This is a genomic window from Actinoplanes sp. NPDC051405 (assembly GCF_055586185.1).
Genome location: NZ_JBVJIR010000020.1, coordinates 1 through 111,164 on the forward strand (window position 1 = coordinate 1; position 111,164 = coordinate 111,164).

General features: G+C 71.7%; 117 protein-coding genes and 1 riboswitch (1 of these 118 running past the window's edge). Of the genes, 54 read left to right on the forward strand and 63 right to left on the reverse strand.

The window, feature by feature from the left end; translation table 11 throughout:
• Positions 1-1,737: 1,737 nt before the first annotated feature.
• The 4 genes from ACZ6S4_RS35070 to ACZ6S4_RS35085 all read left to right on the forward strand — a co-directional run bounded on the left by ACZ6S4_RS35070 (position 1,738) and on the right by ACZ6S4_RS35085 (position 5,694).
• The gene (locus tag ACZ6S4_RS35070) at positions 1,738-2,337 is read left to right on the forward strand and encodes an RNA polymerase sigma factor (protein WP_465479033.1); all 600 of its coding nucleotides are present in this window, start codon (positions 1,738-1,740) and stop codon (positions 2,335-2,337) included.
• A 112-nt stretch (positions 2,338-2,449) separates the two neighbouring features.
• The gene (locus ACZ6S4_RS35075) at positions 2,450-3,124 is read left to right on the forward strand and encodes a hypothetical protein (RefSeq protein ID WP_465479034.1); all 675 of its coding nucleotides are present in this window, start codon (positions 2,450-2,452) and stop codon (positions 3,122-3,124) included.
• 5 nt (positions 3,125-3,129) lie between these two features.
• Positions 3,130-3,507, forward strand: a complete 378-nt coding sequence (locus tag ACZ6S4_RS35080) for a hypothetical protein (RefSeq protein WP_465479035.1) — start codon at positions 3,130-3,132, stop codon at positions 3,505-3,507.
• A gap of 6 nt (positions 3,508-3,513) precedes the next feature.
• Entirely contained in the window at positions 3,514-5,694 is a 2,181-nt protein-coding gene (locus ACZ6S4_RS35085; RefSeq protein WP_465479036.1) for a bifunctional polysaccharide deacetylase/glycosyltransferase family 2 protein, read from the forward strand.
• A gap of 79 nt (positions 5,695-5,773) precedes the next feature.
• On the opposite strand, the gene tyrS is transcribed toward ACZ6S4_RS35085, so the two are convergent.
• The gene (gene tyrS, locus ACZ6S4_RS35090) at positions 5,774-7,051 is read right to left on the reverse strand and encodes a tyrosine--tRNA ligase (protein WP_465479037.1); all 1,278 of its coding nucleotides are present in this window, start codon (positions 7,049-7,051) and stop codon (positions 5,774-5,776) included.
• A 65-nt stretch (positions 7,052-7,116) separates the two neighbouring features.
• On the opposite strand from tyrS, the gene ACZ6S4_RS35095 reads away from it, so the two are divergent.
• Positions 7,117-7,878 (forward strand): polyphosphate kinase 2 family protein, encoded by a 762-nt coding sequence (locus ACZ6S4_RS35095; protein WP_465479038.1) that lies wholly within the window; start codon positions 7,117-7,119, stop codon positions 7,876-7,878.
• A 44-nt stretch (positions 7,879-7,922) separates the two neighbouring features.
• Complete coding sequence (locus ACZ6S4_RS35100) at positions 7,923-8,762, forward strand: LPXTG cell wall anchor domain-containing protein (protein ID WP_465479039.1); 840 nt, start codon at positions 7,923-7,925, stop codon at positions 8,760-8,762.
• A 4-nt stretch (positions 8,763-8,766) separates the two neighbouring features.
• Here ACZ6S4_RS35100 and ACZ6S4_RS35105 read toward each other — a convergent pair whose 3' ends face one another.
• From ACZ6S4_RS35105 to ACZ6S4_RS35115, 3 genes are read right to left on the reverse strand one after another with little or no spacing between them, the layout of a single operon-like run.
• Entirely contained in the window at positions 8,767-9,420 is a 654-nt protein-coding gene (locus ACZ6S4_RS35105) for an adenylate kinase family protein (RefSeq protein ID WP_465479040.1), read from the reverse strand.
• Positions 9,421-9,434: 14 nt separating this feature from the next.
• Entirely contained in the window at positions 9,435-10,019 is a 585-nt protein-coding gene (locus ACZ6S4_RS35110; protein ID WP_465479041.1) for a hypothetical protein, read from the reverse strand.
• A 38-nt stretch (positions 10,020-10,057) separates the two neighbouring features.
• Positions 10,058-10,543 (reverse strand): type II toxin-antitoxin system PemK/MazF family toxin, encoded by a 486-nt coding sequence (locus ACZ6S4_RS35115; RefSeq protein ID WP_465479042.1) that lies wholly within the window; start codon positions 10,541-10,543, stop codon positions 10,058-10,060.
• 35 nt (positions 10,544-10,578) lie between these two features.
• Here ACZ6S4_RS35115 and ACZ6S4_RS35120 point away from each other — a divergent pair, with 35 nt between their 5' ends.
• Complete coding sequence (locus ACZ6S4_RS35120; RefSeq protein WP_465479043.1) at positions 10,579-11,184, forward strand: nucleotidyltransferase domain-containing protein; 606 nt, start codon at positions 10,579-10,581, stop codon at positions 11,182-11,184.
• Here the strand turns inward: ACZ6S4_RS35120 and ACZ6S4_RS35125 are convergent.
• A complete protein-coding gene (locus tag ACZ6S4_RS35125) occupies positions 11,166-12,380 on the reverse strand; it encodes a hypothetical protein (RefSeq protein WP_465479044.1) in 1,215 nt (404 codons plus the stop codon). The genes ACZ6S4_RS35120 and ACZ6S4_RS35125 overlap by 19 nt on opposite strands.
• A 156-nt stretch (positions 12,381-12,536) precedes the next feature.
• Between ACZ6S4_RS35125 and ACZ6S4_RS35130 the strand changes: the two genes are divergently transcribed.
• Complete coding sequence (locus ACZ6S4_RS35130; RefSeq protein WP_360832272.1) at positions 12,537-12,776, forward strand: hypothetical protein; 240 nt, start codon at positions 12,537-12,539, stop codon at positions 12,774-12,776.
• An 81-nt stretch (positions 12,777-12,857) separates the two neighbouring features.
• Entirely contained in the window at positions 12,858-13,559 is a 702-nt protein-coding gene (locus ACZ6S4_RS35135) for a hypothetical protein (protein WP_465479045.1), read from the forward strand.
• On the opposite strand, the gene ACZ6S4_RS35140 is transcribed toward ACZ6S4_RS35135, so the two are convergent.
• The gene (locus ACZ6S4_RS35140) at positions 13,525-14,424 is read right to left on the reverse strand and encodes a radical SAM protein (protein WP_465479046.1); all 900 of its coding nucleotides are present in this window, start codon (positions 14,422-14,424) and stop codon (positions 13,525-13,527) included. The genes ACZ6S4_RS35135 and ACZ6S4_RS35140 overlap by 35 nt on opposite strands.
• Before the next feature lie 117 nt (positions 14,425-14,541).
• Positions 14,542-14,664 (reverse strand): hypothetical protein, encoded by a 123-nt coding sequence (locus ACZ6S4_RS35145; protein WP_465479047.1) that lies wholly within the window; start codon positions 14,662-14,664, stop codon positions 14,542-14,544.
• Between ACZ6S4_RS35145 and ACZ6S4_RS35150 the strand changes: the two genes are divergently transcribed.
• The 3 genes from ACZ6S4_RS35150 to ACZ6S4_RS35160 all read left to right on the forward strand — a co-directional run bounded on the left by ACZ6S4_RS35150 (position 14,663) and on the right by ACZ6S4_RS35160 (position 18,170).
• A complete protein-coding gene (locus ACZ6S4_RS35150) occupies positions 14,663-15,403 on the forward strand; it encodes a tyrosine-protein phosphatase (protein ID WP_465479048.1) in 741 nt (246 codons plus the stop codon). The two genes, ACZ6S4_RS35145 and ACZ6S4_RS35150, sit on opposite strands and share 2 nt — an antisense overlap.
• Before the next feature lie 141 nt (positions 15,404-15,544).
• Positions 15,545-16,324 (forward strand): CAP domain-containing protein, encoded by a 780-nt coding sequence (locus tag ACZ6S4_RS35155; protein WP_465479209.1) that lies wholly within the window; start codon positions 15,545-15,547, stop codon positions 16,322-16,324.
• Positions 16,325-16,664: 340 nt separating this feature from the next.
• Positions 16,665-18,170, forward strand: coding sequence for a N,N-dimethylformamidase beta subunit family domain-containing protein (locus tag ACZ6S4_RS35160; protein ID WP_465479049.1), 1,506 nt, complete (start codon positions 16,665-16,667; stop codon positions 18,168-18,170).
• Here ACZ6S4_RS35160 and ACZ6S4_RS35165 read toward each other — a convergent pair.
• Positions 18,167-19,363 (reverse strand): citrate synthase, encoded by a 1,197-nt coding sequence (locus ACZ6S4_RS35165; protein WP_465479050.1) that lies wholly within the window; start codon positions 19,361-19,363, stop codon positions 18,167-18,169. The genes ACZ6S4_RS35160 and ACZ6S4_RS35165 overlap by 4 nt on opposite strands.
• A gap of 67 nt (positions 19,364-19,430) precedes the next feature.
• Between ACZ6S4_RS35165 and ACZ6S4_RS35170 the strand changes: the two genes are divergently transcribed.
• Both ACZ6S4_RS35170 and ACZ6S4_RS35175 read left to right on the forward strand, forming a co-directional pair.
• Positions 19,431-20,537, forward strand: a complete 1,107-nt coding sequence (locus tag ACZ6S4_RS35170; protein ID WP_465479051.1) for a citrate synthase 2 — start codon at positions 19,431-19,433, stop codon at positions 20,535-20,537.
• 10 nt (positions 20,538-20,547) lie between these two features.
• Positions 20,548-21,165: a DNA-3-methyladenine glycosylase gene (locus tag ACZ6S4_RS35175; protein ID WP_465479052.1), complete on the forward strand. Its 618-nt coding sequence runs from the start codon at positions 20,548-20,550 to the stop codon at positions 21,163-21,165.
• Here the strand turns inward: ACZ6S4_RS35175 and ACZ6S4_RS35180 are convergent.
• Positions 21,126-21,782: a hypothetical protein gene (locus ACZ6S4_RS35180; RefSeq protein WP_465479053.1), complete on the reverse strand. Its 657-nt coding sequence runs from the start codon at positions 21,780-21,782 to the stop codon at positions 21,126-21,128. The two genes, ACZ6S4_RS35175 and ACZ6S4_RS35180, sit on opposite strands and share 40 nt — an antisense overlap.
• Before the next feature lie 69 nt (positions 21,783-21,851).
• Here ACZ6S4_RS35180 and ACZ6S4_RS35185 point away from each other — a divergent pair, with 69 nt between their 5' ends.
• Both ACZ6S4_RS35185 and ACZ6S4_RS35190 read left to right on the forward strand, forming a co-directional pair.
• Positions 21,852-22,358 carry a hypothetical protein gene (locus tag ACZ6S4_RS35185; protein ID WP_465479054.1) on the forward strand — a complete coding sequence of 169 codons (507 nt, stop codon included), beginning with the start codon at positions 21,852-21,854 and terminating at the stop codon, positions 22,356-22,358.
• A gap of 106 nt (positions 22,359-22,464) precedes the next feature.
• Positions 22,465-25,566 (forward strand): GH92 family glycosyl hydrolase, encoded by a 3,102-nt coding sequence (locus ACZ6S4_RS35190; protein WP_465479055.1) that lies wholly within the window; start codon positions 22,465-22,467, stop codon positions 25,564-25,566.
• A 52-nt stretch (positions 25,567-25,618) separates the two neighbouring features.
• Here ACZ6S4_RS35190 and ACZ6S4_RS35195 read toward each other — a convergent pair whose 3' ends face one another.
• Genes ACZ6S4_RS35195 through ACZ6S4_RS35205 form a run of 3 tightly spaced genes read right to left on the reverse strand, consistent with a single transcriptional unit; the run spans position 25,619 to position 27,633 of the window.
• The gene (locus tag ACZ6S4_RS35195) at positions 25,619-26,032 is read right to left on the reverse strand and encodes a CBS domain-containing protein (RefSeq protein WP_465479056.1); all 414 of its coding nucleotides are present in this window, start codon (positions 26,030-26,032) and stop codon (positions 25,619-25,621) included.
• Between the two features lie 43 nt (positions 26,033-26,075).
• Positions 26,076-26,921 (reverse strand): NAD(P)H-hydrate dehydratase, encoded by an 846-nt coding sequence (locus ACZ6S4_RS35200; protein WP_465479057.1) that lies wholly within the window; start codon positions 26,919-26,921, stop codon positions 26,076-26,078.
• Positions 26,905-27,633 (reverse strand): histidine phosphatase family protein, encoded by a 729-nt coding sequence (locus ACZ6S4_RS35205; RefSeq protein WP_465479058.1) that lies wholly within the window; start codon positions 27,631-27,633, stop codon positions 26,905-26,907. The genes ACZ6S4_RS35200 and ACZ6S4_RS35205 overlap by 17 nt, the downstream gene beginning before the upstream one ends.
• Positions 27,634-27,772: 139 nt before the next feature.
• Between ACZ6S4_RS35205 and ACZ6S4_RS35210 the strand changes: the two genes are divergently transcribed.
• The 5 genes from ACZ6S4_RS35210 to arfA all read left to right on the forward strand — a co-directional run bounded on the left by ACZ6S4_RS35210 (position 27,773) and on the right by arfA (position 33,221).
• Complete coding sequence (locus tag ACZ6S4_RS35210) at positions 27,773-28,516, forward strand: hypothetical protein (RefSeq protein WP_465479059.1); 744 nt, start codon at positions 27,773-27,775, stop codon at positions 28,514-28,516.
• Between the two features lie 120 nt (positions 28,517-28,636).
• Positions 28,637-29,941, forward strand: a complete 1,305-nt coding sequence (locus ACZ6S4_RS35215) for an extracellular solute-binding protein (protein ID WP_465479060.1) — start codon at positions 28,637-28,639, stop codon at positions 29,939-29,941.
• Positions 29,942-29,952: 11 nt separating this feature from the next.
• Positions 29,953-30,888 carry a carbohydrate ABC transporter permease gene (locus ACZ6S4_RS35220; protein ID WP_465479061.1) on the forward strand — a complete coding sequence of 312 codons (936 nt, stop codon included), beginning with the start codon at positions 29,953-29,955 and terminating at the stop codon, positions 30,886-30,888.
• A gap of 3 nt (positions 30,889-30,891) precedes the next feature.
• Complete coding sequence (locus tag ACZ6S4_RS35225; protein WP_465479062.1) at positions 30,892-31,734, forward strand: carbohydrate ABC transporter permease; 843 nt, start codon at positions 30,892-30,894, stop codon at positions 31,732-31,734.
• A gap of 2 nt (positions 31,735-31,736) precedes the next feature.
• Complete coding sequence (gene arfA, locus ACZ6S4_RS35230) at positions 31,737-33,221, forward strand: arabinosylfuranosidase ArfA (RefSeq protein WP_465479063.1); 1,485 nt, start codon at positions 31,737-31,739, stop codon at positions 33,219-33,221.
• Here the strand turns inward: arfA and ACZ6S4_RS35235 are convergent.
• Complete coding sequence (locus tag ACZ6S4_RS35235; protein WP_465479064.1) at positions 33,205-33,642, reverse strand: hypothetical protein; 438 nt, start codon at positions 33,640-33,642, stop codon at positions 33,205-33,207. The genes arfA and ACZ6S4_RS35235 overlap by 17 nt on opposite strands.
• Complete coding sequence (locus ACZ6S4_RS35240; RefSeq protein ID WP_465479065.1) at positions 33,639-34,397, reverse strand: metallophosphoesterase; 759 nt, start codon at positions 34,395-34,397, stop codon at positions 33,639-33,641. Before ACZ6S4_RS35240 ends, ACZ6S4_RS35235 begins: the two co-directional genes overlap by 4 nt.
• 108 nt (positions 34,398-34,505) lie before the next feature.
• On the opposite strand from ACZ6S4_RS35240, the gene ACZ6S4_RS35245 reads away from it, so the two are divergent.
• Genes ACZ6S4_RS35245 through ACZ6S4_RS35255 form a run of 3 tightly spaced genes read left to right on the forward strand, consistent with a single transcriptional unit; the run spans position 34,506 to position 37,022 of the window.
• Positions 34,506-34,814 (forward strand): DUF6403 family protein, encoded by a 309-nt coding sequence (locus ACZ6S4_RS35245; protein ID WP_465479066.1) that lies wholly within the window; start codon positions 34,506-34,508, stop codon positions 34,812-34,814.
• Positions 34,807-36,153, forward strand: coding sequence for a hypothetical protein (locus ACZ6S4_RS35250; RefSeq protein ID WP_465479067.1), 1,347 nt, complete (start codon positions 34,807-34,809; stop codon positions 36,151-36,153). The genes ACZ6S4_RS35245 and ACZ6S4_RS35250 overlap by 8 nt, the downstream gene beginning before the upstream one ends.
• Complete coding sequence (locus tag ACZ6S4_RS35255; protein WP_465479068.1) at positions 36,150-37,022, forward strand: hypothetical protein; 873 nt, start codon at positions 36,150-36,152, stop codon at positions 37,020-37,022. Before ACZ6S4_RS35250 ends, ACZ6S4_RS35255 begins: the two co-directional genes overlap by 4 nt.
• 58 nt (positions 37,023-37,080) lie before the next feature.
• On the opposite strand, the gene ACZ6S4_RS35260 is transcribed toward ACZ6S4_RS35255, so the two are convergent.
• Positions 37,081-38,058, reverse strand: a complete 978-nt coding sequence (locus ACZ6S4_RS35260; RefSeq protein ID WP_465479069.1) for a LysR family transcriptional regulator — start codon at positions 38,056-38,058, stop codon at positions 37,081-37,083.
• 211 nt (positions 38,059-38,269) lie between these two features.
• On the opposite strand from ACZ6S4_RS35260, the gene ACZ6S4_RS35265 reads away from it, so the two are divergent.
• Entirely contained in the window at positions 38,270-39,190 is a 921-nt protein-coding gene (locus ACZ6S4_RS35265; RefSeq protein WP_465479070.1) for a sulfite exporter TauE/SafE family protein, read from the forward strand.
• Between the two features lie 15 nt (positions 39,191-39,205).
• Here ACZ6S4_RS35265 and ACZ6S4_RS35270 read toward each other — a convergent pair whose 3' ends face one another.
• The 5 genes from ACZ6S4_RS35270 to argH all read right to left on the reverse strand — a co-directional run bounded on the left by ACZ6S4_RS35270 (position 39,206) and on the right by argH (position 44,092).
• On the reverse strand, positions 39,206-39,484 hold the full coding sequence (locus tag ACZ6S4_RS35270; RefSeq protein WP_465479071.1) for a hypothetical protein: 279 nt from the start codon (positions 39,482-39,484) through the stop codon (positions 39,206-39,208).
• Between the two features lie 143 nt (positions 39,485-39,627).
• Complete coding sequence (locus tag ACZ6S4_RS35275; RefSeq protein WP_465479072.1) at positions 39,628-41,031, reverse strand: restriction system modified-DNA reader domain-containing protein; 1,404 nt, start codon at positions 41,029-41,031, stop codon at positions 39,628-39,630.
• Positions 41,025-41,510, reverse strand: coding sequence for a hypothetical protein (locus ACZ6S4_RS35280; protein WP_465479073.1), 486 nt, complete (start codon positions 41,508-41,510; stop codon positions 41,025-41,027). The genes ACZ6S4_RS35275 and ACZ6S4_RS35280 overlap by 7 nt, the downstream gene beginning before the upstream one ends.
• Positions 41,507-42,490, reverse strand: coding sequence for a ParA family protein (locus tag ACZ6S4_RS35285; RefSeq protein WP_465479074.1), 984 nt, complete (start codon positions 42,488-42,490; stop codon positions 41,507-41,509). The genes ACZ6S4_RS35280 and ACZ6S4_RS35285 overlap by 4 nt, the downstream gene beginning before the upstream one ends.
• 171 nt (positions 42,491-42,661) lie before the next feature.
• Positions 42,662-44,092, reverse strand: coding sequence for an argininosuccinate lyase (gene argH / locus ACZ6S4_RS35290; RefSeq protein ID WP_465479075.1), 1,431 nt, complete (start codon positions 44,090-44,092; stop codon positions 42,662-42,664).
• Positions 44,093-44,142: 50 nt separating this feature from the next.
• Here argH and dapE point away from each other — a divergent pair, with 50 nt between their 5' ends.
• Positions 44,143-45,210, forward strand: coding sequence for a succinyl-diaminopimelate desuccinylase (gene dapE, locus ACZ6S4_RS35295; protein ID WP_465479076.1), 1,068 nt, complete (start codon positions 44,143-44,145; stop codon positions 45,208-45,210).
• A gap of 98 nt (positions 45,211-45,308) precedes the next feature.
• Here the strand turns inward: dapE and ACZ6S4_RS35300 are convergent, their stop codons facing one another.
• From ACZ6S4_RS35300 to ACZ6S4_RS35340, 9 genes are all read right to left on the reverse strand, one after another.
• Positions 45,309-46,571: an argininosuccinate synthase gene (locus ACZ6S4_RS35300; protein WP_465479077.1), complete on the reverse strand. Its 1,263-nt coding sequence runs from the start codon at positions 46,569-46,571 to the stop codon at positions 45,309-45,311.
• 13 nt (positions 46,572-46,584) lie between these two features.
• Entirely contained in the window at positions 46,585-47,463 is an 879-nt protein-coding gene (locus ACZ6S4_RS35305; protein ID WP_465479078.1) for a hypothetical protein, read from the reverse strand.
• Complete coding sequence (locus ACZ6S4_RS35310; RefSeq protein ID WP_212992594.1) at positions 47,460-47,957, reverse strand: arginine repressor; 498 nt, start codon at positions 47,955-47,957, stop codon at positions 47,460-47,462. The genes ACZ6S4_RS35305 and ACZ6S4_RS35310 overlap by 4 nt, the downstream gene beginning before the upstream one ends.
• Positions 47,954-48,877: an ornithine carbamoyltransferase gene (gene argF / locus ACZ6S4_RS35315; protein ID WP_465479079.1), complete on the reverse strand. Its 924-nt coding sequence runs from the start codon at positions 48,875-48,877 to the stop codon at positions 47,954-47,956. Before argF ends, ACZ6S4_RS35310 begins: the two co-directional genes overlap by 4 nt.
• Positions 48,874-50,031, reverse strand: coding sequence for an acetylornithine transaminase (locus tag ACZ6S4_RS35320; RefSeq protein WP_465479080.1), 1,158 nt, complete (start codon positions 50,029-50,031; stop codon positions 48,874-48,876). Before ACZ6S4_RS35320 ends, argF begins: the two co-directional genes overlap by 4 nt.
• On the reverse strand, positions 50,028-50,894 hold the full coding sequence (gene argB, locus ACZ6S4_RS35325) for an acetylglutamate kinase (RefSeq protein ID WP_433719824.1): 867 nt from the start codon (positions 50,892-50,894) through the stop codon (positions 50,028-50,030). Before argB ends, ACZ6S4_RS35320 begins: the two co-directional genes overlap by 4 nt.
• Entirely contained in the window at positions 50,891-52,063 is a 1,173-nt protein-coding gene (gene argJ, locus ACZ6S4_RS35330) for a bifunctional glutamate N-acetyltransferase/amino-acid acetyltransferase ArgJ (protein ID WP_360556283.1), read from the reverse strand. Before argJ ends, argB begins: the two co-directional genes overlap by 4 nt.
• Complete coding sequence (gene argC, locus ACZ6S4_RS35335) at positions 52,060-53,061, reverse strand: N-acetyl-gamma-glutamyl-phosphate reductase (RefSeq protein ID WP_465479081.1); 1,002 nt, start codon at positions 53,059-53,061, stop codon at positions 52,060-52,062. Before argC ends, argJ begins: the two co-directional genes overlap by 4 nt.
• A 75-nt stretch (positions 53,062-53,136) precedes the next feature.
• On the reverse strand, positions 53,137-53,841 hold the full coding sequence (locus ACZ6S4_RS35340; RefSeq protein WP_465479082.1) for a GAP family protein: 705 nt from the start codon (positions 53,839-53,841) through the stop codon (positions 53,137-53,139).
• 334 nt (positions 53,842-54,175) lie between these two features.
• Here ACZ6S4_RS35340 and ACZ6S4_RS35345 point away from each other — a divergent pair, with 334 nt between their 5' ends.
• From ACZ6S4_RS35345 to ACZ6S4_RS35370, 6 genes are all read left to right on the forward strand, one after another.
• On the forward strand, positions 54,176-54,451 hold the full coding sequence (locus tag ACZ6S4_RS35345) for a hypothetical protein (protein WP_465479083.1): 276 nt from the start codon (positions 54,176-54,178) through the stop codon (positions 54,449-54,451).
• A gap of 44 nt (positions 54,452-54,495) precedes the next feature.
• The gene (locus ACZ6S4_RS35350) at positions 54,496-54,729 is read left to right on the forward strand and encodes a hypothetical protein (RefSeq protein WP_465479084.1); all 234 of its coding nucleotides are present in this window, start codon (positions 54,496-54,498) and stop codon (positions 54,727-54,729) included.
• Positions 54,730-54,851: 122 nt separating this feature from the next.
• Positions 54,852-57,134: an exo-beta-d-1,3/1,6-glucosidase gene (locus tag ACZ6S4_RS35355; RefSeq protein WP_465479085.1), complete on the forward strand. Its 2,283-nt coding sequence runs from the start codon at positions 54,852-54,854 to the stop codon at positions 57,132-57,134.
• A 113-nt stretch (positions 57,135-57,247) separates the two neighbouring features.
• Complete coding sequence (locus ACZ6S4_RS35360; RefSeq protein ID WP_465479086.1) at positions 57,248-58,621, forward strand: reverse transcriptase family protein; 1,374 nt, start codon at positions 57,248-57,250, stop codon at positions 58,619-58,621.
• 20 nt (positions 58,622-58,641) lie between these two features.
• A complete protein-coding gene (locus ACZ6S4_RS35365) occupies positions 58,642-59,655 on the forward strand; it encodes a LacI family DNA-binding transcriptional regulator (protein WP_465479087.1) in 1,014 nt (337 codons plus the stop codon).
• A 67-nt stretch (positions 59,656-59,722) separates the two neighbouring features.
• Complete coding sequence (locus ACZ6S4_RS35370) at positions 59,723-60,568, forward strand: NAD-dependent epimerase/dehydratase family protein (RefSeq protein ID WP_465479088.1); 846 nt, start codon at positions 59,723-59,725, stop codon at positions 60,566-60,568.
• Between the two features lie 10 nt (positions 60,569-60,578).
• Here ACZ6S4_RS35370 and ACZ6S4_RS35375 read toward each other — a convergent pair whose 3' ends face one another.
• The gene (locus ACZ6S4_RS35375) at positions 60,579-61,304 is read right to left on the reverse strand and encodes a GNAT family N-acetyltransferase (protein WP_465479089.1); all 726 of its coding nucleotides are present in this window, start codon (positions 61,302-61,304) and stop codon (positions 60,579-60,581) included.
• Positions 61,305-61,360: 56 nt separating this feature from the next.
• On the opposite strand from ACZ6S4_RS35375, the gene ACZ6S4_RS35380 reads away from it, so the two are divergent.
• The 7 genes from ACZ6S4_RS35380 to ACZ6S4_RS35410 all read left to right on the forward strand — a co-directional run bounded on the left by ACZ6S4_RS35380 (position 61,361) and on the right by ACZ6S4_RS35410 (position 68,124).
• Positions 61,361-62,029, forward strand: coding sequence for a SanA/YdcF family protein (locus ACZ6S4_RS35380; RefSeq protein ID WP_465479090.1), 669 nt, complete (start codon positions 61,361-61,363; stop codon positions 62,027-62,029).
• A gap of 27 nt (positions 62,030-62,056) precedes the next feature.
• Positions 62,057-62,638, forward strand: a complete 582-nt coding sequence (locus ACZ6S4_RS35385; protein WP_465479091.1) for a hypothetical protein — start codon at positions 62,057-62,059, stop codon at positions 62,636-62,638.
• An 86-nt stretch (positions 62,639-62,724) separates the two neighbouring features.
• The gene (locus tag ACZ6S4_RS35390; RefSeq protein WP_465479092.1) at positions 62,725-63,447 is read left to right on the forward strand and encodes an ABC transporter ATP-binding protein; all 723 of its coding nucleotides are present in this window, start codon (positions 62,725-62,727) and stop codon (positions 63,445-63,447) included.
• Complete coding sequence (locus tag ACZ6S4_RS35395) at positions 63,444-64,763, forward strand: FtsX-like permease family protein (protein ID WP_465479093.1); 1,320 nt, start codon at positions 63,444-63,446, stop codon at positions 64,761-64,763. The genes ACZ6S4_RS35390 and ACZ6S4_RS35395 overlap by 4 nt, the downstream gene beginning before the upstream one ends.
• Positions 64,764-64,806: 43 nt before the next feature.
• On the forward strand, positions 64,807-66,417 hold the full coding sequence (locus ACZ6S4_RS35400; protein WP_465479094.1) for a sensor histidine kinase: 1,611 nt from the start codon (positions 64,807-64,809) through the stop codon (positions 66,415-66,417).
• 2 nt (positions 66,418-66,419) lie between these two features.
• Positions 66,420-67,064: a response regulator gene (locus tag ACZ6S4_RS35405; RefSeq protein WP_465479095.1), complete on the forward strand. Its 645-nt coding sequence runs from the start codon at positions 66,420-66,422 to the stop codon at positions 67,062-67,064.
• A 124-nt stretch (positions 67,065-67,188) separates the two neighbouring features.
• Positions 67,189-68,124 carry a serine hydrolase gene (locus ACZ6S4_RS35410; RefSeq protein WP_465479096.1) on the forward strand — a complete coding sequence of 312 codons (936 nt, stop codon included), beginning with the start codon at positions 67,189-67,191 and terminating at the stop codon, positions 68,122-68,124.
• Between the two features lie 162 nt (positions 68,125-68,286).
• On the opposite strand, the gene ACZ6S4_RS35415 is transcribed toward ACZ6S4_RS35410, so the two are convergent.
• On the reverse strand, positions 68,287-68,745 hold the full coding sequence (locus tag ACZ6S4_RS35415; RefSeq protein WP_465479097.1) for a MarR family winged helix-turn-helix transcriptional regulator: 459 nt from the start codon (positions 68,743-68,745) through the stop codon (positions 68,287-68,289).
• A gap of 100 nt (positions 68,746-68,845) precedes the next feature.
• Between ACZ6S4_RS35415 and ACZ6S4_RS35420 the strand changes: the two genes are divergently transcribed.
• The 7 genes from ACZ6S4_RS35420 to ACZ6S4_RS35450 all read left to right on the forward strand — a co-directional run bounded on the left by ACZ6S4_RS35420 (position 68,846) and on the right by ACZ6S4_RS35450 (position 73,785).
• Positions 68,846-70,252: a M28 family metallopeptidase gene (locus tag ACZ6S4_RS35420; protein ID WP_465479098.1), complete on the forward strand. Its 1,407-nt coding sequence runs from the start codon at positions 68,846-68,848 to the stop codon at positions 70,250-70,252.
• Between the two features lie 68 nt (positions 70,253-70,320).
• Entirely contained in the window at positions 70,321-70,617 is a 297-nt protein-coding gene (locus ACZ6S4_RS35425; protein WP_465479099.1) for a putative quinol monooxygenase, read from the forward strand.
• Positions 70,614-71,081 (forward strand): mycothiol transferase, encoded by a 468-nt coding sequence (locus ACZ6S4_RS35430; RefSeq protein ID WP_465479100.1) that lies wholly within the window; start codon positions 70,614-70,616, stop codon positions 71,079-71,081. The genes ACZ6S4_RS35425 and ACZ6S4_RS35430 overlap by 4 nt, the downstream gene beginning before the upstream one ends.
• Before the next feature lies 1 nt (position 71,082).
• A complete protein-coding gene (locus ACZ6S4_RS35435; RefSeq protein WP_465479101.1) occupies positions 71,083-71,829 on the forward strand; it encodes an SDR family oxidoreductase in 747 nt (248 codons plus the stop codon).
• Positions 71,830-71,867: 38 nt separating this feature from the next.
• Positions 71,868-72,602: a dienelactone hydrolase family protein gene (locus tag ACZ6S4_RS35440; RefSeq protein ID WP_465479102.1), complete on the forward strand. Its 735-nt coding sequence runs from the start codon at positions 71,868-71,870 to the stop codon at positions 72,600-72,602.
• Positions 72,603-72,649: 47 nt separating this feature from the next.
• Positions 72,650-73,426, forward strand: a complete 777-nt coding sequence (locus tag ACZ6S4_RS35445; protein WP_465479103.1) for an SAM hydrolase/SAM-dependent halogenase family protein — start codon at positions 72,650-72,652, stop codon at positions 73,424-73,426.
• A complete protein-coding gene (locus ACZ6S4_RS35450; protein WP_465479104.1) occupies positions 73,423-73,785 on the forward strand; it encodes a hypothetical protein in 363 nt (120 codons plus the stop codon). The genes ACZ6S4_RS35445 and ACZ6S4_RS35450 overlap by 4 nt, the downstream gene beginning before the upstream one ends.
• Positions 73,786-73,798: 13 nt before the next feature.
• Here the strand turns inward: ACZ6S4_RS35450 and ACZ6S4_RS35455 are convergent, their stop codons facing one another.
• The 5 genes from ACZ6S4_RS35455 to ACZ6S4_RS35475 form a co-directional block, all read right to left on the reverse strand.
• Complete coding sequence (locus tag ACZ6S4_RS35455) at positions 73,799-74,017, reverse strand: nuclear transport factor 2 family protein (RefSeq protein WP_465479105.1); 219 nt, start codon at positions 74,015-74,017, stop codon at positions 73,799-73,801.
• Between the two features lie 494 nt (positions 74,018-74,511).
• Positions 74,512-76,989: a phenylalanine--tRNA ligase subunit beta gene (pheT, locus tag ACZ6S4_RS35460; protein WP_465479106.1), complete on the reverse strand. Its 2,478-nt coding sequence runs from the start codon at positions 76,987-76,989 to the stop codon at positions 74,512-74,514.
• 2 nt (positions 76,990-76,991) lie between these two features.
• The gene (pheS, locus tag ACZ6S4_RS35465; RefSeq protein WP_465479107.1) at positions 76,992-78,053 is read right to left on the reverse strand and encodes a phenylalanine--tRNA ligase subunit alpha; all 1,062 of its coding nucleotides are present in this window, start codon (positions 78,051-78,053) and stop codon (positions 76,992-76,994) included.
• 401 nt (positions 78,054-78,454) lie between these two features.
• Positions 78,455-79,057, reverse strand: a complete 603-nt coding sequence (locus ACZ6S4_RS35470; RefSeq protein WP_465479108.1) for a response regulator transcription factor — start codon at positions 79,055-79,057, stop codon at positions 78,455-78,457.
• The gene (locus tag ACZ6S4_RS35475) at positions 79,054-80,169 is read right to left on the reverse strand and encodes a sensor histidine kinase (protein ID WP_465479109.1); all 1,116 of its coding nucleotides are present in this window, start codon (positions 80,167-80,169) and stop codon (positions 79,054-79,056) included. Before ACZ6S4_RS35475 ends, ACZ6S4_RS35470 begins: the two co-directional genes overlap by 4 nt.
• Positions 80,170-80,278: 109 nt before the next feature.
• Here ACZ6S4_RS35475 and ACZ6S4_RS35480 point away from each other — a divergent pair, with 109 nt between their 5' ends.
• The gene (locus tag ACZ6S4_RS35480) at positions 80,279-81,064 is read left to right on the forward strand and encodes a hypothetical protein (RefSeq protein WP_465479110.1); all 786 of its coding nucleotides are present in this window, start codon (positions 80,279-80,281) and stop codon (positions 81,062-81,064) included.
• Between the two features lie 348 nt (positions 81,065-81,412).
• Here ACZ6S4_RS35480 and ACZ6S4_RS35485 read toward each other — a convergent pair whose 3' ends face one another.
• The 7 genes from ACZ6S4_RS35485 to ACZ6S4_RS35515 form a co-directional block, all read right to left on the reverse strand.
• Complete coding sequence (locus tag ACZ6S4_RS35485; RefSeq protein ID WP_465479111.1) at positions 81,413-82,219, reverse strand: TrmH family RNA methyltransferase; 807 nt, start codon at positions 82,217-82,219, stop codon at positions 81,413-81,415.
• Positions 82,220-82,292: 73 nt separating this feature from the next.
• Complete coding sequence (gene rplT / locus ACZ6S4_RS35490) at positions 82,293-82,685, reverse strand: 50S ribosomal protein L20 (protein WP_184991627.1); 393 nt, start codon at positions 82,683-82,685, stop codon at positions 82,293-82,295.
• Positions 82,686-82,724: 39 nt separating this feature from the next.
• On the reverse strand, positions 82,725-82,919 hold the full coding sequence (gene rpmI, locus ACZ6S4_RS35495; RefSeq protein WP_360556238.1) for a 50S ribosomal protein L35: 195 nt from the start codon (positions 82,917-82,919) through the stop codon (positions 82,725-82,727).
• Positions 82,920-82,938: 19 nt separating this feature from the next.
• Entirely contained in the window at positions 82,939-83,559 is a 621-nt protein-coding gene (gene infC / locus ACZ6S4_RS35500; protein ID WP_360556237.1) for a translation initiation factor IF-3, read from the reverse strand.
• Positions 83,560-83,894: 335 nt separating this feature from the next.
• A complete protein-coding gene (locus ACZ6S4_RS35505; RefSeq protein WP_465479112.1) occupies positions 83,895-84,344 on the reverse strand; it encodes a PH domain-containing protein in 450 nt (149 codons plus the stop codon).
• A gap of 62 nt (positions 84,345-84,406) precedes the next feature.
• Positions 84,407-85,252 (reverse strand): ATP phosphoribosyltransferase, encoded by an 846-nt coding sequence (gene hisG, locus ACZ6S4_RS35510; protein WP_465479113.1) that lies wholly within the window; start codon positions 85,250-85,252, stop codon positions 84,407-84,409.
• A 75-nt stretch (positions 85,253-85,327) separates the two neighbouring features.
• A complete protein-coding gene (locus ACZ6S4_RS35515) occupies positions 85,328-85,591 on the reverse strand; it encodes a phosphoribosyl-ATP diphosphatase (protein WP_360819612.1) in 264 nt (87 codons plus the stop codon).
• A 78-nt stretch (positions 85,592-85,669) separates the two neighbouring features.
• Here ACZ6S4_RS35515 and ACZ6S4_RS35520 point away from each other — a divergent pair, with 78 nt between their 5' ends.
• From ACZ6S4_RS35520 to ACZ6S4_RS35530, 3 genes are read left to right on the forward strand one after another with little or no spacing between them, the layout of a single operon-like run.
• Positions 85,670-86,545, forward strand: a complete 876-nt coding sequence (locus tag ACZ6S4_RS35520) for an ABC transporter substrate-binding protein (RefSeq protein WP_465479114.1) — start codon at positions 85,670-85,672, stop codon at positions 86,543-86,545.
• On the forward strand, positions 86,542-87,390 hold the full coding sequence (locus ACZ6S4_RS35525; protein ID WP_465479115.1) for an amino acid ABC transporter permease: 849 nt from the start codon (positions 86,542-86,544) through the stop codon (positions 87,388-87,390). The genes ACZ6S4_RS35520 and ACZ6S4_RS35525 overlap by 4 nt, the downstream gene beginning before the upstream one ends.
• A 2-nt stretch (positions 87,391-87,392) precedes the next feature.
• Positions 87,393-88,133 carry an amino acid ABC transporter ATP-binding protein gene (locus ACZ6S4_RS35530; RefSeq protein WP_465479116.1) on the forward strand — a complete coding sequence of 247 codons (741 nt, stop codon included), beginning with the start codon at positions 87,393-87,395 and terminating at the stop codon, positions 88,131-88,133.
• 140 nt (positions 88,134-88,273) lie between these two features.
• Here ACZ6S4_RS35530 and ACZ6S4_RS35535 read toward each other — a convergent pair whose 3' ends face one another.
• The 7 genes from ACZ6S4_RS35535 to rpe all read right to left on the reverse strand — a co-directional run bounded on the left by ACZ6S4_RS35535 (position 88,274) and on the right by rpe (position 95,169).
• The gene (locus tag ACZ6S4_RS35535; RefSeq protein ID WP_465479117.1) at positions 88,274-89,449 is read right to left on the reverse strand and encodes an MFS transporter; all 1,176 of its coding nucleotides are present in this window, start codon (positions 89,447-89,449) and stop codon (positions 88,274-88,276) included.
• Positions 89,450-89,468: 19 nt separating this feature from the next.
• Complete coding sequence (ribH, locus tag ACZ6S4_RS35540) at positions 89,469-89,945, reverse strand: 6,7-dimethyl-8-ribityllumazine synthase (RefSeq protein ID WP_465479118.1); 477 nt, start codon at positions 89,943-89,945, stop codon at positions 89,469-89,471.
• 164 nt (positions 89,946-90,109) lie between these two features.
• Positions 90,110-91,315: a bifunctional 3,4-dihydroxy-2-butanone-4-phosphate synthase/GTP cyclohydrolase II gene (locus tag ACZ6S4_RS35545; protein ID WP_465479119.1), complete on the reverse strand. Its 1,206-nt coding sequence runs from the start codon at positions 91,313-91,315 to the stop codon at positions 90,110-90,112.
• The gene (locus ACZ6S4_RS35550) at positions 91,312-91,950 is read right to left on the reverse strand and encodes a riboflavin synthase (protein WP_465479120.1); all 639 of its coding nucleotides are present in this window, start codon (positions 91,948-91,950) and stop codon (positions 91,312-91,314) included. Before ACZ6S4_RS35550 ends, ACZ6S4_RS35545 begins: the two co-directional genes overlap by 4 nt.
• Positions 91,950-93,005, reverse strand: a complete 1,056-nt coding sequence (gene ribD, locus ACZ6S4_RS35555; protein ID WP_465479121.1) for a bifunctional diaminohydroxyphosphoribosylaminopyrimidine deaminase/5-amino-6-(5-phosphoribosylamino)uracil reductase RibD — start codon at positions 93,003-93,005, stop codon at positions 91,950-91,952. The genes ACZ6S4_RS35550 and ribD overlap by 1 nt, the downstream gene beginning before the upstream one ends.
• A gap of 134 nt (positions 93,006-93,139) precedes the next feature.
• Positions 93,140-93,322, reverse strand: a riboswitch (FMN riboswitch).
• A gap of 61 nt (positions 93,323-93,383) precedes the next feature.
• Positions 93,384-94,418 carry a GGDEF domain-containing response regulator gene (locus ACZ6S4_RS35560; protein WP_360556219.1) on the reverse strand — a complete coding sequence of 345 codons (1,035 nt, stop codon included), beginning with the start codon at positions 94,416-94,418 and terminating at the stop codon, positions 93,384-93,386.
• A 73-nt stretch (positions 94,419-94,491) separates the two neighbouring features.
• Entirely contained in the window at positions 94,492-95,169 is a 678-nt protein-coding gene (rpe, locus tag ACZ6S4_RS35565; RefSeq protein ID WP_465479122.1) for a ribulose-phosphate 3-epimerase, read from the reverse strand.
• A gap of 78 nt (positions 95,170-95,247) precedes the next feature.
• On the opposite strand from rpe, the gene ACZ6S4_RS35570 reads away from it, so the two are divergent.
• Positions 95,248-96,114 (forward strand): septum formation family protein, encoded by an 867-nt coding sequence (locus ACZ6S4_RS35570; RefSeq protein ID WP_465479123.1) that lies wholly within the window; start codon positions 95,248-95,250, stop codon positions 96,112-96,114.
• 1 nt (position 96,115) lies between these two features.
• Here the strand turns inward: ACZ6S4_RS35570 and ACZ6S4_RS35575 are convergent, their stop codons facing one another.
• The 4 genes from ACZ6S4_RS35575 to def are packed head-to-tail and all read right to left on the reverse strand — an operon-like array spanning position 96,116 to position 99,787.
• A complete protein-coding gene (locus ACZ6S4_RS35575) occupies positions 96,116-96,742 on the reverse strand; it encodes a sulfotransferase family protein (RefSeq protein ID WP_465479124.1) in 627 nt (208 codons plus the stop codon).
• A gap of 48 nt (positions 96,743-96,790) precedes the next feature.
• On the reverse strand, positions 96,791-98,308 hold the full coding sequence (locus ACZ6S4_RS35580) for an RsmB/NOP family class I SAM-dependent RNA methyltransferase (RefSeq protein ID WP_465479125.1): 1,518 nt from the start codon (positions 98,306-98,308) through the stop codon (positions 96,791-96,793).
• Positions 98,305-99,231, reverse strand: a complete 927-nt coding sequence (gene fmt, locus ACZ6S4_RS35585; RefSeq protein WP_465479126.1) for a methionyl-tRNA formyltransferase — start codon at positions 99,229-99,231, stop codon at positions 98,305-98,307. The genes ACZ6S4_RS35580 and fmt overlap by 4 nt, the downstream gene beginning before the upstream one ends.
• Before the next feature lie 4 nt (positions 99,232-99,235).
• Positions 99,236-99,787, reverse strand: a complete 552-nt coding sequence (gene def / locus ACZ6S4_RS35590; protein WP_465479127.1) for a peptide deformylase — start codon at positions 99,785-99,787, stop codon at positions 99,236-99,238.
• Between the two features lie 134 nt (positions 99,788-99,921).
• Between def and ACZ6S4_RS35595 the strand changes: the two genes are divergently transcribed.
• Genes ACZ6S4_RS35595 through ACZ6S4_RS35605 form a run of 3 tightly spaced genes read left to right on the forward strand, consistent with a single transcriptional unit; the run spans position 99,922 to position 102,258 of the window.
• Positions 99,922-101,106 (forward strand): esterase-like activity of phytase family protein, encoded by a 1,185-nt coding sequence (locus tag ACZ6S4_RS35595; protein WP_465479128.1) that lies wholly within the window; start codon positions 99,922-99,924, stop codon positions 101,104-101,106.
• A gap of 36 nt (positions 101,107-101,142) precedes the next feature.
• Positions 101,143-101,625: a GNAT family N-acetyltransferase gene (locus tag ACZ6S4_RS35600; RefSeq protein WP_465479129.1), complete on the forward strand. Its 483-nt coding sequence runs from the start codon at positions 101,143-101,145 to the stop codon at positions 101,623-101,625.
• 24 nt (positions 101,626-101,649) lie between these two features.
• Positions 101,650-102,258 carry a LysE family translocator gene (locus ACZ6S4_RS35605; protein WP_465479130.1) on the forward strand — a complete coding sequence of 203 codons (609 nt, stop codon included), beginning with the start codon at positions 101,650-101,652 and terminating at the stop codon, positions 102,256-102,258.
• Positions 102,259-102,385: 127 nt separating this feature from the next.
• On the opposite strand, the gene ACZ6S4_RS35610 is transcribed toward ACZ6S4_RS35605, so the two are convergent.
• The 9 genes from ACZ6S4_RS35610 to ACZ6S4_RS35650 all read right to left on the reverse strand — a co-directional run.
• Positions 102,386-104,659 carry a primosomal protein N' gene (locus ACZ6S4_RS35610; protein WP_465479210.1) on the reverse strand — a complete coding sequence of 758 codons (2,274 nt, stop codon included), beginning with the start codon at positions 104,657-104,659 and terminating at the stop codon, positions 102,386-102,388.
• A 155-nt stretch (positions 104,660-104,814) separates the two neighbouring features.
• Positions 104,815-106,005 (reverse strand): methionine adenosyltransferase, encoded by a 1,191-nt coding sequence (metK, locus tag ACZ6S4_RS35615; protein ID WP_465479131.1) that lies wholly within the window; start codon positions 106,003-106,005, stop codon positions 104,815-104,817.
• Positions 106,006-106,080: 75 nt separating this feature from the next.
• Positions 106,081-107,304, reverse strand: a complete 1,224-nt coding sequence (coaBC, locus tag ACZ6S4_RS35620; protein ID WP_465479132.1) for a bifunctional phosphopantothenoylcysteine decarboxylase/phosphopantothenate--cysteine ligase CoaBC — start codon at positions 107,302-107,304, stop codon at positions 106,081-106,083.
• Between the two features lie 71 nt (positions 107,305-107,375).
• Positions 107,376-107,639 carry a DNA-directed RNA polymerase subunit omega gene (rpoZ, locus tag ACZ6S4_RS35625; protein ID WP_015623990.1) on the reverse strand — a complete coding sequence of 88 codons (264 nt, stop codon included), beginning with the start codon at positions 107,637-107,639 and terminating at the stop codon, positions 107,376-107,378.
• Positions 107,640-107,660: 21 nt separating this feature from the next.
• Positions 107,661-108,263, reverse strand: a complete 603-nt coding sequence (gene gmk, locus ACZ6S4_RS35630; RefSeq protein ID WP_465479133.1) for a guanylate kinase — start codon at positions 108,261-108,263, stop codon at positions 107,661-107,663.
• Between the two features lie 32 nt (positions 108,264-108,295).
• Positions 108,296-108,613: an integration host factor, actinobacterial type gene (gene mihF / locus ACZ6S4_RS35635; protein ID WP_125806289.1), complete on the reverse strand. Its 318-nt coding sequence runs from the start codon at positions 108,611-108,613 to the stop codon at positions 108,296-108,298.
• A 183-nt stretch (positions 108,614-108,796) separates the two neighbouring features.
• Positions 108,797-109,627, reverse strand: coding sequence for an orotidine-5'-phosphate decarboxylase (pyrF, locus tag ACZ6S4_RS35640; protein WP_465479134.1), 831 nt, complete (start codon positions 109,625-109,627; stop codon positions 108,797-108,799).
• A gap of 21 nt (positions 109,628-109,648) precedes the next feature.
• Positions 109,649-110,917 carry an adenosylmethionine--8-amino-7-oxononanoate transaminase gene (locus ACZ6S4_RS35645; protein WP_465479211.1) on the reverse strand — a complete coding sequence of 423 codons (1,269 nt, stop codon included), beginning with the start codon at positions 110,915-110,917 and terminating at the stop codon, positions 109,649-109,651.
• A gap of 49 nt (positions 110,918-110,966) precedes the next feature.
• A protein-coding gene (locus tag ACZ6S4_RS35650) for a quinone-dependent dihydroorotate dehydrogenase (RefSeq protein ID WP_465479135.1) crosses the window boundary here: on the reverse strand, positions 110,967-111,164 show its 3' end. The gene runs 831 nt beyond the window's last position; the window shows 198 of its 1,029 coding nt (coding positions 832-1,029); its start codon lies beyond the right edge, outside the window; the stop codon is at positions 110,967-110,969.

Sequence of the window (111,164 nt, forward strand, 5' to 3'; positions counted from 1 at the left end):
AAGAACCCCCAACCCCACAAAAGAGGCCGAGGCATTACTCATGGCACTGGCTTATCTAGCACCCTGTTGAGTTCTCAAAGAACAACCACACACCGTCAAACTTGCCGCCCAACTAGGCGACCCGCTCCCGGGGCACTCGTTCAACTTTACTCGCGCTATTTCTCAGCGTCAAATCCGGGTTTTACCGGTTCTGCGTGAGAGTTTCGCGCAAGCTCCCCCCGGTCCGTAGCTTCGGCCGAGAGTCGCGCACGACTCTACCCGATGCTATTTCCTGAGGGTTCGCAGGACGGCCGGTAGCTGATCTCTCTGACCGGTTTTGCTCGGTCAGTTCGTTCTGCTTGCCTCGCCCGTTTCCCTGCGGCTCCCAAAACATTACCCGCTCCTCCCGGGAGCGCCAAATCGGCCCCCCGTGGCCCCCGCCACATCGCCTCCGGAGAGCCTCGAACGGCCGGCTGCGACTCGCTGAGCAGGGAAAAGAGCGCTAGGTAGCGGCGTCATCCGATCGGGTAGCGACGACTCGGGGCGGCGGCCAGAAGAAGTGGCGCCGGCGAAGTCGCGGTCTCGGGTGGCGTGCTGAGCTCGGGTATCGCGGGGCCTGAGCCGGCGCGGTGAAGTCCCGGGTGAGGCATGCCTGTCCGGGAAGGTGGAAGGGCAAACGCTCTGGTTCATCGTCGGTCCGCAGGGCCAATGGCCCCGCCGGCTGATGGCAGCGGCATTGGCCCAGCCTTCGCCCAATCCGGGATGAGGTCGGAGTGGGCGGGACCGGTCAAGGTTCTTTGGGCAGGCCGGGCAGGCAGCCCGGGCAGGCGGGCAACCCACGCCAGGCCAGGCGGGCAGACCGGGCCGGGCAGGCAGACCGGGCCGGGCAGGCCGGGCCGGGCCGGGCAGGCCGGGCCGGCAGGCAGGCAAGCCGGGCCGGCAGGCAGGCAAGCAAGCCGGGCCGGCAGGCAGACCGGGCCAGGCAGGCAGGCCGGGCAGGCCGGCAAGCAAGCCGGGCCGGCAGGCCGGGCCGGGCAGGCCGGGCCGGCAGGCCGGGCCGGGCAGGCCGGGCCGGGCAGGCAGGCCGGGCCGGGCAGGCAGGCCGGGCCGGGCAGGCAGGCCGGGCCGGGCAGGCAGGCCGGGCCAGGCAGGCAGACCGGGCCAGGCAGGCAGACCGGGCCAGGCAGGCAGGCCGGGCCGGGCAGGCAGGCCGGGCCGGGCAGGCAGACCGGGCCGGGCAGGCAGGCAGGGGAGCAAGAGCAGGCAGGGAAGGGCAGAGGCAAACCCGACGGCCGAGCTCGCGGTGGAGGCCCGTGCTGGAGCTCGGTCCCGGACTCGCGCCCCAGCTGGTGCAAAGGACGCATCAGAATCAGGACTCCGGAGAAACCGAGGCAATGGCCGGACCAGGGAGGAGGGCGGAACAGACCAGGTCCAGATCTCGGCCCGGGCGGCGGGCGACCGGCCCGGAGCCGGCCAACAACAGACCCAGGACCGACACTGGGCCAGGACCGGGACTGGGCCAGAGACGGGCCAGCACTGAGACCAGAGCCGGCGCTAGGTGCCCCGGCCATGTCGGATCCACTGACCGCGGCTCGGAGCGCTACGCCCAGCCCAAACCGCCACGAAGGCGAGACCACAAGAAGCGGACCAACAACACCGTCGCACTCGGGGTGGCTTCCTGGTCTCGCCGCCCGGCGTATGGTGCTGCCCTTGGTTGGACGTGCACGTTTCATGCGATAGGGAGCCGACGGGATCACCGTGTCCGATGACGATGACCTCCTCCCCGCGCTGCGGGCTGCTCAGGGTGGTGATGAGCGGGGTTTTGCCACTGTTTGGCGGGCCCTGCAGCCTGCCGTTCTCCGGTATCTGCGGGTTGTCGTCGGTGATGCCGCCGAGGATGTCGCTTCGGAGACCTGGTTGCAGGCCGCCCGGGATCTGCATCGGTTCTCCGGTGATGTCGGCGCCTTCCGGGGGTGGCTGTTCCGGATCGCCCGGCATCGCGGCATTGATGAGCGGCGGCGGCTGGGGCGTCGCCCCGAGGAGCCGGCTGAGTCCGTGAGCGCCGAGCTTCAGGCCCGGGATGCCGCCGCCGAGGCGCTGGAAGGTTCCGATACCCGGTGGGCGCTCGGGCTGATCGCCTCGCTGCCTGCCGATCAGGCCGAGGCCGTCATGTTGCGGGTGGTCGCGGGGCTGGATGTCGCCACCACGGCCAAGGTGCTCGGTAAGCGCTCCGGTGCCGTGCGGATCGCCACGATGCGGGGGCTGCGGCGGCTCGCCGCGCATCCGCAGGTGCAGGCACGCAACGCGCCGGTGGCGGGACATTCGCCGGTCGATCCGGCTCTGCCGGAGGGGGTGTAACGCGGTGGGGGCATGGAGCGCTCTTCGGTCTGCGATGTCGATGAGGCGAGCCCGCCGGATCGGTCTCTCCGAGGCTGATCGGCTTGTAGCCGGTGCACGGCCGGACCCTGGCATGGAGGGTCTGGTCGAGCTGCTCGACGCCGCCAGGGCTTCCACCCCCGGGGAGGATCTGGCCGGCGAGCGGGCGGCTGTGGCCGGCTTCCTCGCCGCACGGCAGCGTGCTGTACCGACCGCGCCGCCGAGGAGGGACCGTGCAGTCAGGACGTTCGCGATGAAGGTGGCTCTCGGATTCGCTGTGCTGGCTTTCGGTGGCACCGCCTTGGCGGCGCGGGCGGGCAGTCTGCCCGATTCGGTGCAGGAACGCGCGCATGACATCTTCTCGGAGGTGGGGGTGCCGGCTCCGGAGCCGTCGACGCAGCCCACTGCTGGTGGCGGGACCACGTCAGCCGTACCGTCTCCGCTGCCGAAGCCGTCCCGCAGCGTGACTTCGTCGCCTGCCGTGACCGCTGTCCTGGATCTTTGCCGGGTCTGGGATGCCGCCCGGCAGGATCCGCCCGGCAAGGCCGTGCCGGCGCCGGCCCGGCGGGCGCTGGCCGCCGCGGCCGGCGGGGTGCCGAAGATCGACGACTTCTGCGCCGAGCTGCTCGGCGAGCCGGCCGCGACGAGCAAACCCTCTGACACCGGTACGCCCACCAACAAGCCGAAGCCGACACCCCCGGGTAAGCCTTCGGTCACGCCCAGCCATCCCGGTAAGGGCCACGGTAAGCCCTCCGGACCGGCCAAGTGAACGCCGTGGATCCGGTGTTCCTCGATCGCACCGGGCGCCGCCGCCGGCTGTTCGTGGCCGTGGGTTCGGCCGGTGGCCTGCTGTTGCTGGTCGCCGTGGTGGCGCTGCTGGCCGGGTTCACCGGGGCCGGTCCCGGCTCGGTGCCGGGCTGGCCGGGCAACGATGACCTGCGCATCAGCCGGCCGGACCCCGCGGTGTCGGTTCGTCCCCGGGCGACGAAGACCCGGCCGCCGGTCAAGGTCACGACAGCCCCCGCTCGGCGCACCACCGTCCCGGCGGCTCCGGTGTCCACGACCGCGACTCCGACCGCGCCGAGCGCCACCACGAATCCGCACCGGCGGGTTCCCACGCACACGCCGCATCCGCGTAAGAGCAAGGGCTGACCGGGGATGGGCAAACGGGTACGGCAGCCCACCCCGCGAGCACACTGGGCGCTGCTGGCCCTGCTCATGCTGGTGCTGCTGGCGGAGCTGTCGCTGAACGGCTACGTGACGCACGTCGGTGCGGAAGGCAACGGTGAGGCCCCGGCCGCCGACTCCGGTGGTGGTCAGGTCCCGGCCGCGGTGCTCGATGGCGCCGCGGTGCAGCGGATCACCGCCGACGGTTCCGTGAGCAGCCGGGCGATGCCGGCCAAGACCATCGCATTGACCTTCGACGACGGACCCGACCCGGTCTGGACGCCGCGCATCCTGGCGGTGCTCGCCCGCTACCGCGCCCACGCCACGTTCTTCCAGGTGGGGTCGCGGGTCAACGAGCATCCGGAGATCTCCCGGCAGGTCGTCGCGCAGGGCAGTGAGATCGGGTCGCACACGTTCAGCCACCTGGCCACCGCGGGCGCCCCGGCGTGGCAGCTCAGCGCCGAGCTGACGCTGACCCGCAACGCCGTCGCGGCCGCCACGGGACAGCGGCCGGTCTTCATGCGGCCGCCGTACTCGTCGGCGCCGGACGCGGTCACCGGGGCCGACTTCGCGGCGCTCCGGCGGATCAGTGCCGCCGGTTACCTGGTGGCGCTGGCCGACCTGGACACCGAGGACTGGCGGCGGCCCGGCGTGGAGACCATCGTGCGCAAGGCCCGGCCGGCCCGGGGCGCCGGCGCGGTGGTGATGCTGCACGACTCCGGGGGTGACCGGACGCAGACCGTGCGGGCGCTGGAGCAGCTGATCCCGTCGTTGCAAGCCCAGGGCTACCGGTTCGTCACGATGTCGGAGGGCCTGCGGCTGCCCGCCGCGCCACGAGCTTCCGTGGGCGAGCGTTGGCGTGGGCACGCGTTCGCCGTCGCGCAGTCGACGGGTGGCCGGCTGGCCCGGGCGATGACCGTGCTGATGCTGATCGCGGTGGTGCTCGCCGGTCTGCGGCTGATCGTGCAGCTGTGGTGTGCCCGTACGCATCTGCGCCGGATCCGCCGGCTCGACGCCCAGCCGCTGGTCAGCCTGGGTCTGGTGTCGGTGATCGTGCCCGCGTACAACGAGGCGGCCAACATCGCCGGCACGGTGGGCTCGCTGCTGGCCAACGACTATCCGCTGCTCGAGGTGATCGTCGTCGACGACGGTTCCACCGACGACACCGCCGGGATCGTGGAGCGGCTGGCGCTGCCCCGGGTGCGGGTCGTCCGGCAGCGCAACGCCGGCAAGCCCGCCGCCCTGAACACCGGCATGCGGCACGCCCGGGGTGACATCTTCATCCTGGTGGACGGCGACACCGTCTTCGAACGTGACGCCGTCGGTCGGCTGATCCAGCCGTTGCGGGACCCGGGCGTCGGCGCGGTGTCCGGCAACACCAAGGTCGCCAACCGGGGCGGGCTGCTCGGCCGCTGGCAGCACCTGGAGTACGTGATCGGCTTCAACCTGGACCGGCGGATGTTCGACGTCGGCCGGTGCATGCCCACTGTGCCCGGCGCGATCGGGGCGTTCCGCCGGGCGGCCGTGCGCGACGTCGGCGGCGTCTCGCAGGACACCCTGGCCGAGGACACCGACTTCACCATGGCGGTGATCCGGGCCGGCTGGCGCGTGGCCTACCAACCCAGCGCCGTCGCGTGGACCGAGGCGCCGGCTTCGCTGCGGCAGTTGTGGCGGCAGCGCTACCGCTGGTGCTACGGCACGATGCAGGCGATGTGGAAGCACCGGCGGGCGCTGAGCCAGCGCGGCCCGGCCGGCCGGCTCGGCCGCCGCGGCCTGGGCTATCTGCTGATCTTCCAGGTGCTGCTGCCGCTGAGCGCGCCGATGGTCGACGTGTACGGGCTGTACGGCCTGTTCTTCCTGCCACTGGGCAAGGTCGTCGCGGTCTGGGCCGGCTTCACCGCGGTGCAGGTCGCCACGGCGGCGTACGCCCTCAAGCTCGACGGCGAGCGCTACGGGCCGCTGTGGAGCCTGCCGCTGCAGCAGGTCGTCTACCGGCAGCTCATGTACCTGGTCGTGGTGCAGTCGACGGTGATGGCGCTGCTCGGCGGCCGCCTCGGCTGGCACCGGATGGTCCGGACCGGCGCCGCCACGGCCCACATCACCGCGACGACACCGGAGCCGCCGGTGCCGGTGCCGTATCCCCGGCAGTCCGTGCGCTGGCCGATCAATTAGACCGGGACGCCGCGGGGCAGGCCCGGTGTGGGGCCGGCGTGCCTGCCCCGGCGGCGTTCCTTACTTGATCACTTCGCCCTTACCTGATCACTTCGACGCCGGCGAACGTGCGCTTGCCGCGGCGCAGGACCAGGAAACGGCCCTGCAGCAGCGCCGACTCACCGACGGTGGCCTCGGGGTCGGTGAGGCGCTCGTTGTTCAGGTACGCGCCGCCCTCGGCGATCGTGCGGCGCGCCTCTCCCCCGCTCTTGACCAGGCCGGACGTCTGGAGCAGGGCCGTCACGGTCGGGAGCTCACCGCGTACCTCCGTCAGGCCGGCCTCGGACAGCGCGGCCCGCAGCGTGTCCGCCGAGAGCTCCTCCAGCGAACCCCGGCCGAACAGCGCCTGGCTGGCGGTGACCGCCTGCCGGGCCTCCTCCTCGCCGTGCACCAGCGCGGTGATCTCGAAGGCCAGCTCGCGCTGGGCCAGCCGGGCCTGCGGCCGCTCGGCGGTCGCCTTCTCCAGCTCCTCGATCTCCTCGCGGCTCTTGAAGCTGAAGTAGCGCAGGTACTGCGGGATGTCCCGGTCGTCGGCGTTGACCCAGAACTGGTAGAACGCGTACGGCGAGGTCATCGCCGGGTCGAGCCAGGTGGCGCCGCCCTCGCTCTTGCCGAACTTGGTGCCGTCGGCCTTGAGGACCAGCGGGGTGGTGAAGGCGTGCACCGGGCCGGCGCCGCGGCGGCGGACGAAGTCGACCCCGGCGGTGATGTTGCCCCACTGGTCGGAGCCGCCGAACTGCAGCGAGCAGCCGTGCCGGCGGTGCAGCTCGTGGAAGTCGTTGGCCTGCAGCAGCTGGTAGCTGAACTCGGTGAAGCTGATGCCGGTCTCCAGGCGGTTCTTCACCACGTCGCGGGCCAGCATCTTGTTGACCGGGAAGTGCTTGCCGACGTCGCGCAGGAAGTCGATCACCGACAGGTCGCCGGTCCAGTCCAGGTTGTTGACCATGGTGGCGGCGTTCTCGCCCTCGTACGTGACGAACGGGGCGAGCTGGTCGCGGATGCGCAGCACCCAGCCGGCGGTCACCTCGCGCGGGTTGAGCACGCGCTCGGCGGACTTGCCGCCCGGGTCGCCGATCTGGCCGGTCGCGCCGCCGACCAGCAGCAACGGGCGGTGCCCGGCCAGCTGGAGGCGGCGGGCGGTGACGACCTGCATGAGGTTGCCGACGTGCAGGGAGGCGGCGGTCGGGTCGAAGCCGACGTAGAACGTGATCGAGCCGCCGTCGAGGTGCTTGCGCAGCTCCTCGGGGTCGGTGGAGTCCTGGATCAGTCCGCGCCACTGCATGTCGTCAACGAGAGTCACCGGGAAATTGTCCCGCATCGGGCCGGGCCGCTCACACCGGGTTTCGGGATGCCGCGGGTGCGGCCGGGTGCGAGGCTGGGGCGATGAGTCGCCTGGGTTCCGCCGCACCGCCCGTCGAGCTGTCCAAGAAGCAGGCCAAGGAGCGGCTGGAGACCGCCCAGCAACGGCTGCTGCGCCTGCGGCTGCTGCTCGGTGGCCAGATCGGCAACAAGAAGATCGGACCGCCGCTCTGTGTCCTCTTCGAGGGCTGGGACGCCTCCGGCAAGGGCGGGGCGATCAAACGGCTGGTCGCGCCGCTGGACCCGCGGCATGTCCGGGTGTCGCAGTTCGCCGCGCCGACCTACGACGAGAAGCGGCACCACTTCCTCTGGCGCTTCTGGCCCAAGCTGCCCGGCTGGGGTGGCATGACGGTGCTGGACCGCTCCTGGTACGGCCGCGTCCTGGTCGAACGCGTCGAAGGCTTCGCCACCACGAAACAGTGGACCCGCGCGTACGACGAGATCGCCGAGTTCGAACGGACGCTGACCGCCGAGGGCGCGATCCTGATCAAGTTCTGGATGCACGTCTCGGAGGACGAGCAGCTGCGCCGGTTCGAGGATCGGGCCGGCGACCCGTTGCGCCGGTGGAAGCTCACGGACGAGGACTGGCGCAACCGGGACCGCCGCGCCGACTACGAGGTCGCGGTGGCGGAGATGCTGGACAAGACGGACAGGCCGAAGGCGCGCTGGCACGTCATCGCCGGTGACAACAAGCACTACGCCCGCCTGGCCGTCGTCGAACGGGTCTGCAAAACGGTCGAGAAGGCGCTCACCCGGCACGGATACGACATTCACGACGCTGACTGAACCGGGCACGCGCTGTTTGCCGAAGCCTTGTAGGGTGCCCGCTCGTGAAGACCATCTTGCGCGCACTCGGCGCGGCACTCGTCACCGCCGGCGTCCTGGCAGTCCCCTCGGTGGCCCTGGCGGCCGAGGATGTCCCGCTGTTCGGAGCGCTGACCGAACGCGACGCCAACGGCCGTTCCGTCACCTACCCGATCCGACCCGGCGAGACCATCCCGGTGGTGCTGGGCGTCACCAACCGCGGTACCGCGCCGTCGGCCGGCGTCGTGGTCAACATCCGGACGTTCAACGACCTGAACCTGCCCAGGACCTTCACCAACTGCCTGTACTACACCGACAGCAACCTCGACGGCGCGTGGTGTGAGTTCGATCCGGAGCTGCCGGTCGGCGGCACCTACGCGCTCTCGCCGTTCCAGGTCTCCGCCGAGGCCGAGGCGAAGAACATCAGTGGCAGCATCGTCTTCCAGTGGTTCCCCAAGGACTACGCCGACAAGAACGGCGGCATCAAGAAGTTCGCCGAGCGCGACAGTGGTCAGGGCTCGGTGCCCGTGGCCGGCACCGGGGAAAAGCTGGCCCTCGAGGCCAAGGAGCTGCCCGTGCCGGCGAAGACCGAGCGGGTCGGCTTCGCGTACGTCAAGCTCGTGACCCCGGCGACGACGCCGCCGACCACCGCACCGACCACCGCGCCCACCTCGGCGCCGACCGCCACCCCGACCGGCACGGACGCCGCCCCGGCGACCACCCCGCCGGCCGACGGCGGCAGCGGCGGCGGACTGCCGGTGACCGGCATCAACGCTGTCGCGATCGCGGGCATCGGCGGTCTGCTGCTCGTGGCCGGTGTGGTCGCGTTCCTGTTCACCCGCCGCCGCAACAAGTTCACCGCCTGAGCGGTCAGGCGGCCGGGGCGTAGGCGGGTAGCCCCAGCGCCTCGCGGATGGACGCCTGCACCTCGTCGGCCGAGGGGCGGGCGTCCACGTCGTGCACGACCTCCTTGCGGCCGAACAGCTCCAGCACCGGCCGGGTCTTCTCGTGGTAGTCGCGCAGCCGGGCCGCGAGTGCCTCCGGGGTGTCGTCCGCGCGGGTGATCAGCTCCGTGCCGCAGATGTCGCAGCGGCCCTCCACCTCGGGCCGGTCGGCGATCAGGTTGTAGTCCATCCCGCAGCCGGGGCAGAGCCGGCGGCTGAGCACCCGGCGGCGGACCTCGTCGTCGGGCAGCTCCAGATGGATGACGCCGTCGATGTCGTAGCTCTCCATGAAGAACTCGGCCTGCCGGCCGTTGCGCGGGAACCCGTCGATGACGAAGCCGAAGTTCCAGTCGTGCTGGTCCAGGCGGTCGCGGACCACGGACTCCACCATGTCGTCGCCGACCAGCTCGCCGGCGTTCATGGTGCGCCGCACCTGGGCGCCGAGCTTGGTGTGGCGCTGCACGTGCCAGCGGAAGATGTCGCCGACGCTGATGTGCACCAGGTCCAGGTCCTTGCAGAGCAGCTCGGCCTGGGTGCCCTTGCCGCTGCCCTGCACGCCCATGATCACGTACTTGCGCATGGTGTCGTCCTCTCTCAGTCCGCGGCGCCCACGCGCAGCGGGCCCGGCGCCTTGCGTCCGCCGAGACCGGACGGGTCGATGCTCCACCCGTCGGCGACCCGCAGCACGTCTTGTTCGGAGACCAGCACGGTGCTCTCCTCGTCGACGAAGCTCGCCGGCAGCCCGGCGGCGCGCTCGGCCGGGTCGGGGTCGCCGTGCCAGGAGGTGACGTCGCCCGTCTGTCCGACGTAGCCGAACGTGCGGACCAGCTCACCGTCGACGGCCCGCTGCCAGCGGTGCGACTCGGTCACCCGGTGGGTGGCGAAGAACTGCACCTCGGTGTGCAGGCGCGCGGAGAGCTCCACGACGTCCACCACGGTGTCGGGGCGCAACAGGTAGCGGCCGGCTGCGAGCACCCAGGACGTGTCCCGGGCGCCCGGCAGCGCGGGCGTCACCGCGACGCGGTCGTCGCTCAGGTGCGCCAGGTCGATGCCGGCGCGCCAGGCCACCTCGCCGAGGTCGCGCAGGCCGAGGGCGGCGAGCACCTGCTCCGGGTCGCCATCGCGGACCGCCAGCCACGCCTGCTTACCGCCGAAACCGACCATAAGGTCCGTATCCATGTTCACCACGGTAGTGGTCAACTCACCGGGGTGACCGGTTATGCCCAGCCGTGATCGCGGCGCAGCGCGCCGGCGACGCGGTCGAAGCGGGCGCGGTCCAGGACCGCGCCCTCGCGGCGGATGCCGTCCTCGTCGACCTCGAGGACCCGGTCGAGACGGATCCAGCTGGGCCGCGAGTCGCGGTCCCAGTCACCGGGGCCGAGGGCGAGCCAGTTGCGCTGGCCGTCGCGCTCGGTCTGGCTGGAGAGCATCAGGCCGAGCAGGGTACGGCCGTTGCGCCCGACCACGAGCACCGGCCGGTCCTTGCCCTGCGACGGGTCGTCCTCGTACTTCACCCAGGTCCACACGATCTCGCCCGGATCGGCGTCACCGTCGAGGTTCGGCGAATACTCGAGGTGCCGCCCGCGCTGGGCGGTGGGGACCTGCCGCGGCGGGGCGGGGTGCGCGGTGCCCTGCGGGGCCGGGGTACGGCGTCCCGCGACCCGGCGCAGCGTGCTGGTGATGCCGTTGAGGAGTCTGCTCACCCGCGCACTGTATCGACAGCTCCTACGCTGACGGCATGACTCCCGGCGTGGACGCGTGGCGGCCGTACTCGCCGCGGGAGCTGGCCGACCGGCTGGCCGGGCTGCCGGTCACCTGGGCCGTGGCCGGCGGGTGGGCCGTTGACCTGTTCCTCGGCCGGGTCACCCGCGACCACCATGACATCGAGCTGGTCCTGCCCGCGTCGGACTTCGGGCAGCTCACCCCGCTGTTCCCAGGCTGGGAGTTCCACGTGCCGCGGTCCGGGACCCTGACGCCCGCCGACCCGGTGAGCCTGGCCGCCGAGTTCCAGACGTGGGCTTTGGACCCGGCGATCGGGAGGTGGCGCTTCGACGTGTTCCGGGAGCCGCACGACGGGGCCACCTGGATCTGCCGGCGCGACCAACGGATCCGCCGCCCGTACGCGGAGGTCGTGCACCGCACGCCGGACGGGATTCCCTTCGTCGTCCCGGAGGTGGTCCTGCTGTTCAAGGCCAAGGCCGCCCGGGACAAGGACGAGCAGGACCTGGCCGCGGTCCTGCCGGAGCTGTCGGCCGGCCGCCGGGCCTGGCTGGACGCGGCGCTGGCGCTGGCCCACCCGGACCATCCGTGGCGGACCCGGCTGGCTCACTCCGCCGAGCGGTAGGCGACCTCGGGGTCGAGCAGCGCTGCCCAGGACGGGTGCCACGCCGGCTCCCGCGCCTGCACCTCGGCCCGCAGGTTGCTGCGCCACGGACCCGAGATGCCGTTGTCCTCCCACCAGTCCGGCCACGAGTCGTAGCGGCGTTCCACCCTCACCCCGTGCGCGGTCGTCTCGACGTACAGGAACAACCAGCGCCCCGAGGCGTCAGCGGCCTCGGCCGACCGCAGCCGGCGGACCAGATCACTCAGCTCCCCGAACGCGCCAAACCTGCCCTCGCCGGGCCGGTCGGCCGGGGCACGCTCGCCCGGCTGGGCGGCGAGGCTGCTGCCGTCGGCGTACACCCGCAGCGTGCAGCGCCCGTCAGCGCCCGGCGCGCGGCTGCGCATCCACGTGACCAGGGCGCCCAGCTCGCCGGTCGGCACCGGCTCGGGGCGTGCGCGTTCGGGCTCGGTGTGCATGGCGGCCCAGATCAGCCGATCATGCTCGTGGTCGCTGAGCTTGCGGACCCGCCGCCGGGCCGGCCGCCGGCCCGCGGGCGTCTGCGGCGCCGAGGTGCCCGGCGCCACGCCACCGCGCACGGCGACGGCCCAGCCCGCGGCGGCGTCCAGGGCCGGATCCGCGAGCCGGGCGAGCAGGCCGGCCAGGGCGGTCCCGTCCAGCTCACGGCGGGTGCCGGCAGTCAGCAGCCGTACGGCGGCAGCCCGCACGTCAGCCCGCTCGTCGGCGGTGTCGACGTCGTGCTGCCCCCACTCGAAGACCACGTCGACCAGCTCGGCCACCGTGGCGTCCGCGTTGAGCACGGCGCCGGCCGTCTCGGCGAGCCCGTCCTGCACGCCGCCCGGATACTCGACCCGGTGCCAGCTGCCCCCGTCGTGCCAGAGCACGTAACCGAGCTGGTCCTCGGCGGCGTACGGCACCAGGTCGTCCCACGGCAGCCAGTCGGGCGCACCGGCGAGCAGGTCCAGCGGCGGTTCGGTGTGGGTGGTGGCGCTGTACTCGTGGTCGCAGCCGTACAGGACCGCGCGGCCGCCCTCGATCAGCGCCAGGTGCGCCCAGTTGCCCCCGCCGTCGTCGTGGTGCGCGCCGGTGTCGCCCACCGACCAGACGTCGTCGTACCCGATGGCGCCCAGCGCGGCCGCCAGCGTGACCCAGCGGGTCCACACCGGGCCCGGCTCGGGCAGGTCAACGGCGATGATCACGACCTCAGGCTATTGCCCCCTCGGACTTTCCTCCTGTCGGAAAGTTGCCAGCTGCCCCGCCAGCCATTGATGACTGATCCCAGGTCAGGCACGCTCCTCTGTGTAGTGCCCATATCGCTCAACGTGAGCAGGATCGCCCGGAAGGTGCGTGCGTCGATGCTGCTGCCGCGGACCGAGCACCTCCCGGCCCGCCCGACCTGGGACTGCCAGGTCTGCGCCGACCCGTGGCCCTGCCCGCCGGCGAAGACCGACCTCGCCGAGCAGTACGCCCGCTTCCCGGCCGGCCTGGCCATCTACATGGCCTCGGTGATGTACGACGCGATCGGCGACCTCACCACCGTCGGTGAACCAACCCCGGCCGACCTCTACGAACGCTTCCTCGCCTGGGTCGGTTGACCGGCTTCCCGTCCGTTCGCCAACGTGGGCGTGCTCGGCGATGATGGGAATCGATGCCGCCGTTCGTCGGGATGGAGACGCATGGAATGGATCATCGGAATCGGATCCAGCATCATTGCGTCCACTCTGATCTTCCTGAGCGTCCGGGCCAACGGCTTCATGACCAGAACGGCGCGACAGCGCGCACAACGGCGGCAACTGGCCTCGAGAATGCTCGATGCCGGCCTGACCAACCTGTTCATCACGCGCGCCGACTACGCCACCTATCGCGGCATCCACACCCTCATGGGCTTTCTGGCGACGGCGGAGCGGTCCATCATGGTGATCGGCTACTGGATGGCGCAGGGCAGCGAGATCGAGGACATCTCCAAGATCGGCCGGATGATTCTGCAGAAGCCGGCACTGCAGGTCCGGATCGCGATCATCCACCCGGACGGTTCGCACCTCGAGAGCCTGGCCGAACACCTGGGTGAGGAAGAGCAGAAGATCAGTGAACGGTGCCGGTCGACCCTGAACAAGCTGCAGCGGGTCCGCAGTGACCTGCCGGCCGACGCACGACAGCGGCTGCAGGTGAAGACCTACACCTCCACCCCCGTCGTGTCGATCATCGTCCTCGACGACGACACGCCGCAGGCACGGGCGCAGGTCGACATGAAGCTGTACCGGACGGCGCGGGACGACAGTTTCGGCTTCGAGGTGTCCGGAACGGCCAACCCGCTGTACCAGCGATTTCGGGGATGGGCGGTGCTCAGATTCGAGAAGGCTCAGGAATGGCCGACGTAGCCGTGAACTGCTCCGCCCAGCGTGCCCTCGCCCGCACCCGCGCCGCGTTCCGGCCGGCGTCGGCGTGCTGATGCCAGCGCCGCAGGACTCCGTCCTCGTCGTCGATGACGTTGCCCAGTTCCGCGTACCGGGTGGCGTCCGAGCCGTCGACCGTGTATGCCCGCCCTGACGGCGTCACGAAGAAGTACGCCGACCGGCGCGACGAAATGGTGCCCGTCTCCACGTTGGCATGCGGAGTCCGACGCGCGGCTGCGGCGACGGCGGCGAGGAACTCGTTGTGGTCGACGGCGAACACCTTCCTGTTCCCGATCGCCGTACGGCCGACCGCCCAGAACTCGTACAAGGACCATGCCCGCACGCCCGACTCCGCCACGAAATCGGCCAGCCCGCCCAGGCAGCCGAGATTGGGCAGCGCGACAGTCGTGTTCAGCTTGACGCACAGACCGGCATCGACAAGCGCGGGGATCAGGGCACGCATCTCGGCGGGATGGCCATGATTGCCCCGCATCCGCACCGCGATGTCGGGGTCGAAAGTGTCCACCGGAACGCCCAGCATGTCGACACAATCGGCCAGCGCCGCGAGATTGTGCCGCCGCGAGCGGACAAGATTGCTGTCCAGCTGGATGAACGGCGGTTTTCCCGCCGCGCTGTGCCGGATCTGCCGCAGCAGCCGAATGGTGAACGGGTACATCAGCGGATCGCCACCGCCCACCGTGATGCTCGCCGGCGACCAGCTCATGACGACGTCGACGACCCGGGCGGCCCGATCCGCGTCCACCCGGACACCGTCGAAAGGGATGTAGCAGAAACGGCACGCCATGTTGCATCGATCGGTGAAATTGAAACTGATCCGGCCCGGCGGCAAAGGGCTGTCACCGCCGGCCTCCCGCGCCCTCACATCAGCCGCCGCCACGGGCAGGACTCTACGTGACGGGCATGGCCGGAGACGGTATCTGGCCATTCCGAAATGGTGGGAGTCGTCCTATTTCTTCCTCAGGGCCATGCCGAGGGAGGTGGGGACAGTCGCGACGAAGCCGTGGCGGGCGTAGAGGCGGCAGCCCGGCGCGTCGGCGAGCACATTGACGTAGGCGATGATCTCGGGCATGACCTCCGGCCGGCATGTGCCCTTCGACAGCCTCTGCAACTTCCGCGACCTGGGCGGCTACGCGACCAGCGACGGGCGGACCACCCGCTGGCGCACGCTCTACCGCGCTGATTCCCTCGGCCGGCTGGCCGGGGAGGACGACCTGCGGCGCTTCCGGGAGCTGGGCATCGGCACGGTCATCGACCTGCGCTATCCATGGGAGATCGCCGCGTCCGGCCGGCTTCCTCCCACCGACGGGCTGACCTGGCTCAACCTGAGCATCGAGCATCGACCCTACGACCAGTCGCAGATCGATCCGGACGTCGACCCGTGGCGTTATCTGGCCGACCGGTACGCCGAGGTGGCCGCCGACGGCACCGCCGAGCTGCGGCAGGCGATCGAGACCATCGCCGCCGCGGAGGCGCCGCTGGTGTTCCACTGCGCCTCGGGCAAGGACCGCACCGGGCTGCTCGCCGCGCTGGTGCTGGCGCTGCTGGAGGTGCCGGTCGAGACGATCGCGGCCGATTTCGCCCTCACCGAGCTGGCCACGCCCCGGCTGCGGGAGCGGTGGCTGGCCGAGCATCCGGGCCAGGAGCTGCGCTGGCCCGGCTACGGCCGGGCGCCGGCCGAGCTCATCCGGGTGGTCCTGGCCGAGCTCACCGCCGGGCACGGTTCGGTGCACCGGTACGCGGCCGAGCGGCTGGAGCTCGACGACAGCGTGGTCGCCGCCCTGCGTACCCGGCTTCTTATGTCTTCGTGAGTCGATCCTTAAGCGCTCCTGAGGTGGCCCCCGCGCGGGGCCGGCGGGCCGCATAGTCGCCTGTGTTGCCGTCCCCACCCGGCTTCCTGCCGCGCCCGCGCGGCCGCGACCCGCTACTCCCGAGGTGACCGTCCCGTGCCGATGCCCGCTGCCCAGAGATTCCGGTACACCCTGGTGGCGGGAGCCACCGCCGTGGTGATCGGGGTGGGTTTCACGGTCGTCGGCTTCAACCGGCAGGCCGCGCCTCCGGCGACCCGTACGGCCGCGGACGTCCCCCTGGTCGTGGCCGAGCCGACGGGTGAGCCGGACACCGGCACCGATCTGCTGGACGAGACGATCCTGCCCAGCTCGGCGGCCCCCTCCCCGTCCCCGTCGGTGACGAGCGCCACGCCGGTGACCAAGGCGCCGACCAGGGCCGCGACGAAGCCGGCGACACCCTCGAAGCGCCGGACGACCGCGCCGGCGGACAAGCCGAAGCCGAAGAACGCCCCGGCGACCAGCGGCTCGATTCTCGACCAGGTGCTGGACCACATCAACGCGGCCCGCCGCGACGAGGGGCTGGCGGCGCTGTCGCTGGACAGCTCGCTGTCGAAGGCGGCCGCCCGGCACAACCAGCGGATGATCGACGGCTGCGGGCTCAGTCACCAGTGCCCGGGCGAGGGCGGCATCGGCGATCGGTTCAGCGCCGAGGGTGTGCAGTGGCGTTCGGCCGGCGAGAACATCGGCTTCGGCTTCGCGGGCTCCGCGGACTCGGAGATCGTCAAGGCGGCCAACGGGCTGTGCGACAGCATGCTGGCCGAGGTGCCGCCGGCCGACGGGCACCGTAAGAACCTGCTCAGCAAGGACTTCAAGCGGATCGGGCTCAGCGTCGTCCGCGAGTCGGGCGGCAAGGTCTGGCTGACCCAGGACTTCGTCGGATGACCGGCCGGTGGCCCAGCGGCCCGGCCCGGCGCCGCCGCCTGCGGGACATGTTCGGCCCGACGCGCCCGTTCGGTCCCAACCGGCCGGGCGGGCAGTGCGGCCCGGTCAAGCGCACCCGGCCGGCCGGCCCCCGGCGCCCGGCCCGCTGACCCTCCCACCACGGACCCCGTACGGGGTTGCGGACGCCCGGCATACTCGGCGCGGCAGTGACAGACACGCCTGCCGCCGCCGACGGATCCCGCGCACAACCCTGCGGTTCCACTGTCCACAGTGGAGCCATTTTTGCGTCTGATCGGCGGCGCGGGCGGCATTTCACCACGGGGGAAACACCATGCCGGCCATGTCTCGTCGTACGGCGCTGAGCCTGCTCGCGCTCACCGCCGTCAGCACATCGGGTTCCTGCGGTACGGCCGGTGCACAGCCGGCCCACCAGGACAGCAGAGGAAAAGGACGGGCCGCCAACCCGGTGGTCCTGGAGAACATGCTCGACGGGGACAGCGGGTGGCAGCTGGCCGGCGTACGGAGCTCGGACGACGTCACGCGCCAGATCCAGGGCTACGCGTCGCGTACGTCGGTCAACGTCGGCGAGTCGCTCGACTTCCACATCTCGGTGGCCGGCGACCGGGCGTTCACGGTCTCGATCTACCGGCTCGGCCACTACGGCGGCGCGGGTGGCCGGCGGCTGCTGACCAGCGGCAGCCTGCGCGGCACGGAGCGGCCCACGCCCACCGCCGACCCCGGTACGGGACTGATCGAGTGTGACTGGCCGGTCTCCTGTACGCTGGCCGTCCCCGCCGACTGGACCTCCGGATATTTCCTGGCGGTGTTCGACACCGACGACGGCTTCCGCAGCTGCACGCCGTTCGTGGTGCGCGACGACGGGCGCAAGGCCGACTTCGTCGTCGTGGTGCCGTTCAGCACGTACCAGGCCTACAACTTCTGGCCGGCCGACGGGCGGACCGCGAAGAACCTCTACAAGGGATACGTCCGGCCCGGCAAGGTCGGCGGCATCCCCGAGCGCGCGTTCCAGGTGTCCTTCGACCGCCCCTACTCCAGCGGCGGGATGCCCAGCTGGTCCGAGCTGGACATCGCCGCGGCCCGCTGGCTGGAGGCCACCGGCTTCGACGTGGCGTACGCCTCCAGCCTGGACCTGCACGAGCAGCGCATCCCGGCTGGAAAGCACGCCGCATTGATCTTCCCGGGCCACGACGAGTACTGGTCGAAGGCCATGCGCGACAGCACGGAGAGCGCCGTCGACGGTGGTACGCACCTGGCGTTCCTGGCGGCGAACAACATCTACTGGCATGTGCGGTTCGACCGCGCGCGGGACGGGCGCCGCAACCGGGTGGTGACCTGCTACAAGGACACCCCGGACCCGGAGGCGGACGGCAACGGGCCGACCTGCAACTGGCGCAAGATCGGCAAGAAGCACAGCCACGCCGAGCAACGGCTGCTGGGCGTGCAGTACAACGGGATGCTGGCCGACCCGCTGCCGCTGGTGATCAGCAAGAGCAGACACTGGTTCTGGGCGGGCACCGGGGTCCGCGACGGCGACACCGTCCCCGGGCTCGTGGCGGTCGAGGCCGACGGCTGGAACCCGAAGATCAAGCTGTCCCGCCGGGCGAACCAGACACTGCTGTCCGTGACCCCGTACGAGGACCGGCTCGGACGTGGGGCGCGGGTGCAGAACACCAGCCTCTACGAGACCGCCCGCGGCACCCTGGTCTTCGCCGCGGGGACGTTCCACTGGAACCTCGCCCTGGTCGACTCGGCGTACACCGACGTACGGATCCAGCGGGCGACGCGGAACCTGCTCACCCGCATGCTGGTCCATTCACGGCCCTAACCCGCCTCGCGCGGGGAGCGGCCGGCGTAGCGGCCGCTGGGCCGGAAGCGGCTCGGCTCGTCGGCGTACTCCTCCAGGGCGTGGGCGAGCCAGCCGGCGGTCCGGGCGACGGCGAAGATCGCTTCCCCGGCGTCGGCGGCCATACCGGTGGCCAGGGTGAAAGCGGCCAGGGCGAAGTCGACGTTCGGCGCGGCGCCGGAGTGCCGGGCCATCGCCGCCCGGACCGCGTGCGCGCCTGCGGTGGCCGGCGACTCCCCCAGCAGGCCGAGCAGGACCACCGCCCGGGGGTCGCCGGCCGGGTAGAGCTGCTGACCGAAGCCAGGGACCCAGCCGTCCGCGCGCAGCCGGTCGGCGATCGTGCCGACCGGATCACCCGAGCGTGTCGCCTCGGTCAGCAGCCGGACCACGAGGTCGCTGGCCCCGCCGTGCAGCGGGCCGTCGAGCGCGGCCAGGCCGGCCTGGACAACGGCGTACGGGTGCGCCCGGGTCGAGGCGGCCACCCGGGCCGCGAAGGTGGAGGCGGCCAGGTCGTGGTCGGCCAGCAGGACCAGGGCAGCGTTCAGAGCGACGAGGTCGGCCGAAGTCGGCGGGCGTTGACTCAGCCGCGCCCACAGAACGCCGGCGAGGTCCGCACCTTGCGAGGGCTGGGATCGCACGGGCAGCGCCGCGACCATGGTGGCGATGATCGTACGGCCGCGGGCGATCACCGCGGCCGGTGTGGTGTCGAAGCGCAACCGGTCCGCGGCGGCGATCGCGGCGACCGTCACCCGGAGCCGGTCGGCCGTCCGGGCGTTCGCCGGCAGTGGCGCCGTCACCGCCTCGGCCAGCGCCATCAGCTCGGGGTCGGGCTCCATCGGGACGTGCTCCAGCCGCCCGGTCCACAGCAGGGTGGCCACCGACTCGAAGGACGTCGTGGCGGCGAGCTCGCCGGCGCGGTGGCCACGGTAGAAGAGGTCGTCGCCGGTGATCAGGGTGATGCCGGTGTGGATCGCCGGGGCGTCCGGCGCGGCCGCGGGGCGTCTGCGCCGGGCGGCGAAGGCGGCGACCTCCGGCTCGGCGAACAGGCTCTCCTTGCCGTCGGCGTTGCGGTGGCTGCCGAGCAGGCCCCGGCTCACGTACGCGTAGACCGTCGCCTTCTTGACGCCCAGCCGGCGCGCCACTTCCTCGGTCGTCAGCAGCCGGTCTCCGCTCATGTGGTCATCTTCTCATGTTGACTGGATCAATGTTGACATGCGGATCGATGGGACCGACATTGAGGTGATGCTGACCGTGAAACCTGGACTGGCCGACGTCGTCGCGTTCGACACCCGCATCGCCGAACCCGACCGCACCGGCGGCTCCCTGCGCTACCGCGGGGTCGACATCGAGACGCTGGCCGGGCGGGCGAGCTTCGCCGACGTGTGGGGCCTGCTGGTCGACGGCGACTTCTCCCGGCCGCTGCCGGCGGCGGAGCCCTTCGCGCTCCCGGTCCGTTCCGGCAGCCTGCGGGTCGACCTCCAGGCGGCGACCGCCATGGTGGCCGCCCGGCACGGTCTACAGCCCTTGATCGACATCGACGACGACCGGGCGCGGGAGGACCTCGCCCTCACGTCGGCCACGATGCTGTCGTTCGTGGCCCAGGCCGCCCGCGGTCCGGAACTGCCCGCGGTGCCCCAGGAGCAGGTCGACGCGGGCCGTACCGCCGCCGAACAGTTCATGATCCGGTGGCAGGGCGAGGCGGACCCGCGCCGGGTCGAGGCCGTCGACCGGTACTGGGTCTGCGCGGCCGAGCACGGGATGAACGCCTCGACGTTCACGGCGCGGGTCGTCGCCAGCACCGGGGCCGACGTGGCCGCCTGCCTGTCCGCGGCGGTCGCCTCCCTGTCGGGACCGCTGCACGGCGGCGCCCCGTCGCGGGCGCTGGGCATGGTCGAGGCCGTGGAGCAGAGCGGCGACCCCCGCGGCTACGTCAAAGAGGTGCTGGACAGCGGGAAACGCCTGATGGGCTTCGGGCACGCGGTCTACCGGGCCGAGGACCCCCGGGCCCGCATCCTGCGCGCGGCCGCCCAGGAGCTGCAGGCGCCACGGTACGACGTCGCACTCGCCCTGGAAGAGGCCGCGCTGGCCGAACTGCGCGAGCGCAAACCGGACCGGGTGCTGGAGACGAACGTCGAGTACTGGGCCGCGATCGTGCTCGACTTCGCCGGCGTACCGGCCGAGCTGTTCACGCCGCTGTTCGCGTGCGCCCGCACGGCCGGCTGGAGCGCGCACATCATCGAGCAGAAGCACCTCGGCAAGATCATCCGGCCGTCCGCGGACTACGTCGGCGAGACCGACCAGGAGCCGTCCACCCTCGCCGGCTGGGAGCGCCTCGGCGCCACCCGCTAGCGTCTGGCGGGTGAACGACTACTCCTGGCTGCGGATACCCGCGGCCGACGTGGACCGGGCGGCGCGGGAAATGCTCGGGTGGCGGCTCACCGCCAACGGGGTCACCGCCCGGCTCACCGAGGTCGAGGCCTACAGCGGCCTCGGCCAGGACCCGGCCAGCCACGCCCACCGGGGCATGACCGCGCGCAACGAGGTGATGTTCGGCCCGGCCGGGATGCTGTACGTCTACCAGATCTACGGCATGCACTTCTGCGCCAACGTGGTCTGCGGCGAGGAGGGGGTCGCTTCCGCCGTACTGCTGCGGGCCGGGGAGGTCGTCGCCGGGCTGGAGACCGCCCGGTCCCGGCGCCCGGCGGCCAAGCACGACCGCGACCTGGCCGCCGGGCCGGCCAAGCTGATGCAGGTGCTGGCCCTAGACCGGCGGGCCAACGCGACGTCCGTCGTGGACGGCACCGGGCCGGCGACCCTGACCCCGCCCGATCAGCCGGTGCCGGCGGCCGAGGTGGTCGCTGGTCCCCGGGTCGGGGTCACCTCCGCGCACGACGTGCCGTGGCGGTTCTGGATCAAGGACGATCCCACGGTGAGCGGCTACCGCCGGCACACGCCCCGGCTGCGCACCCGGAGCTGAGGCCGGACCGACCGCTCGCGCTGGTCCTCGTCCTCTTCCCGGATGTGCGCCCGGGCCGCACCGACGCACGGCCCGGCGACGATCAGCGCGCCGACCGCCAAGGCCGCGAGAGCCTCCCCGCCGGTCATCATCTCGGCCGGCAGCCGGGGGTCGACGAGCCCGTCCGGATCGAGCACCACGATGACCGCGTCGCCGATCTCGGCCGCCGGCCGGTTCTCGGGCCAGGAGACCAGCCGCCCGGCGACCGGCTCACCGGCGCGCCGGAGCGTGTAGGTGGCGGGACCGCGGCTGCTGCGATGCACCTCGGCAACGGTGGCGACGGTCCGCTCACCGCGTATGTCCAGCACCACGGCCCAGAAGGCGGCCGCCGCCAGGAACATCAGCAGAGCGCTGAGGAACCAGGCGACCAGGAGCCAGACCGCCCGGGCGTTGACGTACGGCCACGGCCACGCGATGTAGAAGACGATCGGGCTCACCGCCCAGAACAGGGTCCCCACCACCGGGACCAGGTCGGGGCGCACCCAGGTGGTGGCGACCACCGCGTCGAGCGCGGCCACCACCAGGAAGACCAGCAGGTACACGCCTGATCGACCCAGCACGGCTCCGGCTCTTCGCACGGCAGCACCGTACCGGGTGGAATACGCGCGATCCGACCCCGGCGGGCGGCCCGGCCGTTAGCGTTCCCGGTGGTGATCTCGCGTCGGATGTTGCTGCTGCTCGACGTCATGTGTGTGGCCGGCGTCGGCTGGGCCGGCGTGCTCATCGGCGCCCTGCTCCGCGGGGACCGGCTCGTGTCCACCACCGTGGCCGTGGTGGTCGCCGGGGTGCTCGTGCTGCCGGGGTTCACCGCCGGGGTCCTCACCAACCGGCGGATCGTGCGGGGGCGGCAGCCGCAGAGCGGGTGGGTGCGGTCCGTATGGTCGCCGCCCGAGTTGCCGCGGTGGGGGCTCACCCTCACCGGCCTGGTGTTCTTCGCGTTCTGGCTGGCCGGGATCAGTGCCATCGCCGGGATGGGCCAGGAGATCCCGGCCGGGGACAGCGTTGCCGCGCAGCGCCAGGTCGATCACCAGCAGCGGTTCGCGCTCGGGGTGCTCGGCGGGGTCGGGACCGGCGGCACCGCGCTGGCCGCCGCGTCACTGCTCCGGGTACGCCGCACAGCCCGCGCCGGCGACCGGCGGACAGCACTGCGCTGAGGCGTCGAGACCGGCGCCGTCCCACGTATTGACAACTGGTTATATCTGCGTGCTTCTATGGGGCACGCGATTTGACATCGTTGTCACATGAAGGGACGGCTTCCCCATGCTCCGTACCCTCGCCACGGCGGTCATCCTCGCCGCCGCGGCCCTGTCGGTCCCGTCCGCCGCGCGAGCGGCCGCCGATCCCGACCTCACCCAGTACGTCAATCCGTTCGTCGGCACCGACGACAGCAACTCCCCCAACCCGGTCGGCGGCGGCGCCGGCGGCAGCACCTTCCCCGGCGCCACCGTGCCGTTCGGGATGGTGCAGTTCAGCCCGGACACCCCCACCGCCTCACCGTCGGGCTACCGCGACCGGGACCGCACCGTCGAGTCGTTCAGCCTCACCCACTTCAACGGGGCCGGCTGTCCCAACAACGAGGACATCCCTATCCTGCCGGTCACCGGCGCGCTCGGCGCCTCCCCCGGTTCCAGCTGGACGAGCTACGCATCCGCTTACACCAAGAGCAACGAGAGCGCCGAGCCCGGCTACTACCGCAACCGGCTCGACAGGTACGGCGTGGACGCGGAGCTCAGCGCGACCAAGCGCACCGGCGCGCTGAAGCTGACCTACCCGGCCAGCACGACCGCCCGGGTGCTGATCAACGCCAGCCGCTCGGCCACCGGCGACCGCGACGGCAACGTGACAATCACCGGCAACCGGGTCTGGGGTGAGCACACGGCCGGCGGGTTCTGCGGCGGCAAGACCTTCAAGATGTACTACTCGATCCAGTTCGACCGCACGCCCACCGGCTTCGGCACCTTCAAGGGCGCCACGGTGACCGCGGGCTCGTCGACCACCAGTGGCACCGGCACCGGCGCCTACGTCACCTTCGACACCACGGCCAACGCGGTCGTCAACGCCACCGTCGGCATCTCCTTCGTCAGCGTGGCCAACGCGCAGAACAACGCCACCGCCGAGGCGGCGCCCTTCGCCACCGTGCGCGCCAACGCCGACGCCGCCTGGAACACCGCCCTGAACCGTGTGCAGGTGACCGGCGGCGCCACCACCGACCTGCAGAAGTTCTACACCGCGCTCTACCACGTGCTGCAGAACCCGAACCTGTCCAGCGACACCAACGGCGAGTACCGCGGCTTCGACAACGCGGTCCACACGGCGAGCCACCCCGTCTACCAGAACTACTCCGGGTGGGACATCTACCGGTCCTGGGCGGCCCTGGTCGCCCTGACAGCCCCGGACGTGATGACCGACATCGTCAAGTCCATGGTGCTCGACGGCCAGCAGGGCGGACTGCTGCCGAAGTGGTCGCACCAGACCGTCGAGGACTTCGTCATGCCCGGCGACCCCGGCCCCATCATTGTGGCCAGCGCGTACGCGTTCGGCGTGCGCGGCTTCGACACGGCGGCGGCGCTGGCACTGATGAAGAAGAGCGGCAGCGGCGGCTCGACCCAGGGCGTGGTGCTGCGCGGCAACCAGGCCACCTACCAGGCCAACCGCTTCATCCCGGGCAACCCCTCCGAGACCCTGGAGTACGCGGCCAGCGACTTCGCGATCGCCCAGTTCGCCGGCGCGCTCGGCGACAGCGCCGGGCGCGACACGTACGCGGCCCGCTCGCAGTACTGGCGCAGCCTGTTCAACGGCGAGTCGTCCTATCTGCACACCCGTGACGGCGGCGGGGGCTGGTCGGCGAACCTGAACCCGGCCCAGGAGAGCCCGTACGTGGAGGGCAACGCCGCCCAGTACACCTGGATGGTCCCGCACAACATGGGCGCGCTGATCACTCTGATGGGCGGGCCCGGCACCGCGGTGCAGCGCCTCGACCACCACTTCACGGAGCTCAACGGCGGGCTCAGCCGGCCGTACTTCTACATCGGCAACGAGCCCGAGCACAACGTGCCGTGGACGTACAACGCCGCCCGCAAGCCGGCCGGCACCAGTGACGCCGTCCGGCGGGTGATGGCCGAATCGTTCACCACCGGCGCCGGCGGCCTGCCGGGCAACGACGACCTCGGTGCGACCTCGGCCTGGTACGTCTGGTCGGCACTGGGCCTCTACCCGGTCACGCCGGGGGCGGACACCCTGGCCGTGCACGGCGCGCTGTTCCCGAGCGTGCTGATCCGGCGCGGCCCGGGCGACATCACCATCACCGGCGGCAGCGCGGCCGACCGGTACGTGCAGTCGCTGGCGGTCGACGGGAGCACGACCAGCCACAACTACCTGCGCTACGGCGACATCGCGGACGGCGGGACGGTCACCTTCACCATGGGTGGCAGTCCGTCGGGCTGGGGCACGGGCGCTGCGGACGTACCGCCGAGCTTTGCCGCCGGGGCGACCCAGCCGCCGGCGGAACCGGATCTCGGGGCGAACCTGGCCCTGGGCCGGCCGGTGACCGGCTCGGCGGCCTGCGCCGCGAGCGAGGCCGCCGGCAAGGCGGTCGACGGCGCGCTGGCCGGCAACAGCAAATGGTGTACGTCCACCGCGCCGCGCCAGCTCCAGGTCGACCTCGGCTCGGCGCGCACAGTGTCGTCGTTCGTCGTCAAGCACGCCGGTCTGGGCGGGGAGAACACCACCTGGAACACCGGCGCGTTCACGATCGCGACCAGCACCGACGGCACCACCTTCACCCCTGCGGTGACCGTCACCGGCTCGAGGAGCAGCCGGACCTACACCCCGATCGCCGCCCGCAGCGCCCGCTACGTGCGGTTCGAGACCAGCCAGCCGGCCACCGACAGCAGCGCGGCGGCCCGGATCTACGAGCTCGAGGTGTACGGCAGCAGCAGCGCCCCGCCCGACCTGGCGCTGAACCGGCCGGCCACGGCGGACTCGTCCTGCGGCGCGAACGAGAGCCCGGCCAAGGCCTTCAACGGCAGCTGGCTGGGCGGCTGGAACGACAAGTGGTGTTCCCAGGGCTCGGCCCGGTGGGTGCAGACCGACCTGGGCACCCGGCAGCGGGTCGGCTCGGTGCTGATCCGGCACGCGGGCGCGGGCGGCGAGCTGCCGGCCTGGAACACGCGTGACTTCGACATCCAGACCTCGGATGACGGGTCCGCGTGGACGACCCGCGCGCAGGTCCGCGGCAACACCGCCGACTCCACGACCACGGCGGTCGGAGTCGACGCCCGCTACGTGCGGGTGGCGGTGGTGACGCCGACGTCCGACGGCAGCGCCGCGGCCCGCCTCTACGAGGTGCTGGTGACCGCCTGAAACCCCCGGGGTGGGGGCCGGGTCCCGCGACCCCCACCCCGGGCCAGGCCGATCAGGAGGTGATGGCGTCGATCAGGTCGCCGACCGGGCGGTCGGGCAGGGCCTTGGCGACGTCGGCGATCGCGACGATGCCGACCAGCTGGTGGCCGTCGATCACCGGCAGCCGGCGCACCTTGTGCTCGGACATCGTGCGCAGGATCTCGGCGGCGTCGTCGTCCGCGCCGATCGTTACGGGCTTGCCCTGGGCCAGCTCACCGGCCGTGCAGTCAGCCGGGTTACGGTCCTTGGCCACGACCTTCACGACGATGTCGCGGTCGGTGATCATGCCCTTGAGGCGGTTGTCCTCGCCGCAGATGGGCAGCGAGCCGACGTCGAGGTCGGCCATCTTGCGGGCGGCCTCGGCCAGGTTCTCCTTCTCACCGATGCAGGTCACGTCGGGGGTCATGATCTCGCGTGCGGTGGTCATCGGGTTCTCCCTTCGCTCGGTGGATACCTGACGCGTACCCGTCTCAGACCGTGGCAATCGTGTATGCCACCTCGTCGACGAGTTCGCGGGCCAGAAATCCGGTGCGCCCGAACCGCGGGGCGAGGCGCTGACCGCTGACCGCGTGCGCGAACGCGCCCCAGCACGCCGCCTGGGCCGGCTCGGCACCGCGGCCCAGCAGGCCCGCCACGATCCCCGCGCGCACGTCACCGCTGCCCGAGGTGCCCAGGCCCACGTCGCCGCTCTCCTCACGCCAGCGGCCGCCGTCCGCGGTGGCGATGTGCCCGAACAGGCTGACCGTCGCCTGGTAGCGCCGGGCCAGGTTGGCGGCCTCGGCGGCGAGGTCGTCACCCGGCTCGCGCCCGAGCAGCCGCTCGGCCTCGGTGACGTTCGGCGTCAGCACCACCCGCTCGGACCGGCCGGCCAGCAGGTCCTGCTCCTTGCTCAGGGCGCCGAGCGCGTACGCGTCCAGCACCATCGCGGTGTCCTTGCCGACCGCGTCGAGCACGGCGTGCAGCAGTCGCGACGTGAGGTCGATGTCGTCGAGCCCGGGACCGATCGCGACGACGTCGGCGTCCGCCGCGAGCTGCTCCAGCTCGTCCTGGGTCTCGCCCAGGCCGACGACCTTGGCCTCGGGCACGGCGATGCTCAGCGCGCTCACCGTGGACGGCTCGACCGCGAGCTGCAGGCGCCCGGCCCCGGCTCGCAGCGCCGCGACACCGGCCAGCAGCACGGCACCCGGCGTCGACCGCGACCCGCCCACGACCAGGACGGTGCCGCGGGCTTCCTTGCCGCCCTGCGGATCGGGCAGCGGCCAGTCGCGCAGCACCTGCGGCGTGATGACCCGTTCGGCCTCAGACGGGCTCGGCATTGACTTCCTCCTGCCGGGTGGGCGGCGCACCTTCCTGGTGCAGGTGGGCGACGGAGTTGAACAGCTCCGGGCGCAGCCCGTCGTCGCCGCGGCGCCAGGTGCTGATCGAGCAGTTCGCGACGGCGGTGGCGTGCGCGACCTCCATCAGCTCGGCCTCGCTCAGCGACTCGGCGAGGTAGCGCACGAGCAGCACGGTCGCCTCGTGACCGAACAGCAGGACCCGCCCACCGGGATGGTCCTGACGCAGTTCACGCAGCAGGGCGCGCAGGCGCAACAGCACGTCGGCCCAGGACTCCCCGCCCGGTGGCCGGTAGTAGAACTTGCCGTGCCGGGCGCGGCGGGCGTACTCCTCGGGCAGCCGGGCCTGCACGCCGCGGCCGGTGAGCAGGTCCAGCACGCCCAGCTCCCGGTCGCGCAGGCGCTCGTCGACCACCGCGGGGATGCCGGTGCCGGCCAGCGCCAGCTCGGCCGTCTGCCGGGTCCGCAGGTACGGCGAGACGATCGCCACCTGCGGCCGCTCGTCGCGCTCCAGCCCGCTCAGCCAGCTGCCCACCGCCTCGGCCTGCTCGCGGCCGGTATCGGACAGCGGCACGTCGGCATCGCGTTCCGGGATGTCGATGGTCTCCAGCCCGCCGGTCTCGGCATCCTGCGCGATCACGTTTCCGGTGCTCTGGCCATGACGGATGACGCCCAGCCACTGCAATTGCTCCATACCCGCCCTCTTACCCGGCCGGGGTGAGGACTACCACCAACAATGAAGCCACCCCCGGCCGTCGCGTCCGGCTGCCCTGGCCCGTTAGGAGGGAGGCAAGGTCCACGGCGCGGACCTCGCCCTGGCTACCGGAGGTATCGTGACTGACAACCAGATCAAGGCGCGGGTCAAAGCGGTGCTCAACGGCACGTCCGCGGACACCGCCACCTCGGAACACCCGCTGGTCGTGCCCGGCGGTCCGCTGCACCCGGACCACGCCTTGCAGGTGCTGACCCTGGCGCAGCGCACGGCCGAGGAACACGTCGCGATAGCCAAACGCCAGGCGGACAAGATCCGCTCCGACGCGCAGGCCGCCTCCGACCAGTCGGCCCGCGACGCCCAGGTGCACGCGCACAACGTGCGCTGCGAGGCGGACAAGGTGCTGGCTGAGGCTCGCGCCACGTCGGAGCAGGCCGCCCGCGACGCCCGGCTGCGCGCCGACGACGCCAAGCGCAACGCCGACCAGATCCTGGCCCAGGCCAAGGACGAGGCCGCGGCCATCGTCGGCGACGCCCAGGGCCACGCGGAGCAGCTCAAACTTCAGGCCCAGCAGCGCTACGAGGACTCGGTCGGCAGCCTGATCGCCAAGCGCGAGGCGCTGCAGCAGCAGATAGAGGCGCTGGAGCACTTCGACCGCGAGTACCGGGCCCGGCTCACCACCTTCATGCAGGGCCAGCTGCGCGCGCTCTGGGTCGACCGGCCGCAGGTCGGTACCGATCTCCAGGCCCCGGTGATCGGCGTCGGCGGGCCCGAGAGCGCCTCCGGTGCGGAGGGCGACGCCCCAGACCAGGCGGGCGACAGCACCGGGGAGGCCGATTCCGGCGGGCCGCGGGACGAGGACTGACCCGACGGTCGGGAGATCGGCCTTCGCCGGGCGGATCCTTCTCGATTCGCGTCCGATCGTTCTCGTCTTGCGAAGACCGATCTGTGGACTCGTGGTGAAGCACGGCGGGAGGCTCCTGTCATGACACTGACCCGACGCGCTCTGTTTAGCGGCACGGCCGCGGCGGCGGCCCTCGGGCTGACCGGATGCAGCGGCGTGACGCCGGGGCGCGACACCAGCGGGTCGCTCGACTACTGGAACCTGTTCGGCGGCGGCGACGGCGTCCGGATGACCCAGATGCTCGACGGTTTCCGGACCGCCAACCCCCGCGTCACGCTCAGCGCGGTCACCCTGGCCTGGGGCAATCCGTACTACACGAAGCTGGCCCTGGCCACGCTCGGCGACAAGCCGCCGGACGTCGCCATCTCGCACCTGACCCGGATGAAGACGCTGGTCAGCTCGGGCCTGCTGGAGGAGCTGCGGCCCGCCGACCTGGCCCGGCACGGCATCAGCGCCGACCTGTTCACCGAACGGGCCTGGCAGGCGGGACTGGTCGACGGCAAGGCGTACGCGATCCCGCTCGACACCCACCCGTTCGTGATGTTCTACAACACCGACATCTGCGAGAAGGCGGGCCTGCTCGACTCCTCCGGGGCAATGACCCCGCTGGACAGCCCCGAGAAGTTCACCGAGGCGATGCGCAAGGCCAAGGAGGCCTCCGGCGCGTACGGCGGGGTCGTGGCGATCAACAACGACACCTCGACCCCCTGGCGGATCTTCCAGTCGCTCTACAGCCAGCTGGGCGGCGAGGTCCTGGCCGACGAGGGCCGCCGGGTGGTGCTCGACGACGCCAAGGCCGGCCAGGTGCTGACCTTCCTGCAGTCGCTGACCAAGTCGGGCGTGTTCCCGGCCAGCAGCGACTACCAGGGCTCCATCGCCACGTTCGCCAACGGGCAGGCCGGCTTCTATTTCCAGGGCGAGTGGGAGATCTCCACCTTCCAGACCGCCAAGATGCCGTTCTCCATGACGCTGTTCCCCAACGTCTTCGGCGGCAACCGGTACGCCGTGCAGGCCGACTCGCACACCCTGGTCGTCCCCCGCCGGCCGGACCAGAGTCAGGCCGGTCTGGACCGCTCGCTGCTGCTGGTGCGCTCGATGCTCGACCAGAGCAAGACCTGGGCCGAGGGCGGGCACGTGCCGGCCTGGCTGCCGTTCCGCGACAGCGCCGAGTACCAGGCGATGACGCCGCAGTCGAACTACTCCGCGGCCGCCGACGCCGCCGTCTACGACGCGGAGGGCTGGTACTCCGGTTCCGGCTCCAACTTCGAGATCATCATGGGCTCCGCCGTCGCCACCGTCCTCGGCGGCCAGCAGTCCCCGGCCGACGCGATCGCCCAGATGCGCGGCCAGCTGCTGAACCTGTCCAAGACCGCGTCACCCATCTGAGGGGGTGCCTGGTGACCACCGAGACCGTCGTACGCCCCCGCCCCGCGACCGAGGACGGGCCCGCACCGGAGCAACGTCCCGGCACCGGCCTGCCCGCGCTGGGTTTTCTGGCGCCGTTCCTGATCCTCTATCTGGCGTTCATCATCGGCCCGACCATCTACGGCCTGGTGATGAGCTTCTTCGACACCAGCCTGGTCAAGCCCGGGCTGTCCGGCTTCGCGGGCTTCGGCAACTACGCCGAGGCGTTGCAGAGCAGCGACTTCTGGTCGTCGCTGTGGCACACGGTGTGGTTCACCGTGCTGACCACGCCGCCGCTGATCGTGCTCGCGTTCGTCTTCGCCCTGCTGGCCGACCGGGCCAGCCGCGGCCGGTGGTTCTTCCGGCTGGCGTTCTTCGCGCCGTTCATCCTGCCCTCGGCCGTGGTCGCGCTGATCTGGATCTTCATCTACACCCCGGGGCTCGGGCTGATCGAGACCGGCCTGCTGAAGATCGGCATCACCTCGCCGAACTGGCTCGGCGACCCGAACTGGGCCATGCCGTCGCTGGCGATGACCACCATCTGGTGGACGCTGGGGTTCAACTTCGTGCTCTACCTGGCCGGCCTGCAGGAGATCCCGCGTGACCTCTACGAGGCCTCGGCGATGGACGGCGCCTCGCCCTGGCAGCAGATCCGCAAGATCACCATCCCGATGCTCGGGCGCACCACCACGCTGGTGGCCGTGCTGCAGGTGATCGCCTCGCTCAAGGTCTTCGACCAGATGTACATCATGACCGCGGGCGGGCCGAACTTCGCCACCCGCTCGATCCTCGAGTACGTCTACGACGAGGGCTTCACCAACTTCCGGGTCGGCTACGCCGCGGCCGTGTCGATGCTGTTCTTCCTGGTCGTGCTCCTGGTCTCGGCCGTCTGGTTCACCATCGTCCGCCGCCAGGAGAAGGGGGTCTGAGCCATGACAGATCTCGCCCAGCGGGCGGAGACACGCGTCAAGCTCTTCAACCGCATCTGCTTCGGCGTGCTGATCGCCTTCGCCCTGCTCTGGCTGCTGCCGCTGGCCTGGGCGCTGGACACCGCGCTCAAGCCCAACGCCGAGACCACCCGCACCACGTGGGCCATCGCCGACCCGACCCTCGACGCGTTCAGCCGGGTGCTGCGCGACACCGACATCCTCACCTGGTTCGGCTCCAGCCTGTTCATCTCGACGCTGTCGGCGGTGGGCACCGTGCTGGTGGCCAGCCTGGCCGCGTACGCGTTGTCCCGGATGCGGTTCCGCTACCGCAACGTGGTGTTCTGGCTGGTGCTGGCCGGCATCATGATCCCCGGCCAGGTGCTGATCGTGCCCTGGTTCCGCGAGTTCGACGCGCTGGGCCTGCTCAACACGTGGTGGGCGGTGAGCCTGCCGCAGATCCCGACCGCGATCGCCGTGTTCATCTTCAAGCAGTTCTTCGACGGCCTGCCGCGCGAGCTGGAGGAGGTCGCGCGCATGGACGGCGCCGGCTACCTGCGGATCTACCGGAAGATCATCATGCCGCTGGCCCGGCCCGCGGTCGCGGCCGTGGCCATCTTCACCTTCGTCACCTCGTGGAACGACCTGCTGTGGCCGCTGCTGGTGCTGAGCAACCCGGACATCATGACCGTGCCGGTCGGCCTGGCCACGGTGCAGGGCGCCTTCGGCATCCGGTACGCGGACACGATGGCGTCGGCTATTCTCGGCGCGATTCCGCTCGTCGCCGTGTTCCTGCTGTTCCAGCGTCATATCGTCGAGGGCATCGCCGGCAGCGGCCTGAAAGGTTGAGCATGCTTTCCGCCACCATGACCGTCGATCCCGCGTTCCGGGTGGGCGACGTGGACCCGCGGCTGTACGGCTCGTTCGTCGAGCACATGGGCCGCTGCGTCTACACCGGCATCTACGAGCCCGGGCACCCGAGCGCCGACGAGAACGGCTTCCGGCAGGACACCGCGGACCTGGTCCGCGAGCTGGGTGTCCCGCTGGTGCGCTACCCCGGTGGCAACTTCGTCTCGGGTTACCGCTGGGAGGACGGCATCGGCCCGGTCGGCGAGCGGCCCACCCGCCTCGACCTGGCCTGGCGCTCGCTGGAGTCCAACCACGTCGGTGTCGGCGAGTTCCTGACCTGGGCCCGGACCGTCGGCGTGGAGCCGATGATGGCGGTCAACCTGGGCACCCGGGGCATCGACGCGGCCCGGTCCCTGGTGGAGTACTGCAACCTGCCCGGCGGCACGTACTGGTCGGACCTGCGCGGCGGGCAGCCGTACGGGATCAAGACCTGGTGCCTGGGCAACGAGATGGACGGCCCGTGGCAGATCGGCCACAAGACCGCTTCGGAGTACGCCCGCCTGGCGCTGGAGACGGCCAAGGCGATGCGCCAGGTCGACCCGTCGATCGAGCTCGTCGCCTGCGGCAGCTCGGGCCGGCAGATGCCGACGTTCGGCAGCTGGGAGGCCACGGTGCTGGCCGAGACGTACGACGCCGTCGACTACGTGTCGATGCACGCCTACTACCAGCAGCACGACGACGACCGGGACAGCTTCCTGGCCTGCGCCACCGACATGGACCAGTTCATCGACGAGCTCATCGCGACGGCCGACCACGTACGCGCGGTGGGCCGGCACAGTAAGCGGATCAACATCTCGTTCGACGAGTGGAACGTCTGGTACCAGAGCCGCTTCGCCGGCGAGAAGAACCTGGACGTCGAGCACCAGCCCCGGCTGATCGAGGACGTCTACTCGGTCACCGACGCGGTCGTGGTCGGCAACCTGCTGATCAGCCTGCTGCGCCACGCCGACCGGGTGAAGATCGGCTGCCAGGCGCAGCTGGTCAACGTCATCGCCACGATCATGACCGAGCCGGGCGGCACGGCGTGGCGGCAGGCGAGCTTCCACCCGTACGCGCTGACGACCCGCTACGGGCGCGGCACCGTGTTGCAGCCGGCCATCACGGCACCGACGCACGAGACGGCCCGGCACGGCGAGGTCCCGCTGCTGGACGCGGTCGCCGTGCGGACGGAGACGGGCGTGGTGCTCTTCGCGGTGAACAGGTCGCAGACCGAGCCGATGACCCTGGACGTGGACCTGCGTGCCCTGCCCGGCCTGACCTCCGCCACCCACACGGTGCTCGCGGACGACGACCCGGACGCGATCAACACCGCCCAGCAGCCCGACCGGGTGCGGCCGCGCGACCTGAGCGAGCCCAAGCTGGACGGTGGCCGGCTACGGGCCGAGCTCCCGGCCCTGTCCTGGAACATGATCAGGATCGGCGGCTGAACCGCAGCTCCATCCAGGGCCGCTCGCGGCCGTCCGCATCCCGGACGACCCAGTGCGCCCGCATCGACCGGCCGTCGGCGGCCACGCGCAGCACGGCGTGGGCCGTCGCGGCCCGGAAGGTCCACTGCCCGTCCCCGTCGACGGTGGCCGCCGACGTCTCGACGCCGCCCCGATCGTCGTAGGCCCGGGTGGGAAAGGCCCGTAGCGCGGGGTCGTAGGGCTCGAAGATCTCCAGGGCCCGGCTGCGCTCCCCGCCGATCACCACGTCGACGCGGTGCACGACGAACGGACCGAGCCACTCGTAGGCGTCGGTGCCGTCGACCCCGGCGACCACGGTGCTGCCGTCCTCGCCGAACATCTCTCCCCGGGTGTGCCAGTCGCCGATGAGCGGCGCCAGCGTCGGGTGATCCGTTTCGCTCATCCGATCAGGGTCGCATCCTCGAAGACCAGCGGCGCCCAGCGCGGCGCGCCGGCGCGTCCGTGTTTGGGGTCGACGCCGACGAAGCGGGCGCCACCGATCCTGGTGAACGTGTGCCGGGCCGCCCAGTCCACGGTGCTGCGCTGCCGGATCCGCTCGCCGCACAGCCAGGCGCGGTGGCGGAAGTCGACAATGCTCGAGTGGCCGTGCAACTGGCTGAACGGGGGCGGCTCGGCGGCGTGCAGCCAGGACTCGTACACGTCGGGGCCGGCCTCCGCCCACAGTGGGCCCCGGTCGTGCCACAGCAGCTCGTCGGGCCGGGTGTTGAGCGGGTCCGCGGCTGTGCCGGCGGTGACCGGCGCGCCGAGCTCCTGCCAGGCACCTACGGTCAGCGAGGCATGGGTGAGCAGGAACTCCTCGCCCTCGGCGGTCCGCAGCGCGGCGGCCACCCGCAGCTGGTCGCGCAGCCACCAGCCGCGCAGGAGGGCGGCGTCGCTCTCGGCGAGCGGCTCCGGCCAGAACGCGTCACCGCCGAGGTACTGCGACTCGTGGTTGCCGATGAGCTGGATCCAGCGGGCGGGCGCGTCCGCCAGCCGCTCGGCCACGAAGGCCAGCACGCCGGAGCTGTCCGGCCCGCGGTCGACCAGGTCCCCGACCTGGATGATCACGGTGTCCTCGTCGCGGGTCAGCCCGCCGACCGCGTCCGCCAGGTGCCGTGCACACCCACCGACGTCTCCGACCACCACGACCCGCGTCATCGCCTCACCTCCGTGCCGACGACGATAGCCCTTGCCCGGTCGATGGATCCCGTCCGGCACAATCGGGGACCTGATACCCGCTCGAGACCCCACCGGAGCTGCTCCTCCATGTCGTCATGGCCGATCTGGACCGTGGGTGCCGTGCTGCTGATCGGGGCGGGTTCCGCGGCGGTCGCGGTGCCCCGGCTGCGGGCCGGTGAGCTGCACCGGCGTACGGAATGGTCGGCCGCCCGGGCCGCGATCGACACGGCCACCGTCAGCCGCGACGCCTGCCCGGTCCCGGTCGCCGAGGCCGAGCAGCTGCTGAGCCGGGCCGAGCTGATCGCCGCGGGTCGCGGAGGGCGGGCGGCGGCCCGCTCGGCGGCCGAGTGCGCGCGGCAGGCCGACGCGCTGTGGCGGGAGGCCGCGCGTGGCTGACCGTTTCCCGCGGCGGCGGCCGGAGTGGCTGCGCTGGGCGGTGCTCGGCGTCGCCGCCGGCATCCTGGTGATCTTCCTGGGGGCCCAGCGGCAGAGCATCGACGTCAGTTACGGCGCGTCCCCGTCGACCGCGCAGCGCATCGACCAGCAGGCGCCCGGTTCGGCGAGCGTGCCCTCGGTCGAGGAGATGAGCGCGCTGATCCGGGCGAAGCCGGTGGTCCGGCTGCCCGGTGCCATCGCGTCCTGGGACGAGGCGGCGGTCCGCGCGGCGGCCGGTGGCGCCGAGGTACGCATCCTGGTCGCGCCGCCCGGGCTGGACAAGGCCGCACAGGAACGGGTCCGCGACGTCGAGGAGGCCACCGTCCGGATCATCGGCACCCAGGTCAGCGGCGGGCTCTACCGGTCCACCGGCAGCACGGCGGCCGACTGGCGGTCCCAGTTCGCCACCGGTGACGTGACGACACTGCTGGTGGGCCTGGTCGCGGAGCTCAACGACCAGCCGGCGCCGGCGGAGACCGACCGGTTGGCGCGCCGCGAGCCGACCCCCGCGGAGCTGCGGGCGGTCACCGAGGACCTGCGGCGCACGGGGGTGCACGTCGCTGCGGGCGCCACCCTGACCGACGTGCCGGCGACTGCCACGGCGGCGGCTTTCCCGGGCCGCAAAGCGTTGTCCGTGGCCCTGCCCCAGCAGCCGGCCGGAAAGCCGGTTCCCCGGTACGGACCGGCGCTCGCGGCGAGCTTCCCGGACACCCCGATCCTCGTGATGTACGGCTCGTGGATCGAGTACGACGGTCCGGACGCGGCCGGATTCGCCGAGCTGACCACGGCCACCTACTACGGCCGGTTCGGTGATCTGCTCAGCCGGTCGGCGTACCCGCAGCGGGCGGTGCTGGCCACGTACCTGGACCGGGTCGCCGACGAGCGCTACTCGGGCCTGTTCGACCGGCCGCTGCCGTACCGTCCGCTCGACCCGGTCCGGGTCGCCCTGCCCGCCCTGCCATGGTTGTTCACCGCCTGCGTCGTCGTCTTCCTGCTGCTGTCGGCGCGTTCCGCGCGCCGGCCCGCCCCCAGCGCGCCGAGTCCGGGCACCCCCGCCCGGCTGGCCGGCCTGACCGGGCTGGCTGTCGAGATGTCGGCGCTCACCTCCCGGGCCGGTGACCCGGCGCTGACCCGCGGCATCACCAAACTGCTGGCGGCCCGCGACGCGCTCGCCGGGAACCTGCCGGATCCGCACGTCCGCGAGCTGCTCGACGACGCCGAGGCCGAGCTCGACGAGGCGGCCCGGCTGCTGCCCGACGGCTACCGTCCCGGCGACTACCTGCGGCGGAGGCCGGTGTGACCAGACGAGTCACGCCGTTCGGCCTCGCCGTGCTGGCCTGCCTGATCCTGGCCGGCTGGGCGCTGTGGTCCGGCGGCATCGCGGACGGGCCGATCGCCCGGCAGGTCCGCTCGTCGTCGATCTACGCGGCCCCCGGCATCGACCTGGACCGCCCGGCCGCGCAACGGGTGATCGGCAACCGCCGGCTGGTCGTGATCATGCTGGCGCCCGGCACGGACGACCTGCGGCAGGGCTGCGACGCCGCCCGGCCGGCGGCCGAGGGCACGCTCGTGCTGGTGCTCAGCCGGCAGGAAGACGAGTACGACGCGTACGGCTGCGCGCTGCTGCCCGGCGTCGACGACGAGAACTTCGGCAAGGCCGCGGTCGCCGAGACGACGATCGGCTCGGGCATCGACGGGTTCGCCGACCGGCCGCTGGAAGCGCTGAAGGTGGTCGCCGTCAACTACGACGGGCTGGTCAAGGCCGGGGTGGTGCCCGACGGCGCGCGGACCATCAGCCCGTCGCTGCCGCGCTATCTGATCGCGGCGGCGGCGACCGCGGCGGTCCTGCTGGGCGCGGCCGGGCTGTACGTCGCCGGGCGCCGGGCCGGGCGGCTGGCGGTCGCCGAGCATGAGCGCCGGGCCGCGGCCGTCGACGCCGGGAACGCCACCAGCGCCGCCGCGGCGGTCCTGGCGCAGCAGATCGTCGAGCTGGACGGGCGTTCGCCTCGAGGGCGGCGCAAGACCTTCGACAAGCAGTACCGGCGGCTTGCCGGTGACTACGCCGAGCTGCTCGGCGACCTCGCGGACGGCACGGGTTCCGCGGCGCTGGACCGGCGGATCGAGGCGCTCAGCAAGCGGTGCCGGGAGCTGGCCGCCCGGACGACGTAAGGTCCTTGCGGCTGCTCACGCGGCTGGCTCGTCCTGGGCCGCGTCGCGCCAGCCCGGCTCAGCTGGCTCGGTCCCGCGCTGCGTCGCACCAGCCGAGTTCGGCGGCCAGGCCGCGGGCGGTCTCGACGAGCTCGATCGCCCACCGCGACGGGTGGTGGGCCCGCCACAGCATCGACCACGGGTAGCGGGGCACCGACGCATCGAGCGGCCGCCAGACCAGCTCCGCGGAAACGCCCGCCGTCGACTCCGGGGTGCAGAGCACGCAGCGGCCCTGCAGCACCAGGTCCACGGCCGCGCGCAGCGTCTGCACGCTGCCGGTGAACAGGGTCGGGAAGAAGCCCGCGGACCGGCACACCTCCGCGACGAAGCCGTTGAACTCGGGCGCCTGGTCCTCGTCGGCGAGCAGCAGCGTCTCGCCGCGCAGGTCGCTGACCGGGACGTGGGTCAGGGCGGCGTACGGGTGCCCGGCCGGGACCAGCACGCCCAGCGGATCGAGCCGGAAGATCTCCGCGGCGATCTCCGGCGCTGCCCCGGGCAGCCGCCCGATGCCCACGTCGAGCCGGCCGTCGGCGAGCAGCCGGCACTGCTCCGGTACGCCCGCGAGCACCTGGTGGATCTCCAGCTCGGGGTGGCGGCCCTGCACCGCGCGCAGCACCGGCCGTACCGCGTCGTAGCCCTCGTCGAGCACCCCGACCCGCAGCGTCGGCGCGGCGAGCGCCATGCCCTGGGCCAGCACGGCGGCCCGGTCGACGTGCTCGACGATCTGCCGGGCCTCGATCAGGAAGCGGGCGCCGGCCGGGGTGAGGGCGACGTGCCGCGTGGTCCGGTCGACCAGCAGCACGCCGACCGCGCGTTCGAGGCGTTGCACCTGGGCGCTGAGCGCCGAGGGGACGATGTGTTCGCGGGCCGCGGCCCGGCCGAAGTGCAGTTCCTCGGCGAGGGTGACGAAATAGCGCAGCTGGCGCAGCTCGATGCGGTTGCCGCCGACCGTGTCGGAGACGGCGCGGAGAGCGGAGTGCCGGGGCAGGGTGCTCATGGTGCGACCTCCTCGATGACCCCGCTCATCCCATCGATACGTCCTTCGCAGTGTTATCGCTAACATTCACGTAGTCAAGGCGTAACAGAGCGGCAACATGACCCCTCGCAGGCCGTTGTTAGCGGTCACATGGGAAACCCCGGCGTTCCAATAGTTGATATAGTCGACCAAGTTAGTAGACAAGGCAGGGATTCTCGCCGAAACTCGACCGATGGATCTCACCCTGGCTTTCGCCGGACTTGGCGTCGGCATCGTGGTCGGACTCACCGGCATGGGCGGCGGGGCCCTGATGACCCCCATCCTGGTCCTGGTCTTCGGCGTCCCGCCGGTCGCCGCGGTCTCCAGCGACCTGGCGGCCAGTGCGGTGATGAAGCCGTTCGGCGGCTGGGTGCACGCCCGCCGCGGCACGGTGAACTGGCGCCTCGTCGCCTGGCTCTGCGCCGGCAGCATCCCCAGCGCCTTCCTCGGGGTCCTGCTGCTGCGCCTGCTCGGCGACGACGAGACCGTGCAGCACACGATCAAAATCGCTCTCGGCGGCGCACTGTTGCTGGCCGCCGGCGGCATGCTGCTCAAGGCCTGGGTGACGAGGAACCAGCGCGGCGACGGCCCGGCCGAGCCGATCACCGTACGCCCGATCCCCACCCTGCTGGTCGGCGTGGGCGGCGGCGTGATCGTGGGCCTGACCTCGGTCGGCTCCGGCTCCCTGATCATCGTGGCGCTGCTGGCCCTGTACCCGAAACTGCGCGCCAACGACCTGGTCGGCACCGACCTGATCCAGGCCATCCCCCTGGTGATCTCCGCGGCGGTGGGCCACGCCCTCTTCGGCGACCTGCAACTGGACATCGCGGGCGCGGTGCTGGTCGGCTCGATCCCGGGTGTGCTGCTGGGCGCGCGGATCTCGTCGCGGGCGCCGGGCGGCATCGTACGGGCAGCGCTGGTGATCGTGCTGCTGGCGAGCGCACTCAAGCTGCTGGACGTGCCGACTGCGGCGGTGGGCGTGATCACCGGGACGGCGGTTCTCGTCGCTGTGGGATGGGCGATCTGGCGGCGGAACCACCGGCCGGCCGCCACCGTGCCCAGCCGGAGCGAGGCGACGGAGGACGAGCACCAGGAAAGCGTGAGCGCTCGCTGAGCCGGGTCGCTGTCGCTACTCGTAGTCGGAGCGTTGATCCGCGACGATGCCGATGGCCAGGATGACAGCGGCAATTACCACCGGCCACAGGACCGCGCCCGTGAAGCTGCCGACGGCGCTCTCCGCCCGGGCCCGGCGTTGATGCCACTGACCGAGCAGGACGCAGACGACCAGGCCCGAGGCGACAGCCAGCCAGGCGACGGCGACGTGTCGCACCACGGCGGCGAGGAGCAGCATCGCCAGCCAGACGACCAGCGATTGCCCGAGGCCGTGAGCGAAACGATCTCTGCGCACCCCGCCACCGTAGCGGGGACGGCTGAGCCCGCGATGCGGCGGCAAGCCGCTGATTGCGACCGCCGTCGCGCCGACCGGAAGGGCCGAAGAGACGCTGAGCACCTCGCGCACCGATGAGGTGCGCGCCCGCACAGACGGTGGCGTCACATGGTGTGCTGGCGTAGCAGGGCGTTGATCTGACGCAGGTGCTCGACGGTGTTGGGCGGCACCGGATCCGGATTGAAGTGCATGACGTTGTTGCGGATCCGTCGTATCTCGCCGAGGCGTTCGACGAACGCCTGCCGGTCCAGCGGCCATCCCAGCCGCTGCCAGAGGTCCGGCTTCTCGAGGACACGTTGATAGTCACCCATCGTCATGTTGGCGTGCGTCTTGATCCGGTCCCCGCGGGGATTGCAGGCTCCGATGACGTCAGCGAGGGGTATCGACCGGGTGATCGCCCGGCGCAGCAGACGATCGAGATGGCCGATGAGGATGAAGGGATTGGTCATCTCCCCGTACCGGAGGGCGACGTCGGCTGCGGTGATGATGCCGGCGACCGCCCGCGTGTCGTTGCGAACGAAGATGAAGCCACGCCTGCGGAGTTCGGGAAGAACCTCGACCAGTTCGGTGCGGTAGCCGACGACTCTCACGTCATCGACCGTGGCGTCGGCCAGGGTGGCATCGGGCTTCTTGAGCCGGGACTCGGCGATCGACTGCCAGGTGACCGCGCCCCGCAGGTTGTGCTGGCCGGCCAGCACTGCGAGCTGGGAGACGTCGTTGAGCAGTAGTTTGGTGACGGCCTCTTGGATGGAGGCGTTGGGCGCCACGGAGACAACACCGGCGAGTGCCGACGGAAGATGCCCGACCACAAGACCGACATGGCGGTCGTCCGCGTCGTCGTCGTCCTCTGCGGACGGTATAGCGGCCTCGGCGGCCTCTTCGTTCTCATGTTCGGCGTCCTGCTCGGCGGTGATGACCGAGACGGTCGTGTCGAGCGTGACGCTGCGGAAGTCCGGCCGGGTCGCGAGGCCATGGTTGGCGAGATCCGCCTGGATCCGCGCGATCTGGCCGCCCCGATCCTTGGCTCCCCACATGGAGAGCAACACACTGACCGAGACGCGCTCCGGGGCTTCACCTTCGGCGCGCTTACGCGCGTCCCGCAGCCACTCATGGACTCGGCTGATCGAAGCCCTGTCCTCCGGCGACTCCTCGGGATCGGCGATCTCTCCGGCCACGGCCCGGTCGAGCAGTTCCTGCCGGAGCGAATCCAGCAGGCGGCCGTTCGACTCCACCACCCACGCGTGCCATCCGTCGACTGCCTGCATGCCGGCCGCAACCATCGCGGCCCGAGAGGGCGACCGGTACTCCACTCCGTCAGCGAGCCGCAACCGGCCTGATGCAGTGACCTCGGCCGTGAAGACCTTCTTCATGCGGCGCCGGGTGAAGCGCACTCTGTCCCCAGGCTTGAGCAGATCCGCCGCGAGCAGGTCCGCCAAGGTGACCCGGCGGCCGTCGATGAGGTGCATGGAGCGGCCGGTCGACTCGCCCTCCGCGGGAGCGCTCACCACTTGGCCAGCCCCTCGAATTTCCTCCGCACCCCGATGGCGTGGTGGAGCAGCTTGCGGACAGCGTCGTCGGTCTTGATGCGCTTCGGCAGCGTCAGGCCCATGGCGGCCCCGATCGCGATCAGGTCCACCAGCCGCGCTTTTCGGCCGTCGAACCGCAACGTGTTCAAGTACGCAAGGCCGTCATCGATCGAGTCCTGGCTGCGCAGAGTTGCCGCTACCTCGGCGTAGACCGGGTCGTCCGCGGTCCCCTGGGCCGGTCGGCGTCGCGCGATGTTGCCGTCTGGTGCAGGCGCCGGCCTGGTCGACGGCGGTGTCGCGGGCCGCGTGACTTCGGCGTCGACATCAACGTCGGCGGGAGGAGCCCAGGTGAGCTCAAGACGACCCGCGGCGAAGTCGGTCAACCGCTGCGCCGGCTGCTGCGCCACAAATCCGAACAACCGGTGCAAGAAGCGCGCGACTTCAACGATGTCCGTAGTCATGAGAGCCGCCCTTTCCCGGTGACGGCGGCAACGAACTCATCCATGATCGCGCGCAATTCGACGCTCACATCATCGGCGAACGGTGCGGTCAGCACAGCGGGCACACCCGTCGACCCGGCGTCGGCGAAGAATCGCGGACTGTTGCGAAGAGTCGCAGCGAAGATCGGCATGACGTCGAGAGCCCGAAGATTCTCGATCTGTTCCCGCTGGATCCCGGTCGGCTGACCCGCATGCACTTGCGTCATGGTGAAGACGACGCCGGCGAACTCCGGGCCGATACGCCGGCCGGCTGCCCGGCCGTCCGGGTCGAAGTCGGCGTAACCGTTGTATTCACGCACGAGCAGATCGACACTGCCCCGCAGGTAGCCGATGCCGAGGGTGGACAAATAATCCGGCTTGGCCGGCACCAGAACGTAGTCACTCGCCACGATGGCCGTCTTCGTCACCAGGCCGAAGTTGGGAGCGCAGTCGATCAGGATCACGTCGTAGTCGCCGAAGACCGGCGCGTGCAGGGCCTCGGCCAGGCACCCGTGGACCCTCAGGAAGCGACGCTTGCTCTCGGCCATGGTCGTGCCGCCCAGCCCGGAGGCCAGTTCAAGGTCGATGTTGATCAGACCGAGATGGGAAGCGATGAGATCAAGCCTGCCGGCGTTGTCCTTCACCACGCCGTTGACCCGTTCGGGCGTCAGGATCAGCTCATCGAGGGGCACTTCCCGCCCGGGCACTTCACCGTCGTACCAACGTTTGATCGTGCGATGCTCACGCAAATCGGTCTGCCACTCATCGATCGAGTAGAACGACAATGTCAGATTGGCCTGGGGATCGAGATCGATCATCAGGACACGGAACCCGTTGTTGGCGATTCCTGCGGCGAGATTGGCGGTGAGCGTGGTTTTCCCCACGCCACCCTTGTAATTCATCACGGACACCACGTGCACGAGAGACCCCCAGGATCCTGCGCCGGAAATCCAGTCCACCATCGATTTCCGGTGCCGGGCAAACCTGCGGTAGCCGCGCGGAAGAGATTCAGTAGGAGCGATGAATGCGCTCCAGCCCGGCGGACGACCGCCGGGCTGGAGTTGTCAGCAGCTGCGTGGTGGGGGCGGACGGCGGTGTTGCTTCCGGGTGCCCTGCGCCCGTACGGATGAGCGTTAGCGCGGCACCACGCTCTCGATGGACCATTCGCGCCAGCCGTCCAGCTTGTCCGAGGCCGTCTGGAGCTGGTCCGCCACCGGCCCCGGGCCGGTCGAGCCCGCTGTCGTCCGGGCCGCCAGGGCCGAGCGGACGCTGAGCACCTCGCGCACCGACGGGTCGAGATGCTCGCTGACCGTCTTCAGGTCCTCGTCCGAGACGTCCTCCAGCTCGCATTCGCGGGCCGCGCACAGCGCCACCAGGCGGCCGGTGATCTCGTGGGCGTCGCGGAACGGGACGTGCTTGCGGACCAGCCAGTCCGCCACTTCGGTGGCCAGGGAGAAGCCGATCGGGGCGGCCGCGGCGAGGCGGTCCACCCGTACCGTCATGGTCGAGATCATTCCGGCCAGCGCGGGGAGCAGCAGCTGGAGTGTGTCGATCGCGTCGAAGGCCGGTTCCTTGTCCTCCTGCATGTCGCGGTCGTAGGTCAGCGGCAGGCCCTTGAGCATGGTCAGCACCGCGACCAGGCCACCGATGAGCCGGCCCGCCTTCCCGCGGGCCAGCTCGGCGATGTCCGCGTTCTTCTTCTGCGGCATGATCGACGAGCCGGTGGCGAACGCGTCGTCGAGGATCACCCAGCCGAACTCCTGCGAGGTCCAGAGGACCACCTCCTCGCCGAGGCGGGACAGGTGCACGCCGATCAGGCCGGTGATGAAGAGGAACTCGGCGACGAAGTCGCGGTCCGACACCGCGTCCATCGAGTTCTGCGCCGGCGCCTTGAAACCCAGCTCCTTGGCCACCGCGCCCGGGTCCAGCGGCAGCGACGAGCCGGCCAGGGCGCCCGAGCCCAACGGCGAGATCGCCGTGCGGGCGTCCCAGTCGCGCAGCCGGTCGAGGTCGCGCAGCAGCGGCTGGACGTGGGCCAGCAGCCAGTGGCCGAAGCTCACCGGCTGGGCGTGCTGCAGGTGGGTCATGCCCGGCGCGGGCGTGTCGAGGTGCCGGCCGGCCTGCTCCAGCAGCGCGTCCGCCAGCTCGACCACCGCGGCGGCCACCCCGCGGGCGTGGTCGCGCAGGTACATCCGCAGGTCGGTGGCGACCTGGTCGTTGCGGGAACGGCCCGCGCGCAGCTTGCCGCCCAGGGTGCCGAGGCGTTCCAGCAGACCGCGTTCCAGGGCGGTGTGCACGTCCTCGTCCTCGACGGTCGGGCGGAACTCCCCCGCCGCGCACGCCGACTCCAGATCGTCCAGCGCGGCCAGCATCTGGCCGAGCTCGTCCGCGTCGAGCAGACCCGCGCCGGCCAGGACGCGGGCGTGGGCCCGCGAGGCCGCGATGTCGTACGGGGCCAGGCGCCAGTCGAAATGCACGCTCACGCTCAGCCGGGCCAGGGCCTCCGCCGGTCCGCCGGCGAAACGGCCACCCCACAGCCTGGTCGGACCTTCGGTCTCCGGCACGCGCTCACTCCTTCAATTCGGTTCGGGTGACCCACGATAGGGTCCGTCCCATGACGCTCGACCTGCACGATGATGTTGTCTCATTGACCCGCGCGCTCTGCGACATCCCCTCGGTCAGCGGCGACGAGGGCACTCTCGCCGACGCTGTGGAGGCCTCCCTGCGCAAGCTGGGACACCTCGAGGTGCTGCGCGACGGCGACGCCCTGGTGGCTCGCACGAACCTGGGCCGGGACAAGCGGATCGTGCTCGCCGGGCACCTGGACACCGTACCGATCAAGGACAATCTTCCCACCTGGACCACCGGCGAGGGCGACGCCCAGCTCCTGCACGGGCGCGGCACCTGCGACATGAAGGCCGGCCTGGCCACCCAGCTGCGCATCGCCGCGACCGTCACCGAGCCGCGCCACGACCTCACCTTCGTCTGCTACGACAACGAGGAGGTCGCCTCGGTCAAAAACGGGCTCGGCCGGCTCGTGCGCAACCACCCGGACTGGCTGGCCGGTGACTTCGCCATCCTGGGCGAGCCCTCCAACAGCGGCGTCGAGGGCGGCTGCCAGGGCACCATGCGGGTGCGGATCACGCTGCGGGGCAAGGCCGCGCACACCGCCCGGGCCTGGCGCGGGATCAACGCGATCCACGCCGCCGCCCCGGTGCTGGCCATCCTCAACGCCTACGAGCCGCGGCGCCCGTTCGTCGACGGCCTGCAGTACCACGAGGGCCTCAACGCCGTGAACATCCAGGGCGGCATCGCCGGCAACGTGCTGCCCGACGAGTGCGTCATCGACATCAACCACCGGTTCGCGCCGGACCGCAGCGTCGACGAGGCCTACGCGTACCTGCGCGAGGTCTTCGCCGGCTACGAGCTGGAGATCCGGGACCAGGCTCCGGGCGCCCGCCCGGGCCTCGACCGGCCGGCGGCGGCCGAGTTCCTGGCCGTGGTCGGCAAGGAGCCGGCACCGAAGTTCGGCTGGACGGACGTGGCCCGCTTCGCCGAACTCGGCATCCCGGCCGTCAACTACGCACCGGGCGACCCGCTGCTCGCCCACACCGACGAGGAATACGTGCCGGTCGCGGAGATCCGCGAATGCGAGCGCGTGCTGGCCGCCTGGTTGGGGTAGCCGCGACCCAAGTCGCACTCCGCCCGTCGTTGTCGGGGGCGCCGATTTCTGGACGGGCGCCCTTTCCCGTCCGGAAATCGGTGACCTCGACAACGACCTCATGGGGCGGAGTGCCCGCCGAGCGGAGCGAGGCCAGCAGACGCAGCGATCGCGCCGGGGATGGCGTACATGTGGGCGAAGGCGCGGGCCTGCTCGCCGGTCCACAGCGACGAGCCGTAGCCGTAGACGACGCCCTGCCGGGTGGCCGCGTCCAGCAGGCTGTACGGGCTGCGGCTGCCCAGCGGGATCACGTTGCCCTTCTGCAGCCGGATCCGCACCTCGCCGGTGACCCGGGTCTGGCTGGAGTCCAGGAACGCCCTGAAGTCGTCCAGGATCGGATCGTAGTAGACGGCCTCGTGCAGCAGGTCGCCGTACGTGTTGCCGAGCTGCAGCTTGGTGGCCTGCTGCCGGTTGCTCAGGGTGAGGCGCTCCAGCTCGCGGTGCGCCGCGATCAGGGTGAGCATGCCGGGGGCCTCGAAGCCGACCCGGGCCAGGTTGCCGACCATGGTCGAGCCCATGTGGATGCCCCGGCCGACGCCGTGCTCGGCGGCCAGCGTGTTCAGCGAGCGCAGGATGGCGTAGTTCGGCGCGTCCGGGCCGGTCCCCTCGATCGGGGTGCCGTCCAGCGTGGTCGCCGAGGTGACCTCACCCTCGTCGAAGGCCAGGATCAGCTCGACCCCGGCGGAAGGGGCGTCGTTGATGGACTTCGTGCTCTCCCAGGCCTCCTCGGGCAGGTAGTCCCAGGAGCCGTAGGTCTCCTTGCCGCCGATCGAGGTGCCGATCAGGCCCTCGTTGATCGAGTACGTGGTGACCTTGTCGCTGGTCTCGAAGCCGTGCTGCCGCAGGAAGTCCCGCTCGAACTCGCGGGTCAGCCGCTCGTCGCGGATCGGGGTGATGATCTCCAGCTGCGGGGCCAGCGCGCGGATCACCGAGTCGTAGCGCACGTGGTCGGCGCCCGCGCCGGTGGAGCCGTGCGCGATCGCGTCGGCGCCGTTGTCCAGCGCGCACTGCACGACCTTCTCCGCCTGGACCAGCCGTTCCGCGCCGACGCAGGACGGGTAGCCGCCGTTGCGCAGGTAGTTCGCCTTGATCGCGTACGTGACCACGCGCGCGTACAGCTCCTCGCGGGCGTCGATGACGAAGTGCCGCGCCGAGCCCAGCTCCTCCGCGCGGGCCCGGACGACGTCACCCTCGCCGCTGTGCAGGCCGCCGGTGTCGACGTTGGCGGTGAGCACCTCCCAGCCCTGCTCGCGCAGCGAGACCAGGGCGTACGAGGTGTCGAGGCCGCCGGAGAAGGCGAGGACGATCTTGCGCTTGGACATCAGGATTTCCTTATCAGGACGCGGGGATCTCGAGGATGGGCACGTAGGTCGTCCCGTCCTGGACGAGGTGGCCGGGGGCGAGCACGTAGTACGTGCACTCCCGGGCCTCGATGGCCTTCTGCATGGCCCGCTGCCGCTCGTAGTCGAACGGGTCGAGCAGGAACGACGGCTCCGGCTCCGGCCCGGTGACCGGCACGGTGAAGTCGTTCTCGTACACGAACGAGCCGGGCGAGGTGTGGAACGGCACGGTCGCCACCATGATGCGCAGCCGGCCGAAACGGGTGTGCACCCGCAGGGCGCTGTTGTCGTACTGGGTGACGCCGTCGAGCTTCTGCGCCTGGTACGCCGACAGCGCCAGCGCCTTGAGCGCCTTGCCCAGCCCGACGCTGGTCCACAGCGACCACAGCGACCAGCCGACCCAGGTGCCCGGGGCCGCACTGGGCGCGGCGCAGTAGCCGGCGATCGGGATCGGGCCGTTGTAGTCGCTCTGCTTGGCCTTGTCGAACACCGCCCGCATGTGGCGCTTGGCGTCCGCGTCGAAGGCGCTGGTCTCCAGCACCTCGGTGAACGACGACTGCGGCAGCGCGGCGATGACCGCGGCCGAGGGCATCAGGATGAGGTCGACCATCACCCACTGCGGCATCGGGATGCCCCGGTCGCCGAACGCGATGCCGTTCATGACGTTGAACAGATTGAGGAAGGCGCCGGTGTCCCAGCCCTTGTCCTCGGTCGTGTCGGTGAAGTCCAGCCAGCTCAGCTTGTGGCCGTACGGGGCCTCGTTGAGGAACGGCCGCAGCGACTCGTTGGACGCCAGGTAGAACTCCAGCCCGTGGTTGAGGAGCTTCTGCATGTTGTCGGCGAAGCCGGGGAAGTGCGCCTCGACGGCGGTCATGGTTGGCTCCCTTCGGGGTCGGCACGGCTCCAGGCCGTGAGCTTCTCGGCGAGCGCGGCGCCCGGCCCGTCGCCGGCGTCGCGGGCCACCACGAGGATGGTGTCGTCGCCGGCGATGGTGCCGACGACGTCGGGCAGGCCCGAGCGGTCCAGGGCGCTGGCCAGGAACTGCGCCGCGCCCGGCGGCACCCGCAGCACCACCAGGTTGCCGCTGACGTCGACCGAGTTGAGCAGTTCGCGCAGCAGCCGGATCAGCCGGGCCGGGGCCTGCTCGACCGGGCGCAGGGCGGGCAGCCCGTCCTCGGGGATGACGTAGACCCCGCCGACCTTGACCGCCCGCAGCTCCTCCAGGTCGCGCGACAGCGTCGCCTGGGTGACCTGGACGCCGTCGACGGCCAGCAGGTCGGCCAGTTCGGTCTGCGACCGCACGGCCTTGTCCCGCACCAGCTCGACGATCCGCGCGTGCCGCGCCGCGCGGGTACCCGGCCCGGTCATTGCTGGTCCAGCAGCCAGGCGAGCAGGGCCTTCTGGGCGTGCAGGCGGTTCTCGGCCTGGTCGAAGACCGCGCTCTGCGCGCCGTCCATCACCTCGTCGGTGATCTCCTCGCCGCGGTGCGCCGGCAGGCAGTGCAGCACGATCGCGTCGGGCGCGGCCGCGGCCAGCAGGTCCTTGTTGATCTGGTACGGCCGGAACGGCGTGTGCCGGTCGATCCCGTCGTCCTCCATGCCCATCGACGTCCACGCGTCGGTGGCCAGCACGTGCGCGCCCGACGCTGCTTCTTGCGGGTCACGCAGCACCGCGACGGAACCGCCGGTGCCGGCCGCGATCTCCGCCGCCCGGGCCACCACGGCCGGGTTCGGGTCGAAGCCTTCCGGGCCGGCGACCCGCACGTGCAGGCCCGCGGTCGCGCCGGCCAGCAGGTACGAGTGGGCCATGTTGTTCGCGGCGTCGCCCACGTAGGTCAGCGTGCGCCCGGCCGTGGCGCCCAGCCGCTCGCGGATCGTCTGCAGGTCGGCCAGCAGCTGGCAGGGGTGGAAGCCGGTGGTCAGCGCGTTGACCACCGGCACGTGCACGTCGGAGGCGAGCTCGGCCAGCCGCTCGTCGCCGGAGGTGCGGAACACGATCGCGGACACGTACCGGGAGACGACCCGGCCCGCGTCCAGCAGCGACTCACCGCGGCCGAAGTGGGTGGCCTGGGTGTCCACCACGATGGCGTTGCCGCCCAGCTCGGGGATGCCGGTCTCGAACGACAGCCGGGTACGCAGGCTGACCTTGTCGAAGAAGACGGCGACCGACCGCGGGCCCTCCAGCGGCCGGTACGCGAACCGGTCGGCCTTCATCGCGGCGGCCAGGTCGAGCACCGCGCTCTGCTCGGCGGGCGACAGGTCGTCGTCGCGCAGGAAGTGGCGAGTCACTTGACGACCTCCCCGAGCGCCGCGACGAACGCCTCGGCCTGGCCGGTGGTCAGGATCAGCGGCGGGGCCAGCCGGATCACGTCGGGCTGGATCGGGTTCACCAGGAAGCCGGCCTCCTGCAGGGACTTCGCCACCTCCGCGGACACCGGCGCGGTGAGCTCGATGCCCAGCAGCAACCCGGCACCCCGGACCCCGGCGATCGCCGGGCTGTGCAGACCCTCGACGCCGCGCCGGATCAGCTCGCCGACCCGCTTGACGTGATCGAGCAGGCCCTCGCCGGCGATGGTCCGGATGACGGCCAGGCCGGCCGCGCAGCTGACCGGGTTGCCGCCGAAGGTGGTGCCGTGCGAGCCGGGCCCGAACAGCTCCCCGGCCTTGCCGAAGGCGATGCAGGCGCCCAGCGGCAGGCCGCCGCCGAGCCCCTTGGCCAGCGTCACGACGTCGGGCTCGACACCCTCGCTCTGGTGGTGGAACCAGTGCCCGGTGCGCCCGATGCCGGTCTGCACCTCGTCGAGCACCAGCAGGGTGCCGGTGGCGGTGCAGATCTCCCGGGCCGCGGCCAGGTAGCCGGGCGGCGGCACGACCACGCCCATCTCGCCCTGGATCGGCTCGAGGATGAGCATGGCGGTCTGCGTCGTGACGGCCGCGCGCAGGGCTTCGGCATCGCCGTACGGGACGTGGGTGACCTCGCCCGGCAGCGGCCGGAACGGCTCACGCTTGCCGGGCTGACCGGTCAGGGCGAGCGCCCCCATCGTGCGGCCGTGGAAGCCGCCCTCGGTGGCCACCACGTGGGTGCGACCGGTGAGCCGGGACAGCTTGAACGCGGCCTCGTTGGCCTCCGCACCCGAGTTGCTGAAGATGACCCGGCCGGGGCGCCCGGCCAGGGCCAGCAGCAGCTCGGCCAGGGCCAGCGGAGGCTCGGCGATGTAGAGGTTGGAGACGTGGCCCAGGGTGGCCACCTGCTGGGAGACCGCGGCGACGATGGCCGGGTGGGCGTGGCCCAGGGCGTTCACCGCGATGCCGCCGAGCAGGTCGACGTACTCCTTGCCGTCCTCACCGACCACGACGGCGCCGGACCCGCTGATCAGGCCCAGCGACGGAGTGCCGTAGTTGTTCATCATGCTCTGCGACCACCGGTCGCGGAAGCTGGTCATGACGGGACCACCATCGTGCCGAATCCTTCCGAGGTGAACACTTCGAGCAGCGTCGAGTGCGGCACGCGGCCGTCGACCACGTGCGCCGCGGGGACGCCGCCCTGCACCGCCCGCAGGCACGCCTCCATCTTCGGCACCATGCCGGACTGGAGGCTGGGCAGCAGCTTCTCCAGCGCGTCGGTGTCGATCTGCGAGGTGAGCGAGGAGGTGTCGGGCCAGTTGGTGTAGAGGCCGGGCACGTCGGTGAGCACGACCAGCTTGCGGGCGCCGAGCGCGACGGCCAGGGCGGCCGCGGCGGTGTCGGCGTTGACGTTGTGCACCAGGCCGTCGGCGTCGGGCGCGACGGTGGCGACGACCGGGATGCGCCCGGCGGCGATCAGGTCGTCCACGGCCGAGGTGTCGACCTGCGCGACGTCACCGACCTGGCCGATGTCGACCGGCTCACCGTCGACGACCGCATGCCGGCGTACGGCGGTGAACAGCCGGGCGTCCTCACCGGACAGACCGACGGCGAACGGGCCGTGCTCGTTGATCAGGCCGACCAGCTCGCGGCCGACCTGGCCGACCAGCACCATCCGGACGACGTCCATCGCCTCCGGGGTGGTGACGCGCAGGCCGCCGCGGAACTCGCTCTCGATGCCGAGCTTGCCGAGCATCGACGAGATCTGCGGGCCGCCGCCGTGCACCACGACCGGCTTGATGCCGGCGTAACGCAGGAAGACCATGTCGGCGGCGAAGGCCCGCTGCAGCTCGGGGTCGATCATCGCGTTGCCGCCGTACTTGATGACGACGGTGGTGCCGTGGAAGCGTTCGAGCCAGGGCAGGGCCTCGATCAGGATGGCGGCCTTGTCGGAAGCGTTCACGAGCTGTACGCCGAGTTCTCGTGCACGTACGCGTGTGACAGGTCGGTGGTGCGGATCGTCGCGCTCATCTCACCCTCGTGCAGGTGCACGGTGATGGTCACGTCCCGTCCGCTGAGGTCCACCTTGGACCGGTCCTCGGCGGCGGCCCCGCCCCGGCACACCCACACACCGTTGACGGCGACGTCGATGCGGTCCGGCGCGAACGCCGCGGCGGTGGTCCCGACCGCGGCCAGGATCCGGCCCCAGTTCGGGTCGTTGCCGAACAGCGCGGTCTTGACCAGGTTGTTGCGGGCGACCGTACGCCCGACCTCGACCGCGTCGGCCTCGCTGGCCGCGCCCAGCACCTCGATGGCGATGTGCTTGGTGGCGCCCTCGGCGTCGTCGATCAGCTGACGGGCCAGGTCGTCGCAGACGGCGGTGACCGCGGCGGTCAGCTCCTCCTGCGTCGGCTGGACGTCGGAGGCGCCGCTGGCCAGCAGCAGCACGGTGTCGTTGGTGGACATGCAGCCGTCGGCGTCGATCCGGTCGAAGGTCAGCCGGGTGGCCTCGCGCAGGGCGGTGTCCAGGGCCTCGGAGCCGGCGACCGCGTCGGTGGTGAGCACGACCAGCATGGTGGCCAGGGCGGGGGCGAGCATGCCGGCGCCCTTGGCGATGCCGCCGACCGACCAGCCCTCGCCGTGCGCGACCGCGTTCTTGGCCACGGTGTCGGTGGTCATGATGGCGCTCGCGGCGGCCGGGCCGCCGTCCGGCTTCAGCGCCTTGACCGCGGCGGTCACGCCGGGCAGCAGCTTGTCCATCGGCAGCAGCTCGCCGATCAGGCCGGTCGAGCACACCGCGATGTCGCCGGCGCCGACCAGCAGCGGCTTCGGCCCGCCGCGCAGCACCGCGGCGGTGTGCTCGGCGGTGGCGTGGGTGTCCCGGAAGCCCTGGGTGCCGGTGCAGGCGTTGGCACCGCCGGAGTTGAGCACGACGGCCCGGACGACACCGCCCTTGAGCACCTGCTGGCTCCACATCACGGGCGCGGCCTTGACCCGGTTGGCGGTGAAGACACCGGCCACCGTGGCATCGGGCCCGTCGTTGACGACGACCGCCACGTCGGGACCGCCGCCGGTCTTCAGCCCCGCGGCGACACCGCTGGCCCGGAACCCCTTGGGGGTGGTGATCGTCACGGAGCGACTCCGAATACCGTCAGGCCCGCGGTCTCCGGCAGGCCGAGCATGAGGTTGGCGCACTGCACGGCCTGGCCCGCGGCGCCCTTGCCGAGATTGTCCAGAGCACTGACGACGACGATCCGCCCGGAGTCGACGTCGAGAGTGGCCTGCAGGTGGCAGGAGTTGGAGCCGGCCGTGGCCGCGGTGTGCGGCCAGGTGCCGGCGGGCAGGACGTGCACGAACGGCTCGTCGGCGTAGGCGGCCTGGAGCACGGCCCGCGGATCGGCGTCACCGAGCGGCCGGGCCGTGACGGTGGCGAGAATGCCGCGCGGCATCGGCGCGAGCACCGGCGTCATCGACAGCGAGGTCGCGCCGGTGGCCTGCTTGATCTCGGGAACGTGCTGGTGCGCGCCGACCTTGTAGGGCGACAGGTCACCCATCACCTCGCTGGCCAGCAGGTTGACCTTGGCGGACCGGCCGGCCCCGGACGTGCCGGACGAGGCGACCACCACGACGTCGGCGGGATCGGCGGCCCCGGCGGCGATCAGCGGGGCCAGGGCAAGAGCGATGGTGGCCGCGTAGCAGCCGGTGTTGGCCACCCGGTCGCTGGCGGCGATGGCGGCCCGGTGCCCGGGCAGCTCCGGCAGGCCGTAGGTCCAGGTGCCGGCGTGCGTGCCGCCGTAGTAGCGGCCCCAGGCGTCGGCGTCGTGCAGCCGGAAGTCGGCGCCCAGATCGACGATCTTGACCCCGGCGGGCAGCTGCGCGGCCAGCGCCGCCGACTGCCCGTGCGGCAGGGCCAGGAAGACCAGATCAGCGTCGGCCAGGGTCTGCGCGTCGGTCACCCCGAGGACCAGATCCAGGCCCGCGAGCTGCGGGTGTACGGCGGCCACGGGCGTTCCCGCCTGACTGTGCGCCGTGGCGGCGACGAGGTCGAACTCGGGGTGCCCGGCGATCAGGCGCAGCAGCTCGCCCCCGGCGTACCCACTCGCCCCGGCGACAGCAACCCTGATTCCCATACTTACCTCCGCATGACTATGCAGAGGACGGTATCAACGCGCAGAGCCAGGAAGCAACCTCGAATGGTGGCGCCCTCACCCGATCAGGTGCAGCCGGAACGCCGCGTCCCGCACGAGCAGCACGCCGATGATCGCCAGGACCCAGCCCAGCGCCCCGTCCAGGTGCCGGGACATCCACGCGCTGACCAGCTGCAACGGCGTCTCGATCCGGCTGCCCAGCGCGGTACGCACCCCGAGCAGCAGCAGCGCGGGCAGCACCATCACGACGACGTACCCGGTGAGCAGCGCCACTCGCACGGGGGCGCCCACGTCCGCCGCCGTCAGCAATCCGACCGCCGCCAGGTACGGCACCATCGACAGCACCTCGATGCCCGCCGCAGCGATGCCCAGCCCGGCCATCGCCCGCGGGGAGGCCTCGGCGGTCGACAGCCGGGTCCGCCAGCGCGTCGCCGGGTCCACCCCACCCCGGCGGGCGCGACGCCGGCGCACGCGCTTGGGCTCGAAGTAGAAGCTGAGCAGGAACAGCGCGACACCCACCACCAGCTGGACCCGGCCCACGACATCGTTGCCGTCGAGCAGGCCGCGCAGCGAGCCCGCGCCGGTGATCAGGATCAGCCCGACGACGAAGTAGAAGCCCGCGACCGTGCCCAGATAGACGAAGAACTGCCGCACCCGCAGCTTCGGCTCGAGCAGCATCCACAGCGGAATGAGCAGCGTCCCGATGCTCGTGCTGTCGACCAGGGCCAGACCTACCAGGGCGGCGACAAGAGTCCACTCCACCGCAAGGACTCTAGGTGCCGCCTACGACGTTCCGCTGCCCCACGACCGCAGCGCCGGTGGCCCTCGGCGGGTCCGCCCGGGACCGGACGGGCGGTCCGGCCGGGTGGCCCTCGTCAGCCGCTATCGTGCCCCGGTCGGGTCAAGCGCTCCGGGGAGGTCCACTGTGCGGGTACGTCAGGTCCTGGCCGTCGGTGCGGTCCTGGCCGCGCTGGCCGGCTGCGGCTCCGCCGAGCCTGCCGGTTCGCCGGGCGGAGGGCCTCCACCCGGCTACCCTCCGCCCGGTGGCCCACACCCTGGAGGCCCTCCGCCCGGTGGCGCGCCTCCCCCGCCCGGGATGCTGCCGCCGCCGGACCGGGCGACCGCCGAGGCCTACGTCGCCGACCTGCGGCAGATCGACCCGGCCATCGTCGGCGACGGCGACATCCGCCGGCTCGTCGACCGGGGCCGCGACCAGTGCGCCAGCGTCAAGGAGTGGCCGGACGACCAGGCCGAGCTGGTGGCGCTGACCAACCAGCGCTTCACCGCGCCGGACCATCCCGACGGCTTCGGCGAGGCCACCGCCGCCCGGATCCTCGAGGTCGTGCGCAAGCGGATCTGCCCCTCCTACTGAGAGGCGGTGGACGGGCAGCGACGTGGGCGGGTATGACTTCAGCCATGGCTGACAAGGATCTGGTCCGCATCCGGGAGACCGCCCTGGCGTACGCCGAGGCCGTCCGCACCACCCAGCGCTTCTTCGACCGCGTGGAGGACCTCGACGACCCGTCCGTGCAGGCCGAGTACGCGAACCTGGCCCAGCGCGAGAAGGAGGCCGCGGGGGCCCGCCTGGACGCCATCGACGCGGCGGGCATCGAAGTCCCCAGCGTGGACAGCAGCGACAACGACGCCTGACCGTACGCCCGGTTCCGGTACAAATTGACCGAAGATACGACCCCTGGGGTCGCCGGTACCGGTTCCGGGCTGTGCGACACTTCCGGACGCTTACCGATGTGTTGCGTTTCGGAGGAAACCTCGTGGCCGCTGCGGACCCGTACCGTGATCCCTCGCTGCCCGTCGAGCAGCGGGTCGAGGATCTGCTCGGCCGGATGACCCTGGCCGAGAAGGTCGGCCAGATGTTGCAGCTCGACGCGCGCGGCGACCTCAAGGACGCGGTCAGCACCCGGCTCGCCGGCTCGATCCTGCACGCCTCCCCGCAGCGCATGCTGGAGGCGATCGACCTGGCCGCCGGCACCCGGCTCGGCATTCCGCTGATCACCGCCGAGGACTGCATCCACGGGCACGGCTTCTGGCCCGGCGCCACGGTCTTCCCGACCCAGCTCGCCATGGCCGCCAGCTGGGACGCGGGCCTGGTCGAGCGGGTGGCCCGGACCACCGCGATCGAGGTCTCCGCGACCGGCATCCACTGGACCTTCTCCCCCGTGCTGTGCATCACCCGGGACCTGCGCTGGGGCCGGGTGGACGAAACGTTCGGCGAGGACCCGTTCCTGATCGGTGAGCTCGGCGCCGCGATGGTCCGCGGCTACCAGGGCGACGGCCTGACCGACCCGACCGCCGTGCTGGCCTCCGCCAAGCACTTCGCGGGCTACTCCGAGACCCAGGGCGGGCGCGACGCCAGCGAGGCCGACCTGAGCCCCCGCAAGCTGCGCTCGTGGTTCCTGCCGCCGTTCGAGCGGGTGGCCCGCGAGGGCTGCGCCACCTTCATGCTCGGCTACCAGTCGATGGACGGCGTGCCCATCACCCTCAACCGGTGGCTGCTCAACGACGTGCTCAAGCAGGAGTGGGGCTTCACCGGCACGCTGGTCACCGACTGGGACAACGTCGGCCGGATGGTCTGGGAGCAGAAGGTCTGCGCCGACCTGGTCGACGCCGCCGCGCAGGCCGTCCGGGCGGGCAACGACCTGGTGATGACCACCCCGGGCTTCTTCGAGGGCGCGCAGACCGCCGTCGAGCAGGGCCGGATCAGTGAGGATGAGATCGACGCGGCGGTCCGGCGGATCCTGCGGCTCAAGTTCGAGTTCGGCCTCTTCGAGAACCCGCGGGCCCCTGACGCCGTACGGCAGGCGGCCGTGATCGGGCACCGCGACCACGCCGCGCTCAACCTCGAGATCGCCCGCCGGTCGCTGGTCCTGCTGCGCAACGACGGCACGCTGCCGCTGGCCGGTGGACTGGTCGCCGACGCGGACGGGCGCGCCTCGGGGGACACCGGTGCGCGGACCGTCGCGGTCATCGGCCCCAACGCGGACGCCCCGCAGTCGCAGTTGGGTGACTGGGCCGGCGCCTCCGGGCAGGTCGACTGGATGCCCGACGGCCAGCCCCGCGAGCTGATCGAGACCGTGCTCGACGGCTTCCGTCGGGTCGCCCCGGCAGACTGGACGATCACCACCGCGCTCGGGGCCGAGATCGAGCGGTTGGTGCCGGACCCGGCCGGTGCGACGTACCCAGACGGGCAGCCGCGGCCGCCGATCTCCGAGCCCGCCACCGCCGACCCCGCGCTCATCGCCGAGGCGGTGGCCGCCGCGCGCGCCGCCGACTACGCGGTCGTGGTGGTCGGCGACACCGTCGCGCTGACCGGCGAGAGCAAGTCCACCGCGACGCTGGAGCTGCAGGGCGGGCAGATCGCGCTGCTGGACGCACTCGCCGAGCTCGACACCCCGGTGGTACTGGTGCTGCTGAACTCCAAGCCGGCCGCGCTGCCGCCGTCCGCGCTGGCCTCGGCCGCGATCGTGCAGGCCTTCAACCCGGGCATGCGTGGCGGCCGCGCGCTGGCCGAGCTGCTGTTCGGGCTGGTCGAGCCGACCGGGCGGATGCCGCTGTCGGCGGCCCGGCACGTCGGCCAGCAGCCGGTCTACTACAACCAGATCCGCGGCCAGCACGGCACCCGCTACGCGGACCTGACCCAGGACCCGCTGTTCGCCTTCGGCGAGGGCCTGAGCTACACCACCATCGAGTACGCGGACCTGACGATCGCCCGGCCGCGGGTGCGCGCCGACGGCACGATCCAGGCGAGTGTCCGGCTCACCAACACCGGCACCCGGCCGGCGCTGGAGACCGTGCAGGCCTACATCAGCGACCTCGTCACCAGTGTCACCTGGGCGGCGCGGGAGCTGAAGGCGTACCGGCAGGTGCTGGTGCCCGCGGGCGAGAGCGTCACGGTCGACATCGAGCTGGCCGCGGCCGACTGCTCGCTGGTCACCGCGGACGCCCGCCGGGTCGTCGAGCCCGGCGACTTCGACCTGCTGGTGGGACCCAGCTCGCGCCCGGAGAGCCTGCTCAGCGCCCGCTTCAGCATCGGCTGACGGCTGGCGGCGGGGTTCTATGCTGCCGTGATGGCAGCGTGTCCCGAGCTGACCGTCGCGCGCCGCCCGCGGCGCGACGAGGGTTTCTTCGGGGTAACCCCGAGGGCGCAGGATTGACCACCGCAGCGCATCGCCGGCGCGCCTCTGCGCTTCGCGCAGCTCGGCGCAGGCACGACCGGGCATCGTCGGGGCACGCTGCCACTACCGTCGGGCGGGACGCGACGGCGCTGGCCGATGCCCTGCTGACCACGTCGTGGCGGCGGGCGGCGATGCTGCGGGCGGCCTGGGTCGTCTTCGGACGGCGGGCGCGCTGGGTGCGTCCGGCGGTGGGCGCGGCGCTCCGGGCGTACCGGGAAGCCCCGGCCGACCGGCCGCGTGAGCTGGCCGGCTTCCTCGCCGCGAGCGGACACCTGGGCGCGCACCGCACGGTCGTGCGGCACCGCTTGGTCGCGCCGACCCGGACCACCCGGATGCGCTGGCCGACACCGCGGATCGACGACCTGGCCGCCCTGGCCGACTTCCTGTCTCTCGACGGCGACATGATGGACTGGTTCGCCGACCGGCGGGAGATCAACCGGTACGCCCGCGACGAACGGCTGCGCCACTACCGCTACACCTGGCTGCCGCACCGGCTGATCGAGGCGCCCAAGCCGATGCTGCGCGACCTGCAACGGCGGCTGCTCGCCGAGGTCCTCGCCGGGGTACCGGTGCACGAGCGGGTCCACGGTTTCGTGCCCGGCCGCGGCGTGCACAGCTTCGCGGCCTCGCACGCCGGGCAGGAGGTGCTGGTCAGCCTGGATCTGCGGGCGTTCTTCTCCAGCATCACGGCGGCCCGGGTGTATGCGGTGTTCCGCCAGGCCGGCTTTCCCGAGCCGGTGGCGCACACGCTGACCGCGCTGACCACCACCCGTACGCCGGCGCACGTGCTGCGCGGCGCTCCGGACGCGACGCGGGCGGCGTTGCTGCGCCGGCCGCACCTGCCGCAGGGCGCGCCGACCTCTCCGGCGCTGGCCAACCTGTGCGCGTTCCGGCTGGACCGGCGGCTGACCGGCCTGGCCGACCGCTTCGGCCTGCACTACTCCCGCTACGCGGACGACCTGGCCTTCTCCGGCACGCTGGGCGACCGCCGGGTCCACGACCTGATCGCGTACGTGCGCACCGTCGTCGCCGAGGAGGGGTTCCGGACGCACCCGGACAAGACCCGGGTGCGCCGGCAGGGAGATCGGCAGCTGCTGGCCGGCCTGGTGGTCAACGCGCGACCGGCCGTGGCCCGCGAGGACTACGACCGGCTGCGGGCGGTCCTGCACAACGCCGGCCGGCACGGGCTGGCCGCCGCCAACCGGGAGGGGCATCCGGATTTCGCCGCGCACCTCGCCGGCCGCGTCGCCTGGATGGCCCACCGCCACCCCGCCCGCGCCGCCAAGCTGCACGACCTGCTCCGGGCGGCGGTGGCCGCTCCCGCTGCACCACCCGCGCCGGTAAGCTGACGGTGACCCCGGGAGAGTGAGTGAAGCGGCCTACGATCGCCGATGTCGCGCGGCACGCCGGCGTCTCGAAAGGCGCGGTGTCGTACGCGCTCAACGGCCAGCCAGGAGTCTCGGACAGCACCCGCGAGCGCATCCTCGCCGTCGCCCGGGACATCGGATTCAGCCCCAGCAACGCGGCCCGGGCGCTGTCCCGGGCGAGCGCGAACGCCGTCGGCCTGGCCCCGTGCCGGCCGGCCAAGATCCTCGGCGTCGAGCCGTGGTTCATGGGCCTGATCAGCGGCTTCGAGCAGGAGCTGGCGGCCCGCTCCTACGCGCTGACCCTGCAGGTGGTCTCCACCCCCGAGGAGGAGGTCGAGGTCTACCGGCGCTGGTGGGGTGAGCGGCGCATCGACGGCGTGATCCTCACCGACCTGCGTGAGGGCGACATCCGCATCCCGGTGCTGCAGGAGCTCGAGCTGCCGGCCGTGATGCTGGGCGGCCCGGCCGACACCGGCACCATCCCGCAGCTCTGGTCCGACGACACCGGCTCGATGACCGAGGCCGTGCGTTACCTCGCCGCGCTGGGCCATCGCCGGATCGCCCGGGTGAGCGGGCTCACCAGCCTGCTGCACACCCACGAGCGGACCCGCGCGTTCGTCGAGGCGTGCGCGGCGCTCGGCCTGCACGACGCGGTCACCGCGCAGGCGGACTACACCGGTGAGGAGGGCGGCCGGGCCACCCGGCGTCTGCTGATCCGCACCGACCGGCCCACCGCGATCATCTACGACAACGACGTGATGGCGGTCGCCGGCCTGGCCGCGGCCCAGCAGATGGGCCTGTCCGTGCCCGCCGACCTGTCCATCGTGGCCTGGGACGACTCGCTGCTGTGCAGCCTGGTGCACCCGGCGTTGACCACCCTGAGCCGGGACATCCCCGGGTACGGCGCCCAGGCGGCCCGGCAGCTGCTCAGGGTGATCGACGGCGAGAAGGTCGACAGCGCCGAGGGCAGCGCCGCCCACCTGACCACCCGGGGCAGCACGGCCCCGCCACGCTGACCGCGCATCCGGTTCGTTCCCCGTCCGGCGGGCAAGATGACCGCAAGCAGCTGGCGAGAGGAATGACATGACCCGGATCGCGGTGACCGGCGGAAGCGGCAAGCTGGGACGGGCGGTGCTCGCGGATCTGGCCGCGCACGGCAACGAGGTCGTCAACCTCGACGTCGCGGCCCCGCGCCCGGCCCTGAAGATCGACCTGACCGACTACGGGCAGACCGTCGAGGCGCTCACCGCCATCGACGACCGCTACGACAAGATCGACGCGGTGGTGCACCTGGCGGCGATCCCGGCGCCCGGCCTCATCCCGAACGCGGCGACGTTCCAGAACAACATCACGGCCACCTACAACGTCTTCTCGGCGGCCCGCCTGGCCGGGATCACCAACGTCGTATGGGCTTCCAGCGAGACCGTGCTGGGGCTGCCGTTCAGCACCCCGCCGCCGTACATCCCGGTCGACGAGGACTATCCGGCCCGCCCGGAGTCGACGTACTCGCTGGTCAAGCACCTCGAGGAGACGATGGCCGCGCAGTTCTGCCGGTGGAATCCCGAGCTGAAGATGATCGGGCTGCGCTTCTCCAACGTCATGGACCCGGAGGACTACGCCGGGTTCCCGTCGTTCGACGCCGACCCGCGCAGCCGCAGCTGGAACCTGTGGGGCTACATCGACGCCCGCGACGGGGCGCAGGCGGTGCGCAAGGCGCTGGCGTACGGGACGCCCGGCGTGGAGGTCTTCGTCATCGCCAACGCCGACACCGTGATGAGCCGGTCGAGTGCTTCGCTGGCGGCGGAGGTCTTTCCCGGCGTACCGGTGAAGAAAGAGCTCGGGGAGCACGAGACGCTGCTCTCGATCGACAAGGCCCGCCGGGTCCTGGGCTACGAGCCCGAGCACAGCTGGCGCGACGAGGTGTCGTGAGAGCCGGGCCTCACGGCGCGGTGAGCCGGGCGGCCGCGATCGGCCGCATCCGGTAGCCCAGCTTCTCGTAGGTCCGGATCGCCGCGAAGTTGTTGCCGTCGACCAGCAGCGCCACCCGGCTGCGGCCCTTGATCAGCTCGTCGGTGACAAAGGCGCAGAGCGTCGTGCCGAGGCCCTGCCCGCGGGTCCGGGTCCGGGTCGCCACCCCGGCGACAAAACCGATCTCCGGTACGGACCAGGCGTCGGCCGCCACCGCCTGCAGCTGCCCGGTGGCGTCGCGCAGACCGGCCCAGCGCCGTACCCCGGAGTCGCCGGGCCGGGCCCACGAACCGGGGTGCTCGGCCTCCAGCAGCGCCGTGACCTCGGGGATCTCGGCATCGGTGAGCCAGCGCGGCTCGCCGGCGACGCGGACCGGCGCGGGCGCCGGCGTGGTGGTGTCCATCCAGCCGAAGCGGGCCACCAGCTGCAGACCCTCGACCCGTTCGGTGAGAGCGTCGATCAGCGCCGCGTCCGCGACCGGGTTGAAGCCGGTGACCTGCGCTCGGATGCGCCGCACCAGCTCGGCGACGTCATCGGGGCTGCCGCGCAGCGCCAGCCGGTCGCGGCGGGAGACGTCCCGGCAGGCGACGGCCGCGGCGTCGCCGAGAGCCCAGGCGCGGGCACCGGTACGCATGTCCTGAGCCGTCCACAGCAGCAGCGGGTCGTCGTCGGCGGAGATCCGATCCAAGGCCGTCATCACCGGCAATGATGCCCGGTCCGCCGCGCTTGACGCCGGCTGGCATCGTCACCGGCATGATCAAGGTCTGGTTCCGGCGCGGCGTCGTGGCGGGTGCGCTCAGCGTGGCGGCAGCGGTGCTCACCATGGCGGCCGGCGACCTCTGGGTACGCGCTGCGGCCCGCGGCCACGTCTACACCGTGGCAGCAGTGCCCGCGGCCCCGGTTGCACTGGTGCTGGGCGCCCAGGTGTATCCCGACGGCAACCCCTCGCCGTTCCTGGCCGCGCGGCTGGAGATCGCCCGGCAACTGCTCGCCGCCGGCAAGGTGCGCGCGATCCTGGTCTCCGGCGACCACATGGACTGGGGTTACAACGAGCCCGGGGCGATGTTCCAGTGGCTGGTCGACCGGGGCGTGCCGAGCCAGCGGATCGTGCTGGACCACGCGGGCTTCGACACGTACGACTCGTGCGCCCGGGCCCGCGAGGTGTTCGGCGTCAGCAAGGCCGTCGTGGTGACCCAGAGCTACCACATCGACCGCGCGGTGACCCTGTGCCGCCGGCTGGGCGTCGACGCGACCGGGGTGGGCGACGACACCGTCCGGATCTACCGCGAGCCGTGGCGCAACAGTGTGATCCGCGAGCGCGGTGCGGTGGTCAAGGCGCTCACCGACGTACTCTCCGGCCGTGACCCGGTCTTCCTCGGCCCGCGGGAACCGGGCGTCGAGGCGGCCCTGAACAGCTACTGAGTGGCGCGGGTATGGGATCTTCTGCTCATGCCGTCACACCTGCCCAGACTGCTCGCCGCCACCGGCCTCGCAGTCTCCGTGCTCACCCTCGCCACCGCCTGCTCCGGGCAGTCGGCCGGGGACAAGTCAGCCACCCCGCCGGCCGCCGTACCCGGATCCACCGCCCAGTTCGGTGACGGCCCGGCGCCGGACGCGACCGTCACCCCCGTCGCGACAGCGACCTCCACAAAGCCGGCGGTCCTGCTGGCCGACGGCCGCTGGCCCGGCTTCATCGCCAAGGTGGCCGGCGAGACCGTGTCCATGGACCTCGTGGAGTTCCTCACCGGGGACGCCGCCGCGGCGGCCTGGCAGAAGAAATACCCCGATTCCGAGCAGGACTCGCCGGACAACGACTACTTCATCATCAACGACAACAAGAAACTCCGGAAGCTCCCGCTGTCCCAGACCATCAAGGTCGAGGTCGTCGGGGCGACCGGCCCGGGGACCGAGGAGACCATCGCGGTGTCGGCGGTGGAGAACCACTTCGGCAACCTGCTCAAGGGCACCCTGTTCTGGTTCACCGTCAAGCAGGGCGAGGTGACGAAGATCGAGCAGCAGTTCCTGCCCTGACCGCGCGCCGGGGTGCGGTTATCCGCACCCCCGGACGGGAGCCAGCCCCGATGTCGGGTGCGCTCCCGGCGGCCAGGCTGGACGGCATGGAATCGGTCTTGGAACTGAGGGACGTCGCCCGCGCCTTCCCGCGCGGCATCGTGGCCCTGCGGCAGGTGAGCCTGTCCGTGGGGGCCGGCGAGTTCGTCGCCGTGATGGGCGCGACCGGATCGGGAAAGAGCACGCTGCTGCACTGCGCCGCCGGGCTCGACCGGCCCACCGCGGGCTCGGTCCGGCTGGCCGGCCGCGAGATCAGCCGGCTGCGGGAGCGGCCCCTCACCCGCTGGCGGCGCGACCGGGTCGGCTTCGTCTTCCAGTCCTACAACCTGCTGTCGGAGCTCACCGTGCGGCAGAATCTCGCGCTGCCCGGCCGGCTCGGCGGCCCGCGCCGGCGCGGCATCGACGAGGTGCTGGCGGCGGTGGGCCTGGCCGGCACCGGCTCCCGCCCGGTGGGCGAGCTCTCCGGCGGCCAGCGCCAGCGCGTGGCGATCGCCCGGGCCCTGGTCACCGGCCCGTCGGTCATCTTCGCGGACGAGCCCACGGGGGCGCTCGACCCGACGACCGGCGGCCAGATCCTCGGCCTGCTGCGCCGCGCGGTCGACGAGCAGGGCGTGACCGTGCTGATGGTCACCCACGACCCGGTCGCGGCGGCCTGGAGCGACCGGCTGGTGCTGCTGCGCGCGGGCGCCGTGGCCACGGACGCGGCCACGCCGGACGCCCCGGCGATCGCCGACCGGCTCCGCGCGGTCTCCACGGCGGTGGCGGCATGATCCGGCAGGCGTTACGCAGCAACCCGTGGTCGTTCCTCGGACCGTTCTCCACCCAGCTGCTGGCCGCGGCCCTGGTCGCGGCCGGCCTGGGCATCACCACCTCGTTCGACCGGGCCCCGCTGGACGCCGGCGCCCGGCAGGCTCTCACCGACAACGGCCTCACCGACATCGCGATCATCTTCGTGATGATCGCGATCTACCTGTCGATCATCGTCGTCGGCGTGACGATGGCGGCCACCATCGCCCAGCAGGCCCGCGACATCGCCCTGGTCCGTGCGATCGGCGCCACCCCCGGCCGGGTCCGCCGCTCGGTGGCGGCCCAGGCGGCGATCGTCGCCGTGCCGGCCACCCTGCTCGGGGTGCCCCTGGGCAGCCTCGGCGGTCGGGAATGGATCAGCGGCGTCGTCACCCACGACCTGGCCCCGGCCACGGTCACCTTCCACCCCCACCCAGCGGCCCTGCCGATCGCCCTGGCCGTCACGGTGGGCACGTCCCTGGCCGGCGCCCTGATCGCCGCGATCCGCCCGTCCCGGATGCGACCCGCCGCGGCCCTGGCCGAAACAGCAGCACCCCGCCGGCGCATCGGCCGAGTACGCACGACCGCCGGGCTGATCCTGGTGACCGGCGGCACCGTGCTGTCGATCGCGATCGCCGACCTGGACGCGGAAACCACCGACGCCCTGGGCCTGCTGGTGATGCTGGCCCTCTGCGTCGGTGCAGGCCTGCTGGGACCGGCCCTGCTCCGGGTCGCGGCAATCGTCGGCAGGATGTTCGGCGACACCGGCCGGCTGGCGGGCGACTCCATCGCCGTCCGAGCGAAAGCCCTGTCCAGCGCCCTGGTGCCGCTCACCCTGGCGATCGCCTTCACCGCCGTCAAAGTCATCATCCTGAAAACCACGGAACACACGACAGGAACGGCACCGGCGGCCGCGGACCGCTGGCTGGAGTATTCCGGCACCTCGGTCTACGTCGCCTTCGCCGCGGTCGCAGCGGTCAACACCCTGGTCACGGTGGTCCTGTCCCGCCGCCGAGACCTGGCGGTAACCCAACTCGCCGGAGCAACCCGCAGGCGCGCCCTGACGGTCGTGGTCTGCGAGGCTCTGCTGGTGACCGCAACAGCACTGGTGGTGGGCGCGGCGGTGGCCGCGATCACGACGCTGCCGCTGCTGCACACGGCGCTGGGCACCTGGATGCCGTGGATGCCGGTCAGTTGGCTGGTCACCGGGGTGCTGGCCACGGCTGCCCTGGTCCTGGCGGGGACCGCGCTGCCGGCTGCCCTGGCCATGCGCCGGCCCCCGATCGAGGTGGTCTCATGACCCTGCCGCAGGCCGGGCAGCGGGCCGGGATCGGGGTGGTCGGGTGATCGTGGTGCGGGCCTGGCTGACCGCACGCACCTGGCGGGAGCTGGCCTACCTGGTCTCCGGGGTCTTTCTCGGACTGCCGACCTTCGTGCTGGCGGTGGTCGGTGCGGTGACCACTGTGGCGTCGGCGCTGACCGTCGGCCTGCCGCTGCTGGTCGGCGTGCTCACCCTCGCCCGCTTGACCCCGCGCTACTTCCGCGGCCCGGCCCGGAAACTGCTCGGCTGGGACTGGACCGACCCACCGCCGCTGCCCGCCGGCACGTGGTGGGGACGGGCCCGGGCGCTGCCCAGCGACCCGACCGCGTGGCGGGCGCTGGCCTATTGCCTGGCCCGGTGGCCGCTGGCGGTCGTCGGGGCGTACCCGGGCCTGTTCGCCGTGGTGGTCGCGCCGGTGGGCATCACGTATCCGCTGTGGTGGTTCCTGGTCCCCGCGGACGCCCGGGCGTTCGAGACCGACACGTGGTCGCAGACGTGGATCATCGCGGTGCAGGGACTCGCGGTGCTGCTGGCGACGCCCTGGTGGCTGCGGCTGGTCGTGCTGCTCGACCGGTTCCTGGTGCGGGCCCTGCTGCACCCCAGCGAGGCCCAGCGCCGCATCGCGGAGCTCGAGGCCGGCCGCGCGGCCCTGCAATCGGATGCCGCGGCGCTCCTGCGCCGCGTCGAGCGCGACCTGCACGACGGTACGCAGGCCCGCCTCGTCGCCCTGGGCCTGACTCTGTCCCGGATCGAGCACCGCAGCACCGACGACCCGGTTCGCAAGCTCGCGGCGGACGCCCGCGGCACAGTCACGGAAGCACTGGCGGAGCTCCGCGACATCGTCCGCGGCATGCACCCACCGGCGCTGGACGACGGCCTCGAAGTGGCCCTGACAACCCTGGCGGCCCGCAGCGCCGTGCCGGCGGAGGTCACCGTGTCACTGCCCCGCCGCCCACCGGACGCGACGGCATCGGCTTTGTACTTCGCGGTGGCCGAACTCCTCACCAACGTCGCCCGCCACGCGAACGCGTCCCGGGTCCGCATCGACCTCCGCACAGAGAACCGCCGCCTACGCCTGACGGTGACCGACGACGGCCACGGCGGCGCGGCGGTCATGACCCCCGGCAGCGCCGGATCCGCCACCGCTGATCGAAATCTTGCGCCGCCCGATCCCGCCGCTCCCCGGACCGGCACCGCGCCGCCCGGACCCGCCACCGCCCGGACCAACACCGCGACGCCCGATCCGGGCACCTCCGGGACCAGCGGCGTCCCGCCTGAATCCGGTGCCGCCCGGACCAACACCGCGACGCCCGGTCCGGGCACCTCCCGGACCAGCGGCGTCCCGCCTGAATCCGGTGCCTACTCGCCCAACATCGTGCCGTCCGAAGCCGCAGCCTCCCGGACCGGCACCGTGCGCCCCGATCCGGGCGTCTCGGCGGCCATCCCCGCCGCTTCCCAGTCCGCGCCCGGCGCCGCCGCCGACGTAGGCCGATCTCCGCGGCCGGCTGCCTCCGGGACAGGACTGGCCGGACTGGCCCGGCGAGCCGCCGCACTCGACGGCTCGCTGACCGTGGACTCACCCCCGGGCGGTCCCACCACGGTGACGATGATCCTTCCCGAGATCGGAGGCTGACAGTGCGCGTGGTCATCGCCGAGGACAATCCGCTGCTACGCGACGGGATCGCCCTGCTGCTCGGCGAGCACGAGGTCGAGGTGGTCGCCGCCGTTCCCGACGCCGAGGCGTTGCTCGCTGCCGTTGCCGCCGATCCGCCCGATGCCGCCGTTGTTGATGTGCGGATGCCGCCCACGTACACCGACGAGGGTCTGCGGGCCGCGTTGACGATCCGGTCCGCGTACCCGGGGGTCGGGGTCCTGGTTTTCTCGCAATGGGTCGAGACCAGCTATGCGCGGCAGTTGCTCTCCGAGAACGCCGGGCGGGTCGGGTACCTGCTCAAGGACCGGATCGTCAGCACCGACGAGTTCGTCGGGGCGTTGCGGCGCGTCGCGGACGGCGGCACCGCCCTCGACCCCGAGGTCGTCCGGCAGCTGCTGGCCGCGCCGGCCGTCGACGCGGGTCTGGCCCGGCTCAGTGACCGGGAGCGGGAGATTCTCGGGTTGCTCGCCGAGGGACGCTCCAACGTGGCCATCGCCGAGGCTCTGCACCTGGTCGAACGCAGCGTCGAGAAGCACGTCACCGCCATCTTCACCAAGCTCGACCTGCCCCAGGCGCGCACCGACCACCGGCGGGTGCTGGCCGTGCTGCGGTATCTCCGGGCATGAGCGGGCGTGGTGTACCTTGCCGCGTGGTCCACCGTCCGTCCATTGAGGGAGAACGATGTCAACCAGCATGTCCCGCCGTTCGGCACTCGGTCTCGGCGCCGCGGCAGCAGTCGCGGGTGCCGGCGTGAGCACCCCCGCCCAGGCCGCGGCGGCCGGCCCGGCGAGCATCAAGAAGGTGTACGCGAAGGAGAAGGCCAAGGTCGGCGGCCTCTGGCACACCCACATCGCGGCCGTGGACAGCACCGGCGCGATCAAGGGAATCGTCGAGGACGACGCCGACCACGTCACGTACGGCTACAGCGTGCAGAAGCTCGCCGTGGCCACCGCCGTCATGGACAAGATCGACCGTGGTCAGCTGACCCTGGGCACCAAGCTGGACCTGCAGGCCGACATCATCCTCGACGGCTCCGGCATCTACCACCTGCACCGGGTGTGGGGCGACGAGATCACGGTGGCGAACTTCCTGACCGCGATGCTGCTGGTCTCGGACAACACGGCGGTCCGTATGTGCGGGCGGGTGGTGCCGGCGCTGGAGATCAACGAGATCCTCGCGGCCAAGGGCTTCGTGCACACCCGGGTCGAGCCGGTGGCCAACCCGAACCGCTTCTTCCTGGGCACGACCACGCCGCGCGAGATGCACGACCTGCTGTGGCGCCTGGCGACCAAGACGCTGCTGAAGCCGGAATCGTGCGACTTCCTGCTGAGCGTCACCCGCTGGATCAACGGCTACCACGACGGCGTCCGCCGGGTGATGTCCTCCAAGGAGCGTGAGCGCGTCGCGACGAAGTACGGCGCCGACAACAACGACCTGGGCGAGTCCCGGCACGAGGCCGGCATCATGTTCAGCCCGGACGGCGTGCCGCTGCTGACGTACGCGATGTTCGCCGAAGGCCTGGGCGACCCGGAGAACTACGGCGCCACCCACCCGGCGGTGCAGGCCCACGCCAAGATCGGCCGGACCATGCTGGACAACCTGCCGGCCGTGCCGACGACGGCGACCGCACGCACGGCGGTGCCGCGCTCGCTGCCCAAGCCGTTCCGGCCGGTCAGCGGCGGTTGAGTTCCTGATCGGCCACGCCGGACGCGATCACGGCATGCCGGGAGCATGCCGTGACCGCGGTCGGCGGAGGCGGGCGCGACGCCCTGTGACCTGGTGGTCCGGCGCGGAAACGGCCGGCAAGCGCGCACGCGGGCGGAACCGACTACGAGCCGGCTTCGACGCCTACGGCAGGTCGCTGTCCCCGCCCAGATTGTCGATCACCCGGCGCAGGATCGTGAGCGTGGCCGCGTACTCCTGCGAAGTTATGCCTTGGTGCATCTCCGCATGGGCCCGCATGTTGCGCTCCCGGGCCCGCAGGCGGCCCTGCTCCCCCGCCTCGCTCAGCGTCAGCGACCCGTCCGCCGCCCGCAGCACCCAGCCGCGCCCCTCAAGGTCGTCGAAGACGGCCGCGAAATCCGTCTCCTGGTCGTCGAAGCGCTGCAGCCGCCCGGTCAGACCGTTCCGCTCCCAGGTGCCCGGCGCGCCCGCCACATGGTTCAAGATCCACCAGTGCGGCTGGGTGAGCTGCTCCACCGCCAGCTCCGCGCGGATCCGCCCGACGACCGCCCGGTACGCCGCGCCGGTCCAGTAGCCGATCGGCTGCGCCGCCAGTTCTGCCTCCGCATACGTTTTCATCACCACGTCGTGACGCTAGAACTTCAAGCCGACTGAAGGTCAAGAGTCGAGATCTGACATCGATGAGCATGGACATCCGCTCCGGGGTGGACGACGATGCTGGGGTATGACGGATCACCGCGAAAAGCCCATCTCGTCGCGGCGCGCGTTCCTGACCGCCTCCGCGGCCGTCGCGGCGACGCCGGTCCTCGGCGCCCGGGCCGCCCATGCCGGCGGGCGAGGCGTGCACGGCCAGTCGCCCGACAAACAGCTGCGGGCGCTGCTGCGCGAGATCGACCCGAACAGGATCGGCGCCATCGTCACCCGGCTCGCCGCGTTCGGCACCCGGCACACGCTGTCCGCGCAGGACGACCCGGCGCGCGGCATCGGCGCGGCCCGGGACTGGATCTTCGAGCAGCTCACCGCCTACGCGGCCGCTTCCGGCGGCCGGATGACCGTCGAGCTGCAGTCGTTCATCCAGCCGGTCTCCCCGCGGGTCCCGGTGCCGACCCGGATCACCAACATCGTCGCCACGCTGCGCGGCGACACCGATCCCGGCCGGGTGTACGTCGTGACCGGCCACTACGACTCACGGGCCACCGACGTGCTCGACGCCACCAGCGACGCACCGGGCGCCGACGACGACGCGTCCGGCGTGGCGGCGATCATGGAGCTGGCCCGGGTGATGGCGACCCGGCACACCGAGGCCACCGTCGTCTTCGCCGCCGTCGCGGGCGAGGAGCAGGGCCTGTACGGCTCCGACTACATGGCTCAGCAGTTCAAGAACGCCGGCACCGACGTGCAGGCCATGTTCAGCAACGACATCGTCGGCACGGGCGACGCGCACGATGGCTCGTCGTCGGATCCACGCACGGTCCGGCTGTTCGTCGAGGGTGTACCCACCGCTGAGACGGCCGCCGAGGCCACCGTCCGCAAGTCGGTCGGCGGCGAGAACGACGGGCCGTCGCGCCAGCTGGGCCGCTTCGTCCGGGACGTGGCGGAGAATCCGCAGACCGGCATGAAGGTCCGCGTCATCTGGCGCCGCGACCGCTACCTGCGCGGCAGCGACCACATCTCGTTCCTGCTGCGCGGCTATCCGGCGGCCCGCCTCACCGAGCCGCGGGAGAACTTCGCGCACGAGCACCAGAACGTCCGCGTCGAGAACGGCATCCAGTACGGCGACCTGGTCGAGTTCTGCGACTTCAAGTACATCGCGCGGGTGGCCCGGGTGAACGCGGCGGCCCTGTGGTCGCTGGCCCAGGCCCCGGGCACGCCCAAGGGCGTCGTGATCGACACCACCCAGCTGACCAACGAGACGACGCTGCGCTGGCAGCGCGGCACGAGCCCCGACCTGACCGGCTACGAGGTGGTCTGGCGCGAGACCACCGCCCCGGACTGGACGAACGTGCTGGCGGTGGGCGACGTGACCACGGTGACGATCGACCTGTCGAAGGACAACGTCTTCTTCGGCGTGCGCGCCGTGGACCGCGACGGTCACCGCAGCCCGGTCGCGGCCCCCCTGCCGGCCAGCTGAGCCCCGCGGTCCCGGCGGCGTAATGTCGCCCGCGGGCACTTCCGTGCCCCGGGATCGGGAGGAACGGCGTGTCGTACGGCTGTCTGGCGACCATGCGCACGACGGCGGGCCACCGCGACGACGTGGTGAAGATCCTGCTCAGCGGCGTGGACGGGCTCCGTGAGGTGGGCTGCCGGCTCTATGTGGTCGGCGTGTCCGAGACCGATCCGGACCTGATCTGGGTCACCGAGGTCTGGGAGAGCAAGGACCATCACACGGCCTCCCTGCAGCTGCCCGAGACCCGCGCCGCGATCGCCCGGGCGATGCCGATGCTGACCGGCGAGTTCACCGGCCAGGAGCTGACAGTCGCCGGCGGGCTCATGTGAGCGGCTTCCCCACCGGCACGCCCGACGAGCTGGAGCTTTTTCTGCGCTGGCTGGCGTTCCTGCGCGGGGCGGTGCTGCGCAAGGCCGGCGGCATCACCGACGAGCAGGCCCGCTGGCGCCCGGAGGGCAAGCTGCTGCCGCTGCTCGGCCTGGTCAACCACCTCACCCACGTCGAGTGGCGCTGGATCGACGGTGAGATGCTCGGCCGGCCGACCGGCAAGACCGCCGACGAATACTTCCCCGGCCCGGAACTGACGATCGAGGCCGCGATCCGGGCGTACCGCGAGCGGGCCGCGGCGACGGACGCCGCGGTCCGACAGCTGGGAGACCTGGGTACGCGGTCACGAGCCGGCGACGGCACGGATCTACGCTTCGTCCTCATCCACTTGATCAACGAGACGGCCCGGCACGCGGGTCACGCCGACGCGGTGCGCGAACTGCTCGACGGTACGACGGGAGAATGAGTTGACGATCTCGGGCAGCGCCCTGGTCACCGGCGCCTCACGGGGTCTGGGCGCCCAGATCGCCCGGCGCCTCGCCGCCGACGGCTGGCCCGTCGCGGTGAACTACCGCTCCGACCGGGCCGGCGCTGAGAAGGTGGTCGCCGACATCGTCGCCGCCGGGGGCCGGGCCGCCGCGTTCGGCGCCGACGTCACGGACGAGGCCGAGGTCGCGGCGCTGGCGACCGCGATCGCCGCCGAGCTCGGCCCGGTGCAGGTGGTGGTGGCCAACGCGACCGGCCCGCAGCCGCTCGCCCCGGCCGCCGAGGTCTCCTGGCAGGCCCACCTGGATCAGCTGGTCTTCTTCGTCAAGAGCCCGACCCTGCTGCTCCAGGCCACGTTGCCCGGCATGCGTGAGCTGGGCTCGGGACGCTTCATCCACATCGGCTCCGACTCGTTCGAGCGGGCACTGCCGGGCGCTTCCGCGTACAACGCGGCGAAGGGCGCGCAGATCGGCCTCGCCCGGACGTGGGCGCGCGAGCTGGGCGCGTACGGCGTCACGGTGAACGTGGTGGCGCCGGGCTGGATCCCGGTCGAGCGCCACGGCGTGGTGACGGCCGAGGACAGTGCCGGTTACGTACGGGACGTGCCGCTGGGCCGGCTGGGCAAGCCGGAGGACATCGCCGACGTGGTGGCCTTCGTGGCCAGCGACGCCGCCCGCTTCATGACTGGGGAACGTCTGACAGTCAACGGCGGCCACACCATCGACTGACGCGGCCCGGCGGCCGGCTGCCAGTAGGGTCATTCGGCATGAAGCTGCGTGAGGACGAGGTACGGGTACCGGCGTCCGGCTACGAGATCCGCTCGGTGGTCATCACTCCGGTGGGCGACGGCCCGTGGCCGGGCGTGCTGCTGTACACCGACATCTTCCAGTTGACCGAGTCGACGCTGCGCACCGCCCGGCGCCTGGCCTCGGCCGGATTTGTCGTCTGCGTGCCGGAGATCTACCCCCGGGGCGAGCTGGCCGGTGTGGTCCTGGAGTTCGACGACGCGGGCAAGCAGGCCGGCCTCGCCGGGGCGGCCGCGACCACCACCGGCCAGTTCGACGAGGACCGGGTCGCGGTGCTGAACTTCCTGGAGCAGCGCACCGACGTCACGACGCTGTTCGCGACCGGCTTCTGCATCGGCGGTCACCTGGCGTTCCGCGCCGCCTTCGACCCACGGGTGGCGGCCACCGTGTGCTTCTACCCGACCGGCCTGCACAACGGCGCGCTGGGCGCCGACGCCGACGCGGGATCGCTCGCCCGCGCCGCCGACATCCAGGGCCGGCTGATGATCGTCTTCGGCGCCCAGGACCCGCACGTCCCCGCCGGCGCCCGGGCCGAGATCCTGTCCGCCCTGTACGCGGCCGGCCAGGACGACCTCGAGCTGCACGTCTACCAGGGCGGCGAGCACGCGTTCATGCGGGACGTCGGCGCCCGGCACGACCCGGTCCTGACCGACCTGGCCCTGACCGAGGCGATCTCGTTCCTCACCGGCCGATGACGGCCCGATACGCGGCGGATCCGGCCGGTTGTCCTTAGGCTCAGGGCATGCTCATCACCGTCGTGGCCGACTACGGCACCGGGGACCTGGCGTTCGCCGAGGTCCGTCAGACCTTCGCGGAGCTGCTACCCGAGGCGCGGGTGGAAGCCCTGTCGGTGCCGCCGTTCGACACGGTCGGTGCCGGCTTCTGCGTGGCCCAGCTGGCCTTCGGGTCCGGGCCCGCCGACCGGGTGATCTACGCCAACGTGGCACCCCGGCAGGACGAGGAGCAGCCGCGCGAGGACAACGCCGGGGAACGGCTGGTCGCGGCGCGGCTGCCCTCCGGCGTGCTGGTCGTCGGCGTGGACTCCGGGGCCAGCCTGTCGTTCCTCGCCGACGAGGGCGTGCCGCTGCACGCGGTCAAGGTCGCCGACGCGGGCTCGCAGTTCCGCTCCCGGGACGTGTTCCCGGCCGCGGTCGCGGGCCTGGTCCGCGGCGACGACGACCTGCTCGGCGACGTGGTGCCGATCGGCCCGGCGCCACAGCGCACGGTCGTCTACACCGACGGCTACGGCAACCTCAAGACCAGCTGGTTCGAGGCGCCGGCCGAGACGGGCACAACCGTCCGGGTACGCATCGGCGACGCGGAGGCCGAGGCCGTGGTCAGCGACGGCGTGTTCGCCGTACCGGCCGGGCAGGTGTCGTTCGCGCCGGGCAGCTCCGGCTGGCCGAGCGGCACCGGCGACGGCATGCGGATGTGCTTCGAGCTGCTGGCCCGCGGCGGGAACGCGGCCCAGCTCTTCGGTCATCCGCCCGCCGGCACCCCGGTCGAGATCGTCGGATGACGCGCCACGCGTTCGCCCATGACGCCGTGCTGATGATGGGCCCGGAGGCCGACCTGCGGGCGCCGGGCGGCGCAGTCACGACCGCCCTGTGCGGCCACTGGGAGCACGAACCGCCCTGCCCGGTGGCCGCGCACCACACTGCCGCCGTGCGGGTCGACGGCGAGGTGCGAGTCCACGTCCTCTTCGCGACGGAGCCGGACCGCGAGCGGCAGGTCCGCGGCCTGATCGACGCGGCGCTGGCCGCGGGAGCCTTCGCCGGCCCGGACGGTACGGCGTCCTTCTGGTCCCTGACGTCCTCGGCCCGGGGCGAGGTGGCCCCGGAGGAGACCGCGCACGCCGCCCGCCTCACCGAGCAGTGACCGCGGTGACTAATCAGCCGCCGTTCCAGCGGTAGATCTGCCCGTCCCGCAGCTCGTACGACGCGGGCGGGGCGGGCGCGGGTGACGCGGCCAGCCGGGCGAGCACCTTGACCCGGCCCCGGATCGAGATCCGCGGCTCACTCCAGTGCAGGTACGGGTGCAGCAATGCCTTCAACGCCACCTGGTCGTGGCGTTCGACGGCCGACAGCACGTCACGAACGATCCGGTCCACGACCTCATCCTGGACCCGCCCGGCGTTTGCCCGCGACCCGGGTAGCGGGGGACGGCCGCACGACGCCCGGGGGACGAGAACATGCCGCGTCGCTGGGCGCGCCGGCCATCCGGCGATCCCGGCCGAGCGATCCGGCAATCCCGGCTTGGCCATCCCAGCGATCCCGGCCCGGCGATCTCGGCCCAGCCGGCCCGGCCATCCCAGCGATCCCAGCCAGGCCATCCCGGCCCGGCCATCCCAGCGATCCCAGCCAGGCCATCCCGGCCCGGCCATCCCAGCGATCCCAGCCCGGCCATCCCGGCCCGGCCATCCCAGCGATCCCAGCCAGGCCATCCCGGCCCGGCCATCCCAGCCCGGCCATCCCAGCCCGGCCATCCCGGCGATCCCATCCCGGCGATCCCGGCCCGGCGACCCCGGCCCGGCGATTCCGGCGACGCTCGCCGGGCTCGGCGGCCGGGACGTCCCGCAGGAAGTCCCGGCCGTCACCAGCTCAATCAGGCGCCGCGGAGCACAGCTCCCACCCGCGACGACGCCAGTGCCACTGCCGCGTCCCGGGCCGCCACGGCCTCCTCGACGGTCAGCGTTCGGTCCGGCGCGCGGAACGTCAGGTTGTAGGCCAGGCTCTTCAACCCCGCGCCCACCTGCTCCGAGGCGTACACGTCGAAGAGCCGCACCGACTCCAGCAGCGGGCCCGCCCCCTCGGTCAGCGCCGCCTCGACCTCGGCCGCCGGGACCGCCTGGTCCACCACCAGCGCCACGTCGATCAGCGCCGGCGGGAACGTGGAGATCCGCTGGGCCTGGATCACCGGCGTCGCCGGGATCGCGTCCAGGTCCAGCTCCATCGCGCAGGTGCGTTTCGGCAGCTCCAGGGCCGAGATCACGCCCGGGTGCAGCTCGCCCGCGTACCCGATGACCGTGCCGTCGACCGCGATCGCCGCGCACCGGCCCGGGTGCCACGGGGCGTACTCGGCTGCCCGTACCGTGATCCGGTCCGGGGTCATGCCCGCCGCCGACAGCGCGATGCGCGCCGCCTCGATCGCGTCCGACCAGGTCGCGGGGCGGCCCGCGCCCCACCAGCCGGCCGGTGCCGCCTCCCCGGTCAGGACCGCGGCGAGGTGCCACGGCTGCTCGGGGACGATGGCGTTGGCCGCGGCCCAGTCCTCGTCGGACGGGCCGTGGTCCACCCCGAGCACCGGCGGCGCGACGGCCGTCAGGTGCGGCAGGAAGACCGTACCGGTCTCGTAGAGAGCCAGGTCGCGCTCGCCGCGGCCCAGGTTGCGCTTGAGCGTGCCGAGCAGCGGCGCCAGCAGCGACGTGCGCAGCAGCGGCTCCTGCTCGGACATCGGGTTGGTGAGCCGCACCGCGCTGCGCCGCGGGTCGTCCGCGGCCAGGCCGAACGCGTCCGCCGCGCCGGGCGTCATGAACGGGTACGACAGCACCTCGACGTAGCCGTTCTCGGCCATCGCCCGTCCGACCGTACGCCGGCGCAGCTGGCCCGGGGTGAGCCGGCCGCCGCCGCGCACCGGCGGCAGGACGCTCGGGATGGCGTCGTAGCCGCCGAGCCGGGCCACCTCCTCGACCAGGTCGATCGGGGCCACCAGGTCGGGCCGCCAGGACGGCGGGGTGACCTCGAGCGGCTCGACCCCGCGGACCGTGCAGCCGACCTGGCCGAGCAGCGTGGTGATCTGCTCGGTGTCGTAGGCCAGGCCGATCCGCCGGGTCGCCAGGGTGGTGTCGAGCAACACCGGGGCCGGCGCGACGACGTGGTCGAGGTCCAGCACCCGCTCGTCCACGGTGCCGCCCGCGTGTTCGGTGAGCAGGGCGACCGCCCGGTCCAGGGCGACCAGCGGCAGTTGCGGGTCGACGCCGCGCTCCCAGCGCTTCGCCGCCTCGCTGAACAGCTTGTGCCGGCGGGCCGTGCGGCCCACCATCACCGGATCCCAGTGCGCGGCCTCCAGCAGCACGTCGACCGTGTCCGGCTGCACCTCGCTGGTCTCGCCGCCCATGACCGCGGCCAGCGAGATCGGCCCGGAGTCGTCGCAGATGACCATGTCCTCGGCGTCGAGCACCCGCGCGACACCGTCCAGGGTGGTCAGCTTCTCCCCCGGGCGGGCGCGGCGCACGACCAGGCCGCCACGCAGCAGGTTCAGGTCGAACACGTGCATGGGCTGACCCAGCTCGAGCATCAGGTAGTTGGTGATGTCGACGGCGAGCGAGATCGTCCGCACCCCGGCGGTGATCAGCCGGCGCTGCATCCACGCCGGCGACGGCGTGGACGGGTCGATGCCCCGCACCACGCGCGCGGCGAAACGGTCACAGCCGACCGTGTCGTCGATCCGCAACGGGTACGGCGCCTCGGCGGTCGCACCGGAAGCCGGCACGGCACCGGGATCGGTGTACGCCGAGGCGTACGCGTACGACAGCTCGCGGGCCACGCCCCGGATGCTCATCTCGTACCCGCGGTCCGGGGTGATCTCCACGTCGATGATGACGTCGTCGAGCCCGACGATCGGCCGCGCGTCCACGCCCGGCACGGCGGAGTTCGCGGGCAGCACGATGATGCCCGAGTGGTCGCCGCTGAGCCCGAGCTCAGCCGCGGAACAGATCATGCCGTTGGAGTTGTGCCCGTACGTCTTCCGCGCACCGATCTTGAAACCGCCGGGCAGCTCACCACCGGGCAGGATGACCACGACGAGGTCGCCGACCTCGAAGTTGCGGGCACCGCAGACAATCTCCTGCGGCTCGGGGTTGCCGACGTCGACGCGGGTGAAGCGGATCGGCTTCTTGAAACCGGTCAGCTCCTCGATCTCCAGCACCCGGCCGACGACCAGGTCGCCCTTGACCGTGGCGGCCTGGTCGACGATGGACTCCACCTCGATGCCGAGGCCGACCAGCTTGCGCTCCAGCTCGTCGGCGGACAGCACCGCCGGCAGCTGCACGTACTCGCGCAGCCAGGACAGAGACAGCTTCATGATCAGACCGCCATCCCGAAGTTGCGGGTGAACCGGACGTCACCCTCGACCATGTCGCGCATGTCGCTGACCCCGTTACGGAACATCAGCGTGCGCTCGACCCCGATGCCGAACGCGAAGCCCGAATACCGCTCGGGGTCGATCCCGCAGGCGGTCAGCACCCGCGGGTTCACCAGGCCGCAGCCACCCCACTCGACCCAGCGCGGGCCGTCGCGGTGCTGGGCGAACCAGACGTCGAACTCCGCCGACGGCTCGGTGAACGGGAAGTAGTTCGGCCGCCACCGGGTCCGCGCGTCCGGCCCGAACATCGACCGGGCGAAGTGGTCGAGAGTGCCCTTGAGGTGGGCGAGCGTGATGCCCTCGTCGACAACCAGGCCCTCGATCTGGTGGAAGACCGGGCTGTGCGTGGCGTCCAGCTCATCCGTGCGGTACGCCCGCCCCGGGCTCACCACGTAGATGGGAGGCTTGCGGCTCAGCATCGTCCGCACCTGGCCGGGCGACGTGTGCGTACGCATGACCAGCCCGGGCAGATCCACGTAGAACGTGTCCATGAGCCCGCGCGCGGGGTGGTCGGGGCCGATGTTGAGCGCGTCGAAGTTCGCCCATTCGAGCTCGAGCTCCGGCCCGTCGACGACCGAATAGCCCATGCCGACGAACAGGTCGCCCATGTGCTCCATGAGCGTGGTCAACGGATGCCGAGCGCCCCGCGGAGCCCGGTCCCAGGGCAGGGAGACGTCGACGCGCTCCTCCACCAGAACCCGGGCGGCCCGCTCGAGCTCCAGCTCGGCAAGACGCGCGTCGAACGCACTCTGGATCGACTGCCGGGCCACGTTGACACGCTTGCCGGCCTCCGACTTGGCGTGCGGCGGCAGTGAGCCGATCTCGCGCCGGGCCAGCGACACCGGCGAACGGTCACCGAGATGCGCGGACTTCAGGGCGCCGAGCGCGTCAAGGTCACCGGCACCGGCGAACGCCTTCTCCGCGTCGGCGACGGCGGCCTCGAGAGCCTCGGGGGCGAGCAGGACGGCCTGCTTCGGATCGTACGGATCGTTGCGGTAGGACATGGTCGGGCGAACTCCCTCACACCGGATGAGCCATCGGGCAGTGTACGGAGGCGCGGCTGGGCCGCAGCCCGCCGGTCAGGGGAAGTCGCGCAGGAGTGTCAGACCCGGCGCCCGCGACCAGCGGGCTGGGTAAACATCATCGGGTGCACTCGGCGCATGGGACACAGCATACCGCCGCAGCCAACTCGGTATCACGGAGCGGCACTTTGTCCCGCGCGACGGGGGTGGCCCGGCGCGGCAGCCGATCTCCCAGCCTGCCGTTCTCCCCCGGCCACCGGCCTCGATGCGGTTGCCGGGTCTCCCCGCTAACCGTTGTCCCGCGCGGCGACGGCCTCCGTGCGGCAGCTGATCTCCCCGCCAACCGTTCTCCTGCGGCGGCGGCTTCGGTGCGGTTGCTGACGTCATAGCCAGCCGTTGTCTCGGGCGACGGTCGCGGCCTCGGTGCGGCTGCCGACGTGGAGTTTGGCCAGGATCGCGGTCAGGTGGTTGCGGACCGTCCCGGGCGACAGGTGCAGGCGGCGGGCGATCAGCGACACCGGCACGTCGGGCTCGGTGGAGCGCAGCACGTCGAGCTCGCGCTGGGTCAGCGGGCACTCCGGCATGCTGAGGGCGTCCGCCGCGAGGCCGGGGTCCACGTACCGGCCGCCGCTGTGCACGCGCCTGATCACGTCGGCGAGCGTGCCGCCCTTGCAGCCCTTGGGCAGGAAGCCCTTCGCTCCGGCGGCCAAGGCCCGCTGCACCTGGGCGGGCCGGGCGTGCCCGGTGAGGATGACCACCGCGCAGGACGGCAGGACGCGGGTCAGCTCGGCGGTGACCTCGATGCCGTCCAGGGGCATCTGGAGGTCCACGACCGCCACGTCGGGGCGGTGGCGCAGCGCTGATTCCACCGCCTCGTGGCCGTCCGCGGCGTGGGCTACCACGTCCAGATCGGCTTCGAGGTCGAGCAGCGCGGCCACGGCGACGCGGATCAGTTCCTCGTCGTCGGCGAGCAACAGCCGGATCATGGCGCCGAGCGTACGACGGCTTCGACCGTGAACCGGCCGTCCGCCGCTCTGGTCCGCAACACGCCGCCGGACTCGGCCAGCCGTTCCGCCAGGCCGTGCAGGCCGTGACTGTGCCGGTCGGGCGCGGCGTCGCCGGCGCCGTCGTTGACCACGGTGATCATGAACTCCGGCCCGGCCCGGACGATGTCGATCGTGCACCACGCCGCCCGGCTGTGCCGCAGCACGTTCGTAGAAGCCTCGCGCAACACGGCGGCGAAAGGCGCGGCGACCGGCGCGGGCAGATCGCCGTCAGGTGTCTGCACCGTGCAATGCACCCCGGAGGATTGCAGAACCTGCTCGATGGCGGTCAATTGCTCGCGCAGGTCAACCTGGCGATAGCCGTGCACGACCTCACGTAGCTCGGTCAGGGCGGACGTGGCGAGCCCGCGCACCTCCGCTGCCTCCCGGGCGGCCCGCGGCGGATCCACCGGGGCGAGACGCTCGGCCAGCTCCGCCTTGAGCGCGATCACCGACAGGTGGTGACCCAGCGAATCGTGCACGTCCCGGGCGAACCGCAGCCGTTCTTCGCCGGCGGCCAGCTGGGACTGCGCAGCCCGGCCCTGCTCGGCTTGCACCAGCAGCTCCCAGAACCAGACCTGCACGGCGTTGATCGCCGCTATGCCGGCACCGACGCCGACCGAGATGATCAGCGCGTCCCGGGCCGAGTCCGGCGTGGTCAGCACCGCGACCGCCGCGGTGACAGCGCTGAGCGCCAGCGCCGTCCATCTGCCGGTGATCACCGGCAGCACCCCGATGATGCAGGCGGCCAGCCAGGCCCAGCTCGGCCAGCTGCCGCCGGTCGGGCCGACCAGGGGCACGGACGCGACGGACGCGGCAGCGAAGGCCAGCGAGGCGCCGCGGCGGGCCCGTGCACTGAGCCACGGTGTCACCAGGGCGTGCAGGACGAAACCCTGGGCGACCGAGAACAGCACGATGCCGACCGCACCGAGGATGATCCGGACCGTCTCAGGCTCGCGCCAAAGACCGATCGCCGGCAGGAACAACGCCATCGAGCCGTTGGTAGCCAGCACGACCAGGGTGACGACCCGGGCTCGTCGCATCTGTCTGTGCATGCGCTGATGCTAGGCGCGGGACCCGCACGGACGACCCATGAAAAGTTCATGGTTGGTGGGTGCGCCGGCGACGGTGCCGGTTGCGCAGGGTCAGGCCGAGGCTGCCGGCATGACAGTTTCAGCTTCGGTAGTACGCACCCGCACCTGGCCCTTCACCCGGCACCTGCTGGAGATGCTCGCCGCGATGGTCGTCGGCATGGTGGCCCTGGGCCCGTTATGGACACCGTCCCGGGTGGACGTGTCGGCGCTGTGGATGGCCACCACGATGTCGGTCGCGATGGCGGTCTGGATGGGATACCGAGGCCACTCCCGCGCCGCGATCGCCGAGATGTCCGCGGCGATGTACGCATCCTTCGTGGTCCTGCTCATCCCCTGGTGGGCCGGTCTGATACCCGGTCCGGCAGCGCTCCTCGGCGGCCACATCCTCATGCTGCCGGCCATGGCGCTGGCCATGCTGCACCGCGCTGACGAGTACGCCGGCGGACACGTGCACGAGCCGAGGACCGGTCTGCTGGCCCGCTGGCCGACTGCGCTGGCGTTGCTGATCACGGTGGACATGCTCGTCGAGCCTGCCGCGCTCGCCCCGTGGAAGCTGCTGGTACTGGCGTTCGCCTACCTCACCATCGGAGCGGTGCGACGCACGTTGCGCCCGCGGGCTGTCCTGATCCGGCAGGTGGCGGCGATGGCGGTGTATGTGGGGCTGCTCCTGGCCGCGGTCGTCAGCGGGCCGGTGCTGAGCGTCTGGCTGGTCGGGCTGGGGTGGCTCGCGCACGCCGGCTGGGACTACTGGCACTTCCGCCGGAACGAGGTGGTCCCCCGAGCGTTCGCCGAATGGTGCGGCGTCGTGGACGCGATCATCGGTGCCTCGGTCCTCGTCTACGCGCTCACGCTGTAACGCGTCCACGCGTCCACGCGTCCACGCGTCCACGCGTCCACGCGTCCACGCGTCCACGCGTCCACGCGTCCACGCCGACGCGGTCACACGGCGACGCGGCCACACGGCCGCCGTCCCACGCGGCCACGCGTCCGACGCGTCCCCACACCCACGCAGCCACCTTCCCACGCAGCCACGCGGCCACGCGGTCACGCGGTCACGCGGTCACGCGTCCACGCGGTGGATCGGGACGGTGAGCCGCAGCCAGATCGCCTGGGTCTTCACGCGCCCGCGCGGTCTCGTCGTAAGTCAGGACGGTGAGCCGCAGCCGGACCACCTCGGTCTTCACTCGTCCACACGGTCACGCGCCTATACGGCCAAGCTGTGACCGCCGGCCGGCCGGCGATGGGCGCGGGCCGAGGCGTAAAGACAAACCGCCGCAGCCGCCGCCAAATTCAGACTCTCCGCGCCGCCATAGATCGGAATCCGGACGCGCTTGTCAGCCGCCTTCACCAGATCCTCCGGCAAACCGTGAGCCTCCGACCCGAACAACCAGGCCGTCGGCCCAGCCAGCGACCCATCGTCCAGCAGAGAGTCCAGATCGTCCTCGCCGTATCCGGTCGTGGCCAGCACCTGCAGCCCGAAGTCCCGCAGTTCGTCGACCACCCCTAGCGGCGCCCGGACCACGTCAACGTTGAAGAGACTGCCCGCAGACGCCCGCACGCACTTGCCGTTGTAAGGATCAACCGCATCACCCGCGAAGATCACCGCTGCGGCACCGGCCGCGTCGGCGGTGCGCAGGATCGTCCCCGCATTGCCGGGATCGCGGATCTCGGCGGCGACGGCCACCAGGCGAGGGCCTTTGGACAGGGCTTCGGCCAGCGGCACGTCCAGCTGCTCGCACACAGCCACCAGACCTTGCGGCTGGACCGTCTCAGCCAGCGCCGCGAGGCCGTCGTCGGTCACTGGGGACACGACTGGCGCCTGGGAGGCCAGGTCGGCGTGCCGGGTCAGCGCCGCGTCCGTACCGAAGAGCTCCAGGACGACCCCCGCCGCCAGCGCGGAACGCACCGCCTGTGGGCCCTCCGCGAGGAAGCGGCCGGTCTGGTCGCGATCGCGGCGGCGCTGCAGGCGCCGGGCCGCGACGACCCTGGGCGTGCGGGGTGTGAAGGTCACGTGTCCTCCTGGACGGAACAGCATCGGGGCGCCTCCCGGTCACCCGGAAGACGCCCCGAAGAAGTGCTGACGATCAGGCAGCCTGGGCGGCGGCGCCGCCGGTGCCCTCGGCCGCCACCGCGGCCCGCGCGATCTCGACGATCGCCGCGAACGAGGCGGCGTCGTTGACGGCCATGTCGGCCAGGATCTTGCGGTCCACCTCGACGCCGGCCAGCTTGAGGCCCTGGATCAGGCGGTTGTAGGTCAGGCCGTTGGCCCGTGCGCCCGCGTTGATGCGCGTGATCCACAGCTGGCGGAAGTCGCCCTTGCGGTCACGGCGGTCGCGGTACGCGTACTGCATCGAGTGCAGCACCTGCTCCTTGGCCTTGCGGTACAGCCTCGAGCGCTGTCCGCGGTAGCCACTGGCAGTCTCCAGCAGCGTACGGCGCTTCTTCTGGGCGTTCACTGCCCGCTTGACGCGTGCCATTTCTGTACTCCTAACAGGGGAACGTGTGTGGCGCGCGCGTCAGCGGCCCAGCATCTTCTTGACTCGCTTGGTGTCGGCCTTGGAGACCACGACCGTACCGGTCATCCGGCGGGTGACGTGCGAGGACTTGCCCTCGAGCAGGTGGCGCTTGCCGGCCAGCTCACGCACGATCTTGCCCTTACCGGTGATCTTCACCCGCTTGCCCATGCCGGTGTGGCTCTTCATCTTCGGCACTCGGAACGCCTCTTTCTGATTACTCTGCGGTTACGGCGCTGGTGTCGGCAGCAGCCTCGGCCGGCGGTGCCTCGGCCTCTTCGCCTTCACGCGGCTCGCGAGGCGGGCGCGCGTTGGCGGCGATGACGGCAGCGGCAGCGGCCTTGGTCGCCCGATGCGGAGCCAGGACCATGATCATGTTGCGGCCGTCCTGCTTCGGACTGGCCTCGACGAAACCCAGCTCCGAGATCTCTTCGCTGAGCCTGCGCAGGAGCCGGAAACCCAGCTCGGGGCGACTCTGCTCGCGACCACGGAACATGATCGTCACCTTGACCTTGTCGCCCGCCTTGAGGAACCGGACCACGTGACCCTTCTTGGTCTCGTAGTCGTGCGGGTCGATCTTCGGGCGGAGCTTCATTTCCTTGATGACGGTCTGTTGCTGGTTGCGTCGGGCTTCGCGCGCCTTGAGTGCACTCTCGTACTTGAACTTGCCGAAGTCCATGAGCTTGCACACCGGCGGGCGCGCCATCGGCGCTACCTCGACCAGGTCCAGGTCGACGTCCGCAGCCAGCTGCAGGGCGCGCTCGAGCGGGACGATGCCCACCTGCTCACCCTCGGGGCCGACCAGACGGACTTCCCTTGCCCGGATCTGCTCGTTCACGCGTGGTTCGACGCTGATGGGGCCTCCTCAGAACGATCTAGTGGATGTCTCCGCCTGCGGTCTTGCGCCGCGGGCAGAGCGCACTGCCAATGTCGGTCGGCCCTCTCACGCCCACTTGGCAGGGCGCCGAGGAAAGCAGAAGGCCCCGGCACGAATGCCAGGGCCCGCTCGACCGGTCATCGGCGTCCATGAGGACGCACACCGACACCGGGATATTCCCGGAGCGGTTGACCGGACCCAGCCACCTCAGGGGCGACGGGGTGGGAACCAGCGGGCTCCTCTTTCGCGCCCCTCATGACGAGGGGCGTGGTCGACTACCGGGCGAGTCTACCAGCTCAGGAAGTCGCCGCCGAATGGAGGGCGCGAAGTGCGCGAACGCCCTCCACCGCGTACTCCTTGTCGGCCGCCTGCAGCGCATGGACCGACACGGTCTCGTCGTCGTGCAGCTCGAGCGTCGCCCAAGGCGAGTTGCGGTCGAAGCGCACCGCCCGCACCGCCGTCCAGGGCAGGTCGTAGCCGCCGATCACGTTGCGCACCTTGACGCCGTCGGCGTCCGCCACCGCCCGCGGGCGGGTGAACGCCAGGATGCCCAGCCCGATCAGGATGCCGAGGCCGATCATCGCGGTCTGGTCGCCGCGCTGGTACGTGCCCATGTTGTCGCCGGTCGAGCCCTGCAGGCCGAAGCTCAGCACGGTGAAGAGGATCACCACGGCAGCCGCCGAGATGCCGGCCACCCAGCGGATGCGCCGGGGCCGGAAGACGGCCGGCGCGCTTGTGGAAGTCACGGTAACCACTGTCCCACTCCCCGTCCGACCACCCCACCGCCACCCTTGGAAAGACTGAAGGCTCATAGCCGGCAGTTGGAGATGTCGGTCACCAGGATCGCGCGGGCGCCGAGCTCGTACAGCTCGTCCATGATCCGGTGCACGTCGTTGCGGCGGACCATGGCCTGCACGGCGACCCAGCCCTCGCGGTGCAGCGGTGACACGGTCGGCGACTCGATGCCCGGGGTCAGCGCGGTCGCGTTCTCCAGCAGGTCGGCCCGGACGTCGTACGCCAGCATCACGAAGCTGCGGGCGACCAGCACGCCCTGCAGCCGCCGGATGAGCTGGGCCGCGGGGCCGGAATCGCCGGCCGGTCCGCGGCCGATCAGGATCGCGGAGCTGCGCAGCAGCGGCTCGCCCAGGGTGACCAGGCCGGCCTGGCGCAGCGTCGTGCCGGTCTCGACCACGTCGGCGATCAGGTCGGCGACGCCGAGGCGCACCGCGTTCTCGACCGCGCCGTCGAGGCGGACCACCTCGGCCTTGAGCTCGTGCTCGTCGAGGTAGCGCTGGACGACACCCGGGTAGGCGGTGGCGATGCGGCGACCGCCGATCTCCTCCGCGGAGGCCAGCGCGCCGGCCGGGGCGGCCCAGCGGAAGGTGGCCCCGCCGAAGCTCAGATCCAGCACCTCGGTGGCGGGCACGCCGGAGTCGACCAGCAGGTCCCGGCCGGTGATACCGAGATCAAGATCACCCGAGCCCACGTACGTGGCGATGTCGCGGGGACGCAGGTAGAAGAACTCGACATTGTTGGCCTCGTCACGGCAGACGAGGTCCTTGGGATCGGTGCGCTGACGGTAACCGGCGTCGCGCAGCATCTGGGCGGCCGGAGTGGACAGGGTGCCTTTGTTGGGAATGGCGATGCGCAGCATCGACGTGCTCCTTCGATCGGTCTCGATTGAGGCGGAGAGCGCTCTGCCTCCGGGAACAACCCGATTCAAAACCGATCAGAGATGTCGGTACACGTCCTTGAGTTCCAGCCCGGTGGCGATCATCAGGACTTGTGCCTGGTAGAGCAGCTGGGAGATCTCCTCCGCGGCCCGCTCCGGCCCCTCGTGCTCGGCGGCCATCCAGGACTCGGCCGCCTCCTCGACGACCTTTTTCCCGATGAAGTGCACGCCCTTGTCCAGCGCCGCGACGGTGGACGAACCGGGGGTCCGCTGCGCCGCCTTCGCCTGCAACTCGGCGAACAACTCTTCGAACGTCTTCACGGGAGACGATTGTGGCAGCTCATCACGGGATGGCGACGGACGACCCCATCGGTTGGGACGTGGCTTAGGCTCGCGGTCATGGTCAGCAGAAACACCGTCGCCGCGCTGGGCAGCGCGGCCGTACTCCTCGCCGCCCTCGCGGGCTGCGCGCCCGCCGACGAGGCGAGCCCCTCGGCCGGCGCGTCGGCCTCCGCCTCCGGCCCTGCCTGCGCCCCCGGTTCGCTCAGCACCCGCACCGCCGGGAAGCTCACGATCGGCACCGACAACCCGGCGTACGAGCCCTGGTTCAAGGACAACAAGCCCGCCAACGGTCAGGGCTTCGAGTCCGCGGTCGCGTACCAGGTCGCCGAGCGCCTCGGCTACAAGGCTCCGGACGTGGTCTGGACGAACGTGACGTTCAACAACGCCATCGCGCCTGGCCCGAAGACGTTCGACTTCGACATCAACCAGTTCTCGATCACGCCCGAGCGGCGCAAGGCCGTCGACTTCTCCTCGCCGTACTACCTGGTCCGGCAGACGGTCATCACCACCAAGGGCTCGAAGATCGCCGGCGCCAAGACGATCGCCGAGCTCAAGGGCGCGAAGCTCGGCGCGCAGGTCGGCACCACCAGCTACCAGGCGATCAACGAGCTGATCAAGCCGACCGCCAAGGCCCAGGTCTACAACAACAACGACGACGCCAAGGCGGCCCTGGAGAACGGCCAGGTCGACGGCATCGTGGTGGACCTGCCGACCGCGTTCTACATGACCGCGGCCGAGCTCGACAACGGTGTGATCGTCGGCCAGTTGCCGCAGGTCGGCGTACCGGAGCAGTTCGGTCTGGTCCTTGATCTCGGCTCGCCGTTGACCACCTGCGTGTCCCAGGCCGTCGACCAGCTGCGGCAGGACGGCACCCTCGCGGTGCTCGAGAAGCAGTGGCTGGCGAGCACGGGCGGGGCTCCCGAGCTCTCGTGAGCACCGAGCTCCACCAGCCGTCCGAGATCCAGCGCGGGCGGATCGCCTACCGGCGACGGCAGACGGTCCGCTCGGTGCTGCTCGCGGCGCTGTCGACCGCGGTCGTCGGCGTGTTGCTCGTGGTCGCGGTCACCGGTGCGCCGGGCTGGGACCGCGTCAAGCAGTCGTTCTTCAGCCCCGAGGTGGCCTGGCGCTGGCTGCCGGAGATCCTCGAGGGTCTCTGGCTCAACGTCCGGCTGCTGGTCGTCTGCGCGCTTCTCGCGCTGACGCTCGGGCTGCTGATCGCGACGCTGCGGACCCTGCGGGGCCCGGTCTTCTTTCCGGTACGGGCACTGGCGACCGGCTACACGTACACGTTCCGTGGTCTGCCCTTGATCATCGTCATCTACCTGATGGCCTTCGGCGTCCCCGGCCTGCGGCTGCAGGGCACCCCGGGGGTGCTGGTGCTGGGCGGGGCAGCGCTGGTGATCACGTACGGCGCCTACCTGGCCGAGGTGTTCCGGGCCGGTATCGAGTCGGTGCACCCCAGCCAGCTCGCCGCGGCCCGGTCGCTGGGGCTGACGTACCGGCAGACGATGCGGCACGTGGTGCTGCCCCAGGCGATCCGCCGGGTGGCACCGCCGCTGCTCAACGACACCGTTGCGCTGCAGAAGGACGTCGGGCTGGTCTCGCTGGCAGGCCCGATCGACGCCGTCCGCGCGGCTCAGATCGGCGTCGCGCAGGATGCCAACTACACGCCGTACATCGTGGCGGGGGTGCTGTTCGTGCTGCTCGCGCTGCCGTTGATCGGTGTCACCGACTGGGTCACGCTGCGCGCGGCCCGCCGCCAGTCCGCGGGGGCCTGACCATGCTGCTGTCCTGCGAGCACGTCCGGAAGACGTTCGGCGCCGCCGTGGTGCTCGACGACCTGTCGCTGGAGGTGGACGAGCACCAGGTGGTCGCGCTGATCGGCGCCTCCGGCTCGGGCAAGTCCACGCTGCTGCGCTGCGTCAACCTGCTCACCGACATCGACGACGGCACCATCCGGCTCGACGGCGAGGACATCACCGATCCGCGGGTGAACCCGGACGAGGTGCGGCAGCGGATCGGCATGGTCTTCCAGTCGTACAACCTGTTCCCGCACATGACGGTGCTGCGCAACATCACGCTGGCGCCCGTACGGGTGCACAAGCGGTCCGCCGCCGAGACCCGGGAGCAGGCCATGACCTGGCTGGACCGGGTCGGCCTGGCCGACAGGGCGGACAGCTATCCGGACCGGCTCTCCGGCGGCCAGCAGCAGCGGGTCGCCATCGTCCGGGCCCTGGTCAACAGCCCCCGCCTGCTGCTGCTCGACGAGGTCACCTCGGCGCTGGACCCGGAGCTGGTCGGCGAGGTGCTGACGATGATCCGCGGCCTGAAGGACGAAGGCATGACCATGGTGCTGGCCACCCACGAGATGGGCTTCGCCCGGCAGGTGGCGGACCGGGTGGTCTTCCTGGACGGCGGCCGGGTGCTCGAGGCGGGGCCGCCCGAGCAGGTGCTGGGGGACCCCACCGAGGCCCGGACCCGGCAGTTCCTGGCCCGCATCATCGAGGCCGGCCGCCTCTGACCGGCCGCCGGCTCAGACCGGCCACCAGCCCAGACCCGGCCACCGGCTCGGGAGCCGGCACCAGCTCCGGGCCGGCCACCGGGCCACCGGCTCGGCCGGGCCACCGGGCCACCGGGCCACCGGGCCACCGGGCCACCGGCTCAGCTTGGGCTGAGGATCCGGGTGCCGGGTTCGCGGGCCGGTCGCAGCGCCCCGGCAGCCAGGGCGACCAGCAGGGCCAGCAACACGGGAATGGCCAACGCCACCGGCAGGCCGAAGGTCTCGGCCGCGCCGCCGATCAGCACCGGCCCGGCGAAGAACCCGAGCCAGCCGATGCTCGCCACCCGGGCGATGGCCTGAGCCGGACGCTGCGGATTGCGGTGACCCGCGGCCGAGAACACCTGCGGAGCGACGCAGGACAGCCCGGCCCCCAGACACCCGAAGCCGATCACCCCCGCCACGGGCTGCCCGGCCAGCAACGCCACGCCGAGGCCGACCGCCGCGAGCAGGCCGCAGCCACGGACCAGCCGGACAGCGCCGAAACGGGCAGCAAGCCGGTCACCGGTCAGCCGGCCGGCCGTCATCGCGATGAAGAACGCCGCGAACGCCGCAGCCGCGAAACCTTCGGTGCTGTGCAGGCTCTCACGCAGATACACCGTGCTCCAGTCGGCTGCCGCTCCCTCGCCGACGAGGGCGCACAGGGCCAGCGTGCCCAGCAGGAGCACCCCGGACAGCGGCACCTGGCGCGGAGGGCCGTCGGCCGGGGAGCCCGCGGCCTCGGTCAGAGGCGCCGACCATCCGCGTGACCACACGGCAAGGGCCGCGCCGAGAACAGCCACGACGGCGAAGGTGCCCAGCGGGCTCGCCCCGGCGGCCGCGGTCACGCCGCCGAGGACCGCACCGAGGAACCCGCCGATGCTGTACACGGCATGGAACGACGACATGATCGGCCGTTCGGCGGCCCGCTCGACCTCCACCCCGCGGGCGTTCATCGCGATGTTCAGCACGCCGTGGACCACGCCGAAGGCGAACAGCGCCGACGTCAGCGTCACCAGCGACGGTGCCACGGCGACCGGCAGCAGGAAACACCCGTCGACCAGTGCCGCCGGGATCATGATGCGCCGGCTGCCGTACCGGTCGACCAGCCGGCCGGAGAGCTGCATGCCCGTCACCGCGCCGAGGGCGAGCCCGACCAGGGCGATGCTGAGCCGGCCGTCGCTGAGGCCCAGGTGATGTTTGACCGCCGGGATGCGCGCCGTCCAGGTGCCGATCAGCGCGCCGTAGAGCAGGAAGAGCAACGCGGTCGCGATCCGGCTTCTGCGTAACGTCTGCGGCACGGATCCACGCTAGACGATCTCAATCCTTGCTGAGCTCCCGGATGGCCAGGACCGCGTCCAGCACCGCGACCGTCGACTGCCAGCCCTTGTCCTCGATCGAGTCCTCCAGGCCGGCCCGGTCCTTGGCCTGGCCCAGGCTCTCCACGGTGAGCACGCCGTGCGCCACCGGGGTCTGCTCGTCCAGCGCCACCCGGGTCAGCCCGGCCGTCACCGCGTCGTTGACGTAGTTGAAGTGCGCGGTCTCGCCGCGGATCACCACACCCAGCGCGACCACCGCGTCGCAGCGCTTGGCCAGGGCCTGCGCGACGATCGGCAGCTCCACCGAGCCGGCCACCCGGGCCACGACCACGTCCTCCACGCCGCACGCCTTGGCGGCCGCCTGCGCTCGCTCGACCATGTGGTCGACCAGGTCGGCGTGCCAGCGCGAGCCGACGATGCCGAGCCTGAGCCCGGCGGCGTCGACGGTGTTGAGGTGCGGATCCCCGAAACCGGCCATGTGTTGCCCCCTCTTTGCCTGTAGTTTGCTCCGGCCACCGCGACGGCGCCGGGATTTCGGCCCAGAGCCCGGCCCGGGCCCCTCAGCCCGGAGGCCCAGAGCCCCGGCCCTCAGCCCGGACCAACGGCCCGGACCAACGGCCCGGGGCCGCCGGCCCGGTGCGGTCAGCCCAGGGCCTCGAAGAGGTGGCCCATCCGGTCACGTTTGGTCCGCAGGTAGCGCACGTTCTCCGGGTGCGGGCGCACCGGCAGCTCCTCGCGGCCGGTGATGGTCAGGCCGTAGCCCTCCAGCCCGGCGCGCTTCGCGGGGTTGTTGGTGAGCAGCCGCATCGAACGAACGCCCAGGTCGTAGAGGATCTGGGCCCCGGTGCCGTAGTCGCGGGCGTCGGCGGGCAGGCCCAGCTCGAGGTTGGCGTCGACGGTGTCCAGGCCGCGGTCCTGCAACTGGTACGCCTGCAGCTTGTGCAGCAGCCCGATGCCACGCCCCTCGTGGCCCCGCATGTAGAGCACGACCCCCCGCCCGGCCTCGGCGACCCGGTCCAGGGCGGCGTCGAGCTGGGGCCCGCAGTCGCAGCGCACCGAGCCGAAGACGTCCCCGGTCAGGCACTCGGAGTGCACCCGGACCAGCACGTCCTCGCCGTCGCCGAGGTCACCGAAGACCAGCGCGACGTGCTCGGCACCGGCCACGTCGGTGCGGTAACCGACCGCGGTGAAGTCGCCGTGCTCGGTCGGCAGCCGGGTCTCGACGACCCGCTCGACCAGGGTCTCGTGCCGGCGCCGGTACGCGATGAGATCCGCGATGCTGATCAGCGCCAGGTCGTGCTCGGCCGCGAACCGCTCCAGGTCAGGCATCCGCATCATGGTGCCGTCGTCGTTGATCATCTCGCAGAGCACGCCGGCGGGACGCAGCCCGGCCAGCACGGACAGGTCGATCGCGGCCTCGGTGTGGCCCGGCCGGCGCAGCACGCCACCGGCCTTGGCCCGCAGCGGCACGACGTGACCCGGCCGGGACAGGTCGGTGGGCTGGGTCTGCGCGGAGCCCAGCAGGCGGATGGTGTGGGCGCGGTCGGCGGCCGAGATGCCGGTGCTGATGCCCTCGCGGGCGTCGACGGTCACCGCGTACGCGGTCCCGCGCCGGTCCTGGTTGGTGTGGAACATCGGCGGCAGGTCGAGCCGGTCGGCCTCCTCCTCGGGCAGCGGTACGCAGATGTAGCCCGAGGTGTAGCGGACCATGAACGCGACCAGTTCCGGGGTGGCGTGCTCGGCCGCGAAGATCAGGTCGCCCTCGTTCTCGCGGTCCTCGTCGTCGACCACGATGACCGGACGCCCGGCCGCGATGTCCTTGATCGCCCGTTCGATGTCGGTGCTCATGACAGCCGCTCTCCCAGCATCTTCTCGACGTACTTGGCGATGACGTCGACCTCGAGGTTGACCGGGTCGCCGACGGACTTGGCCCCCAGCACGGTGAGCTTGAGCGTGGTCGGGATCAGGCCGACGTCGAAGGTGTCCGCGGTGACCGCCATGACGGTCAGCGACACCCCGTCCACGGTGATCGAGCCCTTCTCCACCACGTACCGCGACAGCTCGCTCGGCAGCGAGAACCGCAGCACCTCCCACTCGTCCGCGGGCTGTGTCTCCCCGCGGCGGAAAACAGAAGGCGAAAGCGATTGGCGGGCCACGATCCGCCCGACGCCGTCGACGTGACCCTGCACCAGGTGCCCGCCGAGACGGGAGCCGACGGTCGCGGCGCGTTCCAGGTTGACCTGGCTGCCCGCGGTCAGCACGCCGAGCGACGAGCGGCGCAGGCTCTCGCCCATGACGTCGGCAGTGAAGACGCCGTCGACGTTGTCGATGACGGTCAGGCAGACGCCGTTGACCGAGATCGAGTCGCCGTGGCGGGCGTCGGAGGTGACGACGGGACCGCGTACCGCGATCACCGCCGAGTCGCCCCCCGCGTCGGTGAGGTGGACGACCTCACCCAGTTCCTCGACGATTCCCGTGAACATCAGGCCTCCTTGGCTCGGAGCGATGCGGTGAAGCGCAGGTCGGGTCCGACCCGCGCGATGTCGACGAGGTCCAGCTCGATGGCCTCGGCGATGGTGGTGACGCCCGCGCCGACCAGTGACGGCTGGCCGGCGCCGAGCATCTTGGGAGCGATGTAGCCGACGACCTTGTCGACCAGGCCGGCCGCCAGGAAGCCGCCGGCCAGAGTGGGGCCGCCCTCCAGCAGCACGGCGCGCACGCCGCGGGCGTACAGCTCGGAGAGCAGGGCGGCCAGGTCGACCCGGCCGTCGGGGCCGGTGCCGACCTCGGCCGCCGTCGCGATCCAGGTGGGTGCGGCCTGGTCACGGATGCGGGCGGTGGCCGGGGTACGCCCGGACGAGTCCACCACCACCCGCCACGGCTGCTTGATGGCGAGGCTGCCGTCCCGCAGGTCACGAACGGTGAGCTGGGGATCGTCGGCGACGATGGTGCCGACTCCGGCGACGATCGCGTCGACCGTGCTGCGCAGCTTGTGCACGTCGCTGCGGGCGGGCGCGGAGGTGATCCACTGGCTGGTGCCGTCCGCGGCGGCGGAACGCCCGTCCAGGGTCGCCGCGTACTTCCAGGTCACGTAGGGCCGGCCGCGGCGTACGGCGGTCAGCCAGGCGACGTTGCCCTCCTCGGCCGGCGCCCGCCCCACCCCGGTCTCGACCCGCACCCCGGCGTCGCGCAGGGTCGCCGCTCCGCCGGCCGCCACGGGCGTGGGGTCGTCGACGGCGATGACCACCCGGATGATGCCGGCGTTGATCAGGGCCTGGGCGCAGGGGCCGGTGCGGCCGGTGTGGTTGCAGGGCTCGAGAGTGACGACGGCCGTCCCGCCGCGGGCGCGTTCACCGGCCTGGGCCAGGGCGACGATCTCGGCGTGCGGCCCGCCCGCGTACGCGTGGAAGCCCTCGCCGACGACCTCGCCCTCCGCGCTGAGCAGCACGCAGCCGACCACCGGGTTGGGGCTGGTCGTGCCGAGGCCGCGGGCGGCGAGCGCGATCGCCCGGCCCATTGCCTCGTCGTCGGAGACCATCTGCGTTCCCTCTCCATGCGCGGTGCGGTCACGCGCCGAACAGAGAGGGAACAGACAAGCAGAAACAGGACATGAGGGGACGCTTCGCGCCGCCCCGGTGAGGACACGCCGCGACGAGCCCTCATCCTGCTCCCGCGCGCTGTCTCCCATCCGGACTGTCTGAGCAGTCGGCACGAGGCCGTCCGCTCAACCGTCGGCTCTGGAATCTCACCAGATCCACCGTCCGTCTTGGTATCGACGTCCGGGTCGCGGGCTCAGCCCTGCCGGAGCAGGGCATCACCGCCGGTTCGGAATTTCACCGAGTCCCGCCAGCGCGTGGTGGGTCACCCATGAGTCTTGCACGCGAATCGCGGGTTGCCACCTGCTGGGCGATCCACGTCACAGACCCACGCCCGACGAGGGATCCTCCGGGTCCTCGGAGTCGGCGCGGCGGCGGTCGATCGCCACGAACGAGCCCGGCTGGCTCTTGGCGACCTTCTTCATCTCGGAGGCGACGGCCACGACCACCCGGGCGTCCTCGAAGCGGCGGCCCTCCGCGGTGGCCTGCGCGACGCCGATCGAGAGCGTCACCAGCGCGGCCCGCTGCTTGTTGCCGCGGCGGTCGGGAACCTCGATGTAGCCGCGCTGGGCGTCCTCGGGGTCGTAGAGCTGGTCGGCGACGGTCTCGAAGTCGGTCACCGTGCGCTTGGTCAGCGGCAGGACCTGCTCGGGGGTGCAGATGAAGACGAAGTCGTCACCGCCGATGTGGCCCAGGAAGACCGGCGGGCGCCCGGTGGCGGCCACGGCCCGGTGCAGGCTGCCGGCCAGGGCGGTGATGAACTCGTCGCCGCGGTCGAAGCCGTACACGTCGTTGACGCTCTTGAACCGGTCGATGTCGATGTAGCCGACCGCGAAGTCCTTGCCGGTCTTCATCCGGTCGACGATCTCGCGGCGCACCCGGGCGTTGCCGGGCAGGCCGGTCAGCGGGGAGACCTCGCGGAACTCCTTGTTGCGCCGCAGGGTCGAGGAGACCCGGGCGATCAGCTCGGCGGTGTCGAACGGCTTGACCAGGTAGTCGTCGACGCCGGCGGTCAGGCCGACCACCTTGTCGACGGTCATCCCTTTGGCGGTGAGCATGATCACCGGCAGGGCCGAGGTGAGCGGCTCGGCGCGCAGCCGGCGGGTCAGCTCGACGCCGTTCATGTTCGGCATCATCCAGTCGACCACGGCCAGGTCGGGACGGCGGCTCTCCATCACCTCGAGGGCCTGCTGACCGTCGCGGGCCCGCATCACCTCGAAGCCGTGCACCTTGAGGTTGAACGCGACGAAGCTGGCGATGTCCTCGTCGTCGTCGACCACCAGGATCAGGTCGGGCCGCTCCTCCGGCTCGGCGGCGCTGGCGTCGACCTTGTGCCGGACCACCCCGGTGCTCATGCCATCGCCTTCGCCGGCGCTCCGGCGATGACATTCGTCCGGCGCAGAGTTGATGATTCGCTCGCAAGCTCGCTCATGCGTGCACCATCGAACGCTCGGCCAGGGCGCGCAGCTTGCGGCAGGCCTCGGCGGGGTCCTCGGCGCCGTACACCGCGGTGCCCGCGACGAACGCGTCGGCACCGGCCTCGGCGGCCTGCTCGATGGTGTCGGCGGCGATGCCACCGTCGACCTCCAGGCGTACCTCGAGGTTCTTGGCCCTGATCCGGCGGCGCACGTCCCGCACCTTCTCCAGCATCTCGGGCATGAACTTCTGCCCGCCGAACCCGGCCTTGATCGTCATGATCAACACCGTGTCCACATAGGGAATCAGCTCGAGATACGGCTCGACGGGCGTGTCGCGGTCGATGGCCAGGCCGGCCTTGGCGCCCGCCGCGCGCAGCGTCTTGGCCAGGGCCACGGGGTTCTCACAGGCCTCGGCGTGGAACGTCACGTTGTACGCCCCGGCTTCGGCGTACCCGGGGGCCCAGCGCTCCGGATCCGTGATCATCAGATGCACGTCGAACGGGATGGCGGTCGCCTTGCGCAGACTCTGCACGACCGGCAGGCCGATGGTCAGATTCGGGACGAAATGGTTGTCCATGACGTCCACGTGCACCCAGTCGGCGGCGCCCTCGATGTCGTGCACCGCGGTGGCGAGGTGCGCGAAGTCCGCGGCCAGGATGCTGGGGGCGATGATCGGCGATGACTCCACCGGTGAAGTGTATGGCCTGTTTGCCGTCACCCGGGATACTCCTGGGGACTGCCTTCAGTTCGTTCCCGGAGGGGTTCTATGCGACACACGGCGGTGCTGCTGGCGGTGCTGCTCACCGCCGGTTGTTCCGGCGCGCCACCGGACGGCACCGACGGCGACCTGACCGACGACTGGCGGATGCCCGCTTCCCTGGCCCCCTTCCGTCCCGCCACCGGCCAGTGCCACGAGATGCTGGCGGCGACCGCGGCCCTGGACGACTACCGGCCGGTGGACTGCGCCGAGCTGCACGTCTCGGAGACCTTCCACGTCGGCACCGCGGCGGACGCCGACGTGGTCCCGGCCGCCGGCACGACGGGCGCCCGGGCCGCGTTCCAGGAATGCTCGACCAGGGCGGCCGACTTCCTCGGCGGCCCGTGGCGCACCGCCCGGGTGGCCGTGCAGGTGGTCTGGCCGACCAAGGCGGCCTGGTCGGGCGGCGCGCGCTGGTTCCGCTGCGACGTCACGACCGCCGACCTGGACGGGCAGAGCCGGACCAGCCGCACCGGCAGCCTGGCCGGGGAGCTGGCCGGTGCGTCACCGCTCAAGCTGGGCTGCTTCAACCCGACGGTCGACGGCGAGACGGTGACGACGATGCGCCCGGTGCCGTGCGACGAGCGGCACCGGGCCGAGTTCGCCGGGCTGTGGAAAGCGCCCGAGATCACGTACGCGGCGCTGGAGTCCGGCACCGAGCGCAGCGCGGCGGGCTGCCGGGCGGTGATCGCCAAGTTCGCGAAGCTGCCGGACGACTCGGACATGCAGTACCGCACCGGCTGGATCTCCTACAACCCGACGCGTACCGAATGGCTGTCCGGCGAACGCCGGGTGCGCTGCTTCGTGTACTTCGCCAAGCGGACCTTCACCCGCTCGCTGAAGGGCGCGGGCCCCTCGGTGCTGCCCGTGGACTGATTCAGCCGTTCCGCTCCATGACGTGGGCCTGGAACGACGCGCTGTCGTTGGTCCGCGGGAACGGTTCCTCCGGCACGGGCACGCCCAGGAAGTCGCAGAGCGGCTGCCAGCCCCGAGCCACCTCGAACTCGAGCAACCGCTCCGCCGGGACCTCCCGGCGCACGGCCTCGTTGTGCTCCGTGAACACGCGCACGGCGTGCTCCCGGTCGGCGAACCGGCCGCCGAAGGTGCGCGCCCAGACCACCTCGCGGGCCATCTCCAGTCCGGCTGCCGCGAACCCGTCCGCGGCGGCCGGACTGTGCATGGCGGCCTGGAAGATCGTCCGGTGTGCGCTGTCGTACCAGCGTTGCGGGTCCCGGACGGTCAGGACGACCTTGGCGTCCGGGTGCCGGTCGGTCAGCTCACGCCAGAAGTACGCACCCGGCCAGTCCACCGTGGAGCGGTGGCCCGTCAGGGCCTTGTCCAGGCTGGCCAGGTCACCGTCGGCAGCCCCGTGGAACAGGGAGGCCCGTTCCGGATCGTCGAGCAACGGCAGCATGTGCATGCAGGGCCCGAACCCCAGCTGCTCGAGCGCGACCTTGAGGCTGAGAGTGCCCGTCCGACCGAATCCCACGCCGATGACATCCATGGGCTTCTATATACCTGTCCTTGTCGACCTGAAACGTCGACAAGGCGCTCAGCTGGTGCGGCGCAGCACCGCCAGGAACATCGCGTCGGTGCCGTGCCGGTGCGGCCACAACTGCACCGTCGGTCCCGGCCCCAGCTTGGGCATGCCCGGCGGCAGCAACGGGCGCGCGTCCACGAAGTCGACCTCCACGCCGCTGCGGCGGGCGCCCTCGGTGACGGTCACCTGCGTCTCCACCATGTGCGGTGAGCAGGTCACATAGGCGACCACGCCACCGGGACGCACGGCCCGCAGCGCGGCCACGAGCAGCTCCCGCTGGAGCCGGGTCAGCGGCGGAAGATCGGCCGGGGTACGCCGCCAGCGCGACTCCGGACGCCGCCGCAGTGAGCCCAGCCCGGTGCACGGCGCGTCGACCAGCACCCGGTCGAAGCCCTCCTCCGGCAGGTCGGGGTCGCGCCCGACCGTACGGCCGTCGGTCGGCAGCACCGTGACCGGCAGCCCGCCGGTGGCCTGCTCGACCAGCCGGGCCCGGTGGTCGGCGACCTCGACGGCGGTGACCTCGGCGCCCCGCAGCGCGGCGATCGAACCGAGCAGCCCGGCCTTGCCGCCCGGGCCCGCGCACAGGTCCAGCCAGCGGTTGTCCTGGCCCTCGATCGGCGCGGCCAGCAGCGCGGCCGCCACCAGCTGCGAGCCCTCGTCCTGCACGTGGGCCCGGCCGTCGCGGATGGCGGCCAGCTCGCTCGGCGAACCCCCGTTGAGGTAGACCGCGTACGGCGAGAACGCGCCCGGCACGCCCTCGACCTCGTCGGCCAGCTCGACCGCGTCGGCCCGGCCCGGCCGCGCGCACAGGTGCACGGTCGGCGGCTGGTTGTCCTCGATCAGCAGCCGGGCGGTGTCCTCCAGGTCGCCACCGAGCGCCTCGGCGAACGACCGGATGATCCACTCCGGGTGGTTGTGCACGACCGCGAGGTTGCCGACCGGGTTCTCCGCGTAGTCCGGGGCCAGCTTGGTCAGCCACTCCTCCAGGCCGGTGTCCGAGATGGTGCGCATGACCGCGTTGGCGAAACCGTGGGCCGCGGGCGCGACCGCGCGGACCAGGTCGACGGTCTGGTTCACCGCGGCGTGCGCCGGCACCCGGGTGAAGAGCAACTGGTACGCACCCAGGCGCAACGCGTCGCGAGCAGGCGGATCGATGCGCGACACGTCACGGCCGGCCGCGTCCGCGATGATCAGATCCAGGGTGCCCACGGCGCGCAGGGTGCCGTAGGTCAGCTCGGTCGCGAACGCCGCGTCCCGGCCGTGCAGCCGCATGTCCCGCAGGATCTGGGCCAGCACCAGGTTCGCGTACGCGTCATCCCGGTGCACGGCCGCGATGGCCTCGTACGCTGCCTGCCGGGCCGGGTCCGACGGCGGGCGACCCGCTCGTGGAGCCCGCCCGGAACGGCTGTCGCGGCTCTGGTCCCGGCCCTGCCCGGGGCCGCCGGGGCGGCGCGGGCCGGCGTTGTGCGGCCGGTCGGCACTGTGCCGGCGCTGCTCCTGCGGCCGCTCGGCCCGATGGTCTTCGGTCATGAGAGGGTCTCCCCCGGGTTGAGGCGCAGGCCACGCGCCCAGTCGGAGGCCGACATCGGCTTCTTTCCGGCGGCCCGGACCTCGCCCAGGACCACCGGGGTGGTCGCCGTGCCCACCAGCACCTGGGTGCGCTCGACGAGCAGCTCCCCCGGGGCCAGCGTGGCGGCGTTGGCGACCGGGCGCACCGGCCCGAGCTTGAGCCGCTCGTCGCGCAGGGTGGTCCAGGCGCCCGGCGCCGGGGTGCAGGCGCGGATGCGCCGGTCGACGGCGAACGCCGGGCAGCTCCAGCGGACCCGGGCGTCCTCGACGGCGATCTTCGGGGCCATCGACACGCCGTCGGCGGGCTGCGGGTGTGCCCGGGCGGTGCCGGCCTCGATCGCGTCCAGGACGGCGACCAGCAGGCCGGCGCCCTCGGTGGCCAGCCGGGCGAGCAGGTCACCGGAGGTGTCGGTGGGCCGGATCTGCTCGGTCAGCGTGCCGTAGACCGGGCCGGTGTCCATCCCGGCCTCCAGCTCGAACACGCTGGCGCCGGTGACCTCGTCGCCGTGCAGGACGGCGTGCTGCACCGGGGCCGCACCGCGCCAGGCGGGCAGCAGCGAGAAGTGCAGGTTGACCCAGCCGTGCTTGGGGATCTCCAGGGCGCTGGGCGGGACCAGCGCGCCGTACGCGACCACGGGCACGCAGTCCGGGGCCAGCGCGCGCAGCCGTTCGAGGAACTCCGGCTCGCGGGGGCGCTGCGGGGTGAGCACCTCGATGCCGCGCTCGTCGGCCCAGGCGCCGGCCGGTGAGCGCACCAGGCGGCGGCCGCGGCCGGCCGGGGCGTCGGGGCGGGTGACGACGGCGACGATCTCGTGGCTGGAGGCGGCCAGGGCGTCGAGCGACGGCAGGGTCACCTCGGGGGTGCCGGCGAAGATCAGGCGCACCGGGTCACCGCCCCAGGCCGAAGATGCCGTGCGGGTTGACCTTGACCTTCGGCGGGGCGCCGGCGTCGTACCACTCGGCGGCACGGATCTGCTTCATCGCGTCCTTACGTGCGGCGGCGTCCAGCCGGTCCAGGAAGAGCACCCCGTCGAGGTGGTCGGTCTCGTGCTGCACGCAGCGCGCCATCAGGCCGGTGCCGACCAGCTGCAACTCCTCGCCGTGCTCGGTGAAGCCCTGGGCGACGACGTGCTGGCGGCGCTTGGTGTCGACGTACACGCCCGGGATGGACAGGCAGCCCTCCGGGCCGTCCTGCTCCTCGTCGTCGGGGAACGACAGCACCGGGTTGACGATGTGGCCGGTCACGTCGTCGACGTGGAAGGTGAACACCCGCAGACCCACGCCGAGCTGGGGTGCGGCCAGGCCGGCGCCGCCCTCGTCCTGCATCGTCTCGGTGAGGTCCCGGACGAGCCGGCGCAGTTCCTTGTCGAAGTCGACCACGGCGTCGGCCGGCGTACGCAGCACCGGGTCGCCGAACAGACGGATGGGCTGGACGGTCACGCGGGTGCCACTCCTGACTGCTCACAAGAATTGCTGATCGCACCTAGTCTACGGACGCACCCGGCACCATTGTGCGGGGCCGCTTCACGCCGGCGTTGATCTCGGTTCATCCGGGCTCTCTACCGTCCGGGCTCATGCGACTCAACGTTTCCCGGGCGGCCGGCGCCGCCCTGCTCGCCCTCTCGCTCGGCCTGGTGGCCGCGCCCTCCGCGGCACACTCGGCCGCCGCGCCCACCCTGACCGGCTTCGCGTCCCTGCCGGCCCTGACGTTCGTGCCGGGCAGCGAGCCGTCCGGGGCGGCCTTGGGTACGGCGCCGGTGAACGGCATCGCGGCGCCCTGGGCCGACCAGCCGGTGCAGGGCTTCTCCGGGGTGCTGCCCAACGGCGACGGCACCTACGACGTGCTCTCCGACAACGGCTTCGGCACCAGGGCGAACAGCGCCGACTTCCTGCTGCGCATCCAGAAGATCGGCCCGGTCCCGGCCACCGGGGCGGTCGACGTGCTCGGCGGCATCAACCTGACCGATCCCGACGCCAAGATCCCGTTCCCACTGGTACGGCCGGACCGGGTGCTGACCGGCGCGGACTTCGACGTCGAGTCGATCGTGCGCGACCCCGACGGCTCGCTGTGGATCGGTGACGAGTTCGGCCCGTGGCTGCTGCACTTCGACCGCGGCGGCCGGCTGCTGAGCGAGCCGATCGCCCTGCCGGGCGTACGCGCCCCGGAGAACGCGGCCGGCAACCCGAACCTGGGCAGCAGCAAGGGCTTCGAAGGCATGGCCCACTCCCCCGACGGCCGCTGGCTGTACCCGCTGCTGGAAGGCACGGTGACCGGCGACACGGCTGGTGACCTGCGCTTCAACGAGTTCGACGTGCGGCGCGGCAGCTACACCGGCAAGCGCTGGACGTACCGTCTGGAATCGCCGTCCCACGCGATCGGCGACGCGATCCCGGTCGACGCGAACCGCTTCCTGGTGATCGAACGCGACGGCGCCCAGGGCGACGCGGCCGCGGTGAAGCGGATCTACCTGGCCGACCGCCGCGACCGCAACCACGACGGCGTGATGGACAAGACCCTGGTGGTGGACCTGCTGCGGATCGCGAACCCGCGTGGTGTGGGGGGCTTCGGCAAGACCTTCCGCTTCCCGTTCCAGACGATCGAGGACGTGGCGCTGCTGGACGGCCGGACGCTGGCGGTGCTGAACGACAACAACTTCCCGGGCTCGGCGGGCCGCACGCCGGGCGTGGCGGACAACAACGAGTTCATCACCGTACGGCTGCCGTCGTCCCTGCACCCGGACCCGCGCGTCCTGCCGTGACGCAAACCGATTGACCGCGCTGGCAATCTCATCGTCATGACGATCGGGATCAGGGCGCTCGCGCACGCGGATATCGACGCCGTTGTCGGACTGTCGCTGCGGGCGTGGGCGCCCGTCTTCGCGTCCTTCGAGACCGTGCTGGGCGAGGAGATCTACCGCCGGATCTACCCGGACTGGCTGTCGTCCCAGGCCCGGGACGTGACGAAGGTGTGCACCGAACACGCCCTGACCACGTGGGTGGCCACGGTCGGCGACGAGCCGGTCGGCTTCGTCGCTCTGGTGCCGAACGATGCGGACCGCAGCAGCGAGATCGAGATGCTGGCGGTCGACCCGGCGCACCAGCGCAAGGGCATCGCGGACGCGCTGATCTCGTACGCCGTGGAGCAGGCCCGGGCGGCGGATGCGCAACTGGTGGCGATCGGCACCGGTGGTGACCCGGGCCACGCACCGGCCCGCCGCGCGTACGAGAAGGCCGGCTTCACCGCCCTGCCCCTGGTCAGGTACTACCGGGCGCTCTGAGGGCGGCGGAGTTACGGTCGGCGGATGACGTGGTCGACGTACGGATCGTTCCTGATCTTCGCGATCGTGCTCGTCCTGGTGCCGGGCCCGGACTTCGCGGTGATCACCAAGAACACGCTGGCCGGCGGCCGTCGCCGAGGCTCGTGGAGCGCGGCCGGCGTGGCCAGCTCCAACGCGGTGCAGGGCCTGGCCGCGGCGGCGGGACTCGGCGCACTCGTGACCCGGGCGCAGCCGGTGTTCCAGGCGATCAAGTGGGCGGGCATCGCGTATCTGGCGTACCTGGGCATCCAGGCACTGCGGTCGGCCCTGACCGGTCGCTATGCCGAAGCCGGAAGCGAGGCTGCCGGGGCGGCGGGGTGGCGGCAGGGGTTCCTGTCCAACATCACCAACCCGAAGGTGCTGGTCTTCTACCTGGCGGTGCTGCCGCAGTTCCTGGGGCCGGACGCGCCGCTGGGGGCGCTGCTCGTGCTGACGCTGAGCCACGCTGTGCTGTCGTTGCTGTATCTGCTGGTGGTGGTGGCCGGGTTGGCTCGGGCGCGGCGGGTGCTGGCTCGCCGGCGCGTCCGGCGCATGCTCGACGCGGCGGCGGGGGCGGCGCTGCTCGGCTTCAGCGCCAAGCTCGCCACCGACTGAGCTGGGTTGTCCCGGCCGAAACTGACCCGGGTGCCGCCTTCCGCCGCCCGTCGCTCATCGTGGTGCGGGCACGAGTCTTGGTAAGAAGTGGCCGCATTTCCAAAGATCTACCGGTCTGCGCTGCCGGTCAGAGGAGTTCGGCGGGGTCGATCTGGATGCGGATCGGCAGGTTGGACTTCTTCACGCTGCGGACAGCCGCCGCCTCGTGCAGAGCTCGGGCCAGAGCTGCCGCACGGCCGCGCGAGACGCGGAGCAGCATGCGTTCCTGGTCGTCGGATGCCGGAACCGGGCCGAGAAGCTCCACATCGTCGGGCAGGCGCGCCGCGTCGAGGAATTCGGCCACCGCCTCGGCCTTGCCGGTGACGCTGGCCATCCGGGCCGCTGGCGGGAAGCCCAGCTCCCGGCGTTCGGCGAGCTCACGGGCCGCGAACCAGCCCGGGTCCCAGCGCAGCAGCGCCTGCACGGGGGCCAGCGAACCGTCGGCCACGACCACCACCCGGCCACCCGCCGGACCGGGCCGGGCCAGCGCGGCGGCGGACAGCCAGCGCCGCATGGTCTCCTCGGCGGCCCGCAGATCAGCCCGGGAGAGCAACGCCCACGTGTCCAGCAACAACACCGCGCCGTAGCCGCCCTCGGCAACGGGCTCCGCTCCCGGTGTGGCGACGACGACGGCGGCCGTCCCGGGCACGGTGGTCAGGATCTCGTCCCGGCCGGAGGTGCGCACCGGGAAACCCGGGAAGGCCCGGCCGAGCTCCTCCGCCGTACGCCGGGCACCGGTAACGGACGCCCGCAGCCGCCGCCCACCGCAGGCCGGGCAGGCGTAGTCGGCCGCGGCCCGGCCACACCAGTGACAGGCCGGCACGTCGCGCGAGCCGGCCAGCCCAAGCGGACCGGAGCAGTGCGGGCACCGGGCCGGGGTGCGGCACTCGGCGCAAGCGGTGGACGGTAGGTAACCCCGCCGCGGCACCTGCACCAGCACCGGCATCCCGGCCTGCAACGCACCACGCGCCGCCTGCCAGGCAAGACTCGGCAGCCGCGCGGTCACCGCACCGGGATCCCGAGCCAGCTGCGGATCATCACCGGTCGGCGCGATGGCCGGGCTGCGCGCCCGCAACGTGCCACGATCGGCGACGATCTCCTTGGCCCACCCGGTCTCCAGCAGCAACTGCGCCTCACCCGTGCGAGCAAAACCCCCGACCAGCGCGGCGCAGTCAGCAAGCTGCGCGCGGGTGAGCAGAACGTCCCGGGCGTGCGGGTACGGCGCCCGCGGCTCGGCGTGCAGGTCATCCCCGTCGTCCCAGATGACCACCAGACCGAGGTGAGCAACGGGCGCGAACATGGCAGCCCGCGTCCCGACAACAACAGGCACCCGATGCCGGCTGGCCGCGAGGAACCTCCTGTACCGCTCCGCCGGCCCAGCGGCGGCGTTGAGGGCGACATGCCGCCCATCGCCGAGCACCTCGGTCAGAGCCCGATCAAGCCGCTCAAGATCGCGCGCGTCCGGCACCACGATGACCACACCCCGGCCGCCTCGCACCACGACCCCGGCAGCCTCAGCGATCCGCGCCGGCCAGTCCTCCCCGGGCAGCGCGGACCACACGGCCCGAGCCGGCCGGCCCTGCTCCAAGGCGTGCACGAAGGCCCCACCGGTGGGATAAATCCCCCACCCGTGCGCAACCGCCTCCGGCCGGACAGTCCCGGCGCCGGCCGGGTCCGGACTGACCGGCGTTGCCTCCGCTGGATCCGGCTCACTGCCGGCGTCGGCCGGGTCCGGGCTGACCGGCGTTGCCTCCGCTGGATCCGGCTCACTGCCGGCGTCAGCGCCATCCGCCCGCAGGCCATTCGTCGCGCCCGCAGCAACCGTCGTTTTCCCGGCTGGACCGGGCTCTGACACGACGACCGCAGTCGAATGAATCTCCGCTGCCTGCGCGTCACCACCCTCATCCGGTTGGACCCACGGCCCGGACATTGCGCTGGCGCGACTGCCGGTGGCCACCACCTCCGCAGCCGCGACATCCCCGGGTGCCGGAGGTGCGGCTGCTGAGCCGGGCGGCGGATCAACAGGAGGCGGGGTGGCCTGCGCTTCCGCGCGAGCGTGACGAGGCGGCACAGCCAGCCGCAACACATCCGAGAGATTGCCGGCGTACCGGTCTGCGACGGCGCGAGCCAGGCGCGCCACCTCCGGGTCCAGCACCCGCTCCGGCGAGACCACTTTGTCCAGGTAAGCCAATGTGCCGCCGTGCGGGCTGGTCTCGGCCCGTTCCAGGAGGAAGCCGTTCACCAGCTGCCCGGCGAAGCGGACCTTCACCCGCACACCCGGCTGAGCGGCCTCGTCATCCGCCGCGGACACCAGGTAGTCGAACGGGCGGTCGAGATGGGCCAGCGGCACTTCGACGCTCACCCGGGCGACCGGCAGCCGGGGTGCCGGCTCCCGGTCGGGTTTCGCCTTGGCCGCCTTCACCCGCACATTCTGGCGCGCGGGTACGACATCTTCCGGCGCAAACAGCACGGGTGCCTCGACCGGAGTCGAGGCACCCGTTCCTGGCGTCACCAAACTCAGGCCGCGGCGGACTTCAGGTCCTGGGCGCGGTCGGTGTTCTCCCACAGCAGTTCCGGCAGTTCCCGGCCGAAGTGGCCGTACGCCGCGGTCTGCTGATAGATCGGGCGCAACAGATCCAGATCCCGGATGATCGCAGCCGGACGCAGATCGAACACCTCGTTGATGGCCTTCTCGATCCGCTCCACCGGCACGTTCTCCGTACCGAACGTCTCCACGAACAACGACACCGGGTGCGCCTTACCGATCGCGTACGCCACCTGCGTCTCACACCGCTCGGCCAGACCCGCGGCGACCACGTTCTTGGCCACCCAGCGCATCGCGTACGCCGCCGAACGGTCCACCTTCGACGGGTCCTTACCCGAGAACGCACCACCACCGTGCCGCGCGTACCCGCCGTACGTATCAACAATGATCTTGCGACCGGTCAGGCCGGCGTCACCCATCGGCCCGCCGATCTCGAAACGACCGGTCGGGTTCACCAGCAGCCGGTAGTCCTCCACGTCCAGGCCCAGGCCCTCGAGCTCCGGGGCGATGACGTGCTCACGCACATCCGGGGTCAGCAGCGACTCCAGCGAGATGTCGGCCGCGTGCTGCGACGACACCACGACGGTGTTCAGCCGTACCGGGCGCAGGCCGTCGTACTCGATGGTGACCTGGGTCTTACCGTCCGGACGCAGGTACGGAATCGTGCCGTCCTTACGCGCGGTCGACAACCGCCGGGCCAGCCGGTGCGCCAACGCGATCGGCAGCGGCATCAGCTCCGGGGTCTCCGAACACGCGAAGCCGAACATCATGCCCTGATCGCCCGCACCCTGAGCGTCCAGCGCATGCTCGGAATTGCCCTCGCGCAACTCGACCGCGCTGTCCACACCCTGGGCGATATCCGGCGACTGCGAGCCGATCGACACACTCACGCCACACGACGCGCCGTCGAAGCCCTTCTTGGACGAGTCGTAACCGATACCCAGGATCGTCTCACGCACGATGCTCGGAATGTCCGCATACGCCTTGGTGGTCACCTCACCGGCCACGTGAACCTGGCCGGTCGTGATCAGCGTCTCCACCGCGACGCGGCTGCGGGGGTCCTGCGACAACAGGGCATCAAGAATACCGTCGCTGATCTGATCAGCGATCTTGTCCGGGTGGCCTTCCGTGACCGACTCGGAGGTGAACAGGCGGCGTGCCACGGTGCTCCTCAGATTTGTCGAAGTTTCGTTCCGCGGCAGTGTAGTCACCACCGCTGTAGTGACGCTGGGGCGGTCTCAGCCCGTCCCAAGCGCGCCGACCTGCGGATCAAGGCGCCCGGCAACCTGATCCCATATCGCATCGGCTACCTCGTCTTTCGGGAGTTCCCCGAGCTCGGTGGTGCTCCCGTCGGCGCCCAGGATCGTGACCGTGTTGTTGTCCGACCCGAAGACCAGGTCGACGCCCACCTCGTTAACGACGATGAGGTCGGCGCGTTTCCGTACCAGTTTGCCGCGGGCGTTCTCCAGCGCGTCGTGGGTCTCCGCGGCGAAGGCCACGAGCAGCTGACCAGGGCGTTTGGCCGCGCCGAGCTCGGCCGCGATGTCCGGGTTGGTGACCAGCTCGAGGGTGGGCGCCGTACCCTCGTCGCTTTTCTTGATCTTCTGGCCGGCGACCGCGGCCGGCCGGAAGTCGGCCGGGGCCGCCGCCATGACCACGACGTCCGCGTCCGCGGCGGCCTCGACCGTGGCCTTGCGCAGCTCCTCGGTCGTGCCGACGCGCACCACGTCGGCGCCCGCCGGATCGGCCAGAGTGACGTTCGCCGCAATCAGCGTGACGCGCGCGCCCCGGGCGACCGCCGCGCGGGCCAGGGCGTAACCCTGCTTGCCCGACGAGCGGTTGCCCAGGAACCGGACCGGGTCCAGCGGCTCACGGGTGCCACCCGCGGTGACGACCACCCGGCGGCCCGCCAGGTCGGTCTCCGCGGCCGCGCCGCGACGCAGCACGCGCAGGGCGGCGGCGAAGATCTGGGCCGGGTCCGGCAGCCGGCCCTTGCCGGTGTCGGCGCCCGTGAGCCGGCCCACAGCCGGCTCGATGACGATCGCGCCGCGGGACCGCAGGGTCGCGACGTTGGCCCTGGTGGCGGGGTTCTCCCACATCTCGGTGTGCATCGCCGGGGCGTAGACCACCGGGCACGTCGCGGTGAGCAGCGTGTTGGTCAGCAGGTCGTCGGCGATGCCGTGGGCCGCCTTGGCGAGCATGTCGGCGGTCGCGGGCGCGACCACGACCAGCTCGGCGTGCCGGCCGATGCGCACGTGCGGCACCTCGTGCACGTCGTCCCACACCTCGGTGGTCACCGGGCGGCCGGACAACGCGGCCCAGGTGGGCGCGCCGACGAACTTCAGCGCGGACGCGGTCGGCACGACACGCACGCCGTGCCCCGACTCGGTGAACAGCCGTAGCAGCTCACAGGCCTTGTACGCGGCGATGCCACCGCACACCCCGAGCACGACCTCCGGCATGGGCACACTTCCCGTCAACGAAAAACCCGCGCCCGCGGTGAGCGGGCGCGGGTGCACGGTGGATCAGCGGATCAGGGGTTGTCGGTCGCCTCGGCGGTCAGCAGACCGGCGTTGATCTCGCGCATCGCGATCGAGAGCGGCTTCTCCTGCGGAGTGGTCTCGACCAGCGGGCCGACATACTCCAGCAGGCCCTCGCCGAGCTGGCTGTAGTAGGCGTTGACCTGGCGGGCGCGCTTGGCCGCGAAGATCACCAGCGAGTACTTCGACGAGGTCTTGTCGAGCAGCTCGTCGATCGGCGGGTTGGTGATGCCTTCGGGGTTGGCGATGGTTCCCACAGTGATGTACTTCCTTAATTCTCAGCTTGACACCGGCGGCTGAGCGGGAGTCAGAAACGACGAACCGAGCAATCCTACCAGCTCGTCAGCGGCGCGCTCGACGAAGTCGTTGACCACGGTGCGGTCGAACTCCTTCTCGGCGGCGAGTTCCTCGTCGGCGTGCGCCAGGCGCCGCCGGATGGTGTCCTCGTCGTCGGTGCCGCGCCCGATCAGCCGGCGCTTGAGCTCCTCGACGCTGGGCGGGGCGAGGAAGACGAGCTGGGCGTCGGGCATCGTGGCCCGCACCTGCCGGGCGCCCTGCAGGTCGATCTTGAGCAGCACCGGGCGGCCCTGCGCGAGCCAGCCCTCGACCTGGGCCCGGGGCGTGCCGTAGAGGTTGCCCGCGAACTCCGCCCACTCGAGCAGCTGGTCGCCGTCGACGAGGCGCTGGAACTCCTGCCGGGTGACGAAGTGGTAGTGCTCGCCGTCGGTCTCGTAGTCGCGCTTCTTGCGGGTTGTCACCGACACCGACAGCTTGATCCATGGCGAGCGCGCCCGGATCAGCTCGATCACGCTGTCTTTGCCCACCCCCGAGGGGCCGGACAGGACGGTGAGTCGGGCTGCCGGGCGCGCGTCGTCATCCATGCTCACAGGCTCATTCAACACGAGCCGGTGAGTCAGTTCGCAGCGAACTCCCCCAGGAGGGCCTTACGCTGCTGCTCGCCCAGGCCACGAAGACGGCGACTGTCGGCGATCTTGAGCTTCTCCATGATCTGGGTGGCCCGGATCTTGCCGATGCCCGGCAGCGCCTGGAGCACGGCCGAAACCTTCAGCTTGCCGACGACGTCGTCGCCTTCCGCCCGGTCGAGCACGGCGGCGAGGGTGGTCTTGCCAGACTTGAGCTGATCCTTCAGCTCGGCCCGGGCCTTGCGAATCTCCGCGGCCTTCTCCAGCGCGGCTTTACGCTGCTCGGGGCTTAGTTGCGGGAGCGGCACCAGTTCTCCTCAGGTCCCTATCGCACCGGTAGTCCAATACCGGCACTCTGTGAAACGTGGTGTGCCAGGGAACCAAAGGGGCATGTGGTTCCTGGCGCCGGGAAAACTAGCGGTCAGCGGCGGTTTCGGCAACGTGGGGGTACCCCCCACCCGGACCGGGGCAGGCCTGCTAGGCAGGCCGTTTCACCCGATCACGGCGCTACAGGCGGTGACCGCGCGGTCCGCGGCTGCCCGCAACGAGGTCACATCGGGGCCCGCGCCGAGGACCTCGCGTGAGTACGACGGCAGCACGTTCCGCAGGCTTTCCCCGAAAATTTCGCGCAGGTCCGCGGGGCTTCCACCCTGTGCTCCGAGGCCCGGAGCGAGCAGCGGTCCGTTCACCTTGGACAGGTCGTGACCGGTCGCGCCGATGGTCGCGCCGACCACCAGCCCGAGGCTGCCGAGCGGCTCCGCACCCACGTTGACCTGCGCAATCTCGTCGATCACGGTCTGCGCGACGGTCCGTCCGCCGGCGCCGACGGCGTGCTGGACGCTCGCTCCCTCGGGGTTGGAGGTCAGCGCCAGAACGAAAACGCCGCCGCCGTGTTCGGCCGCCATGTCGAACGCGGGCTGCAATGAGCCGACTCCGAGATAGGGACTCACAGTGATCGCGTCAGCACACAGCGAACTGTCCGGATTGAGGTAAGCGCTTGCGTACGCGGCCATCGTCGAGCCGATGTCGCCGCGCTTCACGTCGAGAAGGACCAGCGCACCGGCCTCGCGTGACTGTCGGATAGTTGACTCAAGAACGGCGATGCCACGTGACCCAAATCTCTCGAAGAAAGCCGACTGCGGCTTGAACACGGCGACCCGATCGGCCAGTGCTTCGACAACCGTTAGGGCGAAACGTTCCAGGCCGGCGACGTCGTCCGAGAGACCCCAGCGGCCGAGCAGAGCGGCGTGCGGATCGATCCCGACGCACAGCGGCCCCCGCTCCCGGGTGGCACGGTGCAGACGGCTTCCGAAGGACTCCATAGGGGCGTTCTCACTTCCGTGTCAGGTGGCGGACACCGCCGCGGCGATTCCTTGGGTAATGCGGGCGACGTCGGCGTCGTCGGTGACGTACGGCGGCATCGTGTAGATCAGATCCCGGAACGGCCGCAGCCAGACGCCGGCAGCCACGGCGGCCGCAGTCGCCCCGGCCACGTCGACGGCGTGATCGAGCTGGACCACGCCGATCGCGCCCAGGACCCGCACGTCGGCGACCCCGGGAAGGCCCCGCAGCGGCTCCAGACCGGCCCGGAGGCCCGCTTCGATACGCCGGACCTGGCCCGGCCAGTCCTGGGCCCGCAGCAGGCCGATGGAGGCGTTGGCGACGGCGCAGGCCAGCGGGTTGCCCATGAAGGTCGGCCCGTGCGCCAGCCCGCCGGCGCTGCCGGCGGAGACGGTGTGGGCCACCGCGGCGGTGCAGAGGGTGGCGGCGAGGGTCAGATATCCCCCGGTGAGGGCTTTGCCCAGGCACATGATGTCGGGCGTCACCCCGGCGTGGCCGGCGGCGAACAGCTCACCGGTACGGCCGAAGCCGGTCGCGATCTCGTCGAAGATCAGCAGTACGCCGTGCGCAGCGGTCACCTCACGCAGCACCCGCAGGTAACCGGGGTGATGCATGCGCATGCCGCCGGCGCCCTGCACGACAGGCTCGACGATGACGGCGGCGAGCTCATCGGCGTGCCGGGCGACGAGCTCGGTCAGCTCGGTCGCGTAGGCCTCGTCGTAGTCGGCCGGCGGCGGACCCGCGAAGATCTGGGCCGGCAGCACCCCGGTCCACAGCTGGTGCATCCCGCCGACCGGGTCGCAGACGCTCATCGGATGGAACGTGTCGCCGTGGTACCCGCCGCGCCAGGTGGCGAGCTTGCGCCGGTCCGGCCGGCCCCGGGCGAGCTGGGCCTGCAAGGCCATCTTGATGGCCACCTCGACCCCGACTGAGCCGGAGTCGCAGAGGAAGACGTGCTCGAGCCCGTCCGGGGTCAGCTCGACCAGGGTGGTGGCCAGCTCGACGGCGGGCGCATGGGTGAGCCCGCCGAACATGACGTGGCTCATCCGGCCGGCCTGTTCGCTGAGCGCCGCGTCCAGCACGGGGTGCCGGTAGCCGTGGATGGCGGCCCACCACGACGACATGCCGTCGATGAGCTCCCGCCCGTCGGCCAGCCGCAGCCGGACGCCCTCGGCGCTCGCGACGACGTAGGGCTCGCTGCGCCCGGGCATCGGCCCGTAGGGATGCCAGACGTGCGCCCGGTCGAGCGCGAGCAGCTCGGCCTCGCCCAGCCCGCCGCCGCTCACGACCGCCCCCGCAGTCCGCCGGCCGGGCCGGGGGTCACGGCGTGGCCTTCTCCCCGGCGGTCGCGTAGGCCTTGGCCGCGGCCCGGACCAGGGCCGGCCCGCGGTAGATGAAGCCGGTGTAGAGCTGCACCAGCGCCGCCCCCGCGTCGAACATGCGGGTCGCGTCGTCCGGCTCGACGATGCCGCCCACGCCGATGATCGGCAGGCGGCCGCCGGTCTCCTCGTGGACGAA

Bases quoted from the DNA above. Each gene is read 5' to 3' on its own strand.
- ACZ6S4_RS35370 (WP_465479088.1), top strand. From the start codon at position 59,723: ATGACCCGGATCGCGGTGACCGGCGGAAGCGGCAAGCTGGGACGGGCG.
- arfA (WP_465479063.1), top strand. From the start codon at position 31,737: ATGCTTTCCGCCACCATGACCGTCGATCCCGCGTTCCGGGTGGGCGAC.
- ACZ6S4_RS35440 (WP_465479102.1), top strand. From the start codon at position 71,868: ATGAAGCTGCGTGAGGACGAGGTACGGGTACCGGCGTCCGGCTACGAG.
- argC (WP_465479081.1), bottom strand. From the start codon at position 53,061: ATGGGAATCAGGGTTGCTGTCGCCGGGGCGAGTGGGTACGCCGGGGGC.
- ACZ6S4_RS35280 (WP_465479073.1), bottom strand. From the start codon at position 41,510: ATGACTACGGACATCGTTGAAGTCGCGCGCTTCTTGCACCGGTTGTTC.
- ACZ6S4_RS35260 (WP_465479069.1), bottom strand. From the start codon at position 38,058: ATGAGCACCCTGCCCCGGCACTCCGCTCTCCGCGCCGTCTCCGACACG.
- ACZ6S4_RS35155 (WP_465479209.1), top strand. From the start codon at position 15,545: ATGCCCGCTGCCCAGAGATTCCGGTACACCCTGGTGGCGGGAGCCACC.
- ACZ6S4_RS35600 (WP_465479129.1), top strand. From the start codon at position 101,143: ATGACGATCGGGATCAGGGCGCTCGCGCACGCGGATATCGACGCCGTT.
- ACZ6S4_RS35085 (WP_465479036.1), top strand. From the start codon at position 3,514: ATGGGCAAACGGGTACGGCAGCCCACCCCGCGAGCACACTGGGCGCTG.
- ACZ6S4_RS35130 (WP_360832272.1), top strand. From the start codon at position 12,537: ATGCTGCTGCCGCGGACCGAGCACCTCCCGGCCCGCCCGACCTGGGAC.
- ACZ6S4_RS35380 (WP_465479090.1), top strand. From the start codon at position 61,361: ATGATCAAGGTCTGGTTCCGGCGCGGCGTCGTGGCGGGTGCGCTCAGC.
- coaBC (WP_465479132.1), bottom strand. From the start codon at position 107,304: ATGCCGGAGGTCGTGCTCGGGGTGTGCGGTGGCATCGCCGCGTACAAG.
- ACZ6S4_RS35570 (WP_465479123.1), top strand. From the start codon at position 95,248: ATGCGACACACGGCGGTGCTGCTGGCGGTGCTGCTCACCGCCGGTTGT.
- ACZ6S4_RS35265 (WP_465479070.1), top strand. From the start codon at position 38,270: ATGGATCTCACCCTGGCTTTCGCCGGACTTGGCGTCGGCATCGTGGTC.
- ACZ6S4_RS35605 (WP_465479130.1), top strand. From the start codon at position 101,650: ATGACGTGGTCGACGTACGGATCGTTCCTGATCTTCGCGATCGTGCTC.
- ACZ6S4_RS35345 (WP_465479083.1), top strand. From the start codon at position 54,176: ATGCTGCCGCCGCCGGACCGGGCGACCGCCGAGGCCTACGTCGCCGAC.
- ACZ6S4_RS35195 (WP_465479056.1), bottom strand. From the start codon at position 26,032: ATGACCACCGCACGCGAGATCATGACCCCCGACGTGACCTGCATCGGT.
- ACZ6S4_RS35145 (WP_465479047.1), bottom strand. From the start codon at position 14,664: ATGCCCGAGATCATCGCCTACGTCAATGTGCTCGCCGACGCGCCGGGC.
- ACZ6S4_RS35320 (WP_465479080.1), bottom strand. From the start codon at position 50,031: ATGACCAGCTTCCGCGACCGGTGGTCGCAGAGCATGATGAACAACTAC.
- ACZ6S4_RS35075 (WP_465479034.1), top strand. From the start codon at position 2,450: ATGGAGGGTCTGGTCGAGCTGCTCGACGCCGCCAGGGCTTCCACCCCC.
- ACZ6S4_RS35190 (WP_465479055.1), top strand. From the start codon at position 22,465: ATGCTCCGTACCCTCGCCACGGCGGTCATCCTCGCCGCCGCGGCCCTG.
- ACZ6S4_RS35120 (WP_465479043.1), top strand. From the start codon at position 10,579: ATGACTCCCGGCGTGGACGCGTGGCGGCCGTACTCGCCGCGGGAGCTG.
- ACZ6S4_RS35390 (WP_465479092.1), top strand. From the start codon at position 62,725: ATGGAATCGGTCTTGGAACTGAGGGACGTCGCCCGCGCCTTCCCGCGC.
- ACZ6S4_RS35245 (WP_465479066.1), top strand. From the start codon at position 34,506: ATGTCGTCATGGCCGATCTGGACCGTGGGTGCCGTGCTGCTGATCGGG.
- ACZ6S4_RS35205 (WP_465479058.1), bottom strand. From the start codon at position 27,633: ATGGAGCAATTGCAGTGGCTGGGCGTCATCCGTCATGGCCAGAGCACC.
- ACZ6S4_RS35475 (WP_465479109.1), bottom strand. From the start codon at position 80,169: ATGCACAGACAGATGCGACGAGCCCGGGTCGTCACCCTGGTCGTGCTG.
- ribH (WP_465479118.1), bottom strand. From the start codon at position 89,945: ATGGCCGGTTTCGGGGATCCGCACCTCAACACCGTCGACGCCGCCGGG.
- ACZ6S4_RS35520 (WP_465479114.1), top strand. From the start codon at position 85,670: ATGGTCAGCAGAAACACCGTCGCCGCGCTGGGCAGCGCGGCCGTACTC.
- ACZ6S4_RS35215 (WP_465479060.1), top strand. From the start codon at position 28,637: ATGACACTGACCCGACGCGCTCTGTTTAGCGGCACGGCCGCGGCGGCG.
- ACZ6S4_RS35445 (WP_465479103.1), top strand. From the start codon at position 72,650: ATGCTCATCACCGTCGTGGCCGACTACGGCACCGGGGACCTGGCGTTC.
- ACZ6S4_RS35110 (WP_465479041.1), bottom strand. From the start codon at position 10,019: ATGGATACGGACCTTATGGTCGGTTTCGGCGGTAAGCAGGCGTGGCTG.
- pheS (WP_465479107.1), bottom strand. From the start codon at position 78,053: ATGTCCTACCGCAACGATCCGTACGATCCGAAGCAGGCCGTCCTGCTC.
- ACZ6S4_RS35550 (WP_465479120.1), bottom strand. From the start codon at position 91,950: ATGTTCACGGGAATCGTCGAGGAACTGGGTGAGGTCGTCCACCTCACC.
- ACZ6S4_RS35305 (WP_465479078.1), bottom strand. From the start codon at position 47,463: ATGACCGCCGTCGAGGCGCACTTCCCCGGCTTCGCCGACAACATGCAG.
- ACZ6S4_RS35300 (WP_465479077.1), bottom strand. From the start codon at position 46,571: ATGTCCAAGCGCAAGATCGTCCTCGCCTTCTCCGGCGGCCTCGACACC.
- ACZ6S4_RS35285 (WP_465479074.1), bottom strand. From the start codon at position 42,490: ATGGTGGACTGGATTTCCGGCGCAGGATCCTGGGGGTCTCTCGTGCAC.
- ACZ6S4_RS35095 (WP_465479038.1), top strand. From the start codon at position 7,117: ATGAGTCGCCTGGGTTCCGCCGCACCGCCCGTCGAGCTGTCCAAGAAG.
- ACZ6S4_RS35165 (WP_465479050.1), bottom strand. From the start codon at position 19,363: ATGAGCGGAGACCGGCTGCTGACGACCGAGGAAGTGGCGCGCCGGCTG.
- ACZ6S4_RS35200 (WP_465479057.1), bottom strand. From the start codon at position 26,921: ATGCCGAGCCCGTCTGAGGCCGAACGGGTCATCACGCCGCAGGTGCTG.
- ACZ6S4_RS35170 (WP_465479051.1), top strand. From the start codon at position 19,431: ATGCTGACCGTGAAACCTGGACTGGCCGACGTCGTCGCGTTCGACACC.
- gmk (WP_465479133.1), bottom strand. From the start codon at position 108,263: ATGGATGACGACGCGCGCCCGGCAGCCCGACTCACCGTCCTGTCCGGC.
- ACZ6S4_RS35225 (WP_465479062.1), top strand. From the start codon at position 30,892: ATGACAGATCTCGCCCAGCGGGCGGAGACACGCGTCAAGCTCTTCAAC.
- ACZ6S4_RS35480 (WP_465479110.1), top strand. From the start codon at position 80,279: ATGACAGTTTCAGCTTCGGTAGTACGCACCCGCACCTGGCCCTTCACC.
- hisG (WP_465479113.1), bottom strand. From the start codon at position 85,252: ATGCTGCGCATCGCCATTCCCAACAAAGGCACCCTGTCCACTCCGGCC.
- ACZ6S4_RS35385 (WP_465479091.1), top strand. From the start codon at position 62,057: ATGCCGTCACACCTGCCCAGACTGCTCGCCGCCACCGGCCTCGCAGTC.
- ACZ6S4_RS35580 (WP_465479125.1), bottom strand. From the start codon at position 98,308: ATGACCGAAGACCATCGGGCCGAGCGGCCGCAGGAGCAGCGCCGGCAC.
- ACZ6S4_RS35575 (WP_465479124.1), bottom strand. From the start codon at position 96,742: ATGGATGTCATCGGCGTGGGATTCGGTCGGACGGGCACTCTCAGCCTC.
- ACZ6S4_RS35470 (WP_465479108.1), bottom strand. From the start codon at position 79,057: ATGATCCGGCTGTTGCTCGCCGACGACGAGGAACTGATCCGCGTCGCC.
- ribD (WP_465479121.1), bottom strand. From the start codon at position 93,005: ATGGTCTCCGACGACGAGGCAATGGGCCGGGCGATCGCGCTCGCCGCC.
- rplT (WP_184991627.1), bottom strand. From the start codon at position 82,685: ATGGCACGCGTCAAGCGGGCAGTGAACGCCCAGAAGAAGCGCCGTACG.
- ACZ6S4_RS35560 (WP_360556219.1), bottom strand. From the start codon at position 94,418: ATGAGCACCGGGGTGGTCCGGCACAAGGTCGACGCCAGCGCCGCCGAG.
- ACZ6S4_RS35240 (WP_465479065.1), bottom strand. From the start codon at position 34,397: ATGACGCGGGTCGTGGTGGTCGGAGACGTCGGTGGGTGTGCACGGCAC.
- ACZ6S4_RS35395 (WP_465479093.1), top strand. From the start codon at position 63,444: ATGATCCGGCAGGCGTTACGCAGCAACCCGTGGTCGTTCCTCGGACCG.
- ACZ6S4_RS35375 (WP_465479089.1), bottom strand. From the start codon at position 61,304: ATGACGGCCTTGGATCGGATCTCCGCCGACGACGACCCGCTGCTGCTG.
- ACZ6S4_RS35530 (WP_465479116.1), top strand. From the start codon at position 87,393: ATGCTGCTGTCCTGCGAGCACGTCCGGAAGACGTTCGGCGCCGCCGTG.
- ACZ6S4_RS35105 (WP_465479040.1), bottom strand. From the start codon at position 9,420: ATGCGCAAGTACGTGATCATGGGCGTGCAGGGCAGCGGCAAGGGCACC.
- ACZ6S4_RS35420 (WP_465479098.1), top strand. From the start codon at position 68,846: ATGACGGATCACCGCGAAAAGCCCATCTCGTCGCGGCGCGCGTTCCTG.
- ACZ6S4_RS35310 (WP_212992594.1), bottom strand. From the start codon at position 47,957: ATGACCGGGCCGGGTACCCGCGCGGCGCGGCACGCGCGGATCGTCGAG.
- ACZ6S4_RS35235 (WP_465479064.1), bottom strand. From the start codon at position 33,642: ATGAGCGAAACGGATCACCCGACGCTGGCGCCGCTCATCGGCGACTGG.
- ACZ6S4_RS35595 (WP_465479128.1), top strand. From the start codon at position 99,922: ATGCGACTCAACGTTTCCCGGGCGGCCGGCGCCGCCCTGCTCGCCCTC.
- pyrF (WP_465479134.1), bottom strand. From the start codon at position 109,627: ATGGAGTCCTTCGGAAGCCGTCTGCACCGTGCCACCCGGGAGCGGGGG.
- ACZ6S4_RS35160 (WP_465479049.1), top strand. From the start codon at position 16,665: ATGTCTCGTCGTACGGCGCTGAGCCTGCTCGCGCTCACCGCCGTCAGC.
- ACZ6S4_RS35450 (WP_465479104.1), top strand. From the start codon at position 73,423: ATGACGCGCCACGCGTTCGCCCATGACGCCGTGCTGATGATGGGCCCG.
- ACZ6S4_RS35135 (WP_465479045.1), top strand. From the start codon at position 12,858: ATGGAATGGATCATCGGAATCGGATCCAGCATCATTGCGTCCACTCTG.
- pheT (WP_465479106.1), bottom strand. From the start codon at position 76,989: ATGAAGCTGTCTCTGTCCTGGCTGCGCGAGTACGTGCAGCTGCCGGCG.
- ACZ6S4_RS35545 (WP_465479119.1), bottom strand. From the start codon at position 91,315: ATGAGCACCGACATCGAACGGGCGATCAAGGACATCGCGGCCGGGCGT.
- dapE (WP_465479076.1), top strand. From the start codon at position 44,143: ATGACGCTCGACCTGCACGATGATGTTGTCTCATTGACCCGCGCGCTC.
- ACZ6S4_RS35150 (WP_465479048.1), top strand. From the start codon at position 14,663: ATGACCTCCGGCCGGCATGTGCCCTTCGACAGCCTCTGCAACTTCCGC.
- tyrS (WP_465479037.1), bottom strand. From the start codon at position 7,051: ATGCGGGACAATTTCCCGGTGACTCTCGTTGACGACATGCAGTGGCGC.
- ACZ6S4_RS35350 (WP_465479084.1), top strand. From the start codon at position 54,496: ATGGCTGACAAGGATCTGGTCCGCATCCGGGAGACCGCCCTGGCGTAC.